The sequence below is a fragment of the Sandaracinus amylolyticus genome (assembly GCF_000737325.1).
GTDB classification, from domain to species: Bacteria; Myxococcota_A; Polyangia; order Polyangiales; family Sandaracinaceae; genus Sandaracinus; species Sandaracinus amylolyticus.
The window spans coordinates 8376687-8492029 of the sequence record NZ_CP011125.1 but is presented as its reverse complement, the minus strand read 5'-3'; the positions used below and the strand labels follow the sequence as shown (position 1 = coordinate 8492029).

At 72.8% G+C, this 115343-nt stretch carries 83 protein-coding genes (2 of these 83 cut by a window edge); 43 read left to right on the top strand and 40 right to left on the bottom strand.

What is annotated here, in order from left to right:
• Together DB32_RS35790 and DB32_RS35785 are read left to right on the top strand one after the other, a co-directional pair.
• Window positions 1–2104 carry the 3' portion of a serine/threonine-protein kinase gene (locus DB32_RS35790; protein ID WP_053237146.1) on the top strand. It extends 1784 nt beyond the left edge of the window, so only the last 2104 of its 3888 coding nucleotides appear in the window; the start codon falls outside the window, past its left edge; the stop codon is at window positions 2102–2104.
• A gap of 59 nt (window positions 2105–2163) precedes the next feature.
• Window positions 2164–4362 carry a di-heme oxidoredictase family protein gene (locus tag DB32_RS35785; protein WP_053237145.1) on the top strand — a complete coding sequence of 733 codons (2199 nt, stop codon included), beginning with the start codon at window positions 2164–2166 and terminating at the stop codon, window positions 4360–4362.
• Window positions 4363–4365: 3 nt separating this feature from the next.
• On the opposite strand, the gene DB32_RS35780 is transcribed toward DB32_RS35785, so the two are convergent.
• On the bottom strand, window positions 4366–5325 hold the full coding sequence (locus tag DB32_RS35780; protein ID WP_053237144.1) for a hypothetical protein: 960 nt from the start codon (window positions 5323–5325) through the stop codon (window positions 4366–4368).
• Window positions 5322–8021: a membrane dipeptidase gene (locus tag DB32_RS35775; protein WP_157069765.1), complete on the bottom strand. Its 2700-nt coding sequence runs from the start codon at window positions 8019–8021 to the stop codon at window positions 5322–5324. Before DB32_RS35775 ends, DB32_RS35780 begins: the two co-directional genes overlap by 4 nt.
• 55 nt (window positions 8022–8076) lie before the next feature.
• Here DB32_RS35775 and DB32_RS35770 point away from each other — a divergent pair, with 55 nt between their 5' ends.
• Complete coding sequence (locus tag DB32_RS35770; RefSeq protein ID WP_053237142.1) at window positions 8077–8670, top strand: hypothetical protein; 594 nt, start codon at window positions 8077–8079, stop codon at window positions 8668–8670.
• A 53-nt stretch (window positions 8671–8723) separates the two neighbouring features.
• Here the strand turns inward: DB32_RS35770 and DB32_RS35765 are convergent, their stop codons facing one another.
• Window positions 8724–10958 carry an OPT family oligopeptide transporter gene (locus tag DB32_RS35765; RefSeq protein ID WP_083458214.1) on the bottom strand — a complete coding sequence of 745 codons (2235 nt, stop codon included), beginning with the start codon at window positions 10956–10958 and terminating at the stop codon, window positions 8724–8726.
• Window positions 10959–11042: 84 nt separating this feature from the next.
• On the opposite strand from DB32_RS35765, the gene DB32_RS35760 reads away from it, so the two are divergent.
• Window positions 11043–11624 carry a class I SAM-dependent methyltransferase gene (locus tag DB32_RS35760; RefSeq protein ID WP_083458212.1) on the top strand — a complete coding sequence of 194 codons (582 nt, stop codon included), beginning with the start codon at window positions 11043–11045 and terminating at the stop codon, window positions 11622–11624.
• A gap of 3 nt (window positions 11625–11627) precedes the next feature.
• On the opposite strand, the gene DB32_RS35755 is transcribed toward DB32_RS35760, so the two are convergent.
• From DB32_RS35755 to DB32_RS35745, 3 genes are read right to left on the bottom strand one after another with little or no spacing between them, the layout of a single operon-like run.
• Window positions 11628–12629 (bottom strand): hypothetical protein, encoded by a 1002-nt coding sequence (locus tag DB32_RS35755; RefSeq protein WP_053237140.1) that lies wholly within the window; start codon window positions 12627–12629, stop codon window positions 11628–11630.
• A gap of 49 nt (window positions 12630–12678) precedes the next feature.
• On the bottom strand, window positions 12679–14004 hold the full coding sequence (locus tag DB32_RS35750) for a FecR domain-containing protein (protein WP_083458210.1): 1326 nt from the start codon (window positions 14002–14004) through the stop codon (window positions 12679–12681).
• Window positions 13997–14590 carry an RNA polymerase sigma factor gene (locus tag DB32_RS35745; protein WP_053237138.1) on the bottom strand — a complete coding sequence of 198 codons (594 nt, stop codon included), beginning with the start codon at window positions 14588–14590 and terminating at the stop codon, window positions 13997–13999. The genes DB32_RS35750 and DB32_RS35745 overlap by 8 nt, the downstream gene beginning before the upstream one ends.
• A gap of 215 nt (window positions 14591–14805) precedes the next feature.
• On the opposite strand from DB32_RS35745, the gene DB32_RS35740 reads away from it, so the two are divergent.
• From DB32_RS35740 to DB32_RS35715, 6 genes are read left to right on the top strand one after another with little or no spacing between them, the layout of a single operon-like run.
• Entirely contained in the window at window positions 14806–18411 is a 3606-nt protein-coding gene (locus DB32_RS35740; RefSeq protein ID WP_053237137.1) for an Ig-like domain-containing domain, read from the top strand.
• A gap of 33 nt (window positions 18412–18444) precedes the next feature.
• A complete protein-coding gene (locus DB32_RS35735) occupies window positions 18445–22041 on the top strand; it encodes an Ig-like domain-containing domain (protein ID WP_053237136.1) in 3597 nt (1198 codons plus the stop codon).
• 30 nt (window positions 22042–22071) lie between these two features.
• A complete protein-coding gene (locus DB32_RS35730; RefSeq protein WP_053237135.1) occupies window positions 22072–25653 on the top strand; it encodes an Ig-like domain-containing domain in 3582 nt (1193 codons plus the stop codon).
• Between the two features lie 28 nt (window positions 25654–25681).
• Window positions 25682–27844 carry a putative metal-binding motif-containing protein gene (locus DB32_RS35725; protein ID WP_053237134.1) on the top strand — a complete coding sequence of 721 codons (2163 nt, stop codon included), beginning with the start codon at window positions 25682–25684 and terminating at the stop codon, window positions 27842–27844.
• A 9-nt stretch (window positions 27845–27853) separates the two neighbouring features.
• A complete protein-coding gene (locus tag DB32_RS35720) occupies window positions 27854–29836 on the top strand; it encodes a hypothetical protein (RefSeq protein WP_053237133.1) in 1983 nt (660 codons plus the stop codon).
• A complete protein-coding gene (locus DB32_RS35715; protein WP_053237132.1) occupies window positions 29836–31602 on the top strand; it encodes a vWA domain-containing protein in 1767 nt (588 codons plus the stop codon). Before DB32_RS35720 ends, DB32_RS35715 begins: the two co-directional genes overlap by 1 nt.
• Here the strand turns inward: DB32_RS35715 and DB32_RS35710 are convergent, their stop codons facing one another.
• The 5 genes from DB32_RS35710 to DB32_RS35690 form a co-directional block, all read right to left on the bottom strand.
• Entirely contained in the window at window positions 31603–32274 is a 672-nt protein-coding gene (locus tag DB32_RS35710) for a hypothetical protein (protein WP_053237131.1), read from the bottom strand.
• Between the two features lie 14 nt (window positions 32275–32288).
• Window positions 32289–32843 (bottom strand): zf-TFIIB domain-containing protein, encoded by a 555-nt coding sequence (locus DB32_RS35705; protein ID WP_075097707.1) that lies wholly within the window; start codon window positions 32841–32843, stop codon window positions 32289–32291.
• Between the two features lie 169 nt (window positions 32844–33012).
• Entirely contained in the window at window positions 33013–33642 is a 630-nt protein-coding gene (locus tag DB32_RS35700; protein ID WP_053237129.1) for a hypothetical protein, read from the bottom strand.
• 28 nt (window positions 33643–33670) lie between these two features.
• The gene (locus DB32_RS35695; RefSeq protein ID WP_240481292.1) at window positions 33671–35086 is read right to left on the bottom strand and encodes a fibronectin type III domain-containing protein; all 1416 of its coding nucleotides are present in this window, start codon (window positions 35084–35086) and stop codon (window positions 33671–33673) included.
• Window positions 35087–35590: 504 nt separating this feature from the next.
• Complete coding sequence (locus tag DB32_RS35690; RefSeq protein ID WP_053237128.1) at window positions 35591–36490, bottom strand: pirin family protein; 900 nt, start codon at window positions 36488–36490, stop codon at window positions 35591–35593.
• 650 nt (window positions 36491–37140) lie between these two features.
• Here DB32_RS35690 and DB32_RS35685 point away from each other — a divergent pair.
• On the top strand, window positions 37141–38460 hold the full coding sequence (locus DB32_RS35685) for a transposase (protein ID WP_157068918.1): 1320 nt from the start codon (window positions 37141–37143) through the stop codon (window positions 38458–38460).
• Between the two features lie 418 nt (window positions 38461–38878).
• Here DB32_RS35685 and DB32_RS35680 read toward each other — a convergent pair whose 3' ends face one another.
• Window positions 38879–39487, bottom strand: a complete 609-nt coding sequence (locus DB32_RS35680) for a hypothetical protein (RefSeq protein WP_053237127.1) — start codon at window positions 39485–39487, stop codon at window positions 38879–38881.
• Between the two features lie 120 nt (window positions 39488–39607).
• Between DB32_RS35680 and DB32_RS35675 the strand changes: the two genes are divergently transcribed.
• Both DB32_RS35675 and DB32_RS35670 read left to right on the top strand, forming a co-directional pair.
• On the top strand, window positions 39608–40708 hold the full coding sequence (locus tag DB32_RS35675; protein ID WP_053237126.1) for a hypothetical protein: 1101 nt from the start codon (window positions 39608–39610) through the stop codon (window positions 40706–40708).
• The gene (locus DB32_RS35670) at window positions 40705–40971 is read left to right on the top strand and encodes a hypothetical protein (RefSeq protein WP_053237125.1); all 267 of its coding nucleotides are present in this window, start codon (window positions 40705–40707) and stop codon (window positions 40969–40971) included. The genes DB32_RS35675 and DB32_RS35670 overlap by 4 nt, the downstream gene beginning before the upstream one ends.
• Here DB32_RS35670 and DB32_RS35665 read toward each other — a convergent pair.
• The 4 genes from DB32_RS35665 to DB32_RS35650 all read right to left on the bottom strand — a co-directional run bounded on the left by DB32_RS35665 (window position 40917) and on the right by DB32_RS35650 (window position 45569).
• On the bottom strand, window positions 40917–42305 hold the full coding sequence (locus DB32_RS35665; RefSeq protein WP_053237124.1) for a hypothetical protein: 1389 nt from the start codon (window positions 42303–42305) through the stop codon (window positions 40917–40919). The genes DB32_RS35670 and DB32_RS35665 overlap by 55 nt on opposite strands.
• Before the next feature lie 24 nt (window positions 42306–42329).
• Complete coding sequence (locus tag DB32_RS35660; protein WP_053237123.1) at window positions 42330–44567, bottom strand: hypothetical protein; 2238 nt, start codon at window positions 44565–44567, stop codon at window positions 42330–42332.
• Window positions 44568–44734: 167 nt separating this feature from the next.
• Window positions 44735–45058 (bottom strand): rhodanese-like domain-containing protein, encoded by a 324-nt coding sequence (locus tag DB32_RS35655; protein ID WP_053237122.1) that lies wholly within the window; start codon window positions 45056–45058, stop codon window positions 44735–44737.
• A gap of 31 nt (window positions 45059–45089) precedes the next feature.
• Window positions 45090–45569, bottom strand: a complete 480-nt coding sequence (locus DB32_RS35650) for a DoxX family protein (RefSeq protein ID WP_053237121.1) — start codon at window positions 45567–45569, stop codon at window positions 45090–45092.
• A gap of 107 nt (window positions 45570–45676) precedes the next feature.
• On the opposite strand from DB32_RS35650, the gene DB32_RS35645 reads away from it, so the two are divergent.
• From DB32_RS35645 to DB32_RS35630, 4 genes are read left to right on the top strand one after another with little or no spacing between them, the layout of a single operon-like run.
• A complete protein-coding gene (locus DB32_RS35645) occupies window positions 45677–46714 on the top strand; it encodes a LysR family transcriptional regulator (protein ID WP_075097706.1) in 1038 nt (345 codons plus the stop codon).
• 11 nt (window positions 46715–46725) lie between these two features.
• Window positions 46726–47328, top strand: a complete 603-nt coding sequence (locus DB32_RS35640; RefSeq protein ID WP_053237120.1) for a DUF924 family protein — start codon at window positions 46726–46728, stop codon at window positions 47326–47328.
• A gap of 53 nt (window positions 47329–47381) precedes the next feature.
• The gene (locus DB32_RS35635; protein ID WP_053237119.1) at window positions 47382–47852 is read left to right on the top strand and encodes a hypothetical protein; all 471 of its coding nucleotides are present in this window, start codon (window positions 47382–47384) and stop codon (window positions 47850–47852) included.
• A gap of 29 nt (window positions 47853–47881) precedes the next feature.
• Window positions 47882–48328: a GreA/GreB family elongation factor gene (locus DB32_RS35630; protein WP_053237118.1), complete on the top strand. Its 447-nt coding sequence runs from the start codon at window positions 47882–47884 to the stop codon at window positions 48326–48328.
• Here the strand turns inward: DB32_RS35630 and DB32_RS48765 are convergent, their stop codons facing one another.
• A complete protein-coding gene (locus DB32_RS48765) occupies window positions 48329–49102 on the bottom strand; it encodes a class I SAM-dependent methyltransferase (protein WP_053237117.1) in 774 nt (257 codons plus the stop codon). It abuts the gene before it with no gap.
• Window positions 49103–49123: 21 nt separating this feature from the next.
• On the opposite strand from DB32_RS48765, the gene DB32_RS48760 reads away from it, so the two are divergent.
• Complete coding sequence (locus DB32_RS48760) at window positions 49124–50110, top strand: hypothetical protein (RefSeq protein ID WP_053237116.1); 987 nt, start codon at window positions 49124–49126, stop codon at window positions 50108–50110.
• Window positions 50111–50184: 74 nt separating this feature from the next.
• On the opposite strand, the gene DB32_RS35615 is transcribed toward DB32_RS48760, so the two are convergent.
• Window positions 50185–51174 (bottom strand): DUF1206 domain-containing protein, encoded by a 990-nt coding sequence (locus DB32_RS35615; RefSeq protein ID WP_169791668.1) that lies wholly within the window; start codon window positions 51172–51174, stop codon window positions 50185–50187.
• 107 nt (window positions 51175–51281) lie between these two features.
• Between DB32_RS35615 and DB32_RS35610 the strand changes: the two genes are divergently transcribed.
• Together DB32_RS35610 and DB32_RS35605 are read left to right on the top strand one after the other, a co-directional pair.
• Window positions 51282–53009 carry a serine/threonine protein kinase gene (locus tag DB32_RS35610; protein WP_053237115.1) on the top strand — a complete coding sequence of 576 codons (1728 nt, stop codon included), beginning with the start codon at window positions 51282–51284 and terminating at the stop codon, window positions 53007–53009.
• Window positions 53010–53084: 75 nt separating this feature from the next.
• Complete coding sequence (locus tag DB32_RS35605; RefSeq protein ID WP_053237114.1) at window positions 53085–55640, top strand: hybrid sensor histidine kinase/response regulator; 2556 nt, start codon at window positions 53085–53087, stop codon at window positions 55638–55640.
• A gap of 54 nt (window positions 55641–55694) precedes the next feature.
• Here the strand turns inward: DB32_RS35605 and DB32_RS35600 are convergent, their stop codons facing one another.
• Window positions 55695–56966, bottom strand: a complete 1272-nt coding sequence (locus tag DB32_RS35600) for an MFS transporter (protein ID WP_240481291.1) — start codon at window positions 56964–56966, stop codon at window positions 55695–55697.
• A 304-nt stretch (window positions 56967–57270) separates the two neighbouring features.
• Between DB32_RS35600 and DB32_RS35595 the strand changes: the two genes are divergently transcribed.
• The 3 genes from DB32_RS35595 (at window position 57271) to DB32_RS35585 (ending at window position 62052) form a co-directional block, all read left to right on the top strand.
• A complete protein-coding gene (locus DB32_RS35595) occupies window positions 57271–58920 on the top strand; it encodes a peptidoglycan recognition protein family protein (protein WP_053237113.1) in 1650 nt (549 codons plus the stop codon).
• Between the two features lie 87 nt (window positions 58921–59007).
• A complete protein-coding gene (locus DB32_RS35590) occupies window positions 59008–60522 on the top strand; it encodes an RCC1 domain-containing protein (RefSeq protein WP_169791667.1) in 1515 nt (504 codons plus the stop codon).
• A gap of 54 nt (window positions 60523–60576) precedes the next feature.
• Window positions 60577–62052 (top strand): SLC13 family permease, encoded by a 1476-nt coding sequence (locus DB32_RS35585; RefSeq protein ID WP_053237111.1) that lies wholly within the window; start codon window positions 60577–60579, stop codon window positions 62050–62052.
• Window positions 62053–62981: 929 nt separating this feature from the next.
• Here the strand turns inward: DB32_RS35585 and acs are convergent.
• On the bottom strand, window positions 62982–64937 hold the full coding sequence (acs, locus tag DB32_RS35575; RefSeq protein WP_053237109.1) for an acetate--CoA ligase: 1956 nt from the start codon (window positions 64935–64937) through the stop codon (window positions 62982–62984).
• Window positions 64938–65069: 132 nt separating this feature from the next.
• Here acs and DB32_RS35570 point away from each other — a divergent pair, with 132 nt between their 5' ends.
• Both DB32_RS35570 and DB32_RS35565 read left to right on the top strand, forming a co-directional pair.
• A complete protein-coding gene (locus DB32_RS35570) occupies window positions 65070–65417 on the top strand; it encodes a hypothetical protein (RefSeq protein ID WP_053237108.1) in 348 nt (115 codons plus the stop codon).
• Between the two features lie 19 nt (window positions 65418–65436).
• Window positions 65437–65946, top strand: a complete 510-nt coding sequence (locus DB32_RS35565) for a hypothetical protein (RefSeq protein WP_053237107.1) — start codon at window positions 65437–65439, stop codon at window positions 65944–65946.
• 6 nt (window positions 65947–65952) lie between these two features.
• Here the strand turns inward: DB32_RS35565 and DB32_RS35560 are convergent, their stop codons facing one another.
• Entirely contained in the window at window positions 65953–66657 is a 705-nt protein-coding gene (locus tag DB32_RS35560; protein WP_053237106.1) for an SDR family NAD(P)-dependent oxidoreductase, read from the bottom strand.
• 83 nt (window positions 66658–66740) lie between these two features.
• Between DB32_RS35560 and DB32_RS35555 the strand changes: the two genes are divergently transcribed.
• Window positions 66741–67319, top strand: coding sequence for a GNAT family N-acetyltransferase (locus DB32_RS35555; RefSeq protein ID WP_053237105.1), 579 nt, complete (start codon window positions 66741–66743; stop codon window positions 67317–67319).
• Window positions 67320–67330: 11 nt separating this feature from the next.
• On the opposite strand, the gene DB32_RS35550 is transcribed toward DB32_RS35555, so the two are convergent.
• Genes DB32_RS35550 through DB32_RS35540 form a run of 3 tightly spaced genes read right to left on the bottom strand, consistent with a single transcriptional unit; the run spans window position 67331 to window position 70385 of the window.
• A complete protein-coding gene (locus DB32_RS35550; protein ID WP_053237104.1) occupies window positions 67331–68356 on the bottom strand; it encodes a Gfo/Idh/MocA family protein in 1026 nt (341 codons plus the stop codon).
• Window positions 68353–69558: a thiolase family protein gene (locus DB32_RS35545; protein ID WP_053239067.1), complete on the bottom strand. Its 1206-nt coding sequence runs from the start codon at window positions 69556–69558 to the stop codon at window positions 68353–68355. Before DB32_RS35545 ends, DB32_RS35550 begins: the two co-directional genes overlap by 4 nt.
• 5 nt (window positions 69559–69563) lie before the next feature.
• Window positions 69564–70385: an enoyl-CoA hydratase/isomerase family protein gene (locus DB32_RS35540; RefSeq protein WP_053237103.1), complete on the bottom strand. Its 822-nt coding sequence runs from the start codon at window positions 70383–70385 to the stop codon at window positions 69564–69566.
• Between the two features lie 103 nt (window positions 70386–70488).
• Here DB32_RS35540 and DB32_RS35535 point away from each other — a divergent pair, with 103 nt between their 5' ends.
• Entirely contained in the window at window positions 70489–71532 is a 1044-nt protein-coding gene (locus tag DB32_RS35535) for a catalase family protein (RefSeq protein ID WP_053237102.1), read from the top strand.
• A 67-nt stretch (window positions 71533–71599) separates the two neighbouring features.
• On the opposite strand, the gene DB32_RS35530 is transcribed toward DB32_RS35535, so the two are convergent.
• Window positions 71600–74503, bottom strand: a complete 2904-nt coding sequence (locus DB32_RS35530) for a response regulator (protein WP_053237101.1) — start codon at window positions 74501–74503, stop codon at window positions 71600–71602.
• Between the two features lie 230 nt (window positions 74504–74733).
• On the opposite strand from DB32_RS35530, the gene DB32_RS35525 reads away from it, so the two are divergent.
• On the top strand, window positions 74734–75177 hold the full coding sequence (locus DB32_RS35525; RefSeq protein ID WP_169791666.1) for an IPT/TIG domain-containing protein: 444 nt from the start codon (window positions 74734–74736) through the stop codon (window positions 75175–75177).
• Window positions 75178–75403: 226 nt separating this feature from the next.
• Here DB32_RS35525 and DB32_RS35520 read toward each other — a convergent pair whose 3' ends face one another.
• The gene (locus DB32_RS35520; protein ID WP_053237099.1) at window positions 75404–75991 is read right to left on the bottom strand and encodes a hypothetical protein; all 588 of its coding nucleotides are present in this window, start codon (window positions 75989–75991) and stop codon (window positions 75404–75406) included.
• 130 nt (window positions 75992–76121) lie between these two features.
• Between DB32_RS35520 and DB32_RS35515 the strand changes: the two genes are divergently transcribed.
• From DB32_RS35515 to DB32_RS35505, 3 genes are all read left to right on the top strand, one after another.
• Window positions 76122–76679 carry a hypothetical protein gene (locus DB32_RS35515; RefSeq protein ID WP_053237098.1) on the top strand — a complete coding sequence of 186 codons (558 nt, stop codon included), beginning with the start codon at window positions 76122–76124 and terminating at the stop codon, window positions 76677–76679.
• Between the two features lie 33 nt (window positions 76680–76712).
• Window positions 76713–78524: a hypothetical protein gene (locus tag DB32_RS35510; protein ID WP_053237097.1), complete on the top strand. Its 1812-nt coding sequence runs from the start codon at window positions 76713–76715 to the stop codon at window positions 78522–78524.
• A gap of 66 nt (window positions 78525–78590) precedes the next feature.
• On the top strand, window positions 78591–79289 hold the full coding sequence (locus DB32_RS35505; protein ID WP_053237096.1) for a hypothetical protein: 699 nt from the start codon (window positions 78591–78593) through the stop codon (window positions 79287–79289).
• Here DB32_RS35505 and DB32_RS35500 read toward each other — a convergent pair whose 3' ends face one another.
• Together DB32_RS35500 and DB32_RS35495 are read right to left on the bottom strand one after the other, a co-directional pair.
• Window positions 79290–80918: a CAP domain-containing protein gene (locus DB32_RS35500; RefSeq protein ID WP_053237095.1), complete on the bottom strand. Its 1629-nt coding sequence runs from the start codon at window positions 80916–80918 to the stop codon at window positions 79290–79292. It lies immediately after the preceding gene.
• Window positions 80919–81489: 571 nt separating this feature from the next.
• Window positions 81490–83193: a serine/threonine protein kinase gene (locus DB32_RS35495; protein ID WP_053237094.1), complete on the bottom strand. Its 1704-nt coding sequence runs from the start codon at window positions 83191–83193 to the stop codon at window positions 81490–81492.
• Window positions 83194–83357: 164 nt separating this feature from the next.
• Between DB32_RS35495 and DB32_RS35490 the strand changes: the two genes are divergently transcribed.
• Window positions 83358–87704, top strand: a complete 4347-nt coding sequence (locus DB32_RS35490) for an ATP-binding protein (RefSeq protein ID WP_053237093.1) — start codon at window positions 83358–83360, stop codon at window positions 87702–87704.
• Window positions 87705–87720: 16 nt separating this feature from the next.
• On the opposite strand, the gene DB32_RS35485 is transcribed toward DB32_RS35490, so the two are convergent.
• Entirely contained in the window at window positions 87721–88071 is a 351-nt protein-coding gene (locus tag DB32_RS35485) for a hypothetical protein (protein WP_053237092.1), read from the bottom strand.
• 144 nt (window positions 88072–88215) lie between these two features.
• Between DB32_RS35485 and DB32_RS35480 the strand changes: the two genes are divergently transcribed.
• Both DB32_RS35480 and DB32_RS35475 read left to right on the top strand, forming a co-directional pair.
• A complete protein-coding gene (locus DB32_RS35480) occupies window positions 88216–89445 on the top strand; it encodes an ATP-binding protein (RefSeq protein ID WP_083458199.1) in 1230 nt (409 codons plus the stop codon).
• Window positions 89442–89996: a response regulator transcription factor gene (locus tag DB32_RS35475; protein WP_053237090.1), complete on the top strand. Its 555-nt coding sequence runs from the start codon at window positions 89442–89444 to the stop codon at window positions 89994–89996. The genes DB32_RS35480 and DB32_RS35475 overlap by 4 nt, the downstream gene beginning before the upstream one ends.
• Before the next feature lie 3 nt (window positions 89997–89999).
• On the opposite strand, the gene DB32_RS35470 is transcribed toward DB32_RS35475, so the two are convergent.
• The 4 genes from DB32_RS35470 to DB32_RS48755 are packed head-to-tail and all read right to left on the bottom strand — an operon-like array spanning window position 90000 to window position 96112.
• Entirely contained in the window at window positions 90000–92222 is a 2223-nt protein-coding gene (locus tag DB32_RS35470; protein WP_053237089.1) for a vWA domain-containing protein, read from the bottom strand.
• Window positions 92219–94603 carry an AAA family ATPase gene (locus DB32_RS35465; RefSeq protein ID WP_053237088.1) on the bottom strand — a complete coding sequence of 795 codons (2385 nt, stop codon included), beginning with the start codon at window positions 94601–94603 and terminating at the stop codon, window positions 92219–92221. Before DB32_RS35465 ends, DB32_RS35470 begins: the two co-directional genes overlap by 4 nt.
• A 15-nt stretch (window positions 94604–94618) precedes the next feature.
• Entirely contained in the window at window positions 94619–94963 is a 345-nt protein-coding gene (locus DB32_RS35460) for a hypothetical protein (RefSeq protein ID WP_053237087.1), read from the bottom strand.
• Window positions 94964–94978: 15 nt separating this feature from the next.
• The gene (locus DB32_RS48755) at window positions 94979–96112 is read right to left on the bottom strand and encodes an SPFH domain-containing protein (RefSeq protein ID WP_053237086.1); all 1134 of its coding nucleotides are present in this window, start codon (window positions 96110–96112) and stop codon (window positions 94979–94981) included.
• Between the two features lie 141 nt (window positions 96113–96253).
• On the opposite strand from DB32_RS48755, the gene DB32_RS35450 reads away from it, so the two are divergent.
• Window positions 96254–98452: a vWA domain-containing protein gene (locus DB32_RS35450; protein ID WP_053237085.1), complete on the top strand. Its 2199-nt coding sequence runs from the start codon at window positions 96254–96256 to the stop codon at window positions 98450–98452.
• A 67-nt stretch (window positions 98453–98519) separates the two neighbouring features.
• Here the strand turns inward: DB32_RS35450 and msrB are convergent, their stop codons facing one another.
• Genes msrB through DB32_RS35435 form a run of 3 tightly spaced genes read right to left on the bottom strand, consistent with a single transcriptional unit; the run spans window position 98520 to window position 100253 of the window.
• Window positions 98520–98966 carry a peptide-methionine (R)-S-oxide reductase MsrB gene (gene msrB / locus DB32_RS35445; RefSeq protein ID WP_053237084.1) on the bottom strand — a complete coding sequence of 149 codons (447 nt, stop codon included), beginning with the start codon at window positions 98964–98966 and terminating at the stop codon, window positions 98520–98522.
• Between the two features lie 25 nt (window positions 98967–98991).
• A complete protein-coding gene (locus tag DB32_RS35440; protein ID WP_075098104.1) occupies window positions 98992–99837 on the bottom strand; it encodes a pirin family protein in 846 nt (281 codons plus the stop codon).
• Entirely contained in the window at window positions 99834–100253 is a 420-nt protein-coding gene (locus tag DB32_RS35435) for a DoxX family protein (protein ID WP_075097704.1), read from the bottom strand. Before DB32_RS35435 ends, DB32_RS35440 begins: the two co-directional genes overlap by 4 nt.
• 87 nt (window positions 100254–100340) lie before the next feature.
• Here DB32_RS35435 and DB32_RS35430 point away from each other — a divergent pair, with 87 nt between their 5' ends.
• Window positions 100341–101264: a LysR family transcriptional regulator gene (locus DB32_RS35430; protein WP_053237082.1), complete on the top strand. Its 924-nt coding sequence runs from the start codon at window positions 100341–100343 to the stop codon at window positions 101262–101264.
• On the opposite strand, the gene DB32_RS35425 is transcribed toward DB32_RS35430, so the two are convergent.
• Window positions 101249–101779 carry a hypothetical protein gene (locus tag DB32_RS35425; protein ID WP_053237081.1) on the bottom strand — a complete coding sequence of 177 codons (531 nt, stop codon included), beginning with the start codon at window positions 101777–101779 and terminating at the stop codon, window positions 101249–101251. The two genes, DB32_RS35430 and DB32_RS35425, sit on opposite strands and share 16 nt — an antisense overlap.
• A 70-nt stretch (window positions 101780–101849) precedes the next feature.
• On the opposite strand from DB32_RS35425, the gene DB32_RS35420 reads away from it, so the two are divergent.
• The gene (locus DB32_RS35420; RefSeq protein WP_053237080.1) at window positions 101850–102272 is read left to right on the top strand and encodes a hypothetical protein; all 423 of its coding nucleotides are present in this window, start codon (window positions 101850–101852) and stop codon (window positions 102270–102272) included.
• Window positions 102273–102279: 7 nt separating this feature from the next.
• On the opposite strand, the gene DB32_RS35415 is transcribed toward DB32_RS35420, so the two are convergent.
• From DB32_RS35415 to DB32_RS35405, 3 genes are all read right to left on the bottom strand, one after another.
• Window positions 102280–104553, bottom strand: coding sequence for a DUF7151 family protein (locus DB32_RS35415; protein WP_053237079.1), 2274 nt, complete (start codon window positions 104551–104553; stop codon window positions 102280–102282).
• A 163-nt stretch (window positions 104554–104716) separates the two neighbouring features.
• Window positions 104717–107179, bottom strand: coding sequence for a U32 family peptidase (locus DB32_RS35410; RefSeq protein ID WP_240481290.1), 2463 nt, complete (start codon window positions 107177–107179; stop codon window positions 104717–104719).
• 225 nt (window positions 107180–107404) lie between these two features.
• Complete coding sequence (locus DB32_RS35405; RefSeq protein ID WP_053237078.1) at window positions 107405–108271, bottom strand: MBL fold metallo-hydrolase; 867 nt, start codon at window positions 108269–108271, stop codon at window positions 107405–107407.
• 27 nt (window positions 108272–108298) lie between these two features.
• On the opposite strand from DB32_RS35405, the gene mutY reads away from it, so the two are divergent.
• From mutY to DB32_RS35375, 6 genes are all read left to right on the top strand, one after another.
• On the top strand, window positions 108299–109369 hold the full coding sequence (gene mutY, locus DB32_RS35400) for an A/G-specific adenine glycosylase (RefSeq protein WP_053237077.1): 1071 nt from the start codon (window positions 108299–108301) through the stop codon (window positions 109367–109369).
• 67 nt (window positions 109370–109436) lie between these two features.
• Window positions 109437–110912 carry a DUF4215 domain-containing protein gene (locus DB32_RS35395; protein WP_169791665.1) on the top strand — a complete coding sequence of 492 codons (1476 nt, stop codon included), beginning with the start codon at window positions 109437–109439 and terminating at the stop codon, window positions 110910–110912.
• Window positions 110913–111108: 196 nt separating this feature from the next.
• A complete protein-coding gene (locus tag DB32_RS35390) occupies window positions 111109–111618 on the top strand; it encodes an FKBP-type peptidyl-prolyl cis-trans isomerase (protein WP_157069762.1) in 510 nt (169 codons plus the stop codon).
• A gap of 255 nt (window positions 111619–111873) precedes the next feature.
• Entirely contained in the window at window positions 111874–113211 is a 1338-nt protein-coding gene (locus tag DB32_RS35385) for a cyclic nucleotide-binding domain-containing protein (RefSeq protein WP_053237075.1), read from the top strand.
• Window positions 113211–114242: a sensor histidine kinase gene (locus DB32_RS35380; protein WP_053237074.1), complete on the top strand. Its 1032-nt coding sequence runs from the start codon at window positions 113211–113213 to the stop codon at window positions 114240–114242. The genes DB32_RS35385 and DB32_RS35380 overlap by 1 nt, the downstream gene beginning before the upstream one ends.
• Window positions 114239–115343, top strand: partial view of a sensor histidine kinase gene (locus DB32_RS35375; RefSeq protein WP_053237073.1) — the 5' portion only. The gene runs 485 nt beyond the window's last position; only the first 1105 of its 1590 coding nucleotides appear in the window; the start codon lies at window positions 114239–114241; its stop codon lies off the right edge, out of view. Before DB32_RS35380 ends, DB32_RS35375 begins: the two co-directional genes overlap by 4 nt.

Below are 115343 nucleotides of genomic sequence, written 5' to 3'. Positions count from 1 at the left end.
CGCCCCGGCGCCCGGCGATCCCAGCCCGCCGCTCCGCGCCGCGCGCAACGATCCGCGCATCATGGCGGAGCAGACGCGCCTCGCCTTCGAGGAGTGGATGCGCGCCCTCTGCACGCGCACGCCGCTCGTGATCGTGATCGAGGATCTGCACTGGGCCGACGTGCCCAGCGTCGCCCTGATCGAGCGCGCGCTCGCGCGCCTGGAGAGCGAGCCGCTCTTCGTGCTCGGCCTCGCGCGCCCCGAGTGGCGCGACGCGCTCCCGCGCCTGCTCACGCAAGCCGCCGAGATGCCGATCGAAGCGCTCACCAAGCGCGCCGCCGAACGCCTCGTGCGCGCGCTGCTCGGCGAGCAGATCGAGCAGACCACGGTGCGCCGCATCGTCGAGCGCGCGGGCGGCAACGCGTTCTATCTCGAAGAGCTCATCCGCCACGTCGCGGAGCACGGCGACGAGTCGATGCCCGAGAGCGTGCTCGGCATGGTGCAGTCGCGCGTCGATCAGCTCGATGCCTCCGCGCGCCTCGTGCTGCGCGCGGGCAGCGTGTACGGCGAGTCGTTCTGGGCCGGCGGTGTCGGCGCGCTGATCGGCGAGGCGATGGCCGAGCCCGAGCTGCACGCATGGCTCGAGACGCTGGTGCGCCTCGAGGTGATCGAGCACGGGCGCAACGAGAAGTTCGCGAGCGAGCGCGAGCACGTGTTCCGCCACGCGCTGGTGCGCGACGTCGCGTACGCGATGCTCGTCGAGGGCGATCGCGCGCTCGGACATCGCCTCGCCGCGGCGTGGCTCGAGCGCGCGGGCGAGCGCGATCCGCAGGTGCTCGCGCAGCATCACCTCCGCGGCGGCGAGCCCGCGAAGGCCGCGCCGTATCTCCTCGCCGCCGCCGAAGCCTCGCTCCGCGCGGGCAACCTCGACGGTGCGATCGCGCTCGCCGACAAGGGCCTCGCGTGCGACCCGACCGGCGCGCTGCGTGCGCGCTTGCTCGTCACGAAGGGCACGCCGCTCGGATGGCGCGCCGCGTGGGACGCCGCGACGCCGCTCGCGACCGAAGCGATGGAGCTGCTCGAGCCCGGCTCGCCCGAGTGGTCGCAGTCCGCGGGCATCGTGATCCTCGCGAGCGCGGCCGCGGGCAACCCCGGCAAGATGTTCGAGCTGATGCACGCGATCCAGCGCATCGAGCCCGCGCCCACGGGCCCGTATGCGTTCACCGTGTTCATGCTCGCGACCGCGTTCGCGCAGCTCGGTCAGCGCGCGATCGCGACCGCGCTCGACGACAAGCTCGCGATCGCCAGCGCCGCCGACGCGGCGCGCGATCCCGCGTTCCGCGGGTGGCGCGAGATCGTGCGCACCGTGGTCGCCGACAAGCCGCGCACCGACGCGCTCGCCGATGCCGTCCGCGCCGCGCGCGGCGCGATGGACGCGATGAGCGAGGCCAACGATCTCCTCGGGCTCGGGGTCGCGGGCGGATGGTACGCGCGCGTGCTCTCGCTCGCGGGCGATCAAGACGCGGCGCTCGAGCAGGCGCGCGCGACGATGGACCTCATCGATCGCACCGACAATCGCTTCACGCGCCACCGCGCGGTGGGCACGCTCGGCTCGATCCTCGTGCTGCGCGGCGCGCGCGCCGAGGGCATCAGCGTGCTGCGCGATCAGGTGCTCGCGCAGACCACCGACGCGATGGCGATGCTCTTCGCGCGCGCGGAGATCGCGCGCGGTCTGCTCGAAGAAGGCGACCTCGACGACGCCGAGCGCGAGGCGACGAAGACGATCGACGACGCGGGCTTCTTGTTCCAGCCCCACAAGGCGACGGCGCTCGCGGTGCTCGCCCGCATCGCGCTCGCCCGCGGTGATCTCCCGCTCGCGCTCGAGCGCGCGCGCGAAGGGCGAAAGATCGGCGAGCAGAACGGCATGGACGCGCTGACCGCGTCGATCGTGCGCTGGATCGAGGCCCACGCGATGCGCGAGCTCGGCGATCCCGAGGCGATCGACGCCGCGCGCGGCGCGGCGGAGCGCATCGAGATCATCGCGACGGCGCTCGCCGAGCTCGGGCTCGACCGTGCGTGGCGCACGGTGCCCGAGAACGCCGCGACGCTCGCGCTCCGCGGCTGACTCGAATTTCGCGCAACCAGCTTCCGCCGTCGGTCCCACCAACGGGGTGGAGAACGACGATGCGGCACCTCCGACTCCTGGCGCTCGCGCTCGCGACGTGCTCGAGCGCCTGCTCGAACGGGCTCATCATGGGATCCGATCCCGATCCCGACGGCGGTCCACCGCCGCCCGGCGAGTGCCAGGACGATCCCGCGGCTCCGACGCTGCCTCGCGCGTTCGCGCTCTCGTGCGCCGGATGCCACGGCGCGAACGGCGCGGGGACGCCGGGCACGCCGAGCCTCTTCGACTACGAAGCAGACGCGGCGAGCTTCGTCGAGGTGGCGCGCGACGGCGTCGGCACGATGCCCGCGTTCGCCGAAGCCGAAGTGTCGACGCCGGATCTCGAAGCCATGCACGCGTACTTCGCCGCGGGCCCCTCGAACCGCCCGACGTGCAACGGCCCCGACGTGCCGGTCCCGATGGGCTGCGACGACGAGGCGCTCGCGGTGCGCAGGCTCTTCGACGCACCTTCGGCCTCCACGCCGATCTCCGAGCGACGTCCGGACGGCGTGATCGTCACACGCGGAGCGGGTCGTGTGCGCGGACGCCACGAGCTCGAGGGCACGTTCAGCGAATTCGGCGGGCGCTACTTCGAGAACCGCAGCTACGCGTTCGAGATCGAAGATCACGTCGCGGCGGGCGAAGACCTCGTGCGCATCCGGTATCTGCCCGAGGCGCAGCCGACCACGCTCGGACCGACGACGAACTTCCGCTACTGGAAGGTCTACGGCGACGGCAACGTCTTCCATCGCAACACGGACCTCGACGAGGTCGCGCCGATGACGTGGCAGCAGGACGTCGTCGGCAACGGTCGCGAGAACCGCCCCATGCAGGTCGGCGACGTGCTCGAGTTCGAGTTCGGGGTGTTCATCGCGGGCAATCAGCCCGGCGATCCCGGCGCGATCGAGGGCCGCACCGCGTACTACACCGACACGTTCCGCTACGTCGTCGGCGAGGGCCGCCTCACCTCGGAGAACCACGACGCGAGCGGCGTGCTCGGTCCCGTCGCCGACGCGCGCCTCGCGGGCGACACGACGATCCCGTGGATCTACGCGGAGCCGCAGCTCTACTTCTCTCAGATGGCGCTCAACATGCAGCCCGACCACGTGCAGCCGTGGCTCGAAGGGCGCCGCCTGTTCCACACCGACTTCGAGACCGGCGCGCACTCCGAGGGCGACAATCCGGTGCTCGAGTCGTCGGCCGGCATGCTCGGGCCGCTGTTCAACGTGCACCGCTGCTCGGAGTGCCACGAGCGCAACGGACGCAGCGCGCCTCCCGACATCGGCGTCCCGCTCGATCGCGTCGCGATCAAGCTCTACGGCGACGGTCCGCTCGGAAATCAGCTCCAGCCGAGCGAAGGCGCGGTGACGATCGCTCGCTACGAAGAGCACGACGTCACGTTCGCCGACGGCACCGTCGTCACGCTGCAGCGACCGGTGTTCGCGTTCCCCGCCGACGGCATGCGCGCGTCGGTGCGCGTCGCGCGCCAGCTGCTCGGCATGGGCCTGCTCGAGGCGATCGACGAAGAGACGATCGTCTCGCGCGCCGACCCGACCGACTGCAACGGCGACGGCATCAGCGGTCGCGTGCAGCTCGCCACCGATCCGCGCACCGGCGAGACGCACGTCGGTCGCATCGGATGGCGCGCGGAAAAGATCAGCGTCGAGCACCAGGTCGCCGACGCGCTCGAGGCCGACCTCGGCGTCACGAGCGAGTACTTCCCCGAGGCGGGCGGTCACTTCGAGATCTCCGCCGAGGATCTCGCGCGGATGACGACGTACATGCGGCTGCTCGGGATGCCCGCGCAGCGCGACGCGTCGGATCCTCAGGTGCGTCAGGGCGAAGCGCTCTTCCGCGATCTCGGGTGCGTCGGCTGTCACGCGCCGACCGCGCACACCGGCTCGACGCACCCGTTCATCGAGCTGCGCGATCAGGACATCCGCCCGTACTCCGACCTGCTCCTCCACGACCTCGGCGAGGACCTCGCCGACACGAGCGGCGGCGAGCAAGGGCGCGAGTGGCGCACGCCGCCGCTGTGGGGGATCGGGCTCGTCGAGACCGTCAGCGGTCACACGCGCCTGCTGCACGACGGACGCGCTCGCACGTTCCTCGAAGCGATCCTCTGGCACGGCGGCGAGGCGGAGGCGGTGAAGCAGCGCGTGCTGATGCTCGACGCCGCGCAGCGCGACGCGCTGGTCGCGTTCCTCCGATCGCTCTGAGCGTCAGAGATCGAAGAAGCCGATCACCCGGAGCCCGCCGCGGCCACCACCGCGGATCGAGTCGACCTGCTCGACGAGGATCGCGCCGCCGCCGAAGAGCTCGAGCTGGAGCTCGCGAATCGGCTCCCAGCCCCACACGCCGTCGACGGAGACGGGGAACACGTCTCCGCCCGGCCAGATCGACGAGAAGCTGACGTCGCCGCGCACGCCCCAGCGCATGTGGATCGCCGCCGAGCCGAGGAAGAGCTGCGCCGAGAGCCCGCCGACCAGTCCTTCCTGATTGCCGAGCCACGTCGCGATCCACGCCTGTCCGAGCCGGATCCCGAGCCCGGAGGTGACGACCAACATCGCATCACCGGCGAACGGATCACTGCGCATCTCGAACGACGCGCTCGCCCTCCAACCACCACCTCCGGTGCGCGGGAACCAGAGCGCGTCGTCCGCCGGGCCCATCAAGAGCGCAGTGCGCATCGAGAGGTCGAGCTGTGCCGGCGTCGCGCTCTCCGCGGTCGGCGTCATCCACGCGAGCGATGCTTCGCCGCGCCACTCGCCGCACGGCGAGTGCATCACCACGCCGACGTCGATCGCGGGCGCGCGCACGATGTCCGCATCGGGCCCGAACGACGCACCGGCCGCGATGCCCGCCGAGAGCGCGACGAGCGGCGTGAGCGGCAGTGCGCCTCGCGCCTGCGCACGCAGTGCGCCGATCGGACCGACGCCGATGCGGCCCTCGAGCTCGATCGACAGGTTGCGCGCCGGATCGCCGAGCCCCGCGAAGTAGCCCGGCGGCACCGGGCTCCCCGGCCGCGCGCCGGTCGCGCCGCAGGTGCGGCCCACGCCGTGCGATGCCTGGGTCGTGCCGCGATCGACGGCGAGCGCGTCGTCGTCGTCGTTCTCGATCTGCGCGCGCGCCGTGACCGCCACGAGCGAGAGCGCGATCGCGATCATGCAGGCGCGCGTCACGGCGTCCCTCCTCGGCGCGCCGGGTCGGTGCGCTCCCAGACCCGCAGCACGCCTTCCGCCGAGAGCATCAGCGAGTCGACCACGGCCGTGCGCTGCGCCTCGGGCAGATCGTCGCTCTGCGCGATCGTCGCGATCACGTCCGCGAGCTGCCCGTACGAGGCGAGGCCGCGCTCGTCGAGGCGCACCGTGCGCGGGCCGCCGTCGATCGTCAGCGGACCGATCGAAGGCGTGCTGCATCCATGCGCGCCGTACTCGAACGTGCTCGGTGATCGGCGCGTGATCGGGAACTGCGGCGCGAGGCCGTTCATGTCGGTGCCGAACCCGATCGCGCCGCGCCGTCCCTCGAAGATCCGATCCATCAAGCCCGCGTAGTCCTCGGCCCACGCGACGATCGGATCTTGGACGACCTCGATCCGCGCCTCGTCGATCGAGAACGACACGCTCGCGCTCGCGTCGTGGGTGACCAGCGCGAGATCGAGCCCGCAGAGCGCGCTCGGCGCGACGTCGTCGGGCAGCGTGACGAACCGATCGAAGCGATTCCCGGCGCTCCAGGTGCCGCGGAAGCTCATCGAGATCCACTCGCCTTCGCAGCCGCTCGTCGGGATCGTCGTCGGTGCGGCACAGGTCCCATCGTTCGCGCGCAGCCGCGGGCGCGCGCACAGCTCGCTGCCGTACCGATCGAGCGCCGCGCCGAGCAGCGAGCTCGAGCCCGGGCTCGCGATCACGCCGATGCGCACGATCTTCCGGGTGTCGTCGAAGCTCGGCGTGTCGTCGCCGCTCCGAAAGAGGTCGAGCCCGCCGCGCGCGCTGCCGAGCTGCGCGAGCACGCCGCCGTTCTCGCGCTCGGCGACCGCCCACGGGGCGCCGTCGATCGAGATCGTCGCGCGCGTCGGTGCCCACGTGCCGTCGGCGGGCAGCGCGCCGCACGACGCGCCGACGAGCCGGATCGAGACGCGCTCGATCTGCGCGCGCGTGAACGTCGGCGTCGAGCTGCCGTCCGCGCACTCGGTGATCGTGTCGCCCTCGAGCACGGCGGGCAGCGGATCGAGCGTCGCGCTGCACGAGCTCGACGTGCACGTCATCTCGGCGCGTACGATCACCGGCGCGTCGTCGAGCGTCGCGCCCGCGAGCTGCATCTCCAGCACGTGCGATCCGCCGCCCACCGCGCCTTCGACCACGACCTCGACGCGCGTGATCGGATCGGCGCTCGCCCCCGAGACCGTCGTCCAGCCGCTCGCGCACGTCGCGTCGCCGTCCGCGATGCACGCCGTGCGCGTCGAGGTCGTGAACGTCGCGATCGGTCCGCCGCGCACCGCGAGCACCGTCTCGGGCGCGAGCGCGCCGCCGCTGCCGAGCCCCACGACGCCGCCCGCCTGCGCGATCCACCGCGCCTGATCGGCCGCGAGATCACGCTCCGAGCTCGTCGGACCGTCGTCGGGCGCGATCCCTCCGTGCGACGCGATCAGCGGATACGGACCGCCCGGTGCGGCCTCCGCGAGCGCGATCGCGTCGGCGGTCGCCGCGACGCCCATGTGCGAGACGTCGACGATCAATCGACGCTCGAAGAGCTGCTGGACGAACGTGCGCCCGACCTCGGTGAGCCCCATTCGATTCTGGTGCCCGAGCAGGCGATATCCGAGCGCGCTCGGGCCCGCACCGGTGCAGAAGCACTGATTGTCGTACTGCAGCGCATCGGCCCACGGGAGCGGCACCGATCCCAGCGCGAACAAGAGCGGTGGCGACATCGTGCCCGGCAGCTGCGGCCATCCGAGGCGCGACGTGTATCGACTCGTGTGCTCGACCTCGATGAACGAGAGCGCCGGTCTGCCGAACATCGTGCTCATCAGCGCCGTCGCGGAATTGAAGATGTCGCCGTTCGCCGCGGTGCCCCCGTGATCGTTGTCGATCAGGTGGATCGGAATGACGTGCGCGACGCCGAATCGATCGATCAGCGCGTCGACGTCCTCGATCGTCAGCGCGTCCATCTCGAGCGAGAGGACGACCGCGAGCTTCCCTTCGCCGATGATCCGCCGCGCGTCCTCGGGCGAACGCGCGATCTCCATCCAGTCCGACTGCTCGTCGACGATGCTCTCGATGCGCTCGAGCTGACGCGTCGCGCTGTCCCGCTCGCGCGCGCGATTGGGCACGATCACCTCGGGAAATGCGGGGCCCGCGAGCAGCTGCGTCAGCACCTGGGAGTCGGTCACGCTCGCGAAGAGCACGCGCAGCCCACCCTCGTACGCGCGCCGGATCGCGTTCACCGGCATCTGCTGGTGCAGCACGTCGCTGCCGTTGGGCCAACCTTCGATCGGTGGGCCACCCTCGCCGGCGATCGGCGGATGGGGAAAATCGGACTGCAGATTGAGCAGCGGCAGGATCTGCGAGTGGGCAGTCCGCTCGATGGGAGATCCCGTGCGGACGACGTGAGTCTCGACGGGGCAGGGTGGCAGTGAGGGAATCGACGTCGCCGAGACTCGCGCGCTCGACTGCGCACGTCCCCAGACGAGCTGTCCCTCGAATGCCTCTTCGATCCCCGGATGGGTGTGGAGATCGGCAAAGCCCCACAACGCCGGCGCTCCGTCGATCGTCACCGTCGGCGTGCACGGTGGAAGCGGTGGCGCTTCGGGTGGAGCGCTCGAGCATCCCGCCATCGCCGCGAGGCCGACGACGAGCATGTCGCGAATCTGCCAATGCACGAGCGCGACTGTACGATGCGCGACCGTGCGCTCGAAAATAACGCTCGCTCCAATCGTGCTGACGACTCTGCTGCACGCGCGCCCAGCGCGAGCCCAGGACGTCGAAGCGGAGTTTGCACGCGGCGATCACGTGCTCGACGAGCACGAGGTCGAGCGCCCGGGCATCGTGCGCGTGGGCTTCGGGATCGGCGGACAGCCGGTGGCCGGCGAGGTCGGCGCGATCGTGCACGTCGATGCGGGCGGACGCCCGATGCTCGGCGGCCTGATCGTGACGGTGTCGAGCACGCTGTACGTGAATCCGTCGGCACTGGTGTGGACGACGGGATTCGCCGCGGAGCTCGACATCACGCACGTGATCGAGACGGCGTTCTACACGCGCCGCGAGGTCGACGCGGAGCGCCTCGTCCAGATCTCGCTCGGCGGGCGCATCGGGCTCTCGTACGGGCGCGACGCGCAGCCGATCCCGTTCGACCTCGGCGAGCGTGTCTACGAAGTGCTGCGCCCCGAGTGGAGCTTCTACGCGGAAGGCCGCATCCGCGTCGCGCCGGGCTGGTACGTCACCGCGCGTCCGATGATCGACGTGCCGATCGACTTCGGCGACGTCGCGCGCTGGAGCGTGACCGTCGGCGGCGCGTACGCGTGGCGGTGATCCGAGCCTCTGGGAGAGCAGGAGGAGCTCCTGCTCTCCTCAGCGGAAGCTTCTCAGTGACCACCGACGAGGCCGGTCGCCGCGAGCATCGCGAAGAGCGCCGCCGCGAGCGACTCGCCGGCCACCGCGCCCGAGGCGAGCGGGATGATGTAGCGCTCGCCGGTCTCCTTGCCGAAGCGCATCCACAGCTCCGCGATCACCGCGCCGATGAAGAACGAGAGCGCGTTCGCGAAGGGCACGACGAACGCGAGCCCGAGGCCCATCGACGACGGCATCCACTTCTTGATGCTCTTCGGGGCGAGGCCTTCCGCGAGCGCGAGCACGATGCCGACGAGGCCGCCGATCACGATCGCGAGGCGCGCGCTCTCGGGGATCGTCTCGACGCCGCGCGAGAGCGCCTGCGCCACCGCGTACCACATCGTCGTCGCGGGCGAGTTGAACGCCTCGAGGTGCTCGCGATCCGGCACCAGCACGAACCACGCGGGCACCACCGCGATCACGCCGAAGAAGACACCGAAGAACTGCGCGAGGAACTGCTTGCGCGGGTTCGCACCGAGCAGATAGCCGCTCTTCAGATCGGTGAGCAGATCCGCGCTCGAGCCCGCGGCGCCCGCGGTGATGCCCGCGGTCATCAGGTTCACCGTCGTGTTCGCGGGCGCGAGCACCGCGTAGGTGAACTGCGTGATCTTGCCCATCGCGCCGATCGGCGTGGTGTCGGTCTCACCCGTCGCGCGGCACGCGACGAGCGCGAGCACGAACGAGAGCACGACGCTCACGAGCCCGAGCCACGGCGCGATCCCGAACGACAGCCAGCACAGCAGCGTCAGCCCGATCGTCACCGGCACGCCGCCGATCAGGAGCCAGCTCGCCGGCACCTCGAGGCGCTCGACGGGATCGGCGTTCGCGCCGTCCTTCTTCTTCCCGACGTTGCGGATCGCGCGGAGGATCGTGCGGTATCCGAGCGCGAACGACGTGAGGCCCGACGCGACGAGCAGCGCGGTGCCGAGCCACAGCGACCACCGCGTGACACGGATCATCGCGATGATCGGGCGCTCGTGGAGCTCGCTCGCGCTCGGCGCGATCACGGTCCAGCCGACCATCGGTGCACCGTCGGCGGCCACCGTGGGCTCGCCGACGCGGATGCGATCCGCGGGCACGCCGCGCTCGACGAGCGCATCGCGCAGGTGCTCGGCGCGCGCGGTCGCGATCGCCGCGGTGCCACCGGTCGACTGGTTCGCCATGCCGGTCAGCTGGATCGCCTCGATCGCGCCGCTCGACGCGAGCGCCTCGCGCACCGTCGCCGCGGCCTCGTCGTACTGCGCGCCATCGAGCTCGGTCGAGCCGGGCCCGAACTCGACGCCGGGATTGCTCGCGACCTCCATGTGACCGAAGAAGCGCTTCGGCGCCTCGACCCAGTCCTCGACGCCCATCGCCGCCGGCGCGAGCGCGACGTAGTTGATCAGCGAGCCGACGAGCATCCACGTCGAGACGCGCAGACCGACGATCATGCCCGCCGCGATCAGCAGCAGGCTCGGCTCGAACCACATGCCGAGCGTCTTGCCGGTGAGCACCGTGCTGCGCGCGCTGACGACCGGGAAGTTGAGGAAGATCTGCTCGGGCATGTACCCGAACGAGCGCACCAGCGCGACGACGATGCCGGTCGCGAGCGCGGCGATCAGCGCGCGCGCCTTGAGCACCGACTCGCGCCCTGCGGCGTAGAGCGAGCGCAGCGTCTCCGCGGCCGCGATGCCGCTCGGGAAGGGCAGCTGCTCGCTGTTGATCATCTGCCGCTTCATCGGGATCGCGAGGAAGACGCCGAGCAGCGCGGTGAGCAGCACCCAGATCGCGACCGGGAACCAGTGCATCTGCTGACCGGTGATCAGCAGGAGCGCGCCGACCGCGGTGGCGAGCGTGCCGCCGGTCGAGTAGCCCGCCGCCGATGCGGTCGACTGCATGCAATTGTTCTCGAGGAGCGTCATCTTCGTCTTCGCGATGCGCAGCGAGACGAAGGCGTTCCAGATCGCGTAGCTCAGCACGCACGCGGTGATCGCGACGCCGAACGCCCACCCGAGCTTGAGCGTCGTGTAGAGGTTCGAGACGCTCATCGCCGCGCCGAGCAGGCCGCCCATCACGACCGCGCGGATCGTGAGCTGCGGGACGTCGTCACCGCGGTAGTAGTGCTTCACCCACGCGGCGTCGCGCTCTTCCTCGGGGAGCTTCGAGAGGTCAGGGAGACCCTCGGGCGTGGCGGACGCGGCAGTGCTCTCGGAGACGGCGGGTGCGGACATGCGCTGGTACCTTCTGGCCCGGAATCGCGGCGGGCGCGGGCACCATCGCACTACCGCCCAGCGAGCTTCAAGCGGATCGACTCGATGACACGACGCACGTTCGACGAGGGTTATTACCGGCGTTTCTATCTCGATCGCAAAAGGCGCGTCGCGTCGCGCGAAGACACGGAAAAGCTCGTCGAATTCGTCGCTGCGTACCTGCGCATGCTGGACGTGCGTGTGCGCACGGTGCTCGATCTCGGGTGCGGGCTCGGGTGGTGGAGAGAGCCCGTGCTGCGCTGTTTTCCTGGAGCGACCTGGACGGGCGTCGAGGTGAGCGAGCACCTCTGCGACACGCTCGGTTGGAGCCGCGGCTCCGTCGTCGACTGGCGCGGTGAGCCCGCCGACCTCGTGGTCTGTCAGGGCGTGCTGCAGTACCTCGACGATGGCGCGGCGACGCGCGCGCTCGCGAACCTGAAGCGCCACGCGACGAAGGCGATCTACCTCGAGGCGGTCACGCGCGAGGACTGGAGCAAGACGGTCGATCGAGCGCGCAGCGATCACCACGTCGCGCTGCGATCGGCCGAGGTCTACAAGCGCGCACTGTCGACGCGCTTCGTGCACGCGGGCGGCGGGCTCTGGCTGCGCAAGAGCGAAGCGACGCTCTTCGCGCTCGAGCGCGCGTGAGCATCACTCGGGCCTGATCTCGACGCCGAGCGTCAGCACGCCGAGCGCGCCCGCGATGCCCGCGATGGTCTCGCCGGTCGGCGCGAGCGTCCCGCGCACCGGCACCGCGATCCATCCGAGCTCGACGCCGACGTGCAGGTACGCGGAGCCGACGACGTGCAGCGAGAGGTGCGCTGCGCTGATCACCGCGAGCGTGCCGCCGACGATCGTGTCCGCGCTTGCGCCCGACGATGCGCGCCCTTCGAGGATCGCGACGCCGCCGCGCGCGCCCACGCCGAAGTCCGCGTGGTCGAGGCCGAACGGCAGGCGCAGCGCGAGGAGCGCGCCGAGCCACGCCGTCGTCACGCCGACCGAGCCGAGCGCGCCGGCTTCGACACGGCCGTGCTCCGCGCGCGCGTCGAGCACGATGGCGAGCGGCGCGTAGAGCTCGACGTCGAGCCCGAGCCCGGCGCCGCCTGCGACGTGCAGTGGCTCGCCCGAGACGCGTAGCGCGCCGAGCACGTGGATGCCGAGCGGACGCGCGCCGATGGGCTCGGTCGTCGGGGCCTCGAGGTCGCCGGGCGCGGTCTCTTCGACCAGGCGATCGCGCGCGGCGTCGAGCGCGGCGGCGCGCGCTTCTTCGCTTCCTTCGGGCGCGGGTCGCACCGCATCGAGCTCGGCGTCGTGGCGCATGCCGAGCTCGACCCACGCCGCACCGAGCAGCTCGGCGATCGCGAGCGCGACGAGGCGCGCGCGCACCGCCGGAGGCGCGCTCGCGAGATCGAAGGTGCGCTGCAGGCGCTTGCGCGTGAGCCCGTCGTCGACGTCGACCGCGACCGACGTGCCCTCGCACGACACGCGCGCGCGGCTCGTCGCCTCGACGTCCGAGCGCGCGAGCTCCGCGTCCGCGCCGAGCTCGATCTGGAGCACGTGCGCGACGAGCTCGGCGTCGAGCTCCGCGCACGAGGGATCGATCGCGATCGCGACCCGTGGGTGCTCGACCGCGCCGTCCTGCGCGCGCGCCACGCACGGCGCGATGCTCAGCAGCAGCGCGGCGACGACGCGCCGCGCGCGATCACTCGAGACCGCCGAGCCGGCGGACGGCGTCGGTGCGGAGATCCTCGGGATAGAGGCGAAGATAGTCGAGAGCGCGCGCGCGTGCTCGATCGTGCAGCCCGGCGCGGTGACAAGCCTCGACCTCGCGCGCGAGCGCGTCCTGCGCGAGGGTCCCCTCGGGGGCGAGACTGCGCGTCTGCTCGAACGCGTCCGCGGCGTCGGCGGGTCGGCCGAGCTGCTGGAGCAGCACGCGACCGAGCGTGAAGGCGACGACCGGGGCGCGCGCATCGTCGCGACCGACGTCGAGGGCCCGTCGCAGGTACGCGAGCGCTTCGGCGGGATGGCCCGAGAGCCGCGCGCAGTCTGCGGCGACGATGAGGGTGTCGACGTCATCGCCACGCAGCACCGTGGGATCGAGGAGCAGCAGCGCGTAGCCCTCGTCGTAGCGACCCTGCTCGGCGTGGGCGCGCCACGCGGGACGCGCGTCGGGCTCGGGCGTGGCGGGCTCGACCACCTCGGGCGGCGCGACCGCCGCGGGCTCGGCGGCGCGCGCCGGGGCGTCGCGTCGATCGCGCACGCGGTCGATCGTCTCGCGCGCGATCGAATCGCTCGCGATCGTCTGGCGCGCGATCGTCTCGGGCACGACCGTCTCGGGCGCGATCGTCTCGGGCGCGACGGTTTCCTCCGCGACCGAGCGCGGCGCGACCGTCTGTCGCGCGACCGCTGCGGGCACGATCGTCGGGCTCGGCTCGAGCTCTGCGGCCGCTGCGGTCGGGAACGCGCCGCGCTCGCCCGCGCCGAGCTCGATGCGCGCGCCGGGCTCCCACTCGACGCGTACGCGCCCCTGATCGACCTCGACCGCGGCGCCGCTGCCCTCGCGCCGCACCGTGAACACCGTGCCGATCACCGACACCGCGACGGTGCCTGCGCGCACGCGGAACACGCGCGGCAGGCCCGGCGTGACCTCGAAGCGCGCCGCGCCGCGCACCAGCACGAGCTCGATCTCGCCGGGCGTCATGCGCCCGACGAAGACCTCGCTGTCGGCATCGAGCGGCGTCACGATCGATCCGTCGGCGAGGCGCAGGACGCTCGGCGTCGCGATCGTCGAGACCTCGGGGTCGGGCGTGCCCGTCGCGGGCGTCGTCGCCGTCGGGCGCGCGACGAAGCCGATCGCGATCATCGCGGCGATCGCGATCGCCGATCCGATCGTGCGCCGCACCACGCGACGGCGGCCACGCGCGGCCGCGCGCTGGGCGGCGCGGCTCGCGCGCGCGCGATCCCACTCCGGCGCGACGTGCTCGCGCACGTCGGCGATCGCATCTCGGAGACGGTGGCCTTTACTCATCGGCGAGCTCCGCTTCCAGGACCGCGTGGGCGGCGGCGATGCGTCTCTTCACCGTCGCGAGCGAGCACTCGCACGCGAGCGCGACGCGCTCGAGGGGCTCGCCTTCGAGGTGGCGCAGGGTCCACGCGAGGCGTTCTTCCGTCGGCAGCGACCCGAGCACGCGGTAGAGATCCGCGATGCGCGTGCGCTGCTCCGGCGACGCGCGCTCGTCGGCGAGCGCCGCCTGATCGAGCTCCTCGTTGAGCCCGAAGATCGTGAGCGCGTAGCGCTTGCGCAGCACCAGGCGCGCCTTGCGCACCGTGAGCGTCGCGAGCCACGCGCGCGCGGCGTCGGGATCGCGCAGGCGATCGATGCCGCGCACCGCGTCGAGGAAGACGTCCTGCACGATGTCGTCGAGCTCCGAGCTGCGACCGAGGATCCGCATGGCGACCCGGAGCACGTAGCCCCCGTGGAGACGGAACGCCGAGTCGAGATCGATCGGCGCGCGGAGCTGCGACGGATCGGCGTCGTCGCCGTGCGGCTCGTCCCCCTCGTCGTCGGGAGGCGAGCCGATCAATCGCAGGTGCGCCCGCGCGTCGGAGCTCATGCCGGGTGTGTGTGATGGCGAAGGGCGAATGGCTCACGCCCGATCGCATTTCCTGACCGAACGACGGTGTCGGCAGTGTGCGGAATCGGATGCACACCGCGCCCTGGACGGCACTCGCGCGCACTCGCCCCGATGCGCGCGATCGAAAAGCGACGAGCGCGTGAGCCATTCGATGATCGTTTTCACACAACCCCGGCCGAGGAGACGACCGCTTCATGCGATCCCGATCCGGTACGGGGCTCATCGTCCTGCTCGCGCTGGCGCTCGCCGCGTGCGACGGCACGCGCGAGCCCGTCCTTCGGGTGGACGCGGGAGGCGACGCGCCACCCGACGAGCTGCGCCCGTACGTCGTGAGCACGTCACCCGCGAGCGGCAGCGCCGACGTGCCGCCCGACGAGTGGATCGACGTCACGTTCAGCGAGCCGATCGCCGAGGGCGGCGGCGTGACCGTGACCGCCGACGGAACCGCGGTGGCGCTCGAGCCGCTGCACTGGGACGACGCGCGCCGCGTCCTCTCGATCGAGCCGGTCGAGGCTCTTCCTTCTCGCGCGCGCGTGCAGGTGCGCATCGCCGACGACTTCGAGGACCGCGCGGGCAACCCGCTGCGCGAGCCGGTGCTCGTCGTGTTCGAGGTGGGCGACGCCGCAGCGCCTCGCGTGATCGCGAGCGAGCCCGTCGTCGGCGACACCGGCGTGTCGGCGCGGCTCGGCGCGATCGAGGTGCGGTTCGACGAGCCGATGGACGCGCGCGCAGGCACCGCGCGCCTCGAGGGCCCCGGCACCGCGCGCGTGATCGAGCAGCGCTGGGCCGAGGGCGCGCTCCTGCGCGTGACGATCGAAGGGCTCTCGCACGAGAGCGCGTATCGCCTCGTGCTCGATGGCTTCACCGATGCCGCGGGCCGCGCGCTCGACACGACCGCGTACCTCGACGAGGGCGCGATCACGTTCACGACCGGGCCCGACGCCGACGCGCCGCGCGTGGTCGATGCGAGCCCGGCCGAAGGGCAGGTCAACGTAGCGACGCTCACCCGCGAGATCGTCGTCGCGTTCGACGAGCCGATGGACGTGACGCGGCGCGCGGCGCGCCTCGACGTGCCGGGCACCGAGATGTGGCTCACCGGCACGTGGTCCGAGGACTCGCGCACGATCACGTTCGGCGCCGCGGGGCACCTCGCGCCCTCGGGCGCGCACGCGCTCGATCTCACCGCGCTGCGCGACGTCGCGGGCAACGCGCTCGACCCCGTCACGTACCTCGAGGACGGCGCGCTCGACTTCGCGACCGGCGCGGACGGGCGTCCGCCGACCGTCGTGTCGTCCACGCCGGTCGAGGGCGCGCGCAACGTGCGCGCGTCCATCGAGGAGATCGTCGTGCGCTTCGATCGCGCGATGGATCGCGACGCGACCGCGACCGTGCGCGTCGACGACGGAGTGGCGCCGATCGACGTGCCCGCGCGCTGGAACCTCGCGGGCACCGAGCTGCACCTCGACGTGCGCGCGCGGCTCTACGCGGAGCGCGCGCACCGCGTCGATCTGCGCGCCCAGCGCGATCTGTTCGGCACCGCGCTCGACGTCGCGGGCGTCTATCTCGGCGGCGACGGCGAGCTCGACTTCACGACCGCGAACGGCAGCGGCGAGTCGTGCACCGACGCGCTCTCGATCGCGTCGGCGACGCCGGTCGCGGGCGGCGGGCACGAGTGGCGGCTCGCGGCGCGCGCGGTGACCTCGCGCGAGGGAGAAGGCGCGGGCGCGCAGTGCGCGACGAGGCCCGACTGGATCTCGCCCGACGCGGTGGTGCGCGTGGTGAAGACGACGCCCGCCGCGTCGCAGGGCGGGACCTATCTGCACGTGACCGCGACGAGCGCGGCGTCCCGGCTCGTCGTGCTCGAGGTGCGCTCGTCGTGCGCGCCCTCGCGCGAGCCGATCGATCCGGCGCGGCTCGACTGCCCGGGCGAGCGCGCGACGTGGGAGTCGTGGCTCGACGTCGGGCCCGGCGAGTACTTCGTGTGGGTCGCGACCGCGGCCGCGGGGACGCTCGCTGCGTTCGAGGGCGCGACGATCCGCGTCGACGAGGTCGCGGCGGTCCCCGAGGGCGAGTCGTGCGCCGATCCGTACGACGCGAGCTCCGTGATCCACACGGTGGGCGCGGGCGGTGAGCACGTCTACACGATCCCCGCGAGCGCCGGGCGCGCGTCGGATCGCACCGTCGTCGCCTACGACGGCGCGGGGACGATGCAGTGCGATCCCGAGCGCGTGCAGGGCGGCGACGTCGTGATCGCGCTCCCGAAGGCGTCGTCGACGAGCGTGCTCTCCGCGGTCGTGCAGGGCGAGGTCGACGTCGAGCTGCTCGATCGCTGCGACGCGCGCGCGACCGGCGCGCGCTCGCTCGCGTGCGCCGCGGCCGACATCAGCGGGAGGCTGCGCGCCGAGCTCACGACGCGCGGCCCCGCGGGCACGCACTACGCGTGGATGGCCGCCACGAAGCCGTACCTCGGCATGGCCGGCGCGACGCTGCGGGTGCGCGAGATCGAGCCGCAGGCGGGCGACGACTGCGCGCACGCGATCCGCATCGCGCCGAGCGGGACCACGACGATCAGCGCGACGCGCCCCGAGCGCCTCGACGTGCCCGGCTGTTTCCCGACGACCGGCGGGATCACCTGGTACCGCTTCACCGCGGCCGAGGCCGCGACGGTGATCGACGCGAGCGGCCCCGGCGCGATCGCGGTGGTCGCGCCCGGCGCGCTCGAGGCGCGCTCGTGCACGACCGACACGTCGGGGCCCGCGCTCGGCGCGTTCGCGACGCCCGGCAGCGACGTGTGCATCGCGATCTCGAGCAGCGCGGGCATCGGCTCGCTCACGCTCACGCCCGTCCCCTACGACGGCGTGATGGGGCGCGTCACGCCGCTCGGGATCGCACCGCCCGCGCGCGCGACCGGCGGCCTCGAGTCGATGGAGTCCGAGGTCTGGATCGCGGTCACGCCGACGACGATCCACGCCGCGGTGCAGTGGCCGGCGCGCATCCTCTCGGTGCCGCGCGCGGGCCACGTGCGCGCCGACTCGCACGAGCTCGAGGAGTTCGAGCTGGGCTACTCGGGCGTCGCGGTCGGCGAGGCGCTCTTCAGCCTCGACGACGCGGGCTTCTACGACCTCGGTCTCGGTACGATCGTCGGGCCGGCCGATCAGACGCGGCTCTATCGCGTCGTGACGCCGGGCGGCACGTTCACGACGCGCGAGCCGTTCGACTGGGACGGGCCCGCGCGGCTCGGGAGCCAGGTGTACCGCTCGGTCGCGTACGACGGGGCCGAGCTGTGGCTGCTCGTCGACTCGCCGGCGGCGCTCGGCGGCGGCGGCTCGGCGGGCCCGATCACGCTCTACCGCGCGAGCCCCAGCGCGCCCGGCGTGGTGCGCGTCGCGGGCGTGCTCTCGACGATGCAGCGCGCGATCGCGACCGCCGTCGACGCGACGTACGTGTATCTGCTCGGTCGTGTCGGAGGCGCGGGCGGCGTCTATCGCGTGCGCCGCGACGCGCTCGGCGACGATCCGATCCCCGAGCTCGTCGCGCCGGCGAACGTGCCGGAGACGATGCCGCGCGGCTCGATCGAGCTCGACTCGGTCGTCGCGGCGCAGACGCTCTACTTCCGCGATGCGCAGGGCGATCTGCGCGTCGTGACCGGTCTCGGCACGAGCACGCCGATCGACCTCGGCGTGCTGAGCCCGCTGGGCGACGCCGACGACCACCAGCTCACGTACGACGCGCTCGGTCGCTCGATCTTCCTCTTCGAGTCCGAGACCGACGCGCGCGGGAATTTCGTCCGTTTGGACTGAGGGGAGCAGATGTACAGACACGTTCGCTCATGGGTGGGGTGGTGCACGGCGGTCCTCGTGATCGCGGCGCCGGGCTGCGGCGACGACGACTCGAGCACGGGAGGCGACGACGCGTCGGTCCCGGGCGACACCGTCGCGCCGAGCGTGATCTCGATCTCGCCCACCGACGGGGCCACGGGGGTGGCGCCGGACACGACGCTGCGCGTGACGTTCTCGGAGCCGATGGATCCCGCTGCGGGCACGCTCGTGGTGCGCAGCGGAGACACGACGCTGACGCTCGGCGCGCCCTCGTGGAACGACGAAGGCACCGAGCTCTCGATCCGCACCGCGATGCCGATGCCGCAGGGCGCGACGACGCTCGCGGTGGACGCGGACTTCGAGGACCTCGCGGGCAACGCGCTCGAGATGGGCGGCGAGGTCGAGTTCGAGGTGCTCGACCTCGTCGCGCCGCAGATCGTGTCGACCACGCCCACCGAGGGCGCGACGGTGTCGACCGGCATCACCGAGCTCGTCTTCGTGATCAGCGAGGACGTGCGCGGTGATCTGCCCACGATGACGATCACCGGCGCGGGCACGCCCGCGCTCGGCGCGCCCGCGTGGAGCGACGCGCGCACGCTGCGCGTCCCGGTGAGCGGCCTCGCGCACGACGGCGAGTACCGCGTGACGATCGCCGGTGTTCGCGACCTCGCGGGCAACGCGCTCGACGCGAGCGCGCTGGGCGACGAAGGCGCGCTCGACTTCACGGCGGACGACGACATCGCGCCGGTCGTGACCGACTCGAGCCCGAGCGAGGGCCAGGTCGACGTCGCGTGGGCCGCGCTCACGCAGGTCGTGGTGCTCTTCTCGGAGCCGATGGACGCGACGGCGGGCACCGCGACGCTGACGGTCTCCGGCGCGTCGACGACGCTCACGGGCAGCTGGGACATGGGCGGACGCCGCCTGCTGCTCGACGTCACCGATCGCCTCGAGAACATCACCGCGCACCGGGTCGCGCTCGAGGGCTACCGCGACGTCGCGGGGAACGCGCTCGACGGAACCGTGCTGCTCGTCGACGGCGCGATCGACTTCACCACCGGCGATCTCTACGAGCCGTACGTCGTCTCGAGCACGCCTGCCGAGGGCGCGACCGACGTCGAGCCGTCGACCCCGACGACGCCGCTCGAGCTCACGATCACGTTCAGCGAGGCGATGGACACCTCGCGCACCGAGGTGACGATCGCCGGCGACGGCGCGTCGATCACCGCGAGCGGCACGTGGTCGATCGCGGGCACGTCGCTCACGGTGCCCGTCGGCGCGCGTCTCAACGCGGGCGCGAGCTACTCGATCGATCTCACCGCGTTCCGCGACGCGACGGGCACGCTGCTCGACGCGGCGCACGAAGGGCTCGTCGACGGCCGGCTGGACTTCACGCTGCGCGCGCCGACCGGCGAGCGCTGCGGTGACGCGCTCACCAACGCGCAGGCCGTGACGGTCGACGGCGCGCTCGAGTGGCAGCTCGCGGCGAGCGGCGTGACCGCCGACGACGGCGCGGTCACCTGCACGCCCACGAACCCCGTCCTGCCCGACGGCGTGGTGCGCTACCGCAAGACCACGCCGAGCCTCTCGGCGGGCGGCACCGCGCTCCACATCACGCTGCGCAACGGGTTCAACTTCGAGGTGACCTCGGACACCTGCGAGCTCCCCGCCGCCGATCCGTCCGACCAGCTGCGCTGCTCGTACATGAACGCCGACAACACCGGCCTCGTCGAGACGTGGCTCGATGTCGGTCCCGGCGACTACTACGTCTGGGTCAGCAACTTCGACGACTTCGCGCAGACGACGGTGCGCATCGCCGAAGAGGCGATGCCGCGCGACGGCGAGAGCTGCATCGCGCCCTACGACAGCACGACCGACGCGACGATCTACACCGCGCCGGCGAGCGCCGACGGCGAGCACGTCTGGGCGATCACGACCGGCACGATCCACGGCATGGAGCGCACGGTCACGCCTGCCGGGCCGGGCCCGCTCTCGTGCGATCCGACCGTGCCGCTCGGCCACGACGCGGTGATCGCGTTCGACAAGACCAGCGACGCGAGCCTCGTGACCGTCAGCGTCGTGCCCTTCGGCCGCGCGTCGCCGTTCGGAGCGCCCGCCCCGCACATCGACGTGGAGATCTCGCGCGGCGGATGTGACCCGACGACCGCGGGGCGGGACATCGAGGTGTGCGCGACGCGTCTCACCGGCCCCGGCGGCGGCGCGAGCTTCACGATCGACGGTCCCGCGGGTCGCCTCGACACCTGGCTCACCGCGCCGCAGCAGCCCGCGCCGCCGAACGGCCTGATCACCGCGTTCGTGCCGTTCCCCGGCGCGACCGTGCGCATCTCGGAGTTCACGCCGGGCCTCGGCGACACCTGCGCGAACGCGATCCCGCTGAGCCCCGGCGCGAACACCATCGCGCCCGATCGCACGCACCGCGCGTACGCCCCGTCGTGCCTGCCGTCGGGCGGCCTCACCTGGTACCGCTACACGCCGACGCGCAACTTCGGGATCGTCCGCACCGACGTCGCGACGCGCGGCGCCCTCGTGGGCGCGGCGAGCGCGAGCACGATCAACTGCGGCGCCGATCTCACCACGGGCGTCAGCGCGCCCACCACGGTCGGCGAGGACGTGTGCATCGCGGTCGCGTCCGGCTCGGGCGCGACGACGCTGACGATCCAGGAGCTCGACTTCGGCGGCGTGCGCGGCGTGCCGACCGATCTCGGGATCACGTTCCCCGCGACCGCGCCCGAGACCGTCGGGTTCTCGAGCCCGCGCTGGATCGCGACGACGCCGACGCACATCGCGGTCGGGCTCAACCAGCGGATCGTCGCGAGCGCGCCCATCGCGGGCGGCGCGGACTTCTCGCTCTCGACGCTGGGCGGCACGACGCGTCAGCTCGGCCTCGGAGCGCTCTTCGACGGCACGTCGATCATCGGGACGATGTCGAGCGGCGTCGCCACCGATCCGCGCGTCGCGCGCGTCACCGACGCGATGGGCGCCGCGTTCACCACCGACCCCGCGACGTTCGTCGACACGCCGCCGGCGCCCACCGGCTATGCCGCCAAGCAGACCAACGCGATCGCGCGCGACGGTGACAACGTGATCGTCGCGACGGCGCGCTCGTTCTCCTCGCCTCCGTCGACGCAGTTCTATTCGATCCCGATCGCCGGTGGCGCGGCGACGCTTCTCGGAGAGAACACCACGTTCGATGGCGTCGCAGGCCTCGCGGCGGACGCCACGTACTTCTACTTCACGACGATGGTCGGCACGACGCGCGGGCTCTTCCGCCTGCCGCGCGGCGCGCTCGCGAGCCCCTCGACGCCGCCCGAGCTCCTCGTCGCGGTGACCGTCGACCTCAACAACCAGCCGGTCTATCTCGACGCCGCGAACGACGCGCTCTACTTCCGCGCGACGGCGATCTCGATCACGAGCTCGAGCTCGGAGGTCTGGCTCGTCATCGATCCCGACGGCGTGACCCCCGCGTTCGCCGGGCCGATCTGGCGCACCACCGTGGGCAGCGGGCTGGGGTTCGATCCGAGCGGGCCCTCGCTCTTCGTGATCGACGCGTCCGCGGGCGTGCAGAGCGCCGCGCGCTGGTTGCGGCTCGACTGATCCGATCTCGGTCACCGGAGGAGGCGCCCGATGGCAAGGAACGCACGCTCGTCGATCATCCCGTGCTCGCTCGCGGTCGCGCTCGTGGCATCTGCATGCAGCGGCGACGACGAGCCGCCCTCCGGTGACACGACCCCGCCGTCGGTGGTCGAGGTCTCGCCGCCCGACGGGGCGACCGGCGTCGCGCCCGACGCGACGCTCCGCGTGCGCTTCTCGGAGCCGATGGACCGCGAGGCCGGCGCGCTCGTCGTGCGCAGCGGGGACACCAACCTCCCGCTCGGCGCGCCCTCGTGGAACGCGTCGGGCACCGAGCTCTCGGTGCGCCCCGCGGCGCAGCTGCCGAGCGGCGCGGTGTCGGTGATCGTCGACGACGACTTCACCGACGTCGCGGGCAACCCGCTCGCGATGTCGGTGGAGGTCGCGTTCGCGGTGGTCGATCTCGATCCGCCTCGCATCGTCTCGAGCACCCCGGCCGAGGGCGAGACGAGCTCGGTGGGCACGACGGAGATCGTCTTCGAGCTGAGCGAGAGCGTGCGCGGGGATCTGCCGTCGATGACGATCACCGGAGACGGCGCGCCGACGCTCGGCACGCCGTCGTGGAGCGACGCGCGCACGCTGCGCGTCCCGGTGAGCGGCCTCGTGCACGAGGGCGCGTACCGCGTGACGATCGCGGGCGTGCGCGACCTCGCGGGCAACGCGCTCGATGCGAGCGCGCTGGGCGAGGAGGGCGCGCTCGACTTCACCGCCATCGACGACGTCGCGCCGGTCGTGACCGACTCGAGCCCTTCCGAAGGCCAGATCGACGTCGCGTGGGACGCGCTCACGCAGGTCGTCGTCCTCTTCTCCGAGCCGATGGATCCGACCGCGGGCAGCGCGGCGCTCACCGTCTCGGGCGCGGCGACGACGCTCACGGGCAGCTGGGACATGGGCGGCCGCCGCCTGCTGCTCGACGTCACCGGACGCCTCGAGAACCTCACCGCGCACCGCGTCGCGCTCGAGGGGTATCGCGACGTCGCGGGCAACGCGCTCGACGGAACGGTGCGCCTCGTCGACGGCGCGATCGACTTCACGACGGGCGATCTCTACGCGCCGTACGTCGTCTCGAGCACGCCTGCCGAGGGCGCGACCGACGTCGCGCCGTCGACGTCCGCGTCGCCGCTCGAGATCACGATCACGTTCAGCGAGGCCATGGACACGTCGACCTCCGACGTCACGATCGTCGGAGACGGCGCGTCGATCACCGCGAGCGGCACGTGGTCGATCGCGGGCACGTCGCTCACGGTCCCCGTCGGCGCGCGCCTCAACGCGGGCGCGAGCTACTCGATCGATCTCACCGCGTTCCGCGACGCGACCGGCACGCTGCTCGACGCGTCGCACGAAGGGCTCGCCGACGGAGCGCTCGACTTCGCGCTGCGCGCGCCGACCGGCGAGCGCTGCGGCGACGCGCTCACCAACGCGCAGGGCGTGTCGATCGACGGCGCGCTCGAGTGGCTCGTCGCGAACGAGGGCGTGATCGCCGACGACGGCGCGATCACGTGCATGACCAGCGAGCTCACGCTGCCCGACGGCGTGATCCGCTATCGCAAGACCACGCCGAGCCTCTCGGCGGGCGGCACCGCGCTCCACGTCACGGTGGGCGGCTACGCGAGCTTCGAGGTGACCGCGGGCACGTGCGAGCTGCCCGCTTCCGCGGGCCCGCTGCGCTGCTCGTACATGAGCGCGGGCCCCGCGGGCGAGAGCGACACGTGGCTCGATGTCGGTCCCGGCGACTACTACGTCTGGATCAACAACTACGAGACGTTCGGCGAGACGATGGTCCGCATCGCCGAGGACGCCGATCCGCGCGACGGCGAGAGCTGCCTCGCGCCCTACGACGGCGCGACCGACGCGACGATCTACACCGCGCCGGCGAGCGCCGACGGCGAGCACGTGTGGGTCGTCCCCGAGGGCCTGATCACCGGCATGGACCGCACGGTCACGCCGAGCGGCGCGCTGTCGTGCGATCCGACGACGCCCCTCGGCCACGACATGGTCGTCGCGTTCGACAAGACGCGCGCCGACAGCCTCGTGACGATCGACGTCGTGCCCTTCGGCAATCCGTCGCCCTTCGGACCGACCGCGCACATCGACGTCGAGGTCGCGCGCGGCGGGTGTGATCCCACGACCGCCGGGCGCACCGTCGCGGCGTGCGAGACGCGCCTCTCGCCCGAGTCGGGCGGCACGACGATCACGCTCGACGGTCCCGCGGGTCGCCTCGACACCTGGCTCGTCGCGCCGCAGCAGGCGTCGGGACCCGGCGGGCTCATCGAGGGCTTCGTGCCGTTCCCCGGCGCGACGGTGCGCGTCTCGGAGTTCACTCCGGGCCTCGGCGACACGTGCGCGAACGCGATCCGGCTGAGCCCCGGCACGAACAACGTCATGCCCGATCGCACCCACCGCGCGTACGCGCCGTCGTGCCTGCGCGAGGGCGGGCTCACCTGGTACCGCTACACGCCGACGCGCAACCTCGCGATCGTCCGCACCAACGCGGCCACCGGGGGCGCGGTCGTCGCCGCCGACGGCACGGAGCTCGGGTGCGGCGCCGATCTCGGCGAGGGCCTCCTCGCCGCGACCACGGCGGGCCAGGACGTGTGCATCGCGATGCAGTCGAGCGCCGCGATCACGTCGCTCGCCATCGAGGAGCTCGACTTCGGCGGCGTGCGCGGCGTCGAGACCGACCTCGGCGTGCGCTTCCCGGCGACCGGCGCGGAGAACGTCGGTCTCTACAACGTGCACTGGATGGTCACGACGCCGAGCCACCTCGTGCTCGGTCTCGACGGAGAGCAGATCGCGACCGCGCCGCGCGCGGGTGGCGCCGACTTCTCGGTGAGCGTCGCGGGCCTCTCCCCGCGCACGCTCTCGTTCGGCGCGATCCTCGACGGCGCGCGCATCCTCGGCACCGTGACGGGGAGCGGCGCGATGGAGCCGCGCCTCGCGCGCGTCGCCGATGCAGCGGGCGTCGCGGCCGCGGTGCCGGCGTTCCTCGACACCCCGCCGACGCCCTCGGGCTACGTCGAAGAGGAGATTTCCGCGATCGCGCGTGACGGCGCGAACGTGATCGTCGCGACGACGCGCAGCTGGTCCGAGACGCCGGCCCTCACGTTCTATTCGATCCCGCTCGCGGGCGGCCCTGCGACGCGCCTCGGGCACAACACCGTGCTCAACGGCGCGGGCGGCCTCGCCGTCGACGCGACGTACTTCTATCTCACGTCGCAGGTCGGCCCCGATGGCGGCCTCTATCGCCTGCGCCGTGACGCGCTCGCGAACCCGGCGTCGCCGCCCGAGCTGCTCGTCGCCGCGCGGATCGACGCGCTCGCGTCGCCGGTGTTCCTCGACCCCGCGAACGACGCGCTCTACTTCCGCGCGACCGAATTCGCGTTCATCGGTCCGAGCACCGCGCACGTCTGGCTCGTGCTCGATCCCGACGGCGCCGCCGGTCCGCGCTTCGCCGGACCGATCTGGCGCTCCACCGCGGGCCAGGGAATGGGCTTCGACCCTGCCGGGCCTTCGCTCTTCGTCATCGACGTCTCGAGCGGACGCAACGAGACCTCGCGCTGGCTCCGCCTCGACTGAACGCCCGACCTCGATCCGACGGCTACACATGCGCAGCACTCACACCGCAGTCCTCACTCTCCTGCTCGCGCTGATCGGCGGCTGCACCGTCGGTGAGCCGAGCGAATCCGACGCCGGCTCTCAGGCCGACGCGACGAGCGCCGACTCCGGAGCGCCCGACGCGGGCTCGATCGAGTGCGGCTCGCGCGGCGACACCGTCGGCGAGGCGTGCGGCTCGTCGACCGAGTGCGACGACGGCTGCTTCTGCAACGGCGTCGAGCAGTGCGTCTCCGGCGCGTGCGTGCGGCGCGATCCGCCGTGCGTCGACGAGCTCGACTGCACCGGCGACCTCTGCGACGAGGCCACCGACACCTGCGACCCCGCGCCCGACGACGCCGCGTGCGCCGACACGAACATGTGCAACGGCGCGGAGGTCTGCGTGCCCGGCGTGGGCTGCGTCCCGGGCCCGCGCCTCGTCTGCAACGACGACGACCCGTGCACCATCGGCACCTGCGATCCGGTCACGGGCTGCGCGTACGTCGCGCGCGATCTCGACGGCGACGGCCACAGCGACGACCGCTGCGGCGGCGACGACTGCAACGACGATCCGTCGGTCGGCGCGTCGGTGCATCCCGGCGGGACCGAGGTCTGCGACAACGGCCTCGACGACGACTGCAACCGCGTCACCGACTACTACGAGCTCGCGTGCCGCGCGACGAACGACGACTGCGCGCGCGCCGAGCTGCTCCCGGGCCCGGGCACCTACGTCCGCACCACGCGCGGCGCGACCAACCACTATCCGCTCAGCTGCTTCGCGGGTGGCATCGACACCGTCTTCCGCTTCCACCTCGACGAGCCGCGCGACGTCTCCGCGTCGCTGCGCCTCGAGTCGACCGGCACCGGCGCGCTCGCGATCCGCGCCGCCGATCGTTGCGCCGACGGCCCCGACGTCGCGTGCGGCAACGCGGTCGCGACGCGCGCGCTCCCCGCCGGCGATCACGTGCTCGTCGTGCGCACGAGCGCGGCGGTGACCTTCACGCTCTCGCTCTCGTTCGACGCGCCGAGCGCCGAGGAGAACACCGACGTGTGCGGCCCCGGCACCACCGACATCTCGGGCGGCGGCGTGTTCACCGGGCTCTTCGCCGACGTCGAGGACGACTACGAGATCGCGTGCAACGGCGGCGCGCCGACGCGCGACGTCGCGTACCGGCTCGTGCTCACCGAGACGTCCGACGTGCGGCTGAGCGCCGAGACCAGCACCGGCGCGCCCGTGACGACGTACCTCGCGCTGACGCGCGACTGCGACAACGAGCTCGGCGCGATCGGCTGCGCGACCAGCGGCTCGCCGCAGCTCTTCCGCCAGTCGCTCGCGGCCGGCACGTACTACGTGCTGATCGAGTCGGCGAGCGCGACCGCGCTCACCTGGCGCCTCGAAGCGACGATCACGCCCGCCGCGGTGCGCGAGCCCGGCGACGCGTGCGTCGCGCCGCTCGACGTGACGAACCGCAGCGCGACCGTGCCGATCTCGGAGCTCTCGCTCGACACCGGCACCGGCTGCGGCGGTGACACCGCGGCGTTCCGCGACGCGACGTTCGCGTTCACCACGAGCGAGGTGCAGGACGTCATCCTCACCACGGACACCGGTGGCCCGCACTACGCGTCGGTCTCGCCGCTCTGCGGCGATCGCGCGGCCGAGACCTTCTGCTCGAGCGGCTCGCCGCGCGTCACCCAGCGCCTGCTGCGCGTCCCCGCGGGCACGCACTACGTCACCGTCGCGACGACGCAGCTCACCGGCGACGTGACCGTCTCGGCGATGCTCGCGCCCGCGACGTTCCCGCCCGCGAACGACGAGTGCGGCGGCGCGATCGATCTCACCGACTCCGTGCTCTCGCGCGCCGACCTCACCGCCGCGTCGGACGACGTGCTCTCGTGCGGCGGCAACGGCGCGGTCGACACCGTGCACCGCCTCGTGCTCACGCAGGAGCGCGCCGTGACGTTCGTCGCGCGCCGCACCGGCGGGAGCACCGAGCCGCTCGCGATCGGCGTGCGCGAGGCGGGCACGTGCACCGTGCGCTCCTCGGACGCGTCGTGCGGCTTCGGAATGCCCGCGGTGATCAGCACGACGCTGCGCGCCGGCACGTACTTCGTCGTCGTCGAGGCGCCGACCGCGCCCGGGCCGTACTCGCTCGTGGCCTACCTCGCCGAGCCCTGAAGAGCCGACATGAACACGCGCAACAAGCCCTTCCGCGCCACGCTGCTCGCGCTGCTGCTCGCGCTCGCCGGGTGCACCGGCGATCCCGGCCCGTCCGGTCCGCTCGGCGAGATCGACTCCGACGGCGACACGATCTCCGACGCGGACGAGCTCGCGGCGGAGCGCGTCGACACCGATCACGACGGCGTCCTCGACGCGCGCGATCCCGACTCCGACGGCGACGGAGTGCTCGATCGCGACGAGGCCGGCGACGACGAGCTCGCGTCGGCCCCGGTCGACTCCGACAGCGACGGTCTCGCCGACGTGCGCGACACCGACTCCGACGGGAACGGTCGCTCCGACGGCGCCGACGGAACCGAGGACACCGACGGCGACGGGCGCGCCGACTTCGCCGATCCCGACGACGACGACGACGGCCTCGCCGACGGCGTCGAGCTCGGCTCGAGCGCCGCGTTCCCGAGCGACACCGACGGTGACGGCGCGCCCGACTTCCGCGATCCCGACAGCGACGACGACACGATCCGCGACGGCGACGAGGGCACCGGCGACACCGACGCCGACGGCACGCTCGATCGCTTCGACGACGACTCCGACGCCGACGGACGGCCCGACACGCTCGAGGCCGGCGACGCCGATCTCGCGACGCGCCCGATCGACACCGACGAGGACGGCGTCCCCGACGTCCGCGATCGCGACGCCGACGGCGACGGCCTGCCCGACGGGCACGAGGTCTCCGAAGGCAGCGACCCGCTCGACGCCGACAGCGACGACGATGGCGTCGGCGATCTCGTCGAGTCCGCCGCGGGCACCGATCCCAACGACGCCGGCGTCAGCCCGCTCACGCGCGGCGACTTCGTGTTCGTCGTGCCCTATCGCGAAGCGGCCGAGCCGCGCCGCGACACGCTCGAGCTGCGCACGAGCTTCCAGTACGCCGACGTCTACTTCCTCTTCGACACGACGGGCTCGATGGTCGAAGAGCTCGAGGCGATGAACGCGGCGACGGTCGACGTGCTCGACGCGCTCACGTGCATCGACAGCGGCACGCCGTGCTCCGGCGATCCCGAGTGCGGCGAGGGCCAGGTGTGCAGCGTCGACGGCACGTGCGTGAGCGACCCGCGCGTCAGCGGGTGCATCGCGAGCCTGTACAGCGGCGTCGGCGTCTACGCCGGCACCGCGAGCAGCTATCGCAACATCGTGTCTCTCCAGGGGAATTCGGCGACGACCGAGCGCGGCATCCCGCCCGAGGCGGGCGGCAACGGCGGCGCGGAGTCGCTCTTCGAGAGCGTCGCGTGCGTCGCCGACCCGAGCGTGTGCCTCAACGCGATGTGCGCGGCGAGCGGCATCGGTTGCCCGGGCTTCCGCGGCGACGCGATCCGCGTGCTCGTCACGATCACCGACGAGACGAACCAGTGCACCACCGGGTGCACGGTGAACACCGCGATGGGCGCGGGGCAGCTCCTGCGCGACAACGGGATCCTCTTCGTCGCGATCGACGCCGACGCGGTCGCGTCGCCCGAGCTCGACCTCAAGGCGATCGGCCGCGCCGCGAACTCGCTCGACTCCGCCGGTCGGCCCTACTACGCGCGCGGCACCGCGGCCGCGGTCGCGAGCGCGGTCACCGGGACGATCCGGGACATCGCGTTCGCGCGCCCGATCTTCGTCACGATCGACGCCGAGGATCAGCCCGACGACGACGGCGACGCGCACCAGTTCATCGACCGCCTCGAGGTGAACAACGCGGGCACCGGCACCTGCGCGAACACGCTCTCGACGGCCGACAGCAACGGCGACGGGTTCCACGACTCGTACCCGACCGTGATCCCCGGCCGCGAGCTGTGCTGGGACGTCGTCGTGCGCGACAACGTCACGCAGCGCCCGACCGAGCGCCCGCAGGTGTTCCGCGCGCGCGCCGTGGTGCGCGGCGACGACGCGGTGCTCGACGCGCGCAACATCTACTTCATCGTTCCCCCCGTCGTGGATCGGCCCATCTGATGCGCACCCTCTGCCGCACTCTGCTCGTCGCGCTCGCGCTGCTCGGCGCGAGCGCGTGCACCACGCGCCAGACCGACGACGGCGACGCCGGCCCGATGGTGCCCGTCGACGCGCGCCCCGCCGCGCCGGGTGACGCCGACGGCGACGGCATCCCCGACATCGTCGAGGGCGAGGACGATCTCGACGGCGACGGGTCGCCCAACGCACGCGACGACGACAGCGACGACGACGGTGTCTCCGACGCCGACGAGGCCGGTCCTTCGCCGATGTGGCCCGTCGATCACGACGACGACGGCGTCCCCGACTTCCTCGACGTGGACTCCGACGACGACACGATCGCCGATCGCCACGAGGGCTCGGTCGACACCGACGGAGACGACGAGCTCGATCGCCACGACCTCGACTCCGACGGCGACGGCCGCAGCGATCGCGACGAGGCCGGCGACGCCGATCTCGCGACCCCTCCGATCGACACGGATCGCGACGGCCCGCCCGACGTGCGCGACGCCGACAGCGACGGCGACGGCCTCGCCGACGCCGCCGAGCCCGACGCGGGCTCGGATCCCGTCGACGCCGACAGCGACGACGACGGAGCGAGCGACCTCGTCGAGCACGCGGCCGGCACCGATCCGCGCGACGACACCGACAACCCCGAGGCGCGCGGCGACTTCGTGTTCGTCGTCCCCTTCGTCGACGATCCCGTGCCCGCGCAGCGCACGCTCGACTTCGCGACGGACATCCGCAAGGCGGACGTGTACTTCCTGATCGACACGACCGGCTCGATGGGCGTGCCGATCGACAACGTGCGCACCAGCCTCTCGACGCCGGTGGTCGGCATCATCGATCGCGTGCGCGCGACGATCCCCGAGGCGTGGTTCGGCGTCGGTCAGGTGAAGGACTTCGACGACCCGTTCGTGTTCCGGAACGAGACCGACATCACGTCGGACGCGGCGCGCGCGCAGCTCGGCGTCAACGCGCTGTCTCCGAGCGGCGGCGGCGACGGCCCCGAGGGGCAGGTCCCGTCGCTCTACGCGGTCGCGAGCGGCAGCGAGATCCTGCTGACGCCGGCGCGCACCGACTGCCCGGCGCGCACGTACGGCTGGCCGTGCTTCCGCGAGGACGCGGTGCCGATCGTCGTGCTCGTGACCGACGCACCGTTCCACAACGGCCCCGACGGCTCGTTCGGATATCCCAGCTACACGCGCTACCCGCAGATGCGCGACGCGATCGTCCGCCGCCGCATCCGCGTGATCGGCGTCGCGATCGCGGACGACGCGATCGATCACCTCGAGGCGATCGCGCTGGACTCGGGCGCGGTCGACGCGGCGAGCGTGCCGCTCGTGAGCCGCGCGTTCGACGGCAACGTCGACGGCGTCGTGGTGGAGCAGGTCGACACGCTCGCCGAGGCGTCGCGCTTCGACATCTCCGCCGAGCTCCGCGACGACCCCGCCGATGCGGTCGACGCGCGCATCTTCGTGGATCGCCTCGAGGCGCGCACCGCGGGCGACGAGGCGCGCGGCTGCGTGGCGCTCGCGGCGGTCGACACCGACGCGGACGGCTTCGCCGACATGTTCCCGCGCGTCGGCAGCCGCCGCCGCGTGTGCTTCGATCTGGTCGCGCGCGCGAACACGACGGTGCGCGCCACGCGCGAGCCGCAGCTCTACGGCGCGACGGTGCGGGTGCTCGGCGACGCGTACGCCGAGCTCGACACGCGCCGCGTGTTCTTCCTCGTGCCGCCGGAGATCCCCGACCCCGGGCTCGAGTGATCAGAGCTCGTGCTCGCGTCGTCCGTCCATCCGACACGACGCGTGCTCGACGCGCTCCGTCGCGCGCCAGCCGTCGCCGCTCCGTCGCGCCTGCGACTCGCACACCGCGCGCTGCACGAGGTCGCACGGGCTCGCGCCATGCGGCATCACTCGCACGGGCCGCGCGCACGCGCCGGTGCTCGAGAGCAGCGCGAGGTCACCGCGGCCGTCCGCATCGAGATCGACCGACGTGCGCCGCCCCGAGGCGTGATCGATCTCGCTCGTGACGATCCCCGGCGCCGGCGCGCCGTCGCCGAGCCCGCACACCGCGACCGGCGCGACGTGGCGCTCGAAGTCGTGGCGCGGCTCGCGCGAGGGCGGCGCATCGAAGCGCACGAGCGCGTACGCGGTCGGCGCGCCGCACCAGTCGCAGTCGTCCGCGACCCGCTGGACCCGATCGACGCGCCCGGTGCCGACGAGCCCGTCGACGTCGATCACCGCACAGCGCTCTCCGAGGCGCGGGGCGCGGAACCCCCCGACGTCGATCGCGATGGTGCCCGCGCCGAGCCCCGCGACGTCCGCGCGCACCGGGAAGAGCCGCGCGCCACGCTGCGCCTCGGTCGTCGACGCCACCGCGAAGAGCGCGACGAGCAGCGCCGCGCGCCGCGCCCGGTCCAGCCGGAGGGCCCGCATGGGGGCGTGCGGAGTCAGAGGCCCCAGCGTCGCCAGCGCCGACGTCGCTCCGCTTCTTCCATCGCGCGCGCGCCTTGCTGCGCGGCCTCGAGCACGTCGACGACGAACACGTCGAAGAGCCCGCGCGAGCTCTCGCGCTGCGCCTGCGCGATCGCCTCCGCCTGTCGATCGACCTTCGGCGGCGCGGAGAAGCGCGCGCCCGACGAGGTCTCGACCGTGTCGTCGCCGCGCTCGAGCGCGGCGAGCGCCGCGCCTTCGCCGCAATCGAGGAAGAACCCGGTGCAGCGCGGGCAGTAGTCGATCTCGATCGCGCTCTCGCCGAACCCGACGGCGTAGACCTGCATGCCGATCGGCTCGTGCGTCCCCGCGGGGCACGTGTACGGAGAGTTCCGCACGATGCGCGCGCGTCCGTCGCGCACGAGGAACGCGGCCTCGCCATCCGCGCCGTGCGTCGAGACGCCCTCGCCTGGATCGAAGAACACGCCCGCGCACTGCGGGCACACGTCGATCTCCGCGAACGTGCGCCGCATCGCCTGGAACGGCACCTGACACTTCGGACAAGCACGCATGACGAACAGCGTAGATCGCTCCGGCCACGGCCCGCGAGCACTGCGCGGAGGAGAGAGGATTCACCACGGAGGGCCGCAGAGAACCACAGACAAGAGTCGCTCGAAATCTCTGCGGCGCTCTGCGTTCTCTGCGGTTCGATTCGTCTTCTCTCTCCCGCGACTGCGCTCGTCACTCGAGCTCGTCCTCGAACCACTCTCCGTCTCGCACCCCGACGCGGATGCGCCCGAGGTCCGTCTCCAGCTCGAGCTCGCACGGCTGCGGCTCGGTCGCGTCGATCATCGCGACGAACGCGTTGACGCTCGCCGCCACGCGCGCCTGCTGCTCGCTCGCGAGCGGCGCGCCCTGCTCGTCCGTCAGTCGCGCGCCCATCGCCGGTCCGCTGCCCGCGCTGTACGCGCTCAGCACGTCGCCGGTCTCGCGATCGCGCAGCACGTACACGAACCCGTCGCGCTGCACCTCGGGCGGCGGCCCGTAGTGGGTCCACAGCCGGCACAGCCAATTGCCGAGCGACATGCGCGCCGCGCCGCGCCCCGCGCGCAGATCCTCGAGGCTCGCCCATCCGCGCGCGCGCGTCGTGCCTCGTCCGAGCTCCGCGTCGACGAGCTCGAAGCGCGACGGCGCGGGCACGTCGCCTCCGCCTTCGCCCATGCGCTCGGCGACCCCGCGCGCAGGATCTTCCATCACGTCGCCGCCCGCGCTCTCGGCCCTCGAAGCGCGATCGCGATCCTCCTCTTCGTCGTGGCCGCACTCGCAGCCCGGGACGAAGACGAGGATCGCGATCAGGACCGACGCACGCATCGCGCGGAGGATACCGCGCGTCCCGCTCTCAAGGCTGGTAGAGGAACACGCCGCGCAGGTCCTCGGTCGCGCTGATCAGCACGCGCTCGCCGCGATCGTCCGCCCAGCTCCACGCGCGGAACTGATAGATCGTCCCGGGCTCGAGCTCCGCGCCGCTCCACGTGTAGCTCACGGTCGCGCTGCCGGTGACGCGCGGCACGTCGACGTTCTCGTGCACGAGGTTGCCGAACGCGTCGTACACGCGCACCTCGTAGCCCGCCTCCGACGAGTCGTCGGCCCACGTGAACGTCGGCTGCGCGCTCGTCACGACGTCGATCGTCTCGGCGCCCGGCGACACCACCGCAAGCGCCTCGGTCACCTTGAAGCCCTCGCCGAGATCGACGGTGCCCGCGGTCGCCGGCACCTCGAAGTGCACGATCTCGGTGCCGCCGATGCTGGTGTCGGGGTCGCGCACCAGCGCGTCGTTCTCGAACGCCGCGAGCGCGACGTAGCGCCCGGGCGCGACACCCTCGATGCGGAACGTGCCGCTCACCGGCGCGACGCGCAGGCCCGGAGGCGCCTCGCCGCGCGCGGTGTTCTCCACGAACGTCGACTCGGGGACGAGGATGACGCTCGTCTGCGATCCGCCCGGCGCGTTGACGATCTGCACCGAGCCCGTGACCTCCGAGAGACCCTCGGTCGACGCGCTCAGCACGACGTCGGTCGTCTCCGGTCCGACCACCGAGATCTCGACCGGCGTGACCGCGAGCCCCTGGCGATATCCCGCGATCGTCGTCGTGCTCGTGGGCACGTCGAAGAGCACGAAGTCGCCTTCTTCGTCGGTGATCGCGCTCGCGACCGCGCGACCGCTCTGCTCCGCCACGACGAGCACGCCCGCCGAGAGCTCGTGATCGATCGTGCCGATCACGTCCGCGACGCCCGACCCGACGTCGTCGCGCGCGATCAGCGCGATGTCGGTCGCGGCGTTCATCACGACGAGGTCGTCGTCCGCCGCCGGGGCCGCGGTCCCGAGATCGACCGGGATCGCGGTGCGCGGCGCGGTCGGGTACGACTGATAGCCCGCCGCGTCGGCGCGCAGCGTGATCGCGTCGGCGACGGGCACGCCGTCCGCATCACGCCGCGCGGGCACGGGCAGCGAGTACATGCCGTCGGTCGCGCTCTCGACGACCGTCGAGCGCGCGGCGCCGTTCGCGTCGAACGCGACGACGCGCGCGCCCGCGATGCCCTCTTCGGTGCTCATGTCGAGCACGCGGCCGCGCACGATCACCGGCGCGAAGCACGCGGGCTCACCGTCCAGCACCTCTTCGCACACGAAGCCTTCGTCGCAGCCCTCGGAGCTCCCGGGCGTGCACGCCTCGGGCTCGTCGTCGCCGCAGCCCGCGACCGTCGTCAGCGCGAGCGCGATCGTGAGGATGGAGAGAAGGGACGAGCAGCGATCGGACATGCCACCTCCACCGGCCGGTCTTGCAGCCGGTCGGGGGGTGGATGACCGGCGTCGCCGATCGCTTCACGAGCGGCCGTCCGTGCCTCATCACGCTCCTCGACCGAGGGTCGGATCGTCCGCGATGTATCAGGAGAGAGTCGAAGCTCGAGATCGTGCCCGGCGCGGCCGATTTCGTGCCCTCGGCGCGGTGTCTGGAGGCCGCCGATCACTTTCTCGGGGCCGCCGATCACTTTCTCGGGCCCCCCGATCACGTTCTCGAGGCCGCCGATCGGGGCATTCGGGGAATGGTCCTGGAGAATCGGGGCCGGCGCTCGAGGAATCGGGGCCGCTGCGCGCGCGATCGGGCCACTGCACGAACGAAACGGCGGCCCCGCGATCGCTCGCGGGGCCGCCGTTCGACGAATCGACGCCGCACGCGTCGCGCTCGGACGCGCGGCGATGTCGGAGCGAGCGTGATCGTCCGACGGCGCCCACCGACTCGCTCCGCTCCACGCGCTCCGCGTGTCACTCGACGATGCGGGTCTCGGGCTTGATCGAGCCCATGCGGCCCGACTGGTAGTCGAGGATCGCCTGCTTGATCTCGCCCGGCGCGTTCATCACGAACGGCCCGTACCACGCGACCGGCTCGCGGATCGGAACGCCGCTGAGCAGCAGCAGCTCCATCGGCTCGCTCGCATCGCTCGGCACCGCGAGCTCCACGGCGTCACCGCTGGCGTCGAGCACCGCGAGACGTCGCGCCTCGATCGACGTGCCGCCGATCGTGCCCGCGCCGCGGAACACGTACGCGCCCGCCGCGTGCGTCGCGTCGATCGGCTGCACCACGCGACCACCGGGCGCGATCGTGAAGTGCAGGTACGTGATCGGGACGTGCGTCTCGATCACCGCGCTCGCGCCGAGCGCGCGGCCCGCGACGACGCGCACCTTCACCTTGCCGTCCTCGCTCGTCGCCTCGGGGATGCGATGCGCGGCGATGTCCTGGTAGCGCGGCGTCGTCATCTTCAAGCGACGCGGCAGGTTCACCCAAATCTGGAACGCGTGGACGCGCCCGCCTCGCTCGCGGATCGCGCGCGACGGCATCTCGGAGTGCACCACGCCGGAGCCCGCGGTCATCCACTGCACCGAGCCCGCGCCGAGCGTCCCGGAGAAGCCCGCCGAGTCCTCGTGCTCGACCTCGCCCTCGAGGATGTACGAGATGGTCTCGAACCCGCGGTGCGGATGATCGGGCGCGCCGACGGCGTCGCCGGGCGCGTAGTCGACCGGGCCCATCTCGTCGATCATGAGGAACGGATCGAGCGTCTCGAGCGCCTCGGTGGGGAAGGGCCGATGCACCACGAACCCGGCGCCCTCGACGGTGCGTTGCGCGGTCACGATGTTCGCTACGGAGCGGAGCGTCTGCGTCGTCATGACGAGCCACGCTAGCCACGCGATCGCATCGATGGAAGTGATGGATCCGCGATGGATACCATCGAAGCGATCGATGGATCAGGCGGGCGCCGCACGAACCGCCGAGCACGTGCACGTCGCACGAGAACGAGTAGGGGCCGCTCCCTCCCGCCCGCGCGCGCTCGTCACTGCGCCCGCTCCTCACCCGCCCGCGCGCGCTCGTCACTGCGCCCGCTCCTCACCCGCCCGCGCGCGCTCGTCACTGCGCCCGCTCCTCACCCGCCCGCGCGCCGTGCGCGCGTGCGTGCTCGTCGCTCGGTGATCACCGCGCGAAGCGCGCACACGCGCGAAGCGCGGTGCTACACGCGAGCGTCCGGGCCGCGGCGGAGCGCGGACCGGTCGCGAGCCATCGACCACCAAAGCCAGCGAGGCGGCAGAACCGCGGTACCGGGCGTGGGGGTGTGGGTCTGGCGGCCTCGTGCGACGGGGGCTCGCAGACGTCGACCACGGACTGACGACAGCATCGCGGCAGAGCGCGAAGCGCGCGCCGCGATGCGCCCACCGCGTCCCGACGCTCGCGCCCTCTCGTCCAGCAGCCCGCGAGTCGGCTGTAGGAGAGTTGGGGACGCCTCGAAGAGACAGTCGAAACTGCCGTGCAGGAGGTCGTCCCCGTGGCCAAGCGTACCTATCGGACCGTCGAGATCCAACACGTCGACGCGAGCAAGCTCGCCACTGCGCTCGGAGCGTGCTGCATCGTCGCGATCGACCTCGCGAAGACGAAGATGTTCGCCGGCTTCGCGAGCGCAGCGGGTCGCTGTATCGAGATCGTCCGCTTCGAGCACCCGAAGCAGACGCGCCTGTTCCTCGAGCTGCTCTGCCGTCTTCGTGAGCTCGGCGTCGCGCTCGAGGTCGCGATGGAGCCGACGGGCGTCTACGGCGACGCGCTCCGCTATCAGCTGACTCTGCGCGACATCCCCGTGTTCCGCGTCGACGCCAAGAAGGTCCACGATGCGGCCGCGCTGCTCGACGGAGTGCCGAGCCTGCACGACGCCAAGGCGTGCACGCTGCTCGCGCATCTTCACGCGCAAGGCATCTCGAAGCGCTGGAAAGAGCGGAGCGCAGTCCAGAGGGCGATGCGCAGTCTGATCGACGAGCGCGACCTCTACGCTCGACCTTTCGAGACCGCGTACGGACGGCTCGAAGCGCTCGTCGCGCGTCACTGGCCCGAGCTCTCCCAGCACCTCGACATGGACGCCGCGTGGCACCTGCACTTGCTCTGCGAGATGCCCGGCCCTGCCGAGGTCCGCGCCAGACGCGGCGATGCAGTCGCGCTGCTCCGACGCGTCTCGCGCGCGGCGCTCTCCTTCGAGCGCATCGAGCAGATCGTCGGCTGCGCCGTCAGCTCGCTCGGCGAGTCGATGCACGATCAGGAGCGCTCGTTCCTGCGCTCGCTCGCGCGTCACATGCTCGCGTTGCGCGAGCACATCCGCGATGTCGACAAGCGCATCGAGGCCGAGCTCGCCAATCATCGCGAGCTCCACTCGATCCGCGCCGCGTTCGGCGCCGTCACGACCGCTGCGCTCGTCGCCGACCTCGGCAATCCCGCCGACTACGAATCGTCCGCGTCCTTCGAGAAGGCGATGGGCCTCAACCTCAGGGTCCAGAGCAGCGGCAACAACGCCGGGCAGCACACGATCCACATCACGAAGCGAGGTCCCGGACGCGCGCGTCGGTACCTCTTCCTCGCAGCGCTGCGCTTCGTGCAGAGCGACCCCGTCGCGCGTGAGTGGTACCGAGCGCGAAAGGGCTACCGCGCCGACATCAAGCTCAAGGCCGTCGTCGCGCTGATGCGAAAGCTCGCGCGCGCGATGGTGCACGTCGCGCGAGGAGCGCCCTTCGATGCGACCAAGCTCTTCGACACGCGCTCGATGACCGCTGTGACCGCGTCGCCCTCGCGCGACGCCGGACAATCTTCGCTCGCCGGCTCCTGACGGCGAGCTTCGCGCTCTCTTCTCTTCGCTTCCGCTCCAAGGCGCGAAGATCGAGCGGGTGACGCTCACCTGGGGTGCTCGAGCCCGCGAGGCTGCACCGCGAGTCCCAGCGCACCCTCGAGATCGACGCGGCGGGCGAAATGCCCAACGAGGCCGACCCGACGCCGCTCACGCGGACGTCCGACAAGACAGTTCGGGCCTATCCGTCCCGTCGCTCTCCGATCCGACCGCCTGAAGCCACCGCACACCAACCCTCGTTCGCGGCGAGCCACCTCGCGCAAGAAGGGCCCGGTGTGCGGATCAGCGGGTGCGAGACGCGCCCGATCCGGCGATCACACGCGTCCGCACTTGACTACGACAGCACCCCGGCCGCCAGACCCACACCCCCGCGCCTCCCACCGAAGCGCTGCCGTCCACATCAGAACGCGATCGCGGCCCCCCCCACGATGTTGATCCACGAGTTGCTCCCGAACGACAGGAAGCTCCCGCGCACGAACAGCTCGAAGCGCTCGACGAACAAGAACCGCAGGTCCGCGTCCGCCGAGAAGTCGAACCACTCGCCGAGCGAGCCGAACACCGCGCCGAGCTGCAGCGTGATCGCGCCCTGACAGCGCACCACCACGTCCTCGCAGAACCACGCGTGGCCGCCGACGCGCGCGCCGACCTGGTAGATCTGCCCGCCCGTCGTGAACATCTGCGCGCCGCCGATGCCGAACGACACGAACTCGAGCGCCGGCGGCATCCACTCGACCTCTTCGGTCACGCGCCCGTAGACCGGCTCTGCGCCCGCGACCGGGCCCGACGTCTGCAGGCCCACGCCGCCGCCCACACGGATGCGGAGCTCCGGGAGCACGAGCGTCGGGATCATCTGCTCTTCGAGCTCTTCGATCGAGGGCTCGGGCTCGGGCGCGCCGGCGGTCGGCGAGGGCAAGACCTCGGCGTCGTCGTCCTGCGCGCGCACGAGCGCGGGGCGCGACGCGATCACCGCGAAGAGGAGGGCTGGGACGACGATCCGTCCGGCAATCATGGGCGCGAGCCTGTCCGAAGGTGGACGACGCGACCAGCGGATTTGGCGGATTCGTGGCGAGCCGGAGGAGATCACGCGCGCGACGGAATCGCGGTACGGGGCGCGCCGTAGAGCACGTCGATGCGCAACGCCTTCCTGCTTCTGGTGATCGTCGTGCTCGCCGCGATCGTCCCGCGCGTGTGGCTCGGTCGCGAGCCGGCGCGTCTCTTCGACGGAGATCGCGCGACCCAGGACGCGCTCGCGCGCGAGGTGATCGCGTACGCCGAGCGCGACGTGGACGAGGGCGCGTTCCACACCGGCAGCGCGCTCTTCGACGGCGAGTGGGCGTTCGGCACGCATCAGATGACGCTGCTCGCGCTCGGGCAGATCGTGCTCGAGCACCCCGAGCTGCGCGACGCATACGTGCCCGCGATGCGGCGCGCTGCGGATCGTCTGGTCGACGCGGGCACGCTGCGCTTCGCGGCGTCGCGCTGGGGCGAAGATCCGATCGCCGCGCTCGACGGAGATCACGGCCACGCGTACCTCGGCTACGCCGCGCTCGCGCTCGGCATGTTGCGCGCGGTCGATCCCGAGACGCCGCACGCAGCGCTCCACGATCGCATCGAGGCCGCGCTCGCGCGTCGCCTCGCGCGCGCGCCGCACGCGCTGATCGAGACCTATCCGGGCGAGAGCTATCCGCCCGACGTGCTCGCGGTCGCGGGCTCGCTCGGTCTGCACCAGCGCGTGACCGGCGCCGATCATCGCGCGCTGCTGGACGCGTGGTCGCGCACCTTCCGTGCGCGATGGATCGACGCGTCGGGCTACCTCGTGCAAGCGGGCGACGCGCGCACCGGAGAGGCGCGCGACGCGCCGCGCGGATCGGGCACCGCGATCGGCGCCTACTTCGCGTCGTTCGTCGATCGCGACATGGCGCGCACGCTCGACGAAGGGCTCGCTCGGCGCGGGCACGCGACGTTCCTCGGCTTCGGCGGCGTGCGCGAGGGCGCGGAGGGCGACATCGACTCGGGCCCGGTGCTGCTCGGCGTCGGCGTGTCGGCGACGGGCTTCGCGCTCGCCTCGGCGCGCATCCACGGCGATCGCGATCGCTACGTCGAGCTCGCGCGCACCGCGTGGCTCTTCGGCGTGCCGGTCGATCGCGAAGGAGGAGGACGACGCTTCGTCGCGGGGGGTCCGCTCGGCAACGCGCTCCTGCTCGCGATGCTCACCGCGAGGGCGTCGTGAAGCGCGTGCTCGTCGCGGTCGTGGTGCTGGCGATCGCGCACGAGGTGCTGGCGATCGCGCTCGATCGCGCGGACCTGATCGAGCGCTTGCTCTCGCCGAGCGTCGACGCGCTGATCGCGATCCCGTTCGCGCTCGCGCTCTACGCGATGCGCCTCGTGCTCTTCTTCGTCGCGCCGGGGCTCGTGGTGATCGCGCTCGCCGCGTCGGCTCAGAAGCCGAGGCAGGTGTCGGCGACGCAGGCGCGCTCGTTCACGCAGCGCTGATCGCTCGGGCACTCGTCGTGGGTCTCGCACGCGTCGCCTTCGGCGCGAGCCGCGGGCGCGCAGCTCTCTTCGCCGGTGTCGTCGGGCACGCACGGCGCGCCACACTCGTCCGCATCACGGCACGAGGCTCCGGTCGCGAGATCGGCGACGCACACGTCGCGGTCGCAGTGCGTGCCGGGCTCGCACTCGTCGAGGGCGCACGCCTCGCCGAGCCGCGCGGCCCTGCACGTTCCGTCCGCGCCGCACACCAGCCCCGACGTGCACGCGCCCTCGACACACGGCTCGCCGGCGCCGGGCAACGCGGTGCATCGCGAGCTCACGCACTCGAGCCCTTCCGCGCAGAGACGCAGCAGCTCGCTGCACGCTTCGCCTTCGCCGGGAAACGGCTGGCAGGTGCCGCCTTCGCACCACAGCCCTGCGGCGCACGTGGTCTCCGTCCACTCGCACGTGCCGGGCTCGCCCACGAGCCCGCGCGGCGCGCAGCGCCCTCGCACGCACGCCAGCTCGCGCGCGCACTCATCGTTCTCGGCGCACGCCTCGCCCTCGTCGAGTCGCGGGCGGCAGCGGCCGATCGAGAGCCCACACTGCTCGCCGGAGGCGCACTCCGCGCAGCCCTCGTGCCGCGCCGGCGCGCATCGACCGTCGACGCACGCGAGGTCCGCGTCGCACTCGTTCGTGCGCTCGCAGCTCGCGCCCTCGGCGCGCGGGGCGACGCACACGCCGACACAGCGCAGACCCGGAGCGCAATCGCTCCGGTCGTCGAACGGCGTCTCGTCGCAGGGCTCGCCCTCGAGCCGCGGCGTCTGGCAGCGCGACGTCTCCTCGTCGCAGACCAGCCCCGGCGCGCAGGTGCCCGCACACGAGCGCCCCTCGCTCGGCAGCGCATCGCACAGGCCACCGAGGCAGACGCCGTATCCCGCGGCGCACGTCGCGAGCTCCGCCGCGCAGCGATCGCCGATCTCGACGGGGAGATACACGACGCGCGAGAGTCGGACGTCGACGCGATCGCAGCGCGGCGCGCGATCCAGCTCCGCGAGGAGGTCGCGTGCCGCGCGTCGGTCCGCGATCACGCCGGCGTCGAGGAACGCACGGCTGGTCCGCGCCACGTCGTCGACGAAGCGCTGCGTGCAGCGCGCGACGTCGATCGTCCCGGTGCTCGAGAGGACACCGCAGCCGCACGCCTCGCGCCGGCGACAGCGCCACTCTCCGATCTCGCGCGCCACGTCCAAGACGGCGGCGGGCTCGGGTGGCGGTGGTCGCTCGGAGCTCGCCGGGCAGCCGGCGAAGAGTGCGAGCCCGAGCACGAAGAGCAGCGGGAGACGACCGCGGGACATGACCCGCAGTCTACCTCGCGTCGCTCACGGCGCGGGCGTCGTCGTCTCGCTCGCCGGCTGCTCGGCGTGATCCAGCAGCGGCAGCGCGTGGCGCAGGTGCGGCCACCACCACGCGTGCGTCCAGTACGCCGCGAGGATGAGCCCCGCGATCACCGCGACCGTGATCCGTCCGCGCGTGCTGCTCGCCTCGTCGTCGGAGCGCGCGATCACCGGCACGAGATCGCTGCGATCGATGCGCGAGCCCTCGGGCCGCGGCGGACGGCGCGTGAAGAAGAGCCCGAGCCGGCGCGTGAGCATCAGCCGATCGTTGAGCGCCCAGCCCGCGCCCTCGAGGAGGATCGCGAGGTTGCGCTTGCGCAGCTTGAGCCACCCGAGGAACGCCGAGGGCACCATCACGATCGCGGCGATCGCGACCGCCGCGCGCACGACGTCGATCAGGCTCATGCCCTGCAGCTGGTTCATCATGAACGCAGCCGACGAGCCCACCGCGGCCAGCGCGAGGCCGCCCGATGCGATCACCCCGCCGAGCGCGCCCGCGCTCGCACCGGGCGCTGCGCTCGCGGGCGCGGCGGCGGCCGGTGCCGCGGCGGGCGTCGGTGCCGCGGCGGCCGCGTCGTGACGCGCGCGCTCTTCGCGCACCCGCGCCTCGGTGCTCGTGATCGTCGACTCCATCGCGGCGTCGCCGGTCTTGCCGAGCTCCTCGAGCTTGCTCGACACGAAGCGACCGACGCGCGCGAACGGCGCGATCGCCGCCTCCCACAGCGACACCGGCTGCGGGACGATCTGCACGACGCTCGCGTCGAGCTCGACGTCCGAGGGATCGCGGAACACGCCGCGCTTGCCCACCGTGATCCCCGCCGACGTGCCCGCCGTGACCGGCACCGCGACCTCGAAGGGCGGCTTGCCCGCGGGCTCGATCTTCACGTACGCGACGAACGTGTTCGAGCTCTCGGCGAGCGCCGCGTGCGCCGCGCGATCGGGCACCTCGACCGCGAGCGCGAAGTGACGTCCGCCGAGCGTGAGCGTGCCGCGCTGGAAGAGCGCCGAGCGTTTGTGATCGAAGAGCTCGGGCATCGCGATGAAGTTGTTCGCGAACCGCAGCAGCCAGCGCTGGTGGAGGATCAGCTTCTCCAGCGACGCGATCGCGTCGAGCGTCGGCTTGTGCGCCACGTCCTTCGCGATCGCCTCGCCGATCGCGTCGAGCTGCGCGCCCGTGAGCTGGCGCAGCTTCGCGCCGAGCCCGATCACGCGGTCCTTCTCGCCCTCTTCGATCCACGCGAGGATCGCGTCCGACTTCGCGCGCAGATCGCGCCACGCGCTCTCGGGCAACACGTCGCCCTCTCCGAGCACCGGCACGACGACCTCGCGGCGGAACGTCTCGATCGCCTCGTACGCCGGACCGCGCACCACCTCGGCGAAGCGCAGCGTTCCATCGGCGCGCGGCGGCGCGATCGGCAGCGCGCGCGCCGCCTTCGCGAGCGCCTCGCGATCCCCCATCGCACCGCGCACGTGATCGGCGGGGAGGCGCAGCTGCTCGCCGGCCTCGGGCTGCGCCGCGACGAGACGGCACTGCACGAAGTACTCGTCGAGCACGTCGCGCGCGGCGCGCGTCGCCTTCGCGCGCGCGATGCTCGCGTCGCCCCACACCATCAGCGCGCTCTCCGCGTCGAGCCGCGCGAGGCCCGCGTCGCGTCGCTTCCGGAACGCCTCGAGCATCGCCGCGTCGATGCCCTTCTTGCCGGCGAGGTTCTCCTTCGCGTCGAGCACCGACAGGATCGTGCGCACCGCGTCGGCGACGCCCGCATCGGTGATCGTCTCGGGCGCGACGATGCCGTCGCCGTTGATGCCGCTCGCGCGCAGCGCCTTCGCGCTCTCGCGCACCTGCGCGAGCGAGATCGACTTCTTCTTCTCCGCCGAGGTCGCCTCGAGGATCGTCTCCGCCGCGCGCCGCAGCGACGTTGCTTGCTTCGACAGCGCGGAGAGCTCGAGCACCTCGCTCGCCTCGTCGATGCCGCGGTGCTCGTCGAGCATCTCCGCGGTCCACTTCACGGCGTAGCGCAGGTCGTCGCTCACGATGCGACCGTTGCCGTCGCGATCGAGCGCATCGAGGAACGCCGCGTCGCACGCGAGGCCCTTGCGCGGGCACGCCGTCGCGACCCAGAGCGCGTCGTGGAGCTGGATCGCTTCGAGGAGATCCGCGAACGAGCGGATCTCCACCTGGAGCGAGCCGCCGTAGCGGCGAAAGACGAGACTGGACGCCATGCGGGACGAAGGGTGCCCTACTCACGCGGCGCGACCAACCTCGTCGATCGACGAGGCTCTCGGTCGCGGGGAGACTGTCGATAAATCGGCTCGCCCGCCGTTCCCTCCCGTCCGCGCGCGTCGCGCGCTCCCGTCCGGGACCTGCGGGACGAGCACTCCGCGAGGGCTCAGCGCTCGAGCACGAGCCCGGCTTCCTGCCAGTCCTTCTTCCCGCCCGCGTACACGCGCACGTCCGGGTACCCGAGCTGCGTCAGCGCCGCCGCGGCGACGTGCGAATTGCGGCAGGTCTCGCTCGCGCAGTAGACGACGATCGTCGCCTCGCGCTCCGGCACCACGCTCGCCGCGAGCTCGGCCGCGCGATCGTGCGGGAAGTGGCGCGCGCCCGGCAGATGGCCCGCGGCGAAGTAGCGCTCGGGCAGTGCCTCGAGCAGGACCACGGGCGTGCCCCGCGCGATCAGGGTGGTGAGCTGCTGTCGATCGATGTGGGTCATCTGTTCTCCTGAGGTGAACGATCCGGACGTTTCAGGCGACGGCGTGGACCGCGTCCTCGCGACGCGCGCCGAGGCGGCGCAGCAGCCAGGTGTCGAGCGCGTGGCGACCCCCGCCCGCGATCACGATCGGGAGCGCGAGGCCGAGCGCGAGCAGGTGGTACTCGAAGCCCTCACCGCCCTGGCTCCCGAACCAGTTCATGAAGAAGCCGTGCGAGAGGTGCGCGGTGAGCGCGGCGCCGATCATCACCGCCGCGATGCCGAGCGCGCTCGCGCGGCTGAGCAGCCCGAGCACCAGGAAGAGCGCGCCGAACGACTCGATCAGGATCACCAGCGCCGCGATCGGCGTGGGGATCCCCATGTCGGTCAGGTGCACCATCGTCGGCGAGAAGCCGCCGCCTCCGAACCATCCGAGCAGCTTCTGCGCGCCGTGCGGGAGCATCACGGCGCCGAGCAGCACGCGCTGCGCGAAGAGAGTCGTGTCGTTCGTGTCGGTCTTGAGCAGTCGTTCCATCGTGACCTCCTCGGTACGGACCGAGTCATGGCCCTCGGGACGACGCCGGGTTAGACCGAGCGCGGCGCAATCTGTGTTCTCCCCAGGAGAACAATCGAGGAGGACCCGTGTCGTTCGATCTCGACCGTCTCGGCACGCTCGCGCTCTTCGCGCGCGTGGTGCAGCTCCGCTCGTTCACCGCCGCGGCGCAGCAGTCGGGCATCGCGAAGTCCGCGGTCAGCGCGCGCATCACCGAGCTCGAGCGACGGCTCGGCGTGCAGCTCCTGCGGCGCTCGACGCGCAAGCTCGCGCTCACCGACGAGGGCGTGCGCTTCTACGAGCACTGCGCGCGCGTGCTCGAGTCCGCCGAGGCCGCGGAGGCGGCGGTCGCCGCGGCCAGCGCGGATCTGCGCGGCACGCTGCGCGTGAGCGCGCCGATCGCGTTCGCGCAGATGCACCTCGCGGGCGTGCTCACGGACTTCCTCGCACGCCATCCCGAGCTCGACGTCGAGCTGAGCGCCGACGATCGCTTCGTCGACGTCGTCGAGGGCGGGTTCGACGTCGTCGTGCGCATCGGACGGCTCGAGCCGAGCGGGCTCGTCGCGCGTCGGCTCGCGTCGGATCGCCTCGTCGTGTGCGGCTCGCCGCCGTACCTCGAGCGCGTCGGACGGCCGAGCTCGCCCGCCGAGCTCGTGCACCACAACTGCCTGCACTACGCGCTGGTCTCGCAGCGCGGCGAGTGGCGCTTCCGCGGCGACGACGGGGGCGCGCTGACGATCCCGGTGCGCGGGAACCTCACGACGACGTCGGGCAGCGTGCTCCGCGAGGCCGCGCTCGCGGGCCTCGGGCTCGTGGTGCTGCCGTCGTTCATGGTCGCGCGCGACGTCGCCGAGGGACGGCTCGAGCTGGTGCTCGAAGGCCGTCGTCGCGCCGAGATCGGCGTGTTCGCGATCACCGCGGGACGACAGCTGCCGGCGCGCACGAGGGCGCTGGTCGATCACCTGGCGCGCGCGTTCGCGGAGCCGCCGTGGAGCGTCGAGCGCGGAGGCGCGCGAGCGCGCGCCGCCGGCAGCGCGCGGCCTCGCTCGCGCCGATCGAAGCAGAGCGATCCGGAGCCTGTGGACAGATCTCCCGGAAGGAGGCAAGAGCACGATCCGCCCGAGTGAGCCGTGCTGTGATGGACGAGCGTGCGAGAGAGATCGTCGACTTCTGGTTCGCGCCGGAGCAGGAGCGCCGGTGGTTCGACGGAGGACCGGAATTCGATCGCTTGGTGCAGTCGCGCTTCGGCGCGCTGGTCGACTCCGCGATCCGCGGTGAGCTCGACGCGTGGGCGCGCACACCGCGGGAGCGCCTCGCGCTCGTGATCCTGCTCGATCAGCTCGCGCGCAACGTGCATCGCGGCGACGCGCGCATGTACGCGGGGGATCGCAAGGCGCAGGCGCTCGCGCTCGACGCGTTCGATCGTGGGCTGGATCGCGAGCTCGCGTGGATCGAGCGCGTGTTCCTCTCGATGCCGCTGATGCACTCGGAGGACCTCGCGATGCACGAGCGGCTCGCCGCGATCCTCGCGGCGCTCGACGCCGAGTGCCCGAGCGATCAGCGCGCGATGCAGGCCGCGCACGCGGAGCAGGGCGCGAAGTACATCGAGGTGATCCGGCGCTTCGGGCGCTTCCCGCATCGCAACGCGATCCTCGGTCGCGTGTCGACGCCGGAGGAAGAGGCGCTGGTGCGCGAGTGGGCGGCGCAGGGCGCGCTGCCGATCGAGCCGAAGCGCGGCTAGCGCCGCGTCAGTCGATGGGCGCGCGCCACGACGGGGCGCGCCTCGGAGGGTGAATGGAAGACGAGCGCAACGAGCGCACGCCGACGCTGTGGAAGGGCGACGGCTGGACGGCGCGGGTCATCAAGAACGAAGACGACGACGGCTGGGCGGTGGCGATGACCTGCGACGGGCAGAGCGAGCCCGCGCTCGTCGGGCCGTGGACGATGGGGCGCGACAAGAAGAACCCGAAGCCGCTCGACGCGAACGCGTTCGCGACGCTGGTGAAGACGGCGAGCGAGGTGCTGATGCGCCACGAGCAGCAGCGGCGCGCGCTCCTGCATCGCAGCGTGCGCGCGGTCGCGCCCGACGGGCAGCTGCGCCGCGTCGATCTCGACGTCGTGCCGGACGAGGACGATCCCCACGCGTTCGTGACGGTGTTCGGCGACGCGGACGAGGTCCTGTCGAAGAAGCGCGTCGCCGCGTCGTTCAAGCTGACGGCCGAGAGCGCGCGCAAGTGGCTCGTGGAGATCGCGGACGAGGTGTGATCGCCGCGCCGCGGCCTCATGATCGGACGATGTCGAAGGCCTTCTTGCCCGAGGACACCGCGGTGGACGCGGGGCCGGTGTTGCCGCCGCGCCCCGCGACGCCGCTGCCGATCACGCCCGAGGGGCATCGCCGGCTCGTCGAGGAGCGCGCGGCCCTGACGCCGGGCGACGAGGCGACCAAGACGCGCGCGCTGGTGCTCGATCGCATCCTCGCGAGCGTCGACGTGGTGCCCCCTGCGCTGCTCGACGGAGGCGCGGGCTTCGGGTGCGCGATCGACGTGCGCGACGAGCGCGGCGCGCGCCGCACGTACGTGCTGGTGGGGCCGGACGAGGTCGATCCCGCGGCCGGGCGCATCACGGCGGAGTCGCCGATCGGGCGGCGCTTGCTCCGCGCGAAGGCGGGGGACGTGATCGAGAACGAGCGCGGCGGGAAGAGCGAGGAGCTCGAGGTGATCGCGGTGCGCGTCGGCGCGTGATCAGCGCTCGGAGAGCCGCTGCACCGTCATGCCGCGCCAGGAGGCGAGCTCGTCGGCGACGAGGCCGTGGGCGCGCGCCCGCTCCGCGATCCACGCGGGATCGAGACGCAGCTTGCGATATCCGCTCACCCGCATCGTGGTGCGCTCGCCCTCGTGCTCGTGCAGCACGTCCCACACGCGCTGGTAGGTCTCGTCGATCGGCTCGAGCACGCAGGTGAGCGTCCGACGGGCGTCGGCGCGCACCAGGACGAAGCGATCCTCGGGTCGCGCGAATTCGCGGCGCGGCCGGTACGAGAGCAGCGCGATCCCGCTCGGCGCGAGCGTCTGCGCGATCCCAGCGAGGAGCGCGTCGACCTCGTCCGGCGTGCCGAGGTGCGCGAGGGTGTCGCCGAGGCAGAGCACGACGTCGCACGGCTCGCGCCGTGCGCGCAGGAACGCGACGAGCTCGGCGCGCTCGGTCGCGATCGGCAGCGAGCCCGCGAGCGTCGCGAGCTCGTCGAGGAGCGCCTGCGACGTGTCGACCGCGATGACGCGGTGGCCGCGACGCGCCAAGGGGATCGCGGTCGCGCCGAACCCCGCGCCGAGATCGATCACGAGCGCGGGCGCGGCCGGCAGCGCGATCGCGGCGAGCCACGCGTCCGCCGCGGCGATCGCGGTCTCCGCGCCGCCGACGCTCCACGCGTAGATCGCGGCGAGGTGCTCCTCGTAGTGCTCTTCGACGTCGTTCATGGCGAGCATGATGTTCCAGGTCGGGAGGCGCGCGAGCCGTCGCATCGGCGTTATGCTCGTCGTCGCGTGCGTGCAGGGTGGTGGTCCGCGTGCGTCGTGCTGGCGCTCGGGTGTGGCCCGAGCGAGGCGGAGACACGCCTCTTCGTGGTCGTCGCGAGCGATCTCGGCGCGCCTCCGATCGCGCGGATCGTCGCGCGCACGCTCGACGCGGACGGGACGCCGCTCGACGAGGCGACGCTCCCGGTCGAGCCGGACGCCGGTGGCTTCGCGCTGCCGCTCTCCTTCGTCGTCGTCCCTGCGAGCCCCGACGCACCGGTGCGCGTCGAGATCGAAGGGCGCGACGCGCGCGGTGAGGCGATCGTCGTGCGTCGAGCGCGCACGACGGTGCCGCGCGGGACGACGCGCGTGGTGCACGTGCTGCTCGAGGGATGTTGCACCGGCAGCGGCTGCACCGGCGAGAGCACGTGCATCGGTGGGCAATGCCTGCCGGAGGACGTCGAGTCGCTGCCGCTCGACGACGACACGCGCGGGGGCGAGCTCGTGCTCGACGCGTCGTTCCCTTCGTGCTCGCAGCTCGACGGCGGCATGGACATGGACGCGTCGATGCCGAACGACGCCGCCCCGATCGACGCACCGACCCCGATCGATGCGCGCCCCACGTCGACGTGCCCGAGCGAGACGTGCGTCTGCGCGAGCACATGCCAGTGCGCCGCCGACGCGACCTGCGCGTGGACGGGCGAGCGCGGCACGCTCGAGTGCGGTCAGCGGTCGCGCTGCATCGCCGACGCGGGCGACTCGACCAGCGTGCGCTGCGATCGGACCACGCAGTGCGCGGTCACGCTCGGCGCCAGCAGCAGCGCGCATTGCGATCGCGCCACCTGCGACATCGACGTGGGCTCGAGCTCGAGCGTGACCTGCATCGATCGCGCGGCGTGCGACATCACGTGCCGCGACACCTGCAACGTCGACTGCCGCGGCGCGACCTCGTGTTGGCTGCGCTGCGAAGCGAGCGGCAGGTCGGAGATGGTCGACGGAACCGCGCAGTGTCCGTGACGACGCAGTGCCCGTGAGACGACGACGGGCGCGATCCCCGACGAGGATCGCGCCCGCTCGTGCGCCCGATCGGATCAGGCGCGCGTCGGGATGCGGCGGTACCGCGACTCGACGGCCTGGAACACGCCGTACGCGACGAGCCCGATCGCGACCACGATCAGCAGGATCGCGCCGTACGGCTGCTGGGCGATGTCGCGGAGCGCGCCGCCGACACCCTGGGCCTCGCCGGGGCGCGCGTTCAGGCCCGCCTCGACGATCCCCGCGCCGACGATCACGAACACCACGCCGCGCGCGAAGAGCCCGATGCGACCCGCGCGGATCGACCAGCGCCGCTCGGTCGGCGTCATCTGCGTGATCTTGAGGTGCCGCGTGAAGTCGATCGTCCACGCGCGGTAGATCTCGTAGAGCGCGAACAAGATCACCGCCGCGCCCGCGATCACGACCAGCACCGGGCCGGCGCTCCACGAGAGCACTTCGCTCACCCAGGACTGCGAGCCACCCTCTCGCGGCGTGCGTCCCTCGAACGCCATCTGCAGCGCCGCCACACCGAGCGCCGCGTGCAGGACGCCACTGACGCCCCACCCGATGCGCTTCGCGACGCCCTTCGCGCCGTCGAAGGCCGCGCGCTCGGGGTCCATGATCGCCTGCACGAGGCGCCACGCCGCGTACGCGAACAGGCCGATGCCGACGATGGTCAAGAGCACTTGACCGAACGGCTGCTCGCCGATGGTGCGCACCGCGGTCTCGGGACCGCCGATCTCTCCGGCGCCGCTGCCGGCGCCCGTCACCGCCAGGATCGCGAGGACCCCGATCAGCACGTAGACGACGCCTTTCGTGAGGTACCCCGCGCGCGCCATCGGCTCGACCCAGCCGCGCCGCGCGACGGCCCCGCGGGCGTCGGTATGCGTGATCGCCATTGAGCTCTCCTCCTGCTCCGATGGAGAGCACACCGCGTTCCGCTCGAGCGGCGACGGTGCATCCTGCTCGTTCGTACGTCGCGAAACGTCACGCACGGCGCGCCGTGCGTCGCATCGCGCCACGATCTCGCGATCGAGGAAATGCACGGGCGCGATGCACCGTCACCATCGGCATCGACACGCTGCTACAACACGGCCGGGGACTCTCGCGTATGCAGCGGACCGAAGAGCCTCGTTCCGGAGAAGAGGAACGTGTGACTCCTGCCGACGCGCAGGACGCGGATGGCGCACGATCGCGCGAGGCGCTCGCGCCGACGCTCGCGGCGCCCACGCCGACGCCGGCCTCGGTGTCGCGCCCGAGCATCGCGCCCGACGACACGCTCCCGCCCGGCGAGATCCTCGGCGCGCGGTATCGCATCGTCGAGCTCGTCGGGCGCGGAGGGCAGGGCGACGTCTATCGCGCGGACGACCTCGAGGTCGAAGGGCACGTCGTCGCGCTCAAGCTGATGCACCACGCGGCGCGCAGCGACGACGAGAAGGCGAGCGCGATGCGCGAGCTGCGCATGCTCGCGGCGGTGAGCCACCCGACGATCGTGCAGTTCAAGGACTCGGGCTGGTACGGCGCGCGGCTGTGGTTCGTGATGCCGTGGCTCGAGGGTCGCACGCTCGAGCAGGCGGGCCGCATCTCGCGCGCCGAGGCGCGTCGCGTGTTCGAGAGCGTCGCGGCGGGCGTCGCGGCGCTGCACGCGAAGGGGATGCGGCACCAGGACATCAAGCCGAGCAACATCTTCCTCGCGCGCGTCGACGGCTTCGAGGACGCGATGCCGGTGCTGCTCGATCTCGGCGTCGCGGCGCGCGGCGACGACGCGCCGATCGCGGGCTCGCCCGACTACTTCGCGCCCGAGGTCGCGGCGATGTGGCCGACCGGCGGCGACGCGGTGATCGGTCCCGAGGCGGACGTGTACGCGCTCGCGCTCGCGCTGCGCAACGCGCTCGATCCCGACTCCGCGCCGACGCTCGATGCGTTCTCGCGCGAGTCCCTCGATCAGCGCGCGAAGGAGCCGGTCGCGCCGCCTTCGGGGCGTGACCTCGCGTACCTGAAGCCGTGCTTCGAGCGCTGGCTCGCGATCGAGCCCGAGCGCCGTCCGACCGCCGCCGCGCTGCTGCGCGAGCTCGCGGTGCTCACCGCGCCCGAGGATCGCGCCGCGGAGCGCGCGCGCACGCTCCGTCGCATCGCGCCGTGGGCCGCGGGGCTCGTGCTGACGATCGGGTGGTTCGCGTGGTGGGGCCACGGCGAGCTGCTCGCGCACGAGAAGGCCGCGGCGCGCGCCGAGGAGGAAGAGCGCGAGGCCGAGCTGCGCGCGCATCGCGCGTCGGAAGAGGCGGAGCTCGCGCGCGACGCGGCGCGCGACGCGCTCGAGCGCGCTGCGTCGAGCGAGGAAGAGGCGGACGATCGCGAGCGCCAGGCGCGCGCGGCGATGGCGAGGGTGCGCGCGGCACAGCGCGCGCTGGATCGCGCGCAGGGCGATCGCGATCGGCTCGGCGACGCGATCGAGGAGATGCAGCGCGCGCTGAACGCCGCGGAAGCGGCGCGCGAGTCGGAGCGCCGCGCGCGAGAGACCGAGCGCGCGGAGTCGGAGCGTGCGCTGCGCGCGGCGCGCGAGGGCTTCGAGCGCGAGCGTCGCGAGCTGACCGATCAGCGCGATCGCGCGCTGGTCGCGATCACGGAGAGCGAGGTGCGCGGCCGCGAGCTCGAGCACCGCACCCAGCAAGCCGAAGCGCTCGCGAACCAGGCGCAGGCGCGCGCACAGCAGGCGGAAGCACGCGCCAACGAGCTCGACGCGCGCATCGCGGATCTCGAGGCGCGCCTGCGTCGCGCCGAGCGCGCGGCGGCGGGCGCCGGCGGCGGCGAGGCCCAGGAGGAAGCGATGCAGGCTCCCGGCGATCTCGGCGCCGAGCCGACGATCGAGCTCCCGCACTGAGCTTCCGCTCGACGCGTGGGTCGTCGGACCCGGTATCGACACCGCCGACCTCGTGCGAGAGACTGATCTCGGACTGTGGGTACGGGGGCTCACGACGCGAAGCGCGATCCCGCGCGAGACGATCCGTCGCGCGAGGAGCGGAGCGCGCGTCGTGCACGCCTGCTCGTGATCACCGGCGCCGCGCTCGCTGCGTTCGTCGCGGGCGAGGTCGCGCTCCTGCCTCACACGTTCGCGCTGCACGCGTTCGTCGACGTCTCGTGGACGCTCGCCGCGCTCTACACGACGTACCGCGCGGCGCGCACCGCGCGCAGCAAGCGGCGCGCGCACGAGGCGCGACCGTGGTGGTGGCTCGCCGCGGGCACCGGCGCGTGGTTCGCGGGCATGCTCGTGTGGGACTGGTACGAGCTCGTCCAGCGCGTCGTCACGCCGTTCCCCACGCTCGCCGAGGTCGGATTCCTCGCGACCCCGATCTGCTGGTCCGCGGCGCTCTTCTCGATGCGCGGCGCCGCGCCGAGCGAGCACTTCACGTGGAAGCAGCTCGGCGAGCTCGGCGTCGTGCTCGCGACGCTCACGATCACGAGCTCGCTCGTGCTCTACGCGCCCGCCGCGGACCACGAGGCGGGGCCGCTCTTCCTCGCGACCGCGCTCGCGTATCCGGTGTTGCACCTCGGCGCGCTGGGCTTCGGGCTGATCGGGCTCTCGCGCCAGCCGAGCGGCGCGCGCCGCCGCATCTACGCGCTCGTGCTCGCGGCGGTCGCGATGCTCTCGGGCGTCACCACGTTCTACGCGGTCTCGCTGCTGACGCGCAGCTACGAGACGGGCGACGCGCTCGACGTGTTCTGGCTCGGCGCGTTCGCGCTCGTGGTGTGGGCCGCCTCGGAGGACGAGTGGCGCACGCTCGGCGAGGAGCGCGTCGACGAGCGCGTGCGCGCCGAGGATCTCGTGGTCGTGCCGATCGCCGTGCTCACGATCGCGCTCGCGATCGGGATCTTCCGCGATCGATGGAGGCCCGAGCTCGCGCCGGTCTACCTGATCGGCGGCGTGTGCTTCGCGATCGCGATCGCGATGCGCGAGTGGGGCGCGCACCGCATCGAGCGCGCGCTGCGCGACGACGCGCGCGCCGAAGCGGACCGCCACCGGCGCCTCGTCGACAGCGCGCCGCTCGGCATCGGGCGGGTCGACGCGACGGGGCGCGTGTTGGAGTCGAACGCGCGCTTCGACGCGCTGCTCGGCGAGCGCAGCCGCTTGCTCGGCAGCAGCGACTGGGAGGGCATCGGGATCGCGCCGCTGGTGCGCCGCGCGCTCGAGACGCGATCGCGCGTGGTGACCGATGCGCCGCTCGCGCTCGGCGGTGCATCGCTGCGCGTCTCGGTGTCGCCCGACCACGACGGAGACCGCGGCGCGCTCGTGCTCATCGAAGACGTGACCGAGTCCCAGCGCCTGCAGAGCGAGCTGCTCCAGTCGCAGAAGATGCAGGCCGTCGGCACGCTCGCGGGCGGGATCGCGCACGACTTCAACAACCTGCTCTCGGGCATGATCGCGAGCGTCACGCTGCTCAAGCGCCGCGCGACGGGCAACGACGCGTCGCTGCTCGAGCACATGGAGCAGTCGATGTGGCGCGGCGCCGAGCTCACGCAGCGCTTGCTCGCGCTCTCGCGGCGTCGCGACCCGGTGCGCTCGCTCGTCGACGTGGGCGCGGTGATCGAACGCGTGGTCGCGCTGCTCTCGCGCAGCGTCGACGAGACGATCGCGGTGCGCGTGCAGCTGCCCTCGTCGCGCGTGACGTTCCACGGCGACGGCGGACAGCTCGAGCAGGCGCTGCTCAACCTCGGCATCAACGCGCGCGACGCGATGCGGCCGCGTGGTGGCGATCTCGTCTATACGCTGGGCGTCGAGCAGAGCGGCGACAGCCGCGTCGCGGCGATCCGCGTGACCGACGGCGGGAGCGGCATCCCGGTCGAGCTGCGCGAGCGCATCTTCGAGCCCTTCTTCACGACGAAGGACCCCGGCGAGGGCACGGGCCTCGGGCTCGCGATGGTGTACGCGTTCGTGCAGGACCACGCGGGCAGCGTCGAGCTCGACTCGGAGGTCGGGCGCGGCACGACCTTCACGCTCCGTCTGCCGGCGACCGAGGGCGGCGTGATCGCGCCCGAGCCCGAGCGTGCGCGTGAGCTCCCGCGCGGTCGCGAGACGATCCTCGCGGTCGACGATCGCGAGGCGGCGCTCTTCGCCCTCGACACGATCCTCGGCGAGCTCGGCTACACGGTCGCGACCGCGGCGAACGGCGTCGAGGCGCTCGCGGAGATCGAGCGCCGTCGCGGCCTGATCGACGTCGTGATCACCGACGCGATGATGCGCCGCATGGGCGGCCGCGACCTGCTCACCGCGATGCGCCGTCGCGGCATCGACATCGAGGTGATCCTCGCGACGGGGCACGACGCCGAGGCGCACCGCGGCCTCGAGGGGTTCGCGGCGGTGCTGCGCAAGCCGTTCGATCCCGAGGAGACCGCACGCGTCGTGCGCGAGGTGCTCGACGGCCGGCGGCGCGGAGAGCGCGTCCCGGTGCGCAGCGAGCACGAGGTGACGAAGACGGAGATCGACGCAGCCGACGACCAGGCGGGCACGGGCTGAGGCGCGCGGCGGCGCGGGCGACGGACCCACCACCCCGCGCCTCCCACGGCGGCCTCACCGCTCCACGAAGTCCAGCTCTTTCCCGTACGTCTCTTCGATCGCTCTCAGCGACATCATCGACACGACGATCACCACCACGCCGACGATCAGCGCCGCCGTGGCCTCGCCGACTCCCTCGCCGCCGAGCGCGTCGCGCAGCCCGAGGTACACGAACGACACCGGCACCACCGAGCCGCGCACGAAGTTCGGCGCGGTCGTCGCCGCCGTCGCGCGCAGGTTCGTCCCGAACTGCTCCGCGGCGACCGTCACGAACACCGCCCAGTAGCCGTTCGCGATCCCGAGCACGAAGCAGCCGACGTAGAACGCGTCGGTCGAGCGCGAGCCGAACGTGAAGTAGTACGCGAGCGCGACGACGTTCAGCCCGCAGAACGCGAGCAGCGCGCGCTTGCGGCTGCGCATCACCTGGCTCGCGAACCCGCTCGCGAAGTCGCCCAGCGCGAGCCCGAGGTAACACCAGAAGAGGCCCCACGCGGGGTCGGGCAGGCGCTCCATGCCCATCGCGCGACCGATCGAGTCGCCGAACATCACGAGGATCGCGATCGCGTACCAGATCGGCACGCCGACCAGCACGATCCCGACGTAGCGCCGCGCGCGATCGCGGCTCGTGAAGAGCGCGAGGAAGTTGCCGCGCGACACGTCGCTCTTCGCCTTGATGCGCGCGAACATGCCCGACTCGAACACGCCGACCCGCAGCGCGAGCAGCGCGAGCCCGAGCACGCCGCCGATCCAGTACGCGACGTACCACGTCGCGATCTTCGACACGCCGACCGCCAGCAGCGCGCCGCAGATCCCGATGCCCGCGATGAGCGTCGTCGCCCAGCCGCGCGTCTTCGCGGGCAGCAGCTCGGTCACCAGCGTCACGCCCGCGCCGAGCTCGCCCGCGAGGCCGATGCCCGCGACGAAGCGCAGGATCGCGTAGGTCGTCACGTCGGTCACGAACCCGTTCGCGATGTTCGCGACCGAGTACATCAGGATCGATCCGAAGAGCACCGAGAGGCGACCGCGCTTGTCGCCGATCACGCCCCACACCACGCCGCCGAGCAGCATCCCGGCCATCTGCACGTCGAGCAGCAGGTGCCCGACGTTCGCGAGCTGGTCCTCGGTGACGCCGATCGCCTGGAGGCTCGGCCGGCGCACCACGCCGAAGAGGATCAGATCGTAGATGTCGACGAGGTAACCGAGCGCGGCGACGACCACCGCGAGCTTCGCGCTGCGCGACATCGTCTGATCGTCGAGCGTGCCCGGGACCGTGATGGGAGCGGACATGAGACAGCGAACGTCTCAAAGCGTCGCCGCGAACGCAACGCTCGTCGCGGTGGGGACCGGCGTCCCCGCGGCCCGGAACGCGAGGCCTCGGCGCGACTGCTGCCTCGAGTGAGCATTGTCCAGATCGCGTACGGCGTGGCCGCTCCGGATAGCCGAGATCGTGCCGGATGGTCGCGGTCGTGCGGACCCGAAAACCCAGTGGCGACGCGCACCTACACCTCATTCGGAGCGGCACGACGGGTGCAAAAGCACACGCCGGAAAGCGGCTCGCTCGGGACGCGCGACCCGCTCGCCAGGAGGCGTCATGGACCGTTCCTTCTCTCGCGCGCTGCGCGGGCTCGCCCTCGTCTGCTCTCTGCTCTTCGCCACGACCGCGTGCGAGCAGCCAGCCGCGCACGACGAGGAGTCCGCCGACGACTACCCCGAGCTCGCGTTCGGGCACGACGAGATCATGGAGACGTGGTCGCTCGAGGGCGATCACTACGTCTCGCCGCAGCTCGAGGCGCCGCTCGGCGCGACGCGCGTCGGCGTAATGCTCTCGACGATCGACGTCGCGGCCGAGATGCCCGAGCTCGAGGCGCGCGGCGAGGGCGAGTGGGTCGCGATCCAGAACACGTGGAGCGAAGAGGGCGTGCACGTCGGCACCGCCGATCTCCCGGGCGGCGCGACCGCGGTGCAGGTGCGCATCGAGGCCGCGCTCGTCGACGCGATCGCGAGCATCGCGTTCAACGCGGTGGTCCCCGTCGACGCGAACGTCGCGCCCGACGACGAGCTCGGCCCCGAGGACGAGGCGCCCGCGCTCACCGGCGAGGAGCCCGCGGTCGGTCTCACGACCGAGGATCTGCGCAGCGATCTCGCGAGCATCGGCGTCCGCTCGCGCGCGCAGTGGGGCGCGCGTCGTGGTCGCTGCAGCGGTCGCGACGGTCGTCGTTATCGCTTCGCGATCCACCACACCGTCTCGCCGCAGACCGGCAACGTCGCGGCGATGGTGCGCGGCTTCCAGCGCTACCACATGGACAGCAACGGCTGGTGCGACATCGGGTACCACTTCCTGATCGGCGGCGACGGCACGATCTACGAGGGGCGCCCGCTCGAGCAGCTCGGCGCGCACGTCGGCGGTCACAACAGCGGCAACATCGGCATCGCGTTCGTCGGCTGCTTCGACGGCGTGTGCCCGCGCAGCTACGGCTCGCGCACCCCGAGCGACGCGGCGGTGCGCGCCGCGGGCCGTCTCATCCACAAGCTCTCGCGCATCTACGGCATCTCGGTCTCCTCGCGGAACGTGCTCGGTCATCGCCAGCACAGCGGGCAGAGCACGTCGTGCCCGGGCTCGCAGCTGCTCGCGCGGCTCGACACGATCCGCTCGCTCGCGCGCTCGGGCGGTGGTGGCTCGTCCGGCGGCGACACGCGTCCGCCTCCGCTCGCGACGCCGTCGACGGTCGCGGTGCGCTGGTCGCGCGGCTCGGATCGCACGTACACGTTCACCTCGAGCGCGCCCGCCGCGGTCGTGCGCGTCGACTACTACGTCGACGGCTGGCGCATCGGCACCGTGCGTCGCAGCGCGAGCAGCGATCTGCGGATCCGCTATCGCTTCAGCAGCGAGACCCGCAACCGCCGCTTCGAGGCGCGCGGCTACAACTCGAGCGGCGCGATCGTCGCGCGCGCCTACGGCCTGATCGAGCCGGTGCCGGCGACGGCGGTCGCGATCCGGCAGACCGGCCACGCGACGTACGAGTTCAGCGTCGAGCGCGCGCCGAGCGGCGTGCGCAGCATCGAGGTCCGCGTCGACGACGGCTACCTCCTGCGCGACAGCGTGAGCGGCGACACCCGCAGCACGCGCCTCGCGGTGCGCTACCAGTTCCTCGGCCTGCGCACCCGGCCCTTCGAGATCCGCATGCTCGACGGCAGCGGCCGCGTGGTGAGGACCGAGCGCCGCACGTTCACGCTTCGTTGAGCGACATCGCGAAGGGATCGCTCGCGCGCGCCATTCATGGCAGGGCACGCCGCCGTGGATGGCGCACGCGCGCTCGTGATGGAGACCATGAGGACATCGATCATCTCAGTGCTCGTGATCGCGCTGGTCGCGTGTGGCGGCGACGACGACCCGCCCGGCGAAGGCGGAGGCTGCGAGACGTCGGAGCAGTGCGCGGACGGACTGCTCTGTGTGCTCGGCGCGTGTCGCGAGGAGTGCACGGGGTACGGTGACTGTCCGATCGGCTCCGCGTGCCTCGAGGGCGACGACGGCGCGCGCGGCTGCCGGCTCCCCGAGGAGAACGAGTGCACCGAGGGCGCGTGCCCCGACGACACGGCGTGCACGAACGGAGCGTGCGTCGCGTCGTGCACGAGCTCGGCGACGTGTGGTGGGACCGAGTGCGTCGCGGGCACGTGCGAGGACCCCGCGGTCTCGCGCATCTACTGCGAGGATCTCGCGTACTGCGGCTCGGGCGTCTGCGACTTCGACGTGTGCGACGACGATCTCGCGATCGCGCCCAGCGCGATCACCACGTGCGCGCTGCGCGTCTCGGGCGACGTCGACTGCGCCGGCAGCGACGCCGACGGGATGCTCGGCGACGGACCGACCGAGCCCGAAGAGGGCGGCCTGCGCGGGCTCCTGCTGCCGATCGTGCTCGACGAGCCGGCGATGATGCTGGGCGTCGGCGCGCAGCACGCGTGCGTCGTGATGGACACGAGCGAGGTGCGCTGCTGGGGCCGCGGCGACCGCGGGCAGACGGCGATAGCGGGCAGCGTCGACGCGCCGATGATCGCGATCGCGGCGCCGACCGAGGACGCGTCGGTGATCGACGAGATCGCCGTGGGCGCGCACCACGCGTGCGTGCGTCGCGCGTCGGGCGCGATCGAGTGCTGGGGGAGCGACGACGCGGGACAGCTCGGCGACGCGACCGATCACGCGGCGTGCGAGGCGGGGGCGCCGTGCAGCGCGACGCCGGTCGTCGTCGCGGGCCTCGAGGACGTCGTCGATCTCGACGCGGGCGATCACGCGACGTGCGCGCTGCGCGCCGACGGACGCGTGTCGTGCTGGGGCCGCGCCGAGCTGCTCGGCGACGCGCCCGAGGGGACGACGAGCTGCACGATCGACGGCACTGCGACGACGTGCCGCACCACGCCGCTCGAGGTCCCGGGCATCGAGGGCGCGGAGTCGATCGCCGTCGGCGGATCGCACGCGTGCGCGATCGTCACCGACGGCGTGGTGACGTGCTGGGGCGCGAACGACGCGGGCCAGGCAGGCGGGACCGTCGCGCTGCCGTTCGCGGCGTTCGCGATCGACGTCGGACGCGCTCACTCGTGCGCGCTGCTCTCGGACGATCGCGTGTGGTGCTGGGGCGCGACGCCGGTCGCGCAGGGCGCGCCGAGCCCCGTCGAGGCCATGCCCGCGTCGTTCTCCGTCGCGAGCGGTCGCGATCACGCGTGCGCCCGGACCTACGACGGCGAGACGTGGTGCTGGGGCCGCAACGTCGAGGCGCAGCTCGCGCGCGAGACGTCGAGCGAGACCGGCGAGCCCGGTCGCGCGCGCAGGAGCCCGGCCGGCGGCGCGTGATCGACGAGCGCGCGGTTGACGTCGCCGCGCGCTCGGGCGACACACAGCGTCATCGTGAGCGGGGACACGAAGGACGCCGCCGAGGGCGCGCCGGGCAACGCGCGCATGATCACCGGCGCGTTCCTCGCGCCGCTCTCGTTCGTCGCGCTCTGGCTCGCGCCACTGCCGCTCGAGCCCGCCGCGCATCGACTCGTCGCGCTGTTCGCCGCGGTGCTGATCGCGTGGGTCACCGAGGTCGTCTCGGTCGCGGTGACCGCGCTCATGATCGGCCCCGCGCTCGTCGCGCTGCAGATCACCGACGCCGGCACCGCGTTCCGCTACTACGCCGATCCGCTGCTCTTCCTGTTCGTCGGCGGGTTCATGCTCGCCGAGGCGATGCAGCGACACGGGCTCGATCGCCGCTTCGCGAACGCGGTGGTCGCGCTGCCCTTCGTGCGCGGATCGGCGTGGCGCACCCAGGCCGCGCTCGTCGCCGCGGCGGTGATCGTCTCGATGTGGATCAGCAACACCGCGACCTGCGCGATGATGCTGCCGATCCTGCTCGGCCTGCCCGGCCTCGAGCGACCCGAGAGCCGCCGCGAGAAGGATCCCGCGACCGGCCCGCTGCTCGCGCTCGCGTACGTGTGCTCGACCGCGGGGCTCGGCACGCTGATCGGCACGCCTCCGAACCTGATCACCACGCGCCTGCTCGAGAACGCCGGCGTGCGCATCGGCTTCCTCGAGTGGATGGCGCTCGGCGTGCCCGCGGCGCTCGTGCTCTCCTTCGTCGCGGCCGCGATCACGCTGCGTCGCGGCGGGGCATCGAGCGCACCGGTCTCGGTGCAGCCGATGGCGCGCGCGTGGACGCGCGGTGAGAAGGTCACCGCGCTCGCGTTCGTGCTCGCGGTGATCGGCTGGACCGCGCCGGCGATCGCCGAGGTCGCGGGCGCGTCGTTCGCCGAGGCGATGAACGACGCGATGCACCCCGGCGCGGTCGCGGTGCTCGCGTGCCTGCCGCTCTTCCTGGTGCCCGATCCCGCGAAGAAGAACGACGAGGGCGAGGTCCCGCCGGTGCTGCCGTGGAGCGTCGCGGTGCGCATCGACTGGGGCGTGATCCTCCTCTTCGGCGGCGGCATCTCGCTCGGCACGCAGCTCGAGCGCACCGGGCTCGCCGCGTCGATCGGTCGATGGGTCGTCGAGGCGACGGGCGCGACCGACGTGTGGACGCTCAGCGCGATCGCGTGCTTCGCGACGGTGGTGCTCAGCGAGGTCGCGTCGAACACCGCGGCCGCGAACATCCTCGTGCCGCTCGTGATCGCGATCGCGCAGCAGCTCGGTGTCTCGCCGATCCCCCCGGCGCTCGCGGTCGGCGTCGGCGCGAGCGTCGGGTTCATGCTGCCGATCGCGACGGGCCCGAACGCGATGGTCTACGCGACGGGCCGCGTCCCCCAGACGTCGATGATGCGCGCCGGGTTGTTCCTCGACGTCGCCTGCCTGGTGCTCGTGCTCGTGCTGTTGCGCCTGATCTGCCCGCTGATGGGATGGGTGTAGACGCGACGGCGAGAGGCGCGGCCGTGGCGCAGCGTCGTGCGGGTCGCGCGCAACGTCGTGCGGGTCGGGCGCAGCGTCGTGCGGGTCGCGCGCAGCGTCGTGCGGGTCGCGCGCAGCGTCGTGCGGGTCGCGCGCAGCGTCGTGCGGGTCGCGCGCGACGTCTTGCGGGTCGCGCGCGACGTCGTGCGGGTCGCGCGCGACGTCGTGCGGGTCGCGCGCAGCGTCGTGCGGGTCGCGCGCAGCTTCGTGCGGGTCGCGCGCAACGTCTTGCGGGTCGCGCGCAACGTCTTGCGGGTCGCGCGCAACGTCGTGCGGGTCAGGGCCGGCATCGCGAGCGTGGGGTTGCTCCGCTGCTGCACCTGATAGCGAACGTACGGCAGCGTGTAGCCCGCGTAGTTCGCGTCGTCGGCGAACATCTCGCACTGGCTGCGCTCCGCGGAGCGTCGACGCTGCGGGATGACCGAGCCGCGGATGCGCTCGTCGCTCCGGAACACGCCGCAGTCGGCGGGCCCGAGATCGCTGCAGAGACCGGAGCGCCACGAGCAAGCGCTCGCACGCTGCCCAGATCACCTCGACGTCGAGCTTCGCGCGCGCGTCTCGCGATCCAGATCGCGCCACTGCTGGCTACGACGGAACGACGACGCCCGGGCTCTCGAACGAGCGCCCGGGCGTGCGTGCGGTGGCTCCGCTGGGGAGTGCTCGCTGGCGGAGGGCCCGCACGAGAGCGTGCGGAGCGCGCGGACGGGAGGGCCCTCCGCCGGCGAGCCGATTTCGGACTGCTCAGCTCTTCGCGCCGGTCGCCTTGGCGGCGGCCTGCTTCTCGCGCCACTTCGCGAGCTTCCTGCGACGACGAGCCTTCTGCTTCTTACGGGTGGGGGAGTCCTGCGGTGCCGACATGGTGCCGATCGATATCACTTTTTGCTGCCGAGTCACTCCTCGTCGGCGCGCAGCTTCGCGAGCACCGAGAAGTCCTCGAGCGTCGTCATGTCGCCCTTCACCTCGTTGCCCGACGCGAGCTCCTTGAGCAGACGACGCATGATCTTGCCGCTGCGCGTCTTCGGCAGGCCATCGGTGAAGCGGATCTCGTCGGGTCGCGCGAACTTGCCGATCTCCTGCGCGACGTGCTCGAGCAGCGCGGCCTTGAGCGCCTTCGTCGGCGCCTCGCCCTGCTTGAGCGTGACGAACGCGACGAGCCCCTGTCCCTTGAGCTCGTCGGGACGCCCGACGACCGCGGCCTCCGCGACGCTCTTGTGCGCGACGAGCGCGCTCTCGACCTCCGCGGTGCCGAGGCGATGCCCCGCGACGTTCACCACGTCGTCGACGCGCCCCATCACCCAGAAGAACCCGTCCTCGTCCTTCCGCGCGCCGTCGCCCGTGAAGTACTTCCCCTCGAAGCGCGACCAGTACGTGTCCTTGAAGCGCTGATCGTCGCCGTAGACCGTGCGCATCATCGAGGGCCACGGCTTCTCGATCACGAGCAGACCGCCCTCGTTCGGGCCCGCCTCGGTGCCGTCCTCGCGCAGCACCTTCGGCACCACGCCGAAGAACGGCACGGTGCACGAGCCGGGCTTCGTCGAGATCGCGCCGGGCAGCGGCGTCATCATCATCGCGCCGGTCTCGGTCTGCCACCACGTGTCGACGATCGGGCAGCGCTCGTTCCCGATCACGCGGCGGTACCACATCCACGCCTCGGGGTTGATCGGCTCTCCCACGGTGCCGAGCAGGCGCAGCGACGAGAGGTCGTGCTTCATCGGGTACTGGTCGCCCCACTTCACGAACGCGCGGATCGCGGTCGGCGCCGTGTAGAGGATCGTCACCCCGTGCCGCTCGATGATCGACCAGAAGCGCCCGGGATCCGGGTGGTTCGGCGCGCCCTCGTACATCAGGCACGTCGCGCCGTTCGCGAGCGGACCGTACGCGATGTAGCTGTGGCCCGTGACCCAGCCGACGTCGGCCGTGCACCAGTAAGTGTCGTCTTCGCGCAAGTCGAACACGAACTTGCTCGTGGTCGCCGCGCCGACCATGTAGCCGCCGGTCGTGTGCAGCACGCCCTTCGGCTTCCCCGTCGTGCCCGACGTGTAGAGGATGAAGAGCGGGTGCTCCGCCGGGAGCTCGGCGGCGCGATGCTGCGCGCTCACCGTCTCGACCATCTCGTGCCACCAGAGATCGCGGCCGCGATCCATCGCGACCTCGTTGCCGGTGCGCTTGAGCACGATCGTGTGCTTCACGCCGGGCGTCTCGCGCATCGCGCGATCGACGTTCTCCTTGAGCGGCACGAGGTTGCCGCGACGCCACGCGCCGTCCTGCGTGACGATCAGCTTCGCCTTCGCGTCGTTCACGCGATCGCGCACCGCCTCCGCCGCGAAGCCGCCGAAGATCACGGTGTGGATCGCGCCGATGCGCGCGCACGCGAGCATCGCGATCGCGGCCTCGGGCACCATGCCCATGTAGATCGCGACGCAGTCGCCCTGCTTCACGCCGAGCTTGCCGAGCACGTTCGCGAAGCGGCAGACCTCGCGGTGCAGCTGCTGATAGGTCAGCACGCGCACGTCGCCCGGCTCGCCCTCGAAGATGATCGCCGCCTTGTTGCGGTGCGATCCCACGAGGTGCCGATCGAGGCAGTTGTAGGCGAGGTTCGTGGTGCCGTCGGCGAACCACTTCGCGTGCGGCGGGTTCGACCAGTCGAGGCCCTGCGTCGGCTTCTTGAACCAGTGGAAGTCCTCGGTCGCGATCTCCAGCCAGAACGCGTCGGGATCGTCGACGCTGCGGCGATAGAGCTCCTCGTATCCCTCGCGCGACGAGACGCGCGCCTGCCTCGCGAACTCGTCCTGCGGCGCGAAGATGCGCGACTCGCGCGAGACGCTCTGGATCGAAGCCTGACTCATCCCCTGGCCTCCATTCGAATGCGGATCGAGGAGTCTTCCACGGGACGAGAGAGGCTGGGAACCCCGCGCGCTGCTCGTCGGAACCGAGCTCGCGCGCGTGGTGTCGGAGCCTCCGACCAGGAGGAGGATCCCATGCTCGAAGCGTTCCGGCTCGGTGGTTGGGGCATGTTCCCCACGCTCGTCTTCGGCCTGCTCGCGGTGGCCGCGTCGCTCCGCTACGCGGTGCGTCCCGACACGCGGTTCGTCCCGCTGCTCGTCTCGAGCTCGCTGCTCACGCTCGCGGCGGGGTCGCTCGGGTTCGTCACCGGGCTCATCGCGTCCTCGAACTACATCGCGAGCGCTCCCGATCATCGCGTGTGGCTGATCGGGCTCGGGGAGTCGCTCAACAACGTCGCGCTCGCGCTGATCCTCGTGGGCGCGGGGCTGGTCGCGACGACGATCGGCGCGCTGCGCGCGGTGAACGCGCCGCGCTCGGCTTGAGCGCTATGCTCGCGAGCCCGTGATCGATCTGCACGCGCTGCGCGAGAAGTATCGCGAGATGAAGAGACTCCGCGAGCAGCACGACGCGGGCTCGCCGGTCGATCCGCGCCCGGCGATGCGCGCCCTCGCGTCGCGCTTCCCGGGCGCGCTGCGCGAGATCGACGAGCTCCCGATGGACGAGATCGACGCGCGCATCGCGTCGCTCGATCGCGCGCTCGCGGGCGGCGAGGTCGAGCCGTGGATGCGCGCGCTCGCGCGCTATCACGCGTGGATGCGCCTCGCGCTGCGGGTGCGTCTCGCGTGCGCGACCGAGCGCAGCGAGGCGCGGGCGCGCGCGTGGCTCGAGGTCGCGACCCGTCAGCACGAGGACGACGTCGATCCGCGCGCGCTCGACGACGAGACGCTGCGCGCGATCCTGCGCCCTCCCGGTGGGCGGCTGCATCGTGTCGTGCTCGCGCGCGTCGGAGAGGAGCTCGGCGTCGAGCCGCACGTGATCGACGCGCACCTGAAAGGACCGCGGCGACGCTGAGCGCGCTCACCACGTCTCGACGTGCGGCCTCACGTCGAGCTCGAACGTCCACGCCGAGCGCGGCTGGCGATGCAGCGTCCACATCGCCTCCGCGACGTCGTCGGGCGCGAGGAACGCCTCCTGCGGCAGGTCGCCCCGCATCGCGCGCGTGCGCGGCAGATCGACCATGCCGTCGACGATCACGACCGCGACGTGCACGCCGCTCGGCCAGAGCGTCCGCGCCATCGACTGCGCGAGGCTGCGCTGCGCTGCCTTCGCCTGGGCGAACGCCGCGAAGCGCGCGCCACCGCGGAGCGATGCGGTCGCGCCCGTGACGAGGACCGTGCCGCGGCCGCGCGCCTTCATCGCGCCGATCACTTCGCGCGACGCGTGGAAGAGCCCGAGCGTGTTCACCTTCCACGCTTGCTCGAGCTGCTCCGCGCTCACGTCCTCGAAAGTGCCGAACACGCCCGACCCCGCGTTGTAGAGGAGCACCTCGGGCTCGCCCAGCTCGCTGCGGATGCGCGCGAACGCGCTCGCGATGCTCGCTCCGTCCGACGCGTCGCACGCGAACGCGCGCGACTCCGGCAGCTCGCCCTCGAGCGCTCGCGTGTGCTCGAGGCTGCGCGCCAGCAGCGCCACCGCGTATCCCTCGCGCGCGAAGCGCCGCGCGAGCGACGCGCCGATCCCCGGTCCCACGCCGATCACCACGCACACCGGTCTCTTGGTCATGGGAGGAGCGTAGAGCCGGCGAGCGTGCGATCGGGAGTCCGCGGCTCGTTGCGCGTCGCGCGCGCCCATCGCAAGGACGAGCGATGCGCTCCCTCGATCTCGACGCGGCGTTCGCGTCCTTCCCGGTGCTGGAGACAGAACGCCTCGTGCTGCGCGCGGCGACCGACGACGACGCGCCCGACCTCTTCCGCATCCTCTCCGATCCCCAGGTCATGCGGTACTTCGGCCGAGCGCCGGCGACGGTGGTCGAGCAAGCGCGCGAGCGCCTCACGATGACGGACGACGCGTTCCGCGCGCGCGAGGGCATCCGCTGGGTGCTCTCCTTGCGCGGCGATCCGCGGATGATCGGGAGCTGCAGCATCTGGCGCATCGACCGCAAGCACCTGCGCGGCGAGGTCGGCTACGAGCTCGCGCCCGAGCAGTGGGGCCGCGGCCTGATGCCCGAGGCGCTACGCGCGATCGTGCGCTTCGGGTTCGACGTGCTGCGCCTGCACGGCATCGAGGGCCGCATCGATCCCGACAACCGCGGCTCGGCGCGCGTGCTCGAGAAGGTCGGCTTCGCGCAGGAGGCATACTTCCGCGAGAGCTACTACGACGAGCAGTACGACCGCTTCACCGACGAAGCGGTCTACTGCGCGCTCTCGACGACCTGGAAGCGCTGAGCGCGCCGCGGTCAGAGCCCGATGTCGACGCGCCTTCCCGCTTCCGCGAGCGAGCGCTGTCCGGCTTCGAGCACGCGCACCACCGCGTGACCGCTGCGGCCGCTCGCGAGCGGCGGGACGCGCGTGCGCACCGCCTCGAGGAACGCCTCGGTCTCGCGCCCCAGCGGCTCCGCCATCTTGAGCGCGGGCACCACGATGTCGCCGGTGCGGATGCGAACGCCCTGCTCGTACGTCAGCGCGGCCGGCGGCGGCTCCACGCCCTTGTCGAACAGCGTGAGCTTCATGTCCGGCGATGCGTCGTCGAACACCGCCATCTTCTTGGTGCCGACCACGGTGAGCCGGCGCGTCTTGTGGGGATCGAGCCAGCTCACGTGCACGTGCGCGAGCTTCCCGCCGCGATAGCGCACCGTCGCGAACACCACGTCCTCGATTCCGCGCTCCTTCTGCAGGAACACACCGCCGCTCGCGCTGACGCTCTCCGGCTCCGCACCGAGCAGGTACGCCGCGACGCTCAGGTCGTGCGGCGCGAGCGACCACCACGCGTTCTCGTCGCGACGCACCACGCCGAGGTTCGTGCGCTGCGACGTGACGTAGAGGACCTCGCCGAGCTCGCCGCTGTCGACGATCTGCTTCAGGCGCTCGACCGCCGGATGGTAGAGCAGCAGGTGCCCGACCATCAGGATGCGCTGGCCACGCTCCGCGAGGTCGCAGAGCTCCGCGCTCGTCGACGCGCCGAGCGTGAGCGGCTTCTCGACGAGCACGTCGCGGCCGCGCTCGAGCGCCTTCTTCGCGAGGTCGTGGTGCGTCGGCGCGTCGGTCGCGATCACGATCGCGCGCACGCCCTCGTCGGCGAGCACGTCGTCGATCGACGTCGTGGTCTTCACGTCGGGCCACGCGCGCGTGACCGGGGCGAGCGCGGCCTCGCTGCGATCGCAGACCCAGCGCAACGACGCGCCGCGCTGCGACGCGAAGTTGCGCACGTGGTTCTTGCCCCAGCCGCCCGCGCCGACGACCGCGACGCCAATCGTTTCGCTCACGCGCGCTCCAATACCACGGCGAGGCCCTGGCCGACGCCGATGCACAGCGTCGCGAGGCCGTAGCGCGCACCGCGCTTCTTCATCTCGTGCGCGAGCGTCACGACGATGCGCGCGCCGCTGCACCCGATCGGATGTCCGAGCGCGATCGCGCCGCCGTTCACGTTCACCTTCGCGGGGTCGAAGCCGAGCTCGCGGATGCACGCGAGCGACTGCGCGGCGAACGCCTCGTTGAGCTCGACGAGATCGATCTGATCCGCGCGCAGGCCCGCCTTGGCGAGCACCTTCCGCGTCGCGGGGATCGGGCCGATGCCCATCACGTTCGGGTGCACGCCCGCGACCGCGCTCGCGACGACGCGCGCGAGCGGCTTCGCGCCGTTCGCCTTCGCCCACTTGCTCGACGCGAGCAGCACCGCGGCCGCGCCGTCGTTGAGCGGCGACGAGTTGCCCGCGGTGACGCTGCCGTCCTTCTTGAAGACCGGCTTGAGCTTCGCGAGCGCCTCGACGCTCGAGTCGGGACGCACGCCCTCGTCGCGATCGACGATCGTGTCCGGCGCGCCCTTCTTGCCCGACGGGATCGACACCGGCGCGATCTCGTCGGCGAACCGATTCGCCTCCCACGCGCGCGCCGCCTTGCGGTGCGACTCGACCGCGAACGCGTCCTGGTCCTGGCGCGAGATCTCGTGCTCGGCCGCGACGTTCTCCGCGGTCTCGCCCATCGAGATCAGCGGGAAGCGCTCCGCCATCTTCGGGTTCTGGAAGCGCCACCCGAGCGACGTGTCGTAGACGGTCGGCGGCGTGCGCGGGAACGCCTCGTCGGCCTTCGCCATCGCGTACGGCGCGCGCGTCATCGACTCGACACCGCCCGCGAGGATCACGTCGGCGTCGCCGACCTTCAGCGCGCGCGCGGCCTGGATGACCGCCTCGAGCCCCGAGCCGCAGAGACGATTGACGGTCACGCCGGTGACCTCGTCGGGCAGCCCGGCGAGCAGCGACGCCATGCGCGCGACGTTGCGGTTGTCCTCGCCCGCCTGGTTCGTCGCGCCGAAGATCACCTCTTCGAGGCCGCGCTTCGCGACGTCGTTGCGCGCGAGCAGCTGCGTGATCACGTGCGCGGCGAGATCGTCGGGCCGCACGGACGCGAGCGCCCCGCGGTGCTTTCCGATCGGCGTGCGCAGCCCATCGAGGATCAGTGCGTCTTCCATCTCCGTCATTCTCCCGCGAACGTCGGCTTGCGCTTCTCGTTGTACGCCGCGATGCCCTCGCGCGCGTCGTCGCTCTCGAAGAGGCGCTGCTGCAGCTCGCGCTCGAGCGCGAGGCCCTGCTCGAGCGCCATCTCCGCGCCGGTCTGCACCGCGCGCTTGATGTGGCCGACCGCGAGCGACGCCTTGTTCGGCGGGCAGAAGCCGCGCGCGTACTCGAGCGCGCGATCGACGAAGCCGTCCTTCTCCCAGACGTGGTTGACGAGGCCGAGCGTCTGCGCGCGATCGAAGTCGATCAGCGTGCCCTCGGTCATGAGCTCGATCGCGCGCGCCTTGCCGACCAAGCGCGACAGACGCTGGGTGCCGCCGGTGCCGGGGAGCACGCCCAGCGCGACCTCGGGCAGGCCCATCTTGCCGGTGCCGCGCGCCGCGACGCGCAGATCCGCGCTCATCGCGATCTCCATCCCGCCGCCGACGCAGTGCCCTTCGATCGCGGCGATGACGAGCTTCGGCGTGTGCTCGAGACGCAGCATCGTCTCGTTCGCGTGCAGGCAGAACATGTACTTGAAGCGGGTCGTGACGCGCCCGAGCATCGCGATGTCCGCGCCCGCGCAGAAGAAGCGGGTCCGGGGCGGAGCCCCGGGAGGAGGAGGCTCGCCCGCGCCGGTGAGCAGGATGACGTGCGCCTTCTCGTCGAAGCGCGCCTCGAGGATCGCGTCGTCGAGGTCGCGCAGCATCTCGTACGAGTACGCGTTCGCCGGAGGGTTGGTGAGCTCGATGCGCGCGACGCCGTGCTCGTCTCGCGCGTAGCGGACCAGGCCGTTCTTCATCGGAGTCATGGGTGGCCCAAGCCCTCCCACGACGTCCGAGAAGAGTCGATGCGAGCCCTCACGAAAGGCTTCACGATGCGACCTCCGACTGGAGGGGCACATCATGAACGCACCGATCGCGATCGCGCATCGACCATCGACCGAGTGGCGCGAGCTCGTCGACGAGGACGAAGGAGCACGCTTCGAGGGCTACGCGAAGCGCTTCGCCGAGGTCCAACGCGCGCGGGCGAAGGCGGGCAAGCTCGATCGCGCGCTCCACGCGAAGTCGCACGCGGGGGTGCTCGCGGAGCTCGAGGTGCTCGGCGATCTGCCGGAGCACGCGCGCCACGGGCTCTTCACGACGCCGCGCACGTACCGCGCGTACGTGCGGTTCTCGCCCGGCAACGGTGTGCACCAGCACGATCGACGCGGCGACGTGCGCGGGCTCGCGGTGAAGGTCGTCGGGGTCGACGGGCGCAAGCTGATCCCGGGCATGGAGGACGCGCGCACCCAGGACTTCCTGCTGATCCAGACGCGCGCGACGCCGTTCCGCGATGCGCACCAGTTCGTCGACGTCGCGCTCGCGGCGGTCTCGCCGCTCACGCAGCTGCCGCGCGTCGGGTGGAAGCACGGGGTCGGCACGCTCGCGGGATGGCTGCGCGCGTTCGTCGCGGGGACGAAGCCGATCGGCTCGCTCGCGGAGCTGACGTTCTGGGCGCCGCCGCCGATCCGTCTGGGCCCGTACGCGGTGCGTTACTCCGCGCGCCCGCACGCGCCCGTCGCGCCGTCGAGCGCGCCGAAGGATCGCGACGGCCTCGGGCTCGACCTCGCGGAGCGTCTCGCGAAGGGTCCGATCGTGTACGACCTGCGCCTGCAGTTCTTCGTCGACGAGGCGCGCACGCCGATCGAGGATCACTCCGCGGAGTGGCCCGACGACGTCGCGCCGCACGTGACGGTCGCGACGCTGCGCATCCCGCAGCAGGACCTGCGCAGCGAGCGCGGGCGGAAGATCCACGAGTACGTCGACACGCTCTCGTTCGACCCGTGGCACGCCCGCGAGGACATGCGCCCGCTCGGCAGCATGAACCGCGCGCGCAAGGCGGCGTACCGAGAGAGCGTCATCGCACGCAGCGCCGCGAAGGAGCCCGACGGCAGCGAAGCGTGGTGAGCGACGGAACGCGAAACGCCCCGAGCCTTCCGGCCCGGGGCGTCTCATCGAGCGCGTCGTGACGTGATCAACGAAGCATCGCGCGGCACTCGCGGACGTACTGGCCCTGGCCGCGATCGACGCACGACTGGTACGCGGCGCGCGCGCCCGCGCGGTCGCGCTGCGAGTCGAGCGCCGCACCGAGCACGAGCCACGCGAGCGAGCTCGTCGGGTCGATCGTCGACGCGCGCTGCGCGTAGTCGCGCGCCTGATCCATGCGGCCGCGGTTGAGCATGATGTACGAGAGCTGCGCGAGCGCTTCGCTGCCGTTCGGGTTCAGCTCGATCGCGCGCTCGTAGAGCGGCGTCGCGCGCGCACCACGCGCGGCGCGGGCCTGCTCGAGCACCGACTCGTAGGTCTCGCCCGTCGCCGCAGGCGCCGCGGCGGCCGGCGCGACCGCGGGCACAGCCTCGACGGCCGGCGCAGCCTCGGCGACCGGCGCTTCTTCGGCGACCGGCGTAGCCTCGGCGACCGGCGTAGCCTCGGCGACCGGCGCTTCCTCGGCGACCGGCGCGGCCTCGGCGACCGGCGCTTCTTCCGCGACCGGCGCCTCTTCCGCGACCGGCGCAGGCTCGGGCGTCGCGGCCGCCTGCGGCGGCTGCGCGATCGGGCCCGGGAGCTCGAGCGGACCACCCTGACCGAGCGGCGCTTCCTCCGGGATCACGACCGCGTGATACATCTCGATGCCGCCGATCAGCGCGAGCCCGGCGATCACCACGCCGATCGTCGCGTACATCCACTTCTTCGCGCCCGGGGGCATCGGCGTGACGATCCCCTTGAGATCGTCGAAGTCGTCGTCCGCGACCGCCGGGGCCTTCGCGGCGTCCTCTTCGTTCTTCTTGCGGAAGAAGTCCTCGGCGACCGCGGCGTGCTCGCCGGTCGCGGCGACCGCGCGGATCTCGCCCGACGTCGACATCGACGTCTTCTTCGCGCGCTTCTCCTTCTTCGGCGCGGCGGCGGGCGGCGGCGCGGGCTCGCTCTTCTTCGCGGCGGGCGCCTCGCTCTTCGGCGCGCTCACCTTCGCGACCTCGCCGGGGCCGGGGCGCACGCTCGCGCGCTCCTCGTCCTCGTCTTCGTCGTCGCTCTCGTCGTCCTCGTCGTCGCGCGCGCGCAGCTGCGACGTGTCGGACGCGGGCGCGCTCGTGCGCGCGGGCGGGATCGACTCGTCCTCGTCGTCGAGGGCGACGCCGCCGCCGGCCGACACCGAGACCGCCTCGTCGTTCACCGCGACCTGCGTCGTCGTGACGGTGCGCTTGGCCTGCGTCGGGAACTGGATGACGTTCGAGCTGCCCTCGCGCGCGGCCTCGGCCTCGGCCTTCACCGCCGCCGGCGGCTGGGACTCGAGCGCGACCTTCTCCTCGACGCGCGCCGAGGTCTCCTTCGAGACCTCCTTCTGAGGCGCCATGCTCGGCCGCTCGCTCTGCCCGCGATTCCGCTTCTTCTTCTTGGCCATGACGTCGTCCTCTGCTGCTCGCGTCTCGGGTCGGACAGGCACTTCGCGGTCGATCCGCGAACCAGCAAGCTCTTCGCGGTCAATCCGCGAACCAGCAAGCTCTTCGTGGGTCAGGTCGCCCCGACCCTTCGGCGATTCCATCGGCGCCGGCGATTCCGCCTGTTCTTCGGGGACCGCCGAGGCTTCGGAGAGCGCGGCCTGTGCAGGCGGCGTGCCCTCTTCCTTCGTAAGCTCGGTGGCGGCCGTTTCGAGCAGATCCGCGGCCGGACCTTGGGTCGACCCGTCGGCACGTGCAGGCACATCGACGCTCTCGACGTCAGGATCTGCACGATCGTCGGGGTCCGACGACGGTTTGGCAGGCAGGACGGACGGGGTGCCCGGCGCGGGCACGAGCTCCGCGGCGTCGGGATCGGGCCCCGAGAGGAGCCCTTCGACGTCGGTCTTGCGCGGAACGTGCACATCTCCGACGTCGCCACCGATCTCTTCGTCGCCATCTCCATCGGAGGCGACACGCGTGCGACCGGTCGGCTGCACGATGCCCTCGAAGTACAGCTTCGAGATCGTGCTGAGCGTCGTGAGGTCGTCGTCGGCGCACGCGTCGACGACGTCGACGAGCGAGCGGTTGCCGTCGAAGAGCCGGAGGATCCCGTTGATCTCGTCGGGGATCTCGGCGAGGCGCTGCGCGAGCTCGGCCTCGACGACCTCGAGCACGCTGTCGAGCGGCGGCACCTGCTCGCACAGCCGGCTCCACTCGTCGACGCGGCGCATGCCCTCCATGAGCAGGCCCTGCGTCGGGATGTCGATGCGCTGCGCGTTCTTGACCGGGCGAAAGTCGACCTCGAAGTCGCCCTCGTTCCACAGCAGCAGGCGGTAGACGGCGCGCTCGCCGACCAGCGGCCCGAGCTCCGCGTCGATCAGCGTGCCGTCGCGGAACGCCATCGTGCCGCGGCGCGTGCCGGAGTCGTTGTCCTGCACGAGCGTCAGCACGCCCGACTTGCGGCTGAGGTCGATCGTCTGGAGCAGGTCGACGAGCCCCATGTCGCCCAGCGATCCGGTGAACCGCGTGCGCGAGATCGACGTGCGGCGCGCGACGACCGACTCGCGCTCGCTGCGCTGCAGCGCGAGGTTGATGCGCGCGACGATCTCCTTGATGTAGATGGGCTTCGTGACGTAGTCCTCGACGCCCAGCTGGAGGCCGCGGACCTTGCTCTCCACCGACGTGTCGGAGGAGAGGAACATGATCGGGATCGACGCCCAGTCGGAGTTCTGGTGGATCCGCTCGACGAGCTCGAACCCGTTCATCCCGGGCAGGCGCGTGTCGGTGAGGATCAGGTCGGGCGGCGCGAGCTCGATCGTCTCGAGCGCTCCCTGCGCGTCCTCGCAGGTCGCGAGGTTGTAGCCGGCCTTCCGGAGGCTGACCTCGAGGACGCGAAGGCTGCGCGGATCGGCATCGACGAGGAGGAGGCTCTTCCGGGCCACACAATCACCTGGAGAACGAGCGTCGGAGGATGGAACGGCGCGCCACGCTCACGTGGGCCCTCGCCCGCGAGAGCTGCGCGCAGTCGGAGAAGTCTGCGGGGCCTCGCGAGCGCACGTCAAGCGTGGGTCCCGGCGGCTCTGGCTGGTTCGCGCACGGTTCGCCGCGAACGCTTGACCTCTCGCACTGCGCTTTCGTAAGGTGGCCGCCGGTCTCGCGGGAGAAGATGGTCATGACGCGTACTGGGCACTGCATCTTCCGAAGCATCGGAGCCACGAAGTCGCTGCTGGTTTGGGTCCTCGTCGGGCTCGGCGGAGCGATCACCGCGGGCTGCGGAGCGGAAGGCGGCGAGCTGGCCGTGCTGAACCTCGAGCCGCGCGCGGGTGCGACGCAGGGCGAGCAGCCCGTGCGCATCACCGGCTCGAACTTCCGCCAGGACATCGGTTACACGGTCTACTTCGGCGCCACGCGTGCACCGCAAGTCACCATCATGGACGACACGACGCTCCTCGTGGCCAGCCCGGCGCACGATCCCGGCGCGGTCGACGTGGTGGTCGCGGCGGACGACGGCCCCGCGTTCCGCATCGTCAACGGGTTCACCTACAACGATCAGGGCGGCAACGTGATGGAGCAGGTCGGCGAGGGCGTGCAGGAGCGCCCGGCCGAGCGCTTCTGATCGGTCCTCGAGCCGTCGTCGCGCGCGCATCCTCGGATCCGACATCCGAGCGCGCGCAGATGGCTCACTGGCTCTGCCCGGCGTGACGGCCGCCTGGCGGCCGTCGGGCGGGCGCCATCGTCGGGCCGACCGGGGTTGAGGTTTTCCTCAATGGTTTCGCGGTCCGCGGCGCCGCGCGCAACCGACCGTGGTTGAGCTTCGGCAGGCGGCCGCCACCGGCCGCCGCTCACTGCGCGCGCTGGTACTCGAGCTCGTAGCGCAGGGGGCGCGGGATGATGCCGGACGTGATCGTCACCTGCATCGTCAGCCGCTGACCGTCGGCGCTCGGGACGAACACGCTCCAGCGGCGGCCGCGATCGGTCGTGAAGATCTGCTCGAGGCGCCCCTCGCGGAGCACCTGCACGAGCTGCATCTCCTCCGACTCGCCGGGGATGTTCGTGCGCACCGACGCGCCCGGCGCGCTGTCGAACGTCGCGGTCTCGAACTCGGTGCGGATGCGCTCGGGCGAGATCTGGATGGTGAACGCGCCGTTGACCGGGTTGCGCTCGCGCAGCTCGTTCGCGGTCACGCCGCTCACGATCGGCACCATGCCGTCGGTGGTGTGCTCGATCGCCTGATCGACCGTGCGCTGCGCGGCCTCTTCGCCGTGGACGAGCGCCCAGCGTCCGTTCAATCGCTCGGCGATGCTGGTGTCGCCGGAGGGCTGGGCGCTCTCGCCCTCCGCGCCTTCCTGCGTGTGACCGATGGGCGCCGCGAGCGCGAAGGCGCCGAGCGCGAGGAGCAGCGAGACCGAGATCGCAGCGGCGTGTCGCATGGCCGTGCCTCCTCTCGCGTCACGTGCGTCCGACCAGCTCTCGCTCAACGCGAAGAAACGTTGCGCTCCTTGCGCGCGCCCTGTGAACGAACCCACGTCGAGCGGGCACTCCCGGTCACCGGAGGCGCCCATGAAGCGATTCGTCCTCGCCATCACCATGACCCTGCTGCTCGGCCTCGTGTCGGCACCGCCGCGCGCGCGCGGTCAGAGCGTCGGCGACGCGGCGGTGGACCACGCGATCAGCGGCGCGTGGTCGCTCGCCACGCGCGAGCCCGACGCGCGCGGAACGATCGAGCGGGCGATCGACCGCGCCATCGACGGGATGCTCCCTTTCGTGCGCGGCATGGCGCAGGGAGAGCTGCGCGCGCGCACGCCGATCGATCGCGACGTCGCGATCGACCTGGCGCCCGAGCGCATCGAGGTGCGCCTCGGCGCGAACGCGTTCGCGACCGCGCCCGGTCGTCCGCGCCGCATGCCGGTGCCGGGCTACGCGGGCGAGACGGTCGAGGTCGTGCACCTCGTGCGCGGCGGTCGCCTCGAGCAGATCTTCTCGACCGATCAGGGCCGTCGCTGGAACGTGTTCGCGCCGAGCGCGGACGGTCAGCGCCTCACGCTCGACGTGACGATGAGCGGCGCGCTGCTCCCCGCGCCCGTGCAGTACCGGCTCGAGTACCGACGCGCCGACTGATCGCGCCACGACGCGGCGGACTATGCTCCTCGCATGCGCTGGATCCGCGCGGCCCTCGCGCTCTCGGTCTCCTTGATCGCGCTCGGCTGCGCGCCGGAGCCACCCTCGGCCGTCTCCATTGCGGGCGCGGCGCTCCGCGTCGGCGAGGAGCGCGAGCTCGCGCCGCTGCACGGCACCGACGTGGCCGGTATGACGGGCTACCCGCAGCCGTCGATGTTCTGCGATCAGCGCGACGCGTGCGTCGTGATCGGGTTCGAGGACGTGTATCCCGTGCTCGAGATCCTCGCGTTTCCGCTTCGGCACGACGGCACACCGACCGGCACCCCTCGCGTGGTCGCGGCGTCGACCGAGCTCGGGCTCGAGCGCAGGGTGCTCGCAGCGGCGGGCACCGCCGGATTCGCGGTGTCGTACTACGAGACCGTCAGCCGCGACGGCCCGTGGCGATGGCGGCGCTGGCTGCAGCTCCTCGGCCCGGATGGCGGCCCTTCCCGCGAGCGAATCGCGCTCGCCGAGCACGCCGAGCACGCCGACTCGTACGCCGAGCTGTGGTTCGACGGCCGTGCATACGTCGCCACGACTCGTGACGCGAGCGGCGCCATCACGATGACTCGCGTCGACCCGGCGACCGGGGGCGTGTTGGATCGCGCGCCGCTCCCCGACGCGCCGTACCGGGTGACGTGCGGCCCCGTCGAGTGCATCGCTGCAATCGGCGGGCGGACCGTGCTCTTCCGCCGCGACGAGAGCCCCGCGCGCGCCCGGACGTCGGCCGTCGCACCGGGCGCGTTCGCCGCGTCTCGCTACGGATATGCGGTATGGCGCTGGGACGACAGCGAGATCGAGTGGCTCGCGCTCGATGGCACGCCCACCGCCCGGACCTCGACCACCCGACACATGCTGGTCGCGTCGGGCGGCGACACGATCCTCGTCTACGGCGCGACCGAGGCCGGGTTGGTGCTCGCGGAGATCGACCCTCGTCTACCGCCGCCGACGCTCGCTCTGCGCGCGTTCGCCGGCTGGTGGCACGCGCCGTTCCCCGTGTGGTCGGGGACCGGGTGGCTGGTGGGCCACCTCCGCGGGCGCGTGCTCGGCTCCTGGGAGTGGCAGGAGCCCGACTGGATGCGCGTGGCTCCCGGATCGCTCGACGTGGAAGAGCGGTTCGAAGGAGACGAGGACCTCCGCGCGTCGACGCACGACGACCTCGTGCTCGCGAGCGACGAGGGCGCCCACTTCGCGGCGTGGCGCGAGACCGAGGATCACTTCACCGAGGAGCGCGTGAGGCTCGTGCGCCTCGCGAGCGATGGTGCCGTGACCGCGAGCACCTCCGTCGAGCACGCGTATCGGGCGCGCCTCGCGATCGGCGGCGACGTGGTCGCGCTCGTCGCGTCGCGAGACGCGATGGACACGCTGTACCGCTTCGACCGATCGCTGCGTCCGGTCGGAGATGGTGTCCCGGTCCCATTCGGGTCGTCGATCGCGTGGGACGGCGAGCGTTTCGTCGTGGGCACGTCGGACTCCCTCATGCGCCACGCGCCCCAGCCGGACCTCCCGCCCGTCGCGATCCCGGTCCCGAGCGCGGAGTGGTCGGATCGCGAGCTGCTCCTGGTCACGGTCCCCAGTGGCGCGCTCGCCGCGATCCGGTCGTGGCGCGGCAGTTGGGTGCTGGCGCGCTGGGATCGCGAGCTCGGCTGGCGCGATGGCGCCGGAGTGACGGTGTCCGGCAACGTCGAGGCGCTCGCGGCGCGCGGCGCGACGGTCGCGCTATGGACCGAGGAATCGCACGACGGCGGAGCGTGGTCGGCGCGCCTCTCGACCGTCGACACGGCCGCCGCCGTGCTCTCGGTTTGAACAGGCGAAGCGCTGCCCGACCGCTGGGTCGCGCTGGGCATCGCGGCACGCGGTCACGGCTGGACCGTGCTCACCACCGACCATCCCGAGCGAGTCGGTCACGCGCTGTACGGGCTCGACGTGGACGACGCGCTCGTCCCGGGAGCGCCGTTCGTGATCCAGCCGCTCGTCTCGATGACGTACCCATCGGGTGGGATCGGCTGCCAGCCGAGCGGCGACTGCGTCGTCGCGTACGCGCGGTGGGTCGTGGAGAGCCCGTACCGCAACCAACGCGCCCGCTCGCGCGTGCTCTTCGCGGCGCCCGAGGGCGTGCGGTGCGACGCCGACCACGAGTGCGCGAGCGCTCACTGCGTCGACGGCGTGTGCTGCGATGACGCGTGCGGCGGCGGCGATCCCGACGACTGTCTCGCGTGCAGCGCGGCGTCGGGCGGAGACGTCGACGGGCACTGCGCACCCCGCGCGGCGGCGAGCGCATGCGCGAGCAGCGGGTGTTCGGGTCTCTGCGACGGCGCCGGCGCGTGCCGGCTCACGTGCGACGCCGGCATCGACGCGGGGCCCCACGACGCCGCGGCGGAGGACGCCGGCGTGCTCCCGCCCGACGGAGACGACGCGGGGCCGGCGGACGGAGGAGCATCCGCCCCCGACGCCGGGAGCCACTTGCTCGGCGGCGGGTGCTCGTGTCCCGTGTCGCGTCGTGCGTCGGCGTGGTGGCCGTGGCTCGTGGTGACCGCCGCCGCGCTCGCGTGCCGTCGTCGCCGCGGCTGATCAGCGCTCCCACGCGAGCAGGATCACCACCGCGATCGAGTTCGGCGGGTGATCGGGGCGATCCCCCTGCGCGACGCCGATGCCCGCGACGCGCACCGTGTCGTCGAGCGCGGGCTCGAGCTGGCGCGCTTCCTCCAGCGAGCTCACCACCGCCATCACCGCGCCGACGCGGCGGAACGCGATCGCGAAGCGGCGCATGTTCTGGGTCGCGCGATCGGTCGTCGACTGCTGATCGAGCGTGGGCTCCGCGAAGTACGCCTGCGCGGCTTCCTGCGCCGCGCGCTGGAGGTTCTCCTCCATGCGCATCTCGGGCGCCCCGCGCGCGACGCGCGCGCGGTTGATCTCTTCGAGCAGGCGCGCCGGGGCCGACGCGACGTCGATCTCCTGCGCCTCGCGGATGAACACCTGGGTCGCGAGGAACGCGACGCGCCCGTTCTCCTCCTCGGACACGACGCCGATGCCGACGTGCGTCGCGTCGGGGTTCACGAGGTTCGCGCGGTGCCCCGGGCTGTCCATCAGGCCGCGGTGGATCTCGCTCGCCGAGTAGCCGCGCCCGATGTTCTCGAGCACGAGCCCGCTGCGGATGCCGCCGCGCGACACGCGATCCGCGGCGCTCCCCGTGCGCGGCGAGACGTGCCCGAGGAAGTCGTGCTCGAGCATGTCCTGGCTGTGCGCGAGCGCGATCTCGTCGAGGCGCGGATCTTCCTGGAGCGGCGGTAGGCCGACCTCGGCGCGCGTGCGGTTGAGCTGCTCGAGGAGCTGCGCGCGCAGCGTCGCGACGTCGGGCGCGGGGCCGCTCGGCTCTTCGCTCGCGGGCGACACGCGCACGCTGCGCGGAGGCTCGGTGCCGACGTAGACCGGCGCGTTCGCGAGCACGCTCTCGCCGTGGGGGCCGCGCGCGATCACCTCGACCTGGAAGCCGCCGTTCGTCGTCGTCGGCACCCGCACGTCGAAGTCGGGACCGCTGCCCGCGGGCAGACGCGTCACCTCGCCGTCGGGCGCTTGCACGACGATCGTCGGGTTCGCGTAGCCCTCTTCGAGCCGGCCGTTCACGCGGATCGGCGAGCCCGCGGGGAGCGTGCGCGCGATCGGATCGAGCGAGAGGTGCCGCCACGAGAGCACGACCACCACGAGCCACACGCCGCTGCGCGGCAGCACGGTCGCGCCCCAGTGCGTGTAGGTCTGTCGCCCGAGGAACTGCGACGCGCTGCGCTGCACGTGCTCGGCGATCGAGACGTGATCGGGCAGGCCGAGCACGATGACGTGCGGCGTGGGCTCGACGAGGCCGAGGTTCCACGCGAGGAAGTCGATCACCTCGGGCGGCGGCGGATCGCCGCTCGGTCCGAGCCGATCTGCGACCCACTCGGCGAGCGTGCCGAGGCGCGGATCGCCGGTGAGCGGCATCGACGCGGCGGTCGACGCGTTCGTCATCGCGGTCTGCACCGCGGCCGAGTCGCCACCGCCGGTGACGGGCGAGCCCGCGGGCACGTTCGTCTCGTACTGCGCGACGGTCGGCGCGGGCGCGGCGATCTCGGTGTCGGTCTGCTCGCGACCGAGCCGCGTGCGCTGGCGTCCACCGCAGCCGATCACGGTGACGAGGGCGAGGAGCAGGGCGATGGCTTTGTGCACGGCAGGATGCGTACACGGGGCCGGCGTGCGTGTCACGCGAGGGGCATGACCGCGGGGGAGCGGCGTCGACGGCGTCGGGTCGGGGTCGCGACCCAACCTCGGTCGCGATCGATCGCGGTGGTGGAGGGTGATGACCGCGGGGGAGCGGCGTGGACCGCGACCGGAGAGGGTGATCGCCGTGGGGGGAGCGCGATCGAAGGCGCCGGGTCGGGGTCGTGACCATCTCGGATCGCGGTGGGCCGCGCTGGGAGAGGGTGATGACCGCGGGGGAGCGCGATCGATGGCGCGCGGTCGCGGTCTCGACCCAACCTCGGTCGCGTGAATTCCGCGGGTGGATGGTGATCACCGCGGGGGAGCGCGATCGACGGCGTGGGGTCGGGGTCTCGACCGTCTTCGATCGCGGTGAACGTCGAACATGGAGGGTGATGACCGTGCCACAACGGCGCGTACGGCGTCGGGTCGGGGTCATCACCATCCCCGTATAGGGATGAAAATCGAACGTCGGTCGGGTCGGGCGCGTCAGGACGGCACGGATGGCGTCACGTCGCCGCGACGCCCCATCCGTGAACGGTCACTGCGCCCAGGGATCGACGACTTCGCTCTGCGGCCGCGTCCGCGGCGTGGGCGTCGGGGTCGGCGTGGGCGTCGGCGCTTCGGTCGTCGTGGTCGTCGTCTCGCGCGGCGGACGGCGTCCCGTGCCGCCACCGCTCGCGACGCGCACCGGCGTCAGCGTGACGCGCACCGTCTCCGGGCTCGTCGCGCCGACCATCACGCTCGCGCTCTCGTACCCGCGCATCCGCACTTCCGCGACGCGCTCGCCGGTCTCCGGCGCGGGCAGCTCGAGCGGCGTGTTCCCGACGATCGCTCCGTCGATCACCACCTCGGCGCCGACCGGCTCGGACGCGATCTGCACCACGCGCGGCCGCGGCGCGACGACCGGCGCCGTCGGCGTGGTCGTGGTCACCGGGGTCGTCGTCGTGACCGCGGGCGTCGGCGTCGGCGTGGTGACCGGCGTCGTCGGCGTCGTGCCCGGCGGCAGCGGCGGCACCACGATCGGCGCCGGCCCCGTCGTCGTCCCCGCGGTCGCCGCGGTCCCGCTCGCCCAGAACACCACGCCGCCGACGCCCACGCCGACGACGAGCAGCACGACGATCGCGAGCGCGATCATCGGCGCCCGGCTCTTCGGCACGACGTCGGGCTCGGCCGGCGGCATCCCGTCCGCGCCGAACGCCTGACCGAGGCGCATCTCGGTGCGCGTCGGCGGCTCGAGCGCGTCGGCGAGGTTGCCCGGCGGCGCGATCCCGCCGCGCCGCGCGATGTGGACCTGCCCGCCGCCCGCGATCTTGTCGAGGTCCTCGATCAGCTCGGACATCGACTGGTAGCGATCTTCCGGCTTCTTCGCGAGCGACCGGAGGATCACGTCCTCCACCGCGCCGAGGCCCTTCGTGCCCTGCACCTGCGAGGGCGGCAGCGGCTGCTCGAACATGTGCTTCGAGAGGATCCCCATGAAGGTGTCGCCGTCGAACGGCACCTTCCCGGTGAACATCTCGTACATGATCACGCCGAGCGCGTAGACGTCGGTGCGCCGGTCGACGCTCTGCCCCGACGCCTGCTCGGGCGACATGTAGTGGGGCGTTCCGAAGATCATCCCGGTCTTCGTCAGCTTGCTCGAGGCGCCGCCCACCTTCGCGATGCCGAAGTCGAGCACCTTCACGAAGTGCGGGTCCTTGCCCTGCTTCACGAGGTAGACGTTGTCCGGCTTCATGTCGCGGTGGACGATCCCGCGCGCGTGCGCCGCGTCGAGCGCGCTCGCGATCTGCCGGATGACGTGCAGCGCGGTCTGCATCGGGATCGACCCGCCGGTCCCGATGAAGTGCGTGAGCGACGTGCCGTCGAGGAACTCCATCACGAAGTAGACGGAGCCGTCGGGCAGGCGACCGAAGTCGCTGATGTCGATGATGTTGGGGTGACCGATCGACGTCGCGCTCTGCGCTTCCTGCATGAAGCGCTGCACGACGTCGCTGTCCTTCGCCATGTCGCCGCGCAGGACCTTCAGCGCCATGCGCTTGCCGAGCACGGCGTGCGAGATGAGGTACACGATGCCCATCCCGCCTTCGCCGATCGCCTTCTCGACGCGATAGCGACCGTCGATGACGCGGCCGAGGAGCGGGTCGGGCGGGGGCGCGTCGTTCAGCTCCTGCGTGGGCGTGCCGTCGTGCGGGCAGAACGCCACCGGCTCGCTGAACCGCGTGCCGCATGCGGTGCAGAGCTTCATCTCGTGCCGGCGAGTGTAGCCGAGCGCAGGGAGGACGCGAACGACGGAGGAAAGCTCGACCGCATGGGGAGGATCGTAGGCACGCGTGGACCTGCCGGCTCGGGCGGGGTCCCTTGTGATGGGCAGTGGAGGGGCTAGGTGGGCGGCGTTCGAGGCTCGACCACTTGGCGGACGGAGCACGCACCGAAGAGTGCCTCGCCGGCGGCGGTGAGATGGGTGCGCGCATGCGCGCGGTCGACTGGTCGCGCACGCCGCTCGGGCCGGTCGAGCGCTGGCCGCAGAGCCTCCGCACCAGCGTGAGCACGTGCCTGAGCTCGCGCTTCCCCATCCTGGTGTGGTGGGGACCGGAGCTCGTGAAGCTCTACAACGACGCGTACGCCGAGATCCTCGGCGACAAGCACCCGCGCGCGTTGGGGCGGCCGGGGCGCGAGGTCTGGCCGGAGATCTGGCACATCATCGGGCCGATGCTCGCCACCGTCGTCGAGCGCGGCGAGGGCACGTGGGCCGAGGACGAGATGCTCCCGATGAACCGACACGGGTTCGTCGAGGAGACGTACTTCACGTTCTCGTACAGCCCGATCCGCGACGAGAGCGGCGGCATCGGCGGCGTGTTCACCGCGGTCCAGGAGACGACCGCGAAGGTGCTCGGCGAGCGGCGGCTCGGGACGCTGCGGACGCTCGCGAAGGTCGTGGGCACCGCGACGTCGCCGATCGACGCGTGCGAGCGCACCGCGCGGGCGCTCGTGCCGGCGTCGGCCGACGTGCCGTTCGCGCTCTTCTATCTGAGCGCGCCCGACGGGCGCAGCGCGCGGCTCGCGGCGCAGGTCGGGATCGACTCGATCGCGTGCGCCGAGGAGATCGCGCTCGAGGGCGAGAGCACGCCGTGGCCGCTCGCGCGCGCGGCGCGCGAGGGGCTCGTGGTGGTCCACGGCGAGGCGCTGAACGGGCTCGGTCCGCTGCCGGGTGGGCCGTGGCCCGAGCCGGCGACCTGCGTGGTGGTGCTCCCGCTCGCGACGCCGGGCGGCGCGGGCCCGCAGGGCTTCGTGGTGGCGGGGTGCTCGCCGCGGATCGCGCTCGACGATCGCTACCGCGGGTTCTTCTCGTTGCTCGCGGATCAGGTCGCGACGGCGCTCGATCACGCGCGCGCGGCGGAGGCGGCGCGCCGCCGCGCCGAGGAGCTCGCGGAGCTCGATCGCCTCAAGACGACGTTCTTCAGCAACGCGAGCCACGAGCTGCGCACGCCGCTCACGCTGATCCTCGCGCCGCTCGAGGACGCGATGCGCGCGCCGCCGGGCCGGCTCGAGGGCGACTCGCTCGCGAGCGTGCATCGCAATGCGCTCCGCCTGCTGCGGCTCGTGAACTCGCTGCTCGACTTCGCGCGCATCGAGGCAGGGCGCGCGCGCGCGTCGTTCGAGCCGCTCGATCTCGCGCAGGTCACGACCGATCTCGCGAGCGCGTTCCGCGGTCCGATCGAGCGCGGCGGGCTCGCGCTCGAGGTCGACTGTCCGCCGCTCTCGCAGCCGGTGTGGGTCGACGCGGACCTCTGGGAGAAGGTCGTCCTCAACCTGCTCTCGAACGCGTTCAAGTTCACGTTCGACGGGCGCATCACGGTGCGGATGCGCGAGCGCGGCGAGCGCATCGTGCTCGAGGTCTCCGACACCGGCGGCGGCATCCCGCCGCACGAGGTGCCGCAGCTCTTCCAGCGCTTCCATCGGGTCGAGGGCACGCGCTCGCGCACCCACGAGGGCACCGGGATCGGCCTCGCGCTGGTGCACGAGCTCGTGCACCTCCACGGCGGGACCATCGGCGTCGAGAGCACGCTCGGGCGCGGCACGACCTTCACGGTCACGCTGCGCGCCGGGCACGCGCACCTGCCGGCGGATCGCGTCTCGTCTCCGCACGCGCTGCAGAGCACGCGCATCGGCGCGCGGCCCTTCGTGGAAGAGGCGGAGCGCTGGCTGCCCGAGCCCGAGCCGGAGCGCGTCGCGACGCCCGCGCCGGGCACCAAGGCCCGCGTGCTGATCGCCGACGACAACGCGGACATGCGCGCGTACCTCACGCGCCTGCTCTCGCCGTCGTTCGACGTGCAGTGCGTCGAGGACGGCGCGCGCGCGCTCGAGGCGATGCGCGTCGCGGTGCCCGACGTGCTCGTGAGCGACGTGATGATGCCGGGCGTCGACGGGCTCGGACTGGTGCGCGCGGTGCGCGCCGATCCGACGCTCGCAGCGCTCCCGGTCGTCCTGCTCTCGGCGCGCGCGGGCGAGGAGTCGCGCGTCGACGGAATGGGCGCGGGCGCCGACGACTACGTGGTGAAGCCGTTCTCGGGGCGCGAGCTCGTCGCGCGCGTGCGCGCGCACGTCCAGCTCGGTCGCACGCGGCGCGCGCTCGCGCAGGAGCTCGCGGAGAGCGAGGAGCTCTTCCGCGTGTCGCAGGAGATCTCGCCGCTCGGGTTCTCGTACTTCGCGCCGGTGCGCGACCCGTCGGGCGCGATCCTCGACTTCGAGCTCCTCTACCAGAACGGCGCGGCGGCGCGCCTCAACGGGCTGCCTTCGGGACGTCACGATCCGCCGATCAGCCTGCGCGAGACGGTGCCGACGCTGCCGACCAGCGAGCGCTGGCAGGGCTATCTGAGCGTCGCCGAGACCGGCGTGACCTGGCAGCGGGAGCTCCACTACGAGAGCCCGTCGTTCGCGGGCTGGGTGCGGGTCACGCTGGTGCGCCCGCGGCCCGACGCCATCGCGCTGATCGCCGAGGACGTGACGGCGCGGCGCGCGATCGAGGACGAGCGCGCGCGGCTGCTCGAGCGCGAGCGCGAGCACTCCGCGCGCTTGCGCGGGCTCGCCGAAGCAGCGCTCGACATCGTGGGCTCGGGCACGATCGAGGCGCTGCTGCGCATCACCGCCGAGCGAGCGCGCGCGCTGGTGCCCTCGCACCAGGCGATCGCGATCGTCGCGAGCGATCTCGACGGTGGGCCGCCGACGCGCGCGGTGTCGCGGTCCGAGGAGCACGCGCTCGCGGCGGGGACGGACGACTCGTCGGTCGACGAGCTCGACGCGCTGGTGCGCGACACGAATCGGCCGGTGCGCCTCTCGCACGCGGAGCTGGTGGCGCATCCGTCGTTCCGCGACGCGGAGCGCGCGCCGCGCATGCGCGGGTGGCTCGCGGCGCCGCTGGTGGGCTCCGACGGGCGCAACCTTGGGCTCCTGCAGCTCACGCATCGATCCGCGGGAGAGTTCACCGGCGAGGACGAGGCGGTGCTCGTGCAGCTCGCGGGCGTCGCGTCGATCGCGCTCGAGAACGCGCGCCTCTACGAGCTCGCGCAGGGCGAGCGACGGCGCGCCGAGGACGCGAACCGGCTCAAGGACGAGTTCCTCGCGACGATGTCCCACGAGCTGCGGACCCCGCTCAACGCGATGCTCGGATGGGCGCGGATGCTGCGCAGCGGCGCGTTGCCCGAGAGCAAGCGAGCGCACGCGCTCGAGACGATCGAGCGCAACGTGCGGATCCAGACCGCGCTCATCGAGGACGTGCTCGACGTCGCGCGGATCTCGACGGGCAAGCTGCGCCTCGACGCGGCGCCGCTCGACATCGCGCAGGTCGTCCAGGCCGCGGTCGAGATCGTGCGGCCCGCGGCGGAGAGCAAGGGCATCGCGCTGGACGTCACGCTCGGCGGCGCGTGCCGCACGATGGGCGACGCGACGCGCCTCCAGCAGATCGTGTGGAACCTGCTGACGAACGCGGTGAAGTTCACGCCGCGCGGCGGGCACGTCGTGGTCACGATGCGGCGCGTGGTGATCGACGGCGGCGCCGCGCACGTCGAGATCGCGGTGCAGGACTCGGGGCAGGGCATCCCGCACGAGTTCCTGCCGCACGTGTTCGAGCGGTTCCGGCAGGCCGACGCGTCGAGCACGCGCAAGCACGGCGGGCTCGGGCTCGGGCTCTCGGTGGTGAAGCACCTCGTCGAGCTGCACGGCGGCTCGGTGCACGCGGAGAGCGAGGGCGAAGCGCGAGGCGCGCGCTTCGTGGTGCGCATCCCGATCGTGCCGCTGCGATCGATGCCGGCGGGCGTCGTGGCCACGGAGCGACCGCGGGTGGAGCTCGAGACGTCGGAGCTCACGCGGCTGCCGGAGCTCGCGGGCATCCGCGTGCTCCTCGTGGAGGACGAGCCCGACACGCGCGACGTGCTGCGCGCGATCCTCGAGCACTGCGGGATGCCCGTCACCGCGACGTCGTCGGCGGACGACGCGCTCGCGGCGTTCGACGCGGCGCGGCCCGACGTGCTCGTGAGCGACATCGGCATGCCGGGCACCGACGGCTACGAGCTGATCCGGACGCTGCGCGAGCGCGACGACGATCGCGCGCGTCGCGTGCCGGCGCTCGCGCTCACCGCGTTCGCGAGCGAGGGAGATCGGCGGCGCGCGCTCGAGGCCGGGTTCCAGCTGCACCTCAGCAAGCCGGTCGAGCCCGCCGAGCTCGTCGCCGCGATCGCGCGGCTGCGCGGCGCGCGTTAGCCGTCGAGGCGCGCGCTCACGCGTCGCCGAGCCAGCGCGGCGGCGGCGACGATCCGCGCAGCTGCGCGGCGCGGATGCGCGCATCACGGCGCGCCGCGATCGCGAGGAGCTCGGCGTCGAGCGCGAGCTCCTTCGCGCTCGACGTGCCGCGGTCCGCGGCGCGCGCGCTCCGCACGAGCGACTCCGTCGCCTCCAGGATCGCGAAGAAGTCGTCGATCTCACCGAGGAGCGTCGCGATCGCGCCCGGCTCGGCGGTCGCGATCGCATGGCGGAGGATCCGCGTGGCCTCGGCGGCGATGCGCTCGGCGCGCGCGACGCGGGTCTCGACGGGGGACGCGAGGAAGGTCGAGGTCGATTGGGCTCTCATGCGGCGCGACCGTGCGCTGCGAGCGCAACCACCGGCCATCCGTCGCGTGACATGCCGGTCACGAGCGACGCGGCGACATGTGAGCTGCTGCGACCATTTGCCGCACGGCCCGGATCGGCGCAGCGCTTAGGGTACGTGCCTCGCGTGAACGGAGAGACGCACCGTTGGATCGTGGCGCTGCGCTGGGCCGCGGTCGCAGGTCAGCTCGCGCTGCTCGGCGTCGCGTTCGCGCGCGGAACCGCGGATCTGCCGTGGGGCGCGCTGCTCGGCGTGGTCGGGGCGGCGGCGGCGTCGAACGCGGTGCTCGCGATCGTGTGGCGCAGCGGAGAGCGGCTCGTCGGGCCGGTGCTGCTGCTCGACACGCTGCTGCTCTCGGTGATGCTCGCGCTCTCGGGCGGGCCCTCGAACCCGTTCGGCGTGCTCTTCCTCGTGTACGTCACGCTCGCGGCGGTCGCGGCGAGCGCGCGGTGGACGTGGGTGGTCGTCGCGGCTGCGCTCGCGGGGTACGGCGCGCTCTTCGTGTGGCACCTCCCGCTGCCGCCCGAGCTCGGCGGGCACGGCGCGCACGGGCACGCGTCGCACACGCAGCGCGACGCGTTCGACGTGCACCTGCAGGGCATGTGGCTCGCGTTCGCGATCGCGGCGACGGCGATCGCGGTGTTCGTGACGCGGGTGCGGCGGGCGCTCGAGGTGGAGCGCGAGCGCGCGGCGCGCGCCGCGAAGCTGGCGGCGACGACGACGCTCGCGGCAGGCGCTGCGCACGAGCTCGCGACGCCGCTCGCGACGATCAAGATCGCCGCGCGCGAGCTGGTGCGCGAGCTCGAGGCACGGCCCGAGCTCGCGGCGCTGCTCGACGATGCGCAGCTGGTGCACCGCGAGGTCGAGCGCAGCCGCGCGGTGCTCGATCGGCTCTCGCTCGAGGCGGGCGCGATGACCGGCGAGCTGCGCGAGCGGCGGACGCTCGACGCGCTGGGCGAGTCGATCACGAATGCGATCGGCGCGCGCGCGACGCGGGTGCGGATGCACGTCGACGCGGGCGAGGTGTCGGTCCCGCCGCGCGCGATGACCCACGCGCTCGCGAGCCTGGTGCGCAACGCGCTCGACGCGAGCGAGGCGCCGGTCGACCTCGCGCTCGCGGTGCGCGACGGGACGTTGACCGCGCGCGTCGAGGATCGCGGCAGCGGCATAAGCGACGAGACGCTCGCGCGCGTGGGCGAGCCGTTCTTCACGACCAAGCCGCCGGGCGCGGGCATGGGGCTCGGCGTGTTCCTCGCGCGCGCGGTCGTGGAGCAGCTCGACGGAACGCTCCGCTTCGAGTCGCAGGTCGGGCGCGGCACCGTGGTCGAGGCGACGATCCCGAGGGCGAGCGCATGACGAACGCACGCGAGCACGCACCGTCGATCCTCGTCGTCGACGACGACGACGTGTTCCGCGAGCGGCTGGCGCGCGCGCTCGCGCAGCGTGGCCTCGCGGTGCGCACCGCGCGCGACGCCGACGAAGCCGCGACGCTCGCGAACGCCGAGAGCCCCGAGCTCGCGCTCGTCGATCTGCGGATGCCCGGTCCGTCGGGGCTCGCGCTGATCCGCACGTTGCTCGACATCGACCCGCACACGCGCGTGGTGGTGCTCACCGGCTACGGCAGCATCGCGACCGCGCTCGAGGCGGTGCGGCTCGGCGCCGTGCACTACCTGCAGAAGCCCGCGGACGTCGACGAGATCCTCGCCGCGTTCCACCGCGACGAGCTGCCGCTCTCGCCGGAGCTCTCGCCGCCCGCGACCGTGCCCTCGCTCGCGCGCGCGGAGTGGGAGCACATCCAGCGCGTGCTCACGGACTGCGGCGGCAACGTGTCGCAGGCGGCGCGCCTGCTCGGGCTCCATCGTCGCTCGCTGCAGCGCAAGCTCTCGAAGTACCCGGTGTCGCGCTGACGCTCAGCGCCCGTGACGACGTCGCAGCGCGGCGATCGGCGCGGCGAAGCGCGCGGGGTGGCGCGCGATCAGCTCGGCGTAGCGCGCGGGCGTGATCGCGAGCGCGTGCAGCACGCGCACGAGCACCGCGATCGCGTCCGCCATGCGCTCGATGCGCGGCACGCCGGGTGTGTCGAGCGTCTCGAGCACCGCGATCGCGTCGAGCGTGCGCGAGAGGTCGTCGTCGTCGTCCGCGCCGGCGAGCGTGTCGGGGCCGCTCGGGAGCGCAGGGAGCCAGCGATCGAAGCGAGCCTCGAGCGCGCGGAGATCGCGGCGCGTCGCGTCGAGGCGCGCGGCGCTCGCGTCGTCGGAGATGCCCAGCTCGGCGAGCGCATCCTCGAGCGGGCGCGGATCCTCGTCGGGAACGCCCGACGACGGCAGCAGCGCGGAGATCTCGTCCCAGGGCGGCTCCTGCGCGGCGTACGAGGGGCTCGGCGCACCGTCGCCGCGCTCCCACGCCTCGAGCTCCACGTCCGACACGTGGTGGTAGAAGACGCGCGCGCCGCCGTCGCGGCGCTGCGCGTCCGCGAGCGCGCGCAGCGAAGGACCCTCGCCACCGAGCGCGACGATCGCGATGCGCGTCGGCACACCGAGCCGCTCGCGCAACGAGACGATCGCGCTCGCGTCGAGCGTCGCCTCGCCGTCGCTCACCAGGACGATCTGCGCGCGCGTGAGCGCGACGTCGTGGCGCCGCGCCCACTCGATCTCGCGCAGCGCGTCGACGATCGCGCGCTCGATGTCGGTGCCGCCCGAGCGCTCGACGCCGACGACGTCGTCGATCGCGCGCCGTGCCTCGTCGAGGGTACGCACCCGGCGGGTGGGCTCGCTCTCGGTGTGGAAGAACCGATAGTAGAGGAGCTGCTGCACGCGGCCACCGCCCTCGAGGCGCTCCATCAGCGCGGCGAGCTCGGCGAGGATCACGGCGTCGCGCATGCGGGCACGCGCGCCGTGCATCGAGGTCGACCCGTCGAGCAGGAAGAGCCGCACCTCCGCGTTCGCGCCGCTGCGGGCGCGATCGGTGCGACGGGGACGCAGATGACGGCGCACGAGGAGCTCGCCCGACGCGAGCTGGTGCACCACGCGCCGCGGATCGTCGATCACGGCATCGCGCAGATCCTCGACGCTGCGCGCGTGCGCGAGCCGCATGCGCTCGGCGGGGAACGCGACCTCCTCGTCGCGGGGATCTTCGGCGAGGAAGCGCGCCTGCGAGAGCGCACCGCCGATCTCGAGGCGCGCATCGGCCGCGAGCATCGCGCGCATCGCGGCCAGGTGCGCGCCAGGCGCGACGAACGAGCGGCGCCGGCGGAGCGCGAGCGCGCGCGCAGGGGATGCGAGCTCGAGATCGCGCTCGAGCCGTGCGCGCGCGTCGTCGTAGGCGCGCTCGATGCGTGCGGCGAGCGCGGGTGGGATCGCGTCGGGGACGTCGCTCGCCGGTGCGTCGTGGAGCGGGCGCGCGAGGCGATCGTGGACGTGCGCATGCGCGTCGTGGTGGCCGCCGAGGTAGCTCGCGGCGGCGGCGAGCGTCGTCGCGACCGGCGCGCGCCGCGCGATCGCGCTCTCGATCTGATGCGCGAGATCGATGTCGGCGCGCGCGCCGCTCGCGATCATGCGGCGCACCTGCGCGAGCTCGTGCGCGACGATGCGCTTGGCCGTGCCATCCGCGCCGCCGCCGTCGAGCAGCGCGCGGCGCGCGGCCTCGAGCAGGCGCTGGCGACGTCCGAGCCGCGCGGTCTCGTGTGCGGCTTCGTCGAGCAGCGCGTCGATCGCGCGCGTCCGCGGCGGCCGGGGCCCGGGCCGTACATCGAGCGGCCGCCGGCCGAGCCCACGCACGAGGCGATCGAGCGCGTGAGGACGATCGAGCGCCTCCTCGACGCGCACGATCCACCGATGCAGCGACGCGAGCCACATCAGGTCCTCGCTCGCCACGGGCTCGCCGGCCGCGACGCGATGCTCGGCGAGCGCGACGTTCTCCTCGAGCTCGGCGATCAGCGCGCTCGCATGGCCCGGCCACGTGTCCCGGGTGAGCGCGCGCGCGGCGGCGTCCTCGAGCGCGACGGTGCGGAACGTCTCGTCCACACCGAAGAAGCGCGCGCGCAGCCGCGACCACCACGGAACGCGCGCGCGCACCTCCTCGGGCCGGCGCAGGAGCCGCTCGATGCGCAGGTGCAGCGCGTCGGGCGCGCTCACGGCGCACGCACGATCGCGGCCCAGCGCGCATCGGTCGTCGCGGCGCGCGCGTCGTGCAGCGCCTTGCGCAGCGCGGTGTCGAGCGCATGCAACCGCGACGCGAGGGCGCGCGCGTCGTCGGCGCGCTCGGGCAGCAGCATCGCGACGAGCTCGGCCTCCAGCGAGATCCGGCGCAGCGATGCTTCGTCGTGCGCGATCTGCACGAGCGTCGCGTCCGCCCCCGCGTGCGCGTGCCACGCCTCCAGGTACGCGACGACGCGCTCGATGCGCGCGACGTCGATCGACGCGAGCTGCGCGCGCGTCTCCGCGGGCAGCGCGCCGAGCGCCTCCTCGGCCCGCGCGGTCGCGCCGCGCGGGCGATCCGGCTCGTGCAGCAGCAGTGCGATCTCGCCGAGCACGAGGCATAGCAGCGCGCGATCCTCCGCGCCGCGCAGCGCGCGATAGCCCGGCAGGTCGAACGTCGCGTCCACCGCGCCCGGCGCGGCTTCGCGCGCCAACAGCGCGCCCGCGACCCACGTGAGGTGCGCCCCCGCCGGCACCGCGTCGTGCACCCCGAGCCGCGCGAGATGCCCCAGCACGCCGCGCACGACGTCGCGCATCGCATCGCGGCTCGGCAGCGCGAGGTCGGTCGCGTAGCAGCGCTCGACGAGCGGCGAGAGCCGCGGGCCGAGGACGGTCGCGCGCAGCGGCTCGGGCGGCGCGCCCGGCGCGAGCGCGGCGAGATCGCGCTCCAGTCGGTCGAACGCGCGCGCGAGCGGCGCGAGCGCATCGAGCGTCGCCGAGAGCCCGCGCGCGCCTCGCGCGTCGATGCCGGTCACCCGCTGCGCCGCGTGTGCGTCGAGCGCGAGACGCGCGCGATCAACCAGCGTCGCGAACGCTCGCTCCCATCGCGCCGCGTGCACGTCGGGGCTCGTGATCGTCGCGCCCTCCGCGAGCAGCGCCTCGCGCAGCTCCGCGGCATCGCGATACCGCGCGATCTCGGCGGCGACGTCCTCGGGATCGTCGGCGGCGCTCGTCGCATCGACGAACCCGCCGAACGCCACGTGCTCGGTGAGCGCCCCGAGCGCGCGCGTCCGCATCTCGCGCGCGATCTCCCGCGCTCCCGGATCGTCGCGCTCGAGCGCGCGCGATCGCTCGAGCACGCTGCGGAGCGCGTGGAGATCGTCCGCCTCGAGCGCGATCGGCTCGACGCGCTCGGGCTCCTTCGTCTCGACGGCGGGCGGCGGCACGCTCTCGCGCGGCGTCATCGGCGCGAGCTCGAGGGAGGGCTCTAGCGTCTCGGTCGCCTCCTCGGGCAGCGGGCGCGACACGATCTCGCGCAGGCACTCGTCCCAGAGATCGTGCTCGGCCTTCATGATCGCGAGCTGCCTTCGCTCGCGAGGCTCGTGCTCCTGCGCGAGCAGCGCGTCGAGCACCGCGGGATCCGGCCCCGCGACCACCAGCGCGAGCCGCAGCGTCGCGAGGTCCGAGAGCTCCGCGACGAGCGGCCGATCGCGCCGGTGCAGCGCCTTGTCGAGCACGCAGATCGTCCGCAGCAGCTGCGCGAGCCGCACCGCGGTGCGCGCCGAGACGTAGCGCGTCGCGACGAAGCTCGGATCGGCGCGCTCGAGCTCGCCCGTGCGCCGCTCGAACGCGACCACCAGATCCGCCACGCGCTCGGCGAGGCTCGATGGCACCCGCACCTCGGAGGCCATCGCCTGGAGCGCGTCGATGTCCTGGATCGTCAGGCGCGCGCTCGGCGCGACGCGCTCGCCCACCGAGCCCGCGACGAGCCGTCGCAGGTTCGCGGGATCGGCGAACGTGCGCGGGACGAAGCTCACGAACGCGACGCGATCGACGAACGCGAGGAGCGTGCGTCGGTTCTCCTCGAGCACCTCGGTGAGGTACCGGTTCGTCGTCATCACCGCGCACTCGATCGCGCCGCGCGTGATGCGCGCGCCCTGCTTCAGCTCGCGCTCCTCCAGCAGGTTCAGCGTCGAGCGGAGCAGCATGTCGCGCCCGTCGAGCACCTCGTCGAGGAACGCGTGCACCGAGCCGAGCAGGCCCTCGTCGGTGAAGTGCACCGTGCGCCCCGAGTCCATCAGCGTGCGGAAGTCCACCGCGCCGATCAGCTCGGTGTGCACCGTGCTCTCGGTGATCTGCCGCGCGAAGAGGCTCGGCTCGCCGGTCGCTTCGTCGACGATGCGCGCGACCACCGCGCCCGCGAGCTGGCTCTTGCCGGTGCCGGGCGGGCCCGTCATCAGCACGTGCTGTCGCGAGAGCAGCGCGAGCGCGATCTGCCGCAGCGGATCGCGGCGCTCGACGAAACGATCCTCGAGCTCGGCGAAGAAGCGTGCGAAGTGCTCGAGCGCGGCGGCGCGGCGGGAGTCGGAGCGCAACATCGCGATCAGCGCGGCTCAGCTGGCGTCGTCGCTCGCATCCACGCTCTCCGCATCGTCGCTCTCCGCATCGTCGCTGGCTGCATCGCTCACGTCGGCGTCGCTCACGTCCGCGTCGCTCACGTCCGCGTCGATCGCGCTCGCGTCGCGCGAGCCCGCATCGCGCGGAGGTCCCGCATCGGCCGCGCGGCACACGCCGCCGATGCACTCGAGGCCGACCTCGCACTCGCTCGCGCGCACGCACGGCTCGCCCTCGCCTTTGCGGAGCTCGAGATCGCTGCACGCATACCCGCCGAGCCCGACGTGCAGCACGCCGGCGACGAGCGCGACCGCGCCGAGCCGGAGTGCTGCTTCACGAGACATCGAGGGAGAACCCTGTCAGGTCGCTCGAGTTCCGCAATTCGGGCAGAACTTCGTCCCCGGCGCGAGCATCGTCTGACACGCCGCGCAGGGCTTCGGCTGCGGCGGCGCGAGCGACGTGCCGCACTCCGCGCAGAACTTCCCCGGCGGCACCTTCGCGCTGCACCCCGGGCACGTCACCGTTCCACCCTGCGGCGCGGGCGACGCCTGCGGAGGCGGCTGCTGCTGCGGCTGCCCTCCGGGCTGGCCCATCTGCTGGCCGTACATGTTCGCCATCGCGAAGCCCATCCCGAGCCCCGCGCCGGCGCCCACCGTGCCCGTGCCCTCGCCGCCCTTCGCCATGCCCTGACCGGCGCCGAGCATCGCCTCGCCCGCCGCGTACTGCATGAAGTTGCCGCCGGTGAGCTCGTCCTTCGCGCGCTTCTTCGCCTTGATGTCGGCGTAACGATCCTGCGCGCCCTGGATGCGCTTCAGCTCGTCGTCGCTGAAGTTGATCGTGAAGTCGCCGAGCCCGAGGAACTGTGCGCCGATCTCGCTCAGATCGTCGCACTTCTGGAGGAACGACTGGCCGAGCTCGTCGTGGTACGCGGGCAGCGCCTGGATCTCGATCTTCTGGCGGATCACGAAGTTCGGCACGGTCTTCTTGACCGAGTTCATGAACTTCGTCTGGATGAACGACTCCACTCGGTCGTTGCTGGGCGTGCCGCCCATGCCGACGTAGTTGACGATGAACTTGTCGGGCTCGACCACGCGCCAGATGAAGGTGCCGAAGATGCGCGGGCTCACCGTGATCTCGAGCTCGGGATCCTTCATCGGAGGGAAGGGCCCGCCGAACTTCGTGTTGCGGTTGGGCCGCATGCTCACGAAGTAGAGATCGGTGACGAAGATGTTCCCGCCGGTGAACGAGTCGACCAGGTTCGAGAGGAACGGGATGTTGCCGGTGTCGAGCTGGTGGCGCTGTCCGACCCCCGCGGTGCGCAGCACGCCGACCAGCGAGCCGTCGCGGAAGAACACCGCCGCCTCGTCGGCGTCGATCGTGAGCTGGGAGTACTTCGGGATCGTGCGCTCGGGATGCTTGTAGACGATCAGATCCTTCGCGGAGTCGGGGCGCGCGATCATCATCTCGCGCACACCACCACGAACGAAGTCCATGATTCCCATCCTGGGCCCTCCCGTATCGACGCGTATGAGGCCGCTGACGATGCGGCGCGATCGAGACAACGCAGGATAACCGCCATGCGTTCCCTGCGAAAGCTTCGGGAACCGCGTCCGAAGCACGCTGTCGATGGAGCGATGCGAATCGTCGCGCTCGTGATCTCGATCGTGGCGTCCGGCCTCGTCGCGAGCGGCGCGAGCGCGCAGGACGCGGGCACGCCGGAGCTCGACGAGTTCCGGCGCATGGTCGACGCCGATCCGTTCACCGCCGAGGAGAGCGATCCGATCGGCACGTCCGCGGGCGACGCCGAGATGCGCACGATGCGCCTCCCCGAGCCCGAGGAGATCGTGGAGGAGCGCATCCCGCCGGTGAGCGGCGACGTGCTCACCGCGATCCCGGGTGTGCGCGAGACCGAGCATCGCGCCGAGATCGAGCTGCGCGAGGGCGTCGCGATCGTGCACGAGCGGATCACGCTGACGAGCTCGGCGCGCGTGCCCGCGGAGGCGCGGTATCGGCTCGCGGTGCCCGAAGGCGCGGTGCTCGTCGCGCTCGAAGTGTGCGCAGCGGGCGCGTGCCGCACGGGGATCGCGGATCGCACGACGGGCCCGCTCGGCGCGTACGACGACGCGGCGCGTGCGAGCGGATCGAGCGCGGCGCCGATTGCGCATGCGACGAACGCGCGCGACGAGCGCGGCGACGCGATCGTGGTGCGCGCCGCGCCGGTGCGGCGCGCCGGGCTCGAGGTGCGCGTCGCCTGGGCGGTCCGGACGATCGTGCGCGGCGGGCGCGTGCGCTTCCTGGTACCGGCGCGCGGCAACGACGCGCGCGTGGTGGACACGCGATGGACGGTGCGCGCGATCGATCTCGTCGCGCCCTCGATCGACGGAGTGCCGATCGAGACGCGCGAGGAGACGCGCCCTTCGAGCGTCCCGATCGCGCTCGGCGCGACGCTGCCGCTCACCGCGGGCGTGCGCGCGACCGCGTCGAGCGTGCCGTGCGCCGCGGGACGATGCGCGCGGCTGCGCGTCGTCGCGGGACGTCCGAGCATCGCGGGCGGTGACGTGATCGTCGCGATCGACGCGTCGCCGTCGACCGTCGCGTCGGCGCGCGGACGGATCGCGCCGACGGTGCGCACGCTGCTCTCGATGCTCCCGAGCGGCGCGCGGGTGCGCGTGGTCGCGTTCGCGGCGCGCGCCGAAGAGGTCGGTGCGTCGTGGGTGGCGCCCACCGCGGTCGACTCGGGCGCGCTCGATCTCGCGGTGGAGCGTGAGCTGGGCTCGGCGACGCGGTTCGAGGCGCTGTGGGCGCTCGTGGGCCCGTGGGCGCGTCGCGGCACGCGCGTGGTGATCGTGGGCGACGGCGGGCTCACCGCGAGCGCCACGGGCGCCGGCGCGTTCGCCTCGGCAGCGCGCGAGGGCGTGATCCTCGCGTCGGTCGACGTCGCGGATCGCGCGAGCACCACCGCGCTGCGCAGCGCGATCGAGGGCGCGAACGGTGTGGTCATCGACGCCGGCGCCGAGGCCCAGGGCGCGACCGCGGGCAGAGGGAGCGAGCCGCTCGTCGCGCGGCTGACGTCGGCGCTCGCGCCGGTCGCGATGCGCGCGGTGAGCGTGCGCATCGGCGACACCCGCCACGCGCTCGGTGTGCTGCGCGAGGGCGAAGAGCTCGTGTGGGAAGGCCCGCTCTCGGGCGCGACCACGTCGGCGTCGATCACCGTGGACGGCACCACGACGCGCGCGTCCGCGGCCGGCGCGGAGATCGGCCCGGCGCTCACCGCGCTCGCGGATCGCGGCGCCACCGCGCTGGCCGCGATCGACGCCAGCGACGTCGCGCGCGGCGACGCGGGCTCGTGCCGCGCGCGCGGGCCCTACGCGTCCAACAGCGGCGTGGTCGCGCGCGGCGAGACGATCGCGCTCGCGCACACCCGGCGTTGTGATCCCCCGCCCGCCACGAGCGCGCTCGATCGTCCGCGGCGCGAGCATCGCAGCGGCGTCCCCGCGCGCGTGCTGCTCGCGTCGCTGCGACGTCGGGTGATCCCGCCCGCCCGTGCGTGCTTCCGCGCCGATCGCGCGGGGCGCGCGTCGTACCAGGAGCGCGCCGAGCTGCGCGTCGAGCTCGCGGATCGCGAGATCGTCGCGGTGCAGGTCGGCGGTGCGATCGAGGAGGCGCTGCGCACCTGTCTCGAAGGCGCGCTCGACGGGCTCGACGTGCCCGGGTTCGATGGCCGCGTGATCGTGACGTGGCCGCTCTACACGGCACCGACGCTCCCGCCGCCCGTGCTCGAGCTGCGCTCCGACGTCGCCGACGAGGTCGATCGCGTCGCGACGCCGGAGTGAGTGCTCGGTTGGAGTGCTCGCGGGCGGAGGGAAGGGCCCTCCGCCCGCGAGCCGATCGCGAGCTCTCTCACTCGGAGAGCTTCTTCAGCGCGACCGCGTTCATGCAGTAGCGCAGCCCGCTCGGCTGCGGTCCGTCGGGGAACACGTGCCCGAGGTGCGCCTCGCAGACGTTGCAGAGCGTCTCGACGCGCACCATCCCGTAGCCGCGATCGACGTGGTACGCGATCACGTCCTGCGCGACGGGCTGCGTGAACGAAGGCCATCCGGTGCCCGACTCGAACTTCGTCGACGCGTCGAACAGCAACGTCCCGCAGCACTTGCACTCGTAGCGCCCCGGCTCGAAGAGCGAGCACATCTCCGAGCTGAACGCGCGCTCGGTCCCGTGCTGCCGCGTGACGTGGAACTCCTCGGGCGTGAGGAGTGCGCGCCACTCCGCCTCGGTCTTCCGCACGGTGCGCGGCGGCGGCAGATTGCCCTTGTCGGCGAGGGAGACGACGTCGTTCCAGGTGAGCATGAGGACCGCATCTAGTGCGACGGAGTCATCGCGACAAGAGAACGCCGGGCGCCGTCGCGAGCTCGCGGACCGTCGCGAAGCGCCCCGCGCGGTAGCGCAGGAACATCTCCGCGATCTCGGCGCGCGATCCCGCGACGAAGGGCCCGTGCTGCACGATCGGCTCGTCGAGCCGCTCTCCCGCGAGGAGAACGACGCGCGCGCCGCGCGGTCCGGCGCGCAGGACGACCGAGGACTCGGTCTCGCGATCCAGCCATGCGACCTGCCCGGTCGCGGCGTGATCGAGCGAGCCGTCGACGACGTAGACGAGCCCGCCGTACGCGTCGGGCAGCGCTTGTTCGAACGACGCGTCCGGGTCGAGCCGCACCTCGAGCGCGGTGATCGGCACCACGTTGGCCCTCGGTGCGACCACGTCGCCGCTCCGGCCACCGTAGACGCGCACCTCCGCGCCGCGCTCGCGTCGCACCGGCGCGCCGCGGATCACGCGGAACGACGGCTTCGTGCCCCGCGCATGCGCCGGCAGCGCGATCCAGACCTGCAGGATGCGCGTCGGCCCGCGCGACTCGAGGTGCTCGCCGTGCACGACGCCGCGGCCCGCGGTCATCCACGCCGCGTCGCCCGCGTCGAGCGCGCCCTCGTCGTGATCGAGCACCGAGCCCTCGAGCACGAGCGTGAACGTCTCGAGCCCGGCGTGCGGGTGCGCCTCGCCGATCGGCGCACCGGGCGCGAGGTCGATGCGATCGTCGGTGATCAGCACGAAGGGATCGCTCGCCGCGAGATCGTGCGGCGAGAGCACCGCGACCGCGGTGTGCCCGGCTCCGAGGAAGCCGACCGAGGGAGCGGGCGTGTCGATGCTCGGGAGCAGCCTGCTCACGCCATCCTCCTCTCGAGCGCGGGGACGCGCCCCGTCGACCACGGAAGCGGGCGCGCCAGGCGCGACGCGGGCCGGAGCGCCCACGACGCCGCCGCGATCACGAAGAGCGCGATCGGCGCGACCGCCCCGGGCGCGTCTCCGCTCGCGACGTGCGAGAACGCGGCGCCGGTGAGGTCGAACGCGATCCCTGCGTACGCCCACTCCTTCAGCCGGCCGAGCCCCGGCGCGAGGAGCGCGGCGACGCCGGCGAGCTTCCACGCGCCGAGCAGCGTCGCGAGGTACGCGGGATAGCCGAGCCGCTCGAGGCCGGTCATCACCTCGGGCGCGCGCGTCAGGTCGAGCACACCGCCCGCGCCGAGCGCGAGCGCGAGCAGCGCGGTGGAGATCCAGTAGGCGATCGGACGTAGCGCGTTCATGTCGAGCCTCCTCTTCGGAACGCGCTCAACGTGGGGGTCCGCGTCATCTGTCGCTACGGTCGATCGAATGGCATCATCTGCTCGAAAATGATCCAAACGGAGCCGCCCGAGACCGCCGAGCTGCTCACGTTCGTGCGCGTGATCGACGCGCGCTCGATGACGCGCGCGGCCGCGGAGCTGGGCGTTCCCCGCGCCACGATCGGACGGCGCCTCGCGCGGCTCGAGGAGCGGCTCGGCGTACGGCTCGTGCGGCGCACCACGCGCAGCCTCGCGCTCACCGAGCCCGGCGAGCGCTTCTACCAGCACGCGCGGCGCGTGCTCGACGTGCTCGGCGAGGCCGAGTCGAGCGTGCGCAGCGATCGCGCGACGCTCTCGGGCAGCCTCCGCGTGTCGGTCCCGCCGATGATCGACGAGGACTTCTTCGCGATGCTCGCCGGCTTCGCCGCAGCGCATCCCGACGTGCGGCCGCAGGTCCACTTCGCGAGCGTGCACGTCGATCTGCGCCGCGACGGCTACGACGTCGCGCTGCGCGCCGGATCGATCTCCGAGCCGGGGCTCGTCTCGCGAACGCTCGCGCGCATGCCGGTGATCGCGGTCGCGTCACCGCGTTACCTCGCGCGACACGGGACCCCGCGCGCGAGGCGCGATCTCCGGCGGCACCGCTGCCTGATGGGCTTCGAGCGCGGAGACGTGCCGCAGTCGCAGTGGCCCGCGAGCGGCGGCGTGATGCACGTCGACGGTGCGTTCTTCTCCAACGAGATCCGGCTGCTCCGCGCCGCGGCGATCCGCGATCTCGGCATCGCCATGCTGCCGACGACGCTCGTCGCCGACGACCTCGCGCGCGGCGCGCTGGTGCGCGTGCTGCCCGGCGTGCTCCGCGGCGAGAGCCGGCTCGCGCTCGTGTACCCGGAGCGGACGCTCGTGCCGCCGCAGGTGCGCGCATTCATCGAGGCGGTGACCGCGTGGGCGCCCGGCTGGGTCGAGCGACGGCTCGCTCAGAACACCCAGTAGGTCACGACCCAGCCGATGATCGCGCCGATCGCGAGACCACCGAGGACCACCACCGTCGACACCGTCTTGCTCGGCGCCGGTGCCTCCGCCCAGTTGCGCCGCCGCGTGAGCCGCTTGCCGAGCACGAGCGCGAGCGGGCTCTCGCGCGTGATCCCGAGCAGGTCCGCGACCGCGCCGATCGCGCGGCGATCCGCGTCGCGCACGTCGGGCGAGCTCTCCTTCAGCGCGACCGCGTAGACCAACGCGAGCGCGGGCGGCAGTCGCTCCGCCGAGCCCGGCTCGGGCGCGAGCAGCTCGCACACGTCGGCCCACTGGTTGCGCCCGACGAGCCGCTCGATCGACGCGAGGCGATCGTCGACGACCGGCTTCACGTCGGCGGTCGGCTTGATCTGCTCGGCAGGCGTCGGGTTCTTGATCGAGAACACGCCCGGGCGCGCAGGCGGCGTCACCGGCGCGGCCGGGGGCAGATCGCTGGGAAGCGGGAGGCCGGCGGGCGCGGAGTCGTGGACGCTCACGCGATCCAGGGTACGCGATCGGACGGTGTGTCGGGAACGATCCGCTCCGACCATAGGTATCATCGCGTCGATGCACGCACGCGCGCTCGGAGCGTTCGGGATCGTGACCATCGCGGTGATGCTCGCGTCGAGCGCGTCGGCGCTTCCGCCGCGCGGCGCCACGAGCTGCGACCTGACCGGCGAGTGGATCGGCGACGCGGTCGACGACGCGGGGACGCGCTGGACCTTCCCGATGCACGTGCAGCAGGAAGGCGCGACCGTGCGCGCGACGATCGAGTGGCACGGCTCGAACGGCCACACCGGGACCGAGCGCGTGCGCGGCACCATCGACTGCGCGTCGCGCGCGATCGAGCTGCAGACCGAGTCGATCGCTAGCGAGCACCTCGTGCCGGGCGTCTATCACGCGACGGCGAGCGCCGACTTCCGCTCGTTCGCCGGACGGTGGGAGGGCCCGAGCGCGATCCCGGGCCGCTTCACCGTCCGCCGTCGCTAGCTGCCGATCAGAGCACGAGGTTCTCGGGGGTCGGCACCACGATCGTGAGGGTCCGGCCGATGCTCCCCGCCGTCGCGTCGGGCGCGGTGCCGGTCGAGCCCGAGCCGCCGTGGCCGCCGGACGCGCCGCCGCCGCCGCCGAACACGTACGTCGCGGCCGGGCCGGAATTCGCGCCCGCCGTGCCGCCGTTCACCTGCAGCGTGCCGGTGATCGACGGCGCCGACGCCGCGACGAGCAGGACGACGCCGCCGCCGCCACCACCACCGCCGCCCTCCGCGGTGCCGCCGTTGCCGTTGAAGCCGACCGCGCCGTTGCCGCCGTTCGCGCGGACCGCGCCGCCGACCGAGAGCGAGCCCGCGCTGAGCAGCACGACCACGCCGCCGCCTCCGCCACCGCCGCCCGCGATGCCCTGCCCGGCGGTCATCGGGTTCTGCCCGTGCGCGCCGTTCGCGAGGATCGACCCGCCCACCGGGATCGAGATCCCGCCGCGCGCGAAGAGCGCGAACGAGCCGCCGCCCTCGCTTCCGCCGCCGGCGTTCGCCGGACGGCCGCCTGCGCCGCCGCCGTAGAGCGGAAGCTCGACGAGGTTCGTGATCGAGAGCGGCGCGATCGCGATGCCGCCGTTCGGCGGGCCCGCGCTCGAGCGCGCGATGCCGGGGTCGGCGCGATATCCGCCGCCGTCGATCGTGCCGGTGTCGACGACGATCTGGCCGGTGATCGTCGCGGCGCCGGTCGCGCGGAGCGTCACGCCGGACGGGACGACCAACGTGCCGGCGATCGTGATCGACGTGAACTGGAGGCTCGTGCGCGTCGCCCCGAGCGCCGCGACGCCTGCGGGCGTCGTCAGGTCGAGCGTGTTGCCGACCGCGACGCTCAGCGCGCCCGCGCTGCCGTCGCCGTACGCCGCGAGCGCGCCGGCCGGTCCTTGCGGTCCCTGCGCACCCTGCGGCCCGGTCGCGCCCTGCGGTCCCTGCGCTCCGGTCGCGCCCTGCGGTCCCTGTGCTCCGGTCGCGCCCTGCGGTCCCTGTGCTCCGGTCGCGCCCTGCGGTCCCTGCGCTCCGGTCGCGCCCTGCGGTCCCTGCGCTCCGGTCGCGCCCTGGACGCCCTGCGGTCCTTGCGCGCCGTTGCACACGTAGCGCGTGAGCGCCGCGCTCACCTCGGCCGCGTCGAGCGTGCCGTTCGCGTTCGCGTCGATGCCGGCCTCGATGCGCACGCCGCCGGTCGCGCAGTTCGCGCCCGGAGGGTCGGCCGAGGTGCGCATCGCGATCGAGCGTCCGTCGTCGCCGTCGCAGATCGGCCGCGTCGACTCGACCTCACCGGCGTCGAGCGCGCCGTCGCGATCGTCGTCGGTGCCCGACGTGAGCACCACGCCGCCCGACGCGCACGCCGCGCCCGCGGGGTCGAGGCGCACCAGCGTGTCGAAGCCGTTCGCGCCCGCGACGCCCGCCGGGCCCTGCGGCCCGATCGCCCCACGCGCGCCGTTGCACAGGTAGCGCGTGCGCGCCGCGTCGATCTCGCCGGCGTCGAGCGTGCCGTTGCGGTTCGCGTCGAGGCCGAGCTCGAGCCGCGTGCCGCCGTCCGCGCACGTCGCGCCGCTCGGCTCGGGCGTGAGCTGCGCGAGCGTCGTCAGCCCGTCCGCGCCCGCGATGCCCGCGGGTCCTTGCGCGCCGCTGGCGCCGGTCGCGCCGGTCGCGCCGTCGCAGAGGAAGCGCGTACGCGCCGGGTCGATCTCGCTCGCGTCGAGCGTGCCGTCGCGATCCGCGTCGAGGCCGACGTCGAGACGGCTGCCGCCCGCGTCGCAGCTCGCGCCGGCCGGCTCGGGGGTGAGCGCGACCAGCGTCGTGAGGCCGTCGACGCCCGGGATGCCCTGCGGTCCGGTGCCGCCGCCGTTGCAGACATAGCGGGTCATCGCCTCGTCGATCTCGGTCTCGTCGAGCTCGCCGCTCGCGTCCGCGTCGAGGCCGACCTCGAGCTTCGTGCCGCCCACCTCGCAGTTCTCGCCGGGCGGCTCGTCGCTCACCGACACGAGCGCGTTGATGCCGCTCGGGCCGGGCAGGCTCATCCCCGCGGGCCCCATCGGGCCCTGCTCGCCCTGCGCGCCGCGCTCGCCGGTCGCGCCGCTCGCGCCGTCGGTGCCGTTGCAGACGAGCTGGGTGCGCGACGCGTCGATCTCGTCGGCGTCGAGCGTGCCGTCGCGATCGGAGTCGGTGCCGGTGTCGATCCGCGCGCCCCCGCTCGCGCAATTCGCGCCGGCGGGCTCGAGCGAGGTGGAGACGAGCACCGAGGGAGGCGCGCTCGAGGCCTCACCGCCGCAGGCGGCTGGCACGAGCGAGAGCGCGCAGAGCGCGAGAGTGCGAGCGATCCGAATGGAGGAGTGGGTCATCGAGGCGGACGCCGAAGGTACTCCTCGTTCTGGGATTATCAATTTGTTCCGTTGCGGCTGTTCACTGGAGGACGCGCAGCGTGCCCTTCACGACGCCGTAGCCGCCCTCGGTGCGCAGCTCGCGCAGCGTGTCCTTCGCGCTCGTACGGCCCTCGATCAGCGCGCGATACGCGCGCACGAGCCGGTGCACGTCCGACGCGCGCTCGCGCACCAGCTCGATGCGGAAGCGCTGCACGCCGCGCTCGCGGAGCCGCGACACGAGGTCCGCGCCGCTCTGCGCCTTCGCGTGGAACACGGTGTTGCGGCACCCGACGTCGGCCTCGACCGGATGATCGATCCCGGCGCGATCGCGCAGCGAGATCTGGTGCTTCTCGCAGGGCCTGCCGCACGTCTTGTAGTCGCTGCCCTCGCTGAGCAGCGCCGCGATCACGCAGTGCTCCATGTGGAAGAGCGGCATCGGGTGGTGCAGCACCACTTCGGCGAACGGCGCGAGCGACCTGCCGTCCGAATCGACGGAGCCGAGCAGCCCGACGAGCTGCTGCGCGTCGAGATCGAACGACGGCGTGAACGCCGCGAGGCCGCGCCCGAGCACCTCGCCCGCGGCGACGCGGTTCGTGACGTTCAGCGAGAAGTCTCCGATGCGCTCGATCCCATCGCTCGCGCTCTGCGCTTCGAGCAGCGCGCCGAGCCCGCGCACGAGCAGCGCGTCGGGCGCGAGCGAGCGCAGGAACTTCTCGATCTTCTCCTCGCCCGGCTTGCGGATGCGCGGCGGCGCGAGCGTGAGGTGGAACGGCGTGCCGCGCGCGCGCAGCGCACGCACCGCCTCGCCGGTGCCGGTGAGCTCGAGGAAGTCGAGCGTGATGCCGTCGGCACCAGCATCGAGCGCAGCGTTCGCCTGCTCGAGCGTGCGGCAGAGGACGAAGAGCGCTGCGTCCTCGCGACCGAGGCGCGGCGGCGCGCGATCGGGCACGCTCGCGGCGCGCACGAGATCGTTCGCGGTGATCGACGTCGTCGCGTGCGCGGCGTGATTCGCGGTCGACAGCGCGTCGGTGAGCGCGCGGCGCGCGCGATTGAGCGACGAGATCGGCAGGTGCGCGGCGCTCGGTAGATCGACGTCGAGCGCGCGCAGCGAGAACGGCGTGTCGCCGAGCCGACCGAGCTGCTCGCGAAGGCGCGCTTCGTCGAGCGGGTGTTTGTCGGCGTGGGCGAGCGGCGCGTCGCAGGTCACGCGCGCGGTCTGGCCGCGCTCGGTGCGCGCCTCGAGGATCGGCGCCTCGCCGAGCATGCCGGCGATGCGCAGGTCGAGCGCGATGCGATGCGGCTCGCGCTCGAGGCGCGTCAGCACCGCCTTCTCGCGCGCGGGATCGCTCGTCTTGAACACGCGATGACCGACGCATGCGGCGCTCGCGTCGACGTCGGGACCGAGCCACACGCGATCGCCGTCGACGTCCCAGACGCGCCCGCCGACCTCGCCCTCACCGGCGCGCGCGCCCTCGATCAAGAGGCCGTCGCCGCGCGCGATCGGCGCCTCGAGATCGCGCATCACGAGCCACACACGACCGCGCTCGCGCTGCACCTGCGCGAGCGTGCCGACGTGGAGCCCGCGGTGATCGCAGCCGCGCGCGTCGACGAGCCGCTGGTGATCGACGCCCGCGAGGAAGCCCGGCCCCGAGCCGCGCGAGTACGCCTGCAGCGCGTCGCGCCGGGTCTCGTCGAGATCGCCTTCCTGCGTGCCCATCGCGGCCGAGATCGCGCGTCGATAGAGCGTCGTCGCGGCGCCGACGTAGTCGGGGCCCTTGAGGCGGCCCTCGATCTTCAGCGACGTGATCCCGAGCTTCATCAGCTCGGGCACCAGCGAGCTCGCCTCGAGATCCTCGGGCGAGAGCAGGTGCGCGCGATCGCCGAGGTCGCGCACCACGCCGTCGACCACGAGGTCGTAGGGGAGCCGGCACGCCTGCGCGCACGCGCCGCGGTTCGCGCTGCGGCCGCCGAGCGCTTCGCTCGTGAGGCACTGGCCCGAGTACGCGATGCAGAGCGCGCCGTGCACGAACACCTCGAGCTCGAGCTCGGGCGCCGACGCGCGGATCGCCGCGATCTCCGTGAGCGAGAGCTCGCGCGCGAGGATGATGCGCGACGCGCCGAGCGACGCCGCGAACGACGCGGAGCCCGCGTCGGTGCACGTCATCTGCGTCGAGGCGTGCAGGTGGAGGCTCGGCGCGATCGCGCGCACCATCTTCGCGACCCCGAGGTCCTGCACGATCACCGCGTCGACGCCGCCCTCGGCGCAGGCGCGGATCGCGCGCTCGACGATCGGCAGCTCGTCCTCGAAGACCAGCGTGTTGAGCGTCACGTACCCGCGCACGCCGTGCGCGTGGAGGAAGCGCATCGTGCTCTCGAGCTCGCGCGCGTCGAAGTTCGTGGCGCGAGCGCGCGCGTTGAACCCGGTGAGCCCGAAGTACACCGCGTCGGCCCCGGCGCGCACGGCCGCGCGCATCGCGTCCGCATCGCCCGCGGGGGCCAGCACCTCGGGGCGATGAGTCCCCGAGCCAGCGAACACAGCGGGGCGATGAGTCCCCGAGCCAGCGAACACAGCGGGGCGATGAGTCCCCGAGCCAGCGAACACAGCGGGGCGATGAGTCCCCGAGCCAGCGAACACAGCGGGGAGAACAGTCCCCGGATCAGCGGGGCGCGTCGAGGACATCGCGCAGTCCTGGGGGAGCCCGCGCGATGTCGCAAGCGCGCGCTGTGATCAACCGGCGCGGCGGAGCTCGGGCGCCACCTCGGCGGCGGTGCGCAGCGCGTCGTACTCCTCGGGATCGTGCGCGCAGAACACGCGCACGTCGCCGCCCTCGCGCAGCGCGCGCAGCCGAGCGTGGTTCTCCGCGACCCGCGATCGATCGAACGCGAGGCGCTGCTCGAACACGCGCAGCCCCGCGGGCATCGGCGCGCGCGCGTCGTCGATCGCCGCGCGATGGAAGTACGCGTCGCCGCAGTGCACCAGCGGCCCGCCGCTCGCGCCCTCGACCCCGACGCACGCGTGGCCGCGCGAGTGGCCCGCGAGCGGGATCAGGAAGATCTCGGGAGGCAGCCCCTCGAGCGCGCGCACCGCCTCGAAGCCGCGCCAGCGCTCCCCTTTCGCCTCGTAGGTCGACCACTTCGGCCCGTGCGCGAAGTGCACCGGGCGATAGCGGCTCTTCTCGGGCATCGTGCGCCGCAGCAGCGCCGCGTCCTTCTCCGCCGCCATCACGTGCACCGTCGCGTGCGGGAAGTCGGGCAGGCCGCCCGCGTGATCGAGATCGAGGTGCGTCGGCACGATGTGCCGCACGTCGCTCGCGCGGAAGCCGAGCGCTTCGATCTGCTTGAGCGCGGTCTGCGCGACCGAGGGCGTGCTCGTGCCGATCAGCACGCGGGTGAAGAGCCCGCCGAGGCGCCCCTTCGGATCGGCGCAGTCGTCCACGCCGATGCCGGTGTCCACCAGCACGAGCCCGTGGCGCTCGGTCTCGATTAGCAGGCAGTGGGCCTCCATGCGCCCGCGCTCGAAGAGCGATCCGCGCCCGTTCACGAGGCGCGCGGACAGCGGACAGAAGGTCAGGCACGAGAGATGGTGGACGCGCATGGCGCACGACGATACACCGCCTCGCCGATGAACGAGCGCGACGCGCTGCTCGCCTGGTTCGACGCGAACGCGCGCGATCTCCCGTGGCGCCGCACCCGCGATCCGTACGCGATCTGGGTCTCCGAGGTGATGCTGCAGCAGACGCGCGTCGAGACGGTGCTGCGCTACTACGAGCGCTTCCTGGCGCGCTTTCCCGACGCGCACGCCCTCGCGAGCGCGAGCGAGGACGACGTGCTCTCGATGTGGAGCGGGCTCGGCTACTACCGGCGCGCGCGGCTGCTCCACGCGGGGGTGCGCGAGGTCGTCGCGAGCTACGGCGGGCGCGTTCCCGACGACGCGACGTCGCGGCGCGCGCTTCCCGGTGTCGGTCGCTACACGGCGGGCGCGATCGGATCGATCGCCTTCGATCGCGAGGAGCCGCTCGTCGACGGCAACGTCGCGCGGGTGCTGTCGCGGCTGCGCGGGATCGACACGCCGCTCGGCCGTCGCGACACCGAGGCGCGCCTCTGGGACGAGGCCGAGAAGGTGGTGCGCGGGCCGCGCCCCGGCGCGCTCAACCAAGCGCTGATGGAGCTCGGCGCGACCGTGTGCACGCCGTCGAGCCCCAAGTGCCTGTCGTGCCCAATCACGCGATCCTGCGTCGCGCTCGCGAGCGATCGCACCGACGTGCTGCCCGTCGCGAAGGCGCGCCGTGCGCCGCGCGAGGTCGCGATGGTCGCGGTGGTCGCGCACGACGCGCAGGGCAGGGCGATGATGGTGCGCGGCGAGAAGGCGCTCTTCGGCGGGCTCTGGGGCGTGCCGATGCGCGAGGGACGCGGCGCGAAGACGGCGCGCGAGGCGCTGCGCGAGCACGCGATCGACGCGCGGCTGACGCGGGAGCCGGCGGGGCACATCGAGCACGTGCTCACGCATCGCCGGCTCGACGTGGAGGTCTTCGTCGCGCGGCTCTCCAGTGCCAGCGCTGGCACTGCGAGTGCCAGCGCTGGCACTGGCGCGCGGGCGGTCGGCGCGGACGATCTCGCTTCGGTCGGGGTCTCCACGTTGACGCGCCGCATCCTGGAGATGAGCGATCTCACGATTTCTCGCTTCCAACGCTGAAGCGGCATTCAGTAGGCTCCCCCGGCTCGGTTCCCCGTTCTTTTCCGCTTCGATGGGGGAGGTCTCGATGGCTCGACTTCGCTTGTGGTCGTCGTGCGCGATCGTGCTCGCGCTCGGCACACCTTCGTTCCTGGTCGGGTGCAGCGAGTCGCGCACCCTCGGCAACGACGCCGGCATCATCCTGATGATCGACGCCGCGCCGCGTCCCGACGCGTTCATGCCCGGCCCCGAGTGCGGCAACGGCACGCTCGAGGCCGGCGAGGGATGCGACGACGCGAACACGACGCCCGGCGACGGCTGCGACGCGACCTGCGCGCGCGAGCCGTACTGCGGTGACGGCACCACGACCGCGCCCGAGGTCTGCGACGACGGCAACAACCGGAGCGCCGACGGCTGTCGCTCCGACTGCCGCTCGAACGAGACGTGCGGCAACGGCATCGTCGATCACGCGGTCGGCGAGGTCTGCGACGGCGACGCCGCGACCTGCACCGACGAGTGCACCGTGCTCGTCGGCTGCGGCAACGGCACCGTCGACGACGGCGAGGCCTGCGACGACGGCAACACGTCGCGCTGGGACGGCTGCGGCGCGGACTGCCAGGAAGAGATCTCGATGCAGCTCCAGATGCTGGAGTTCGGCGACGCGCGCACCGGCTGCGACTTCAGCGGCGACGGCATGCCCGACAACCGCTTCGCGCGCGCGCTCGGGCCCGCGGCGTCGTTCCTCAACATGTTCCTCGGCGGCGGCGGCGGCGGTGGTGGTCCGACGTTCCTGATGTCGTTCGTCGGGCTCGAGGATCGCACCGGCGCGAACGACGACTCGCTGCGCGTCGCGTGGATGACCGGCCAGCCGGGGCCGAGCTCGGGCACGTTCGTCGTCGACCCCGCGGCGCTCGACGATCGCGGCAACGCGCGCACGTCGCTGCAGGGCGCGATCATGTCGCGTGCGCTCGATGCGGGCCCCGAGGACATCGAGCTCCCGATCGACTTCTTCCCGATCACGCTCAACCAGGGCCACGTGCGCGGCACGACGGTCGCGTCGGGCGGCGAGATGTCGAGCATCTCGGATGGTCTGCTCTGCGGCGCGATCGGGCCCGAGCTGCTCACGCTGGTGAACGCGGACCTGCTCGAGAACCTGGGCGGCGGCGGCGGCGGTGGGTTCTCGATCGAGATCGGCGACCCGTGCGACGGAAGCACCGAGCCCGCGACGCTCTTCGACATGATGGTCGGCGGCGCGATGATCGCGATCCTGCGCATCGGGAACGTGCCGCCGGACGTCGACGTCGACGGCGACGGGCTCGAGACGTTCGAGGTGACGCGCGACGGGCCCGAGGGCTGTCAGCCCGTCGTGACGGCGTGCATCGACGGCGACGGAACGCGCTTCGAGGGCCGCAGCTGCGTGACCGAGCAGGTCGCGGGGCGCCCGCGCTTCGTGGACGGGTACTCGGCGGGCCTGACGTTCACCGCGCAGCGCGCGGAGATCGTCGGCGTGGGCGAGGGCGGCGGCGGCGGTGAGCCGGTGCCGGAGCCGCCGCCGGGCGGCTGATCACGCAGGCGCGCGCGGCGTTCGGAGGAGCAGGGGCGTGCCCGATCGGGCCGCCCCTTTCTCTTTGGTGCGATGCCGTGAGTGGCCCCGGACGTGGGGCGTGGTGCGCAGCTTCGAGGCGGGCTAGGGTGGGCGTTCGCGCGCGAATCGCCCGCGAGCAACGTACTACCCGCGCGAACGAGCGGGCGGAGGCACCGTGTCCGAGAGCGTCCAGAGCATCGCGGCCGATCAGGTCGTCGGCATCCACTACACCCTGAAGAACGCGTCCGGCGAGGTGATCGACAGCTCTTCCGGGGACGAGCCGCTCTACTACCTGCACGGCCACGACAACATCGTGCCGGGGCTCGAGCGGAAGCTCAGCGGCCGCAAGGTCGGCGACAAGCTCAACGTCACGGTGCAGCCCGCGGACGGCTACGGCGAGCGTGATCCGCGTGGTGAGCAGCGCGTGCCGCGCGAGGCGTTCCCGCCGGGCACGCCGCTCGAGGAGGGCGTCCAGCTCGCGCTGCGTGATCCGTCGGGCCAGATCGTCCCGATCTGGATCTCGAAGGTCGAGAGCGACGTCGTGCACGTCGACCTGAACCACCCGCTCGCGGGTGAGGTGCTGCACTTCGACGTCGAGGTGGTGTCGCTGCGCAAGGCGACCGACGAAGAGCTCGAGCACGGCCACCCCCACGGCGCCGACGGCCACGAAGGCCACCATCACTGATCGCTGGCGTTCGATCCACCGGGAGGGACGCGGCGCGATACGGGGGCTGATCGTCATCCGCTGTCTGCGCGCGGTGCTCACGGACCGAAGTCCGCTCCGCGCCGTGCTCGCCACCGGATGCCGCTGAGCCCCCGTCTCCCGCCGCGCGATGGCCCATCGGCGTCCTGCCGTCTCGAGCCCCGAGCGCCGCCCAGCCCGGGATCGGGGCCCGACCCGGGCCCCGACCCGGACCCCGTCTGATAGGCTGCGCGCCCGATGGCGGCTTCCCACACGAACAACGGAACGCTCGACGAGGCGTGGGCGCTGGCGCTGGCGGGTGAGCGCGACGACGCGCTGAAGCGCTGCACCGCGCTGCTCGAGGCCGACCCGATGCAGCTCGGCGCGGCCGCGCTCGCCGTCCAGCTGATCGCGCGCGCCGACGGATTCGATCGCGACGCCCTCGAGGCGAGCGCGGCGCGCCTGGTCGACGCCTACGTGCGCCGCAGCGACCTCCCCGCTGCGACCGCGATCGCCGCGATCGCGAGCGAGGCCGAGATCGACGCCGGCGCGCTGCGGAAGACGATCGCGAAGGCGTTCGGCAAGGGCAGCGCCCGGCTCGCCGACGTGTCGGCCGCGCCGCCGCCGCTCCCGGTGCCCGCGCCGGTCGAGGGCGCGCTCGCGTCGCTCGACGGCGCGGCGCTGATCACCCGCGCCGAGGCCGCGCTCGCCGCGATGCGCGCCGCCGACGACACCGCGCCCGAGAGCGGCAAGGTGAGCCAGCTCCCGCTCTTCTCGGCGCTGCGCCCCGAGGCGCTCGAGCGTCTGCTCGCGGGCTTCACGCTGCGCGACCTCGCGACCGGCGCGCTCGCGATCACCCAGGGCGACGAAGGCCGCGAGGCGTTCGTGGTGGTCCGCGGCGCGTTGCGCGCGGAGCGCCGCGCCAGCGAGGAGAGCGCGCAGCCCGAGGTGCTCGCGGTGCTCGGCCCGGGCGCGATCTTCGGCGAGATGGCCCTCGTGAGCGAAGCGCCGCGCGCGGCCTCGGTCGTCGCGCTCGAGCCGGTGCAGCTCCTCGTCGCGAGCCGCGACGTCCTCGAGAAGCTCGCCCAGAAGGAAGCGGCGATCGGCAGCGAGCTCGCGCTCTTCTGCCGCCACCGCATGATGGCGAACCTGCTTCGCCACGGCGCGATCCTCGCCGCGGTCGCGCCCGCGCAGCGCGACGACCTCGTCGCGCGCTTCGCGAGCCGCGACTTCGCGACGGGCGACGTGCTCGTGAAGGAAGGCGAGGAGAGCGAGGGGCTCTTCCTCATCGCGAGCGGGCACGTGCGCGTCACGAGCACCGACGCCGACGGCGATCGCATCCTGCTCGCCGATCTCGGCCCCGGCGACGTCGTCGGCGAGATCGGCCTCGTGCTGCGTCGCCCCGCGACCGCGACCGTCACCGCCACGACGCCGACCATCGCGCTGCACCTGTCGCGCGATCAGTTCCACGACGCGATCCGCGCGCACCCGACGCTGCTCTCCGAGCTCTACGAGCTCGCGACCAAGCGCGAAGAAGAGACGCGCTCGGTCGTCGCGCAGCAGGCGCTCGACGTGGAGGACGTCGTCCTCGTCTGATGGGATCTCGGGCGCGCGTCGGCTCGAGCTTCCGCGTCCGTGCATCGCTCGCGGTGATCGCGGCGAGCACGGTCGCGATCGTGCCCTGGGCGACGAGCGAAGGCGCGTCGTGGCGCGCGCTCTCGCTCGGGTGGGTCGTGCTCGCGTGGGGCCTGCTCGCGCTGGCGTCGGTGTACGGCGCGGCGCGCCTCGGGCGCATGCGCCGCGCCGCGACCACGCTCGGCGGTCCGACCCTGCGCAGCGTCGCGCTCGCCCAGGCGCGCGCGCGGCTCCGCGCGCGGCTCGACGCGCTGCGCACGCGCGCTCACGAGAAGCGCCGCATCGCAGAGCGCGCGCAGCGATCGAAGGAGGAGTTCCTCGCCGCGGTGAGCCACGAGCTGCGCACTCCGCTCAACTCGATCCAGGGCTTCGCCGAGGTGCTGCTCTCGGAGATCGAAGGACCGCTCTCGCCCTCGCAGCGCGAGGACGTCGAGGCGATCCACACCGCGGGCGCGTACCTCAAGGAGCTCGTGGACGAGGTGCTCGACTCGTCGTCGCGCCGCACGCCGATCGCGTCGCGCCTCGAGCTCGTCGATCTCGCGGCGCTGGTGCGCGAGGTCGCGCGCCTCGTCGAGGTGCAGCGTCGTGACAAGCCGATCACGATCGAGGTCGACATCGCGCCCGATCTCGCGCGCGTGCCCGCCGACGCGCGGCGCATCCGGCAGATCCTCCTGAACCTCGGCGCGAACGCGGTGAAGTTCACGAAGAAGGGTCACGTGCGCTTCCGCGCCGAGGGCGGCGCCACGCGCGAGGTGCGCCTCGCCGTCGAGGACACCGGGCCCGGGATCGCGCGCGAGGATCTCGATCGCATCTTCCGCACGTTCGAGCGCGTCGACACGAACCGCGGTCGCACCGAGGGCTGGGGGCTCGGCCTCGCGATCGCGCGCGAGATGGCGCAGTGGCACGGCGGTCGGATCGAGGTGCAGAGCACGGTCGGTCGCGGCTCGACGTTCACGCTCGTGCTTCCCGCGCAGGGAGGGCCCTCGGCGTGACCAGCGAGGAGATGACGACGAGCGAGCTGCTCGAGAGCGATCTCCCGATCGTGCTCCCGCTGCCGACGCGCGTCGGCGGCGCGCGCCGCGTGCTCATCGGGCTCGTCGTGCTGGGCGCGATCGAGATCGTCGCGCTCGGTGCGCTCTGCGAGCTCGCGCACCGCGAGGTGGAGCTCGCGCTCGCCGCCGTGATGCTCGCCGCGGTCGCGCGCGCCCTCGCGGGCGCGGCGTTCGTGCACGCGCAGCGCATCCTGCATCGCGCCGCGCGATCCGATCCCGGCTCGGCGCCGTTCGCGCCCTCGCCGCGCGTGCTGCGATCCGCGGAGCGTGTGCCGCTCGTGATCGCGGCGCTCGGCACTCTCGTCGTCGCGCTGCTGCTCGCGCCGCTCGATCCCGCGGTGGTCCCCGCGGTGCTCGCGGCGGGCGCGCTCGTCACCGCGCCTGCCGCGCGCGTCGTCGCAGCGCCGGTCGAGGCGTGGATCGCGCGCCTCCCCGCGCGCGATCTGCCCGACCCCACGCGCGTCGAGATCGCGCTGCGCGACGCGACGATCGCCGCCGCGCCCGCGCTCTCCGTCGGCTTCGCCGCGCTCGCGTTCTCGCCGACGCCCACCGCCGCGCTCGCGCTGGTGCCCGGCGCGGCCATCGCGCTGATCGAGATGGCGCGCACCACGATCGCGCGCGGCGAGCTCGACGCGATCGCGGCCCACGTCGAGGCGCTCGATCCCGAGGCCGACGAGCAGGACGTCCGTCCTCCCGCGCTGCGCACCGAGATCGCGCTCGGCGCGTGGGCCGACGTGCGCGCCGAGGTCGACGCCGCGTCGGTCGCGCGCCGCGGCGAGGCGAACGCGCAGCGACAGATCGAGCGCGAGGAGCAGGTCCGCTCGCGCTTCATGGCTGCGATGGGCCACGAGCTGCGCAGCCCGCTCAACTCGATCGTCGGCTTCGCGCAGCTGCTCGAGGACGGCGCCGACGGACCGATGACCCACGATCAGCGCGAGAGCGTCGTGATGGTGCGCCGCAGCGCCGAGGATCTGCTGCGCCTGCTCGGCGACATCCTCGACTCCGCGCGCCTCGACGCGCGTCGCCTGCGCATCAAGCGCG

Coding starts and splice junctions, on each gene's coding strand:
- DB32_RS35785 (WP_053237145.1), top strand. CDS start 2,164: ATGCGGCACCTCCGACTCCTGGCGCTCGCGCTCGCGACGTGCTCGAGC.
- DB32_RS35765 (WP_083458214.1), bottom strand. CDS start 10,958: ATGTCCGCACCCGCCGTCTCCGAGAGCACTGCCGCGTCCGCCACGCCC.
- DB32_RS35760 (WP_083458212.1), top strand. CDS start 11,043: ATGACACGACGCACGTTCGACGAGGGTTATTACCGGCGTTTCTATCTC.
- DB32_RS35750 (WP_083458210.1), bottom strand. CDS start 14,004: ATGAGTAAAGGCCACCGTCTCCGAGATGCGATCGCCGACGTGCGCGAG.
- DB32_RS35745 (WP_053237138.1), bottom strand. CDS start 14,590: ATGAGCTCCGACGCGCGGGCGCACCTGCGATTGATCGGCTCGCCTCCC.
- DB32_RS35740 (WP_053237137.1), top strand. CDS start 14,806: ATGCGATCCCGATCCGGTACGGGGCTCATCGTCCTGCTCGCGCTGGCG.
- DB32_RS35730 (WP_053237135.1), top strand. CDS start 22,072: ATGGCAAGGAACGCACGCTCGTCGATCATCCCGTGCTCGCTCGCGGTC.
- DB32_RS35725 (WP_053237134.1), top strand. CDS start 25,682: ATGCGCAGCACTCACACCGCAGTCCTCACTCTCCTGCTCGCGCTGATC.
- DB32_RS35720 (WP_053237133.1), top strand. CDS start 27,854: ATGAACACGCGCAACAAGCCCTTCCGCGCCACGCTGCTCGCGCTGCTG.
- DB32_RS35715 (WP_053237132.1), top strand. CDS start 29,836: ATGCGCACCCTCTGCCGCACTCTGCTCGTCGCGCTCGCGCTGCTCGGC.
- DB32_RS35710 (WP_053237131.1), bottom strand. CDS start 32,274: ATGCGGGCCCTCCGGCTGGACCGGGCGCGGCGCGCGGCGCTGCTCGTC.
- DB32_RS35705 (WP_075097707.1), bottom strand. CDS start 32,843: ATGCGTGCTTGTCCGAAGTGTCAGGTGCCGTTCCAGGCGATGCGGCGC.
- DB32_RS35700 (WP_053237129.1), bottom strand. CDS start 33,642: ATGCGTGCGTCGGTCCTGATCGCGATCCTCGTCTTCGTCCCGGGCTGC.
- DB32_RS35695 (WP_240481292.1), bottom strand. CDS start 35,086: ATGTCCGATCGCTGCTCGTCCCTTCTCTCCATCCTCACGATCGCGCTC.
- DB32_RS35690 (WP_053237128.1), bottom strand. CDS start 36,490: ATGACGACGCAGACGCTCCGCTCCGTAGCGAACATCGTGACCGCGCAA.
- DB32_RS35680 (WP_053237127.1), bottom strand. CDS start 39,487: ATGATTGCCGGACGGATCGTCGTCCCAGCCCTCCTCTTCGCGGTGATC.
- DB32_RS35675 (WP_053237126.1), top strand. CDS start 39,608: ATGCGCAACGCCTTCCTGCTTCTGGTGATCGTCGTGCTCGCCGCGATC.
- DB32_RS35665 (WP_053237124.1), bottom strand. CDS start 42,305: ATGTCCCGCGGTCGTCTCCCGCTGCTCTTCGTGCTCGGGCTCGCACTC.
- DB32_RS35660 (WP_053237123.1), bottom strand. CDS start 44,567: ATGGCGTCCAGTCTCGTCTTTCGCCGCTACGGCGGCTCGCTCCAGGTG.
- DB32_RS35655 (WP_053237122.1), bottom strand. CDS start 45,058: ATGACCCACATCGATCGACAGCAGCTCACCACCCTGATCGCGCGGGGC.
- DB32_RS35650 (WP_053237121.1), bottom strand. CDS start 45,569: ATGGAACGACTGCTCAAGACCGACACGAACGACACGACTCTCTTCGCG.
- DB32_RS35640 (WP_053237120.1), top strand. CDS start 46,726: ATGGACGAGCGTGCGAGAGAGATCGTCGACTTCTGGTTCGCGCCGGAG.
- DB32_RS35635 (WP_053237119.1), top strand. CDS start 47,382: ATGGAAGACGAGCGCAACGAGCGCACGCCGACGCTGTGGAAGGGCGAC.
- DB32_RS35630 (WP_053237118.1), top strand. CDS start 47,882: ATGTCGAAGGCCTTCTTGCCCGAGGACACCGCGGTGGACGCGGGGCCG.
- DB32_RS48765 (WP_053237117.1), bottom strand. CDS start 49,102: ATGCGACGGCTCGCGCGCCTCCCGACCTGGAACATCATGCTCGCCATG.
- DB32_RS35600 (WP_240481291.1), bottom strand. CDS start 56,966: ATGTCCGCTCCCATCACGGTCCCGGGCACGCTCGACGATCAGACGATG.
- DB32_RS35595 (WP_053237113.1), top strand. CDS start 57,271: ATGGACCGTTCCTTCTCTCGCGCGCTGCGCGGGCTCGCCCTCGTCTGC.
- DB32_RS35590 (WP_169791667.1), top strand. CDS start 59,008: ATGAGGACATCGATCATCTCAGTGCTCGTGATCGCGCTGGTCGCGTGT.
- acs (WP_053237109.1), bottom strand. CDS start 64,937: ATGAGTCAGGCTTCGATCCAGAGCGTCTCGCGCGAGTCGCGCATCTTC.
- DB32_RS35570 (WP_053237108.1), top strand. CDS start 65,070: ATGCTCGAAGCGTTCCGGCTCGGTGGTTGGGGCATGTTCCCCACGCTC.
- DB32_RS35560 (WP_053237106.1), bottom strand. CDS start 66,657: ATGACCAAGAGACCGGTGTGCGTGGTGATCGGCGTGGGACCGGGGATC.
- DB32_RS35555 (WP_053237105.1), top strand. CDS start 66,741: ATGCGCTCCCTCGATCTCGACGCGGCGTTCGCGTCCTTCCCGGTGCTG.
- DB32_RS35545 (WP_053239067.1), bottom strand. CDS start 69,558: ATGGAAGACGCACTGATCCTCGATGGGCTGCGCACGCCGATCGGAAAG.
- DB32_RS35540 (WP_053237103.1), bottom strand. CDS start 70,385: ATGAAGAACGGCCTGGTCCGCTACGCGCGAGACGAGCACGGCGTCGCG.
- DB32_RS35535 (WP_053237102.1), top strand. CDS start 70,489: ATGAACGCACCGATCGCGATCGCGCATCGACCATCGACCGAGTGGCGC.
- DB32_RS35525 (WP_169791666.1), top strand. CDS start 74,734: ATGACGCGTACTGGGCACTGCATCTTCCGAAGCATCGGAGCCACGAAG.
- DB32_RS35520 (WP_053237099.1), bottom strand. CDS start 75,991: ATGCGACACGCCGCTGCGATCTCGGTCTCGCTGCTCCTCGCGCTCGGC.
- DB32_RS35515 (WP_053237098.1), top strand. CDS start 76,122: ATGAAGCGATTCGTCCTCGCCATCACCATGACCCTGCTGCTCGGCCTC.
- DB32_RS35510 (WP_053237097.1), top strand. CDS start 76,713: ATGCGCTGGATCCGCGCGGCCCTCGCGCTCTCGGTCTCCTTGATCGCG.
- DB32_RS35495 (WP_053237094.1), bottom strand. CDS start 83,193: ATGAAGCTCTGCACCGCATGCGGCACGCGGTTCAGCGAGCCGGTGGCG.
- DB32_RS35485 (WP_053237092.1), bottom strand. CDS start 88,071: ATGAGAGCCCAATCGACCTCGACCTTCCTCGCGTCCCCCGTCGAGACC.
- DB32_RS35475 (WP_053237090.1), top strand. CDS start 89,442: ATGACGAACGCACGCGAGCACGCACCGTCGATCCTCGTCGTCGACGAC.
- DB32_RS35465 (WP_053237088.1), bottom strand. CDS start 94,603: ATGTTGCGCTCCGACTCCCGCCGCGCCGCCGCGCTCGAGCACTTCGCA.
- DB32_RS35460 (WP_053237087.1), bottom strand. CDS start 94,963: ATGTCTCGTGAAGCAGCACTCCGGCTCGGCGCGGTCGCGCTCGTCGCC.
- DB32_RS48755 (WP_053237086.1), bottom strand. CDS start 96,112: ATGGACTTCGTTCGTGGTGGTGTGCGCGAGATGATGATCGCGCGCCCC.
- DB32_RS35450 (WP_053237085.1), top strand. CDS start 96,254: ATGCGAATCGTCGCGCTCGTGATCTCGATCGTGGCGTCCGGCCTCGTC.
- msrB (WP_053237084.1), bottom strand. CDS start 98,966: ATGCTCACCTGGAACGACGTCGTCTCCCTCGCCGACAAGGGCAATCTG.
- DB32_RS35435 (WP_075097704.1), bottom strand. CDS start 100,253: ATGAACGCGCTACGTCCGATCGCCTACTGGATCTCCACCGCGCTGCTC.
- DB32_RS35430 (WP_053237082.1), top strand. CDS start 100,341: ATGATCCAAACGGAGCCGCCCGAGACCGCCGAGCTGCTCACGTTCGTG.
- DB32_RS35420 (WP_053237080.1), top strand. CDS start 101,850: ATGCACGCACGCGCGCTCGGAGCGTTCGGGATCGTGACCATCGCGGTG.
- DB32_RS35405 (WP_053237078.1), bottom strand. CDS start 108,271: ATGCGCGTCCACCATCTCTCGTGCCTGACCTTCTGTCCGCTGTCCGCG.
- mutY (WP_053237077.1), top strand. CDS start 108,299: ATGAACGAGCGCGACGCGCTGCTCGCCTGGTTCGACGCGAACGCGCGC.
- DB32_RS35395 (WP_169791665.1), top strand. CDS start 109,437: ATGGCTCGACTTCGCTTGTGGTCGTCGTGCGCGATCGTGCTCGCGCTC.
- DB32_RS35385 (WP_053237075.1), top strand. CDS start 111,874: ATGGCGGCTTCCCACACGAACAACGGAACGCTCGACGAGGCGTGGGCG.
- DB32_RS35380 (WP_053237074.1), top strand. CDS start 113,211: ATGGGATCTCGGGCGCGCGTCGGCTCGAGCTTCCGCGTCCGTGCATCG.